Annotated in this window: 106 protein-coding genes and 1 riboswitch (2 of these 107 running past the window's edge); of the genes, 41 read left to right on the top strand and 65 right to left on the bottom strand. The window is 62.2% G+C overall.

Annotated features, from left to right (window positions below; translation table 11 throughout):
* The 6 genes from O1W68_RS09880 to O1W68_RS09855 form a co-directional block, all read right to left on the bottom strand.
* Window positions 1–477, bottom strand: partial view of a nucleotidyltransferase family protein gene (locus O1W68_RS09880; RefSeq protein WP_269303715.1) — the 5' portion only. The gene continues 63 nt to the left of window position 1, outside the view; 477 of the gene's 540 nt are visible here — the first part of the coding sequence; the start codon lies at window positions 475–477; the stop codon falls past the left edge of the window.
* 9 nt (window positions 478–486) lie between these two features.
* Window positions 487–1,116 carry a DUF2461 domain-containing protein gene (locus tag O1W68_RS09875; RefSeq protein ID WP_269303165.1) on the bottom strand — a complete coding sequence of 210 codons (630 nt, stop codon included), beginning with the start codon at window positions 1,114–1,116 and terminating at the stop codon, window positions 487–489.
* Between the two features lie 34 nt (window positions 1,117–1,150).
* A complete protein-coding gene (locus O1W68_RS09870) occupies window positions 1,151–2,224 on the bottom strand; it encodes a lysylphosphatidylglycerol synthase transmembrane domain-containing protein (RefSeq protein WP_269303163.1) in 1,074 nt (357 codons plus the stop codon).
* Window positions 2,221–2,658, bottom strand: coding sequence for an Lrp/AsnC family transcriptional regulator (locus O1W68_RS09865; protein ID WP_269303162.1), 438 nt, complete (start codon window positions 2,656–2,658; stop codon window positions 2,221–2,223). Before O1W68_RS09865 ends, O1W68_RS09870 begins: the two co-directional genes overlap by 4 nt.
* A gap of 83 nt (window positions 2,659–2,741) precedes the next feature.
* Window positions 2,742–3,452: a CPBP family intramembrane glutamic endopeptidase gene (locus tag O1W68_RS09860; protein WP_269303160.1), complete on the bottom strand. Its 711-nt coding sequence runs from the start codon at window positions 3,450–3,452 to the stop codon at window positions 2,742–2,744.
* Window positions 3,452–4,636 (bottom strand): NAD(P)H-binding protein, encoded by a 1,185-nt coding sequence (locus O1W68_RS09855; protein WP_269303158.1) that lies wholly within the window; start codon window positions 4,634–4,636, stop codon window positions 3,452–3,454. Before O1W68_RS09855 ends, O1W68_RS09860 begins: the two co-directional genes overlap by 1 nt.
* Window positions 4,637–4,713: 77 nt before the next feature.
* On the opposite strand from O1W68_RS09855, the gene O1W68_RS09850 reads away from it, so the two are divergent.
* Window positions 4,714–5,319, top strand: a complete 606-nt coding sequence (locus O1W68_RS09850; protein WP_269303156.1) for a ribulose 1,5-bisphosphate carboxylase large subunit — start codon at window positions 4,714–4,716, stop codon at window positions 5,317–5,319.
* A 60-nt stretch (window positions 5,320–5,379) separates the two neighbouring features.
* Here the strand turns inward: O1W68_RS09850 and O1W68_RS09845 are convergent, their stop codons facing one another.
* Window positions 5,380–5,664 (bottom strand): modification methylase HgiDII, encoded by a 285-nt coding sequence (locus O1W68_RS09845; protein ID WP_269303154.1) that lies wholly within the window; start codon window positions 5,662–5,664, stop codon window positions 5,380–5,382.
* Between the two features lie 63 nt (window positions 5,665–5,727).
* On the opposite strand from O1W68_RS09845, the gene O1W68_RS09840 reads away from it, so the two are divergent.
* From O1W68_RS09840 to O1W68_RS09820, 5 genes are all read left to right on the top strand, one after another.
* A complete protein-coding gene (locus O1W68_RS09840; RefSeq protein WP_269303153.1) occupies window positions 5,728–10,293 on the top strand; it encodes an ATP-dependent helicase in 4,566 nt (1,521 codons plus the stop codon).
* A complete protein-coding gene (locus O1W68_RS09835; RefSeq protein WP_269303151.1) occupies window positions 10,286–11,068 on the top strand; it encodes a DNA-formamidopyrimidine glycosylase family protein in 783 nt (260 codons plus the stop codon). Before O1W68_RS09840 ends, O1W68_RS09835 begins: the two co-directional genes overlap by 8 nt.
* Window positions 11,069–11,216: 148 nt before the next feature.
* Complete coding sequence (locus O1W68_RS09830; protein ID WP_269303150.1) at window positions 11,217–11,759, top strand: hypothetical protein; 543 nt, start codon at window positions 11,217–11,219, stop codon at window positions 11,757–11,759.
* Window positions 11,760–11,957: 198 nt separating this feature from the next.
* Entirely contained in the window at window positions 11,958–13,235 is a 1,278-nt protein-coding gene (locus O1W68_RS09825) for a PucR family transcriptional regulator (RefSeq protein WP_269303148.1), read from the top strand.
* Between the two features lie 64 nt (window positions 13,236–13,299).
* Window positions 13,300–14,544 carry a cytochrome P450 gene (locus O1W68_RS09820; protein ID WP_269303146.1) on the top strand — a complete coding sequence of 415 codons (1,245 nt, stop codon included), beginning with the start codon at window positions 13,300–13,302 and terminating at the stop codon, window positions 14,542–14,544.
* Window positions 14,545–14,587: 43 nt separating this feature from the next.
* Here O1W68_RS09820 and glpD read toward each other — a convergent pair whose 3' ends face one another.
* On the bottom strand, window positions 14,588–16,345 hold the full coding sequence (glpD, locus tag O1W68_RS09815; RefSeq protein WP_269303144.1) for a glycerol-3-phosphate dehydrogenase: 1,758 nt from the start codon (window positions 16,343–16,345) through the stop codon (window positions 14,588–14,590).
* Window positions 16,346–16,443: 98 nt separating this feature from the next.
* On the opposite strand from glpD, the gene glpK reads away from it, so the two are divergent.
* Window positions 16,444–17,949 (top strand): glycerol kinase GlpK, encoded by a 1,506-nt coding sequence (glpK, locus tag O1W68_RS09810; RefSeq protein WP_269303713.1) that lies wholly within the window; start codon window positions 16,444–16,446, stop codon window positions 17,947–17,949.
* On the opposite strand, the gene O1W68_RS09805 is transcribed toward glpK, so the two are convergent.
* Both O1W68_RS09805 and O1W68_RS09800 read right to left on the bottom strand, forming a co-directional pair.
* Window positions 17,934–19,115: an aminotransferase-like domain-containing protein gene (locus O1W68_RS09805; RefSeq protein WP_269303142.1), complete on the bottom strand. Its 1,182-nt coding sequence runs from the start codon at window positions 19,113–19,115 to the stop codon at window positions 17,934–17,936. The two genes, glpK and O1W68_RS09805, sit on opposite strands and share 16 nt — an antisense overlap.
* 160 nt (window positions 19,116–19,275) lie before the next feature.
* Window positions 19,276–20,679, bottom strand: coding sequence for an NAD(P)H-quinone dehydrogenase (locus O1W68_RS09800; RefSeq protein ID WP_084346808.1), 1,404 nt, complete (start codon window positions 20,677–20,679; stop codon window positions 19,276–19,278).
* Between the two features lie 172 nt (window positions 20,680–20,851).
* Between O1W68_RS09800 and O1W68_RS09795 the strand changes: the two genes are divergently transcribed.
* On the top strand, window positions 20,852–21,316 hold the full coding sequence (locus tag O1W68_RS09795) for a gamma-glutamylcyclotransferase (protein ID WP_269303140.1): 465 nt from the start codon (window positions 20,852–20,854) through the stop codon (window positions 21,314–21,316).
* An 8-nt stretch (window positions 21,317–21,324) separates the two neighbouring features.
* Here the strand turns inward: O1W68_RS09795 and O1W68_RS09790 are convergent, their stop codons facing one another.
* The 3 genes from O1W68_RS09790 to O1W68_RS09780 are packed head-to-tail and all read right to left on the bottom strand — an operon-like array spanning window position 21,325 to window position 24,412.
* A complete protein-coding gene (locus O1W68_RS09790; RefSeq protein ID WP_442972319.1) occupies window positions 21,325–22,488 on the bottom strand; it encodes an amidohydrolase in 1,164 nt (387 codons plus the stop codon).
* Window positions 22,485–23,657 carry a M20 family metallopeptidase gene (locus tag O1W68_RS09785; protein ID WP_269303138.1) on the bottom strand — a complete coding sequence of 391 codons (1,173 nt, stop codon included), beginning with the start codon at window positions 23,655–23,657 and terminating at the stop codon, window positions 22,485–22,487. Before O1W68_RS09785 ends, O1W68_RS09790 begins: the two co-directional genes overlap by 4 nt.
* 50 nt (window positions 23,658–23,707) lie before the next feature.
* Window positions 23,708–24,412 carry an enoyl-CoA hydratase/isomerase family protein gene (locus tag O1W68_RS09780; RefSeq protein ID WP_269303136.1) on the bottom strand — a complete coding sequence of 235 codons (705 nt, stop codon included), beginning with the start codon at window positions 24,410–24,412 and terminating at the stop codon, window positions 23,708–23,710.
* A gap of 130 nt (window positions 24,413–24,542) precedes the next feature.
* Between O1W68_RS09780 and O1W68_RS09775 the strand changes: the two genes are divergently transcribed.
* Complete coding sequence (locus O1W68_RS09775) at window positions 24,543–25,370, top strand: purine-nucleoside phosphorylase (RefSeq protein WP_269303135.1); 828 nt, start codon at window positions 24,543–24,545, stop codon at window positions 25,368–25,370.
* 8 nt (window positions 25,371–25,378) lie between these two features.
* Entirely contained in the window at window positions 25,379–26,968 is a 1,590-nt protein-coding gene (locus tag O1W68_RS09770) for a phospho-sugar mutase (protein ID WP_442972341.1), read from the top strand.
* 7 nt (window positions 26,969–26,975) lie between these two features.
* On the opposite strand, the gene O1W68_RS09765 is transcribed toward O1W68_RS09770, so the two are convergent.
* Both O1W68_RS09765 and upp read right to left on the bottom strand, forming a co-directional pair.
* Window positions 26,976–27,821: a DUF2797 domain-containing protein gene (locus O1W68_RS09765; protein WP_269303133.1), complete on the bottom strand. Its 846-nt coding sequence runs from the start codon at window positions 27,819–27,821 to the stop codon at window positions 26,976–26,978.
* 53 nt (window positions 27,822–27,874) lie between these two features.
* Window positions 27,875–28,498, bottom strand: a complete 624-nt coding sequence (gene upp / locus O1W68_RS09760; protein WP_269303131.1) for a uracil phosphoribosyltransferase — start codon at window positions 28,496–28,498, stop codon at window positions 27,875–27,877.
* A 97-nt stretch (window positions 28,499–28,595) separates the two neighbouring features.
* Between upp and O1W68_RS09755 the strand changes: the two genes are divergently transcribed.
* From O1W68_RS09755 to O1W68_RS09735, 5 genes are read left to right on the top strand one after another with little or no spacing between them, the layout of a single operon-like run.
* Complete coding sequence (locus O1W68_RS09755; protein WP_269303129.1) at window positions 28,596–28,895, top strand: type VII secretion target; 300 nt, start codon at window positions 28,596–28,598, stop codon at window positions 28,893–28,895.
* Window positions 28,892–30,070 (top strand): C40 family peptidase, encoded by a 1,179-nt coding sequence (locus O1W68_RS09750; RefSeq protein WP_269303127.1) that lies wholly within the window; start codon window positions 28,892–28,894, stop codon window positions 30,068–30,070. Before O1W68_RS09755 ends, O1W68_RS09750 begins: the two co-directional genes overlap by 4 nt.
* On the top strand, window positions 30,067–30,390 hold the full coding sequence (locus tag O1W68_RS09745) for a hypothetical protein (RefSeq protein ID WP_269303126.1): 324 nt from the start codon (window positions 30,067–30,069) through the stop codon (window positions 30,388–30,390). The genes O1W68_RS09750 and O1W68_RS09745 overlap by 4 nt, the downstream gene beginning before the upstream one ends.
* Window positions 30,387–30,692, top strand: coding sequence for a YbaB/EbfC family nucleoid-associated protein (locus O1W68_RS09740; protein ID WP_269303124.1), 306 nt, complete (start codon window positions 30,387–30,389; stop codon window positions 30,690–30,692). The genes O1W68_RS09745 and O1W68_RS09740 overlap by 4 nt, the downstream gene beginning before the upstream one ends.
* A gap of 15 nt (window positions 30,693–30,707) precedes the next feature.
* A complete protein-coding gene (locus O1W68_RS09735; RefSeq protein ID WP_269303122.1) occupies window positions 30,708–31,970 on the top strand; it encodes a primosomal protein in 1,263 nt (420 codons plus the stop codon).
* Between the two features lie 7 nt (window positions 31,971–31,977).
* Here O1W68_RS09735 and O1W68_RS09730 read toward each other — a convergent pair whose 3' ends face one another.
* From O1W68_RS09730 to O1W68_RS09720, 3 genes are all read right to left on the bottom strand, one after another.
* A complete protein-coding gene (locus O1W68_RS09730; RefSeq protein ID WP_442972340.1) occupies window positions 31,978–33,060 on the bottom strand; it encodes an adenosine deaminase in 1,083 nt (360 codons plus the stop codon).
* A gap of 87 nt (window positions 33,061–33,147) precedes the next feature.
* Complete coding sequence (locus O1W68_RS09725; RefSeq protein ID WP_269303118.1) at window positions 33,148–34,431, bottom strand: thymidine phosphorylase; 1,284 nt, start codon at window positions 34,429–34,431, stop codon at window positions 33,148–33,150.
* A complete protein-coding gene (locus O1W68_RS09720; protein WP_269303711.1) occupies window positions 34,424–34,837 on the bottom strand; it encodes a cytidine deaminase in 414 nt (137 codons plus the stop codon). Before O1W68_RS09720 ends, O1W68_RS09725 begins: the two co-directional genes overlap by 8 nt.
* 331 nt (window positions 34,838–35,168) lie before the next feature.
* Between O1W68_RS09720 and sdhC the strand changes: the two genes are divergently transcribed.
* From sdhC to O1W68_RS09700, 4 genes are read left to right on the top strand one after another with little or no spacing between them, the layout of a single operon-like run.
* Window positions 35,169–35,510, top strand: a complete 342-nt coding sequence (gene sdhC, locus O1W68_RS09715) for a succinate dehydrogenase, cytochrome b556 subunit (protein WP_442972339.1) — start codon at window positions 35,169–35,171, stop codon at window positions 35,508–35,510.
* On the top strand, window positions 35,510–35,965 hold the full coding sequence (locus O1W68_RS09710; RefSeq protein WP_084349041.1) for a succinate dehydrogenase hydrophobic membrane anchor subunit: 456 nt from the start codon (window positions 35,510–35,512) through the stop codon (window positions 35,963–35,965). The genes sdhC and O1W68_RS09710 overlap by 1 nt, the downstream gene beginning before the upstream one ends.
* Window positions 35,966–35,981: 16 nt before the next feature.
* A complete protein-coding gene (gene sdhA / locus O1W68_RS09705) occupies window positions 35,982–37,733 on the top strand; it encodes a succinate dehydrogenase flavoprotein subunit (protein WP_269303114.1) in 1,752 nt (583 codons plus the stop codon).
* Between the two features lies 1 nt (window position 37,734).
* Window positions 37,735–38,514 carry a succinate dehydrogenase iron-sulfur subunit gene (locus O1W68_RS09700; RefSeq protein ID WP_269303113.1) on the top strand — a complete coding sequence of 260 codons (780 nt, stop codon included), beginning with the start codon at window positions 37,735–37,737 and terminating at the stop codon, window positions 38,512–38,514.
* Between the two features lie 87 nt (window positions 38,515–38,601).
* On the opposite strand, the gene O1W68_RS09695 is transcribed toward O1W68_RS09700, so the two are convergent.
* Window positions 38,602–39,807, bottom strand: a complete 1,206-nt coding sequence (locus O1W68_RS09695; RefSeq protein WP_269303111.1) for an acyl-CoA dehydrogenase family protein — start codon at window positions 39,805–39,807, stop codon at window positions 38,602–38,604.
* 230 nt (window positions 39,808–40,037) lie between these two features.
* Between O1W68_RS09695 and O1W68_RS09690 the strand changes: the two genes are divergently transcribed.
* From O1W68_RS09690 to O1W68_RS09665, 6 genes are all read left to right on the top strand, one after another.
* Window positions 40,038–41,045, top strand: a complete 1,008-nt coding sequence (locus O1W68_RS09690; RefSeq protein ID WP_269303109.1) for a Gfo/Idh/MocA family protein — start codon at window positions 40,038–40,040, stop codon at window positions 41,043–41,045.
* An 11-nt stretch (window positions 41,046–41,056) separates the two neighbouring features.
* Window positions 41,057–41,977 carry a sugar phosphate isomerase/epimerase family protein gene (locus O1W68_RS09685; RefSeq protein ID WP_269303710.1) on the top strand — a complete coding sequence of 307 codons (921 nt, stop codon included), beginning with the start codon at window positions 41,057–41,059 and terminating at the stop codon, window positions 41,975–41,977.
* Window positions 41,974–42,963 (top strand): 5-dehydro-2-deoxygluconokinase, encoded by a 990-nt coding sequence (gene iolC / locus O1W68_RS09680; protein WP_269303108.1) that lies wholly within the window; start codon window positions 41,974–41,976, stop codon window positions 42,961–42,963. The genes O1W68_RS09685 and iolC overlap by 4 nt, the downstream gene beginning before the upstream one ends.
* Window positions 42,964–43,051: 88 nt before the next feature.
* Window positions 43,052–43,948, top strand: coding sequence for a 5-deoxy-glucuronate isomerase (iolB, locus tag O1W68_RS09675; protein WP_269303106.1), 897 nt, complete (start codon window positions 43,052–43,054; stop codon window positions 43,946–43,948).
* 2 nt (window positions 43,949–43,950) lie between these two features.
* Entirely contained in the window at window positions 43,951–45,903 is a 1,953-nt protein-coding gene (iolD, locus tag O1W68_RS09670) for a 3D-(3,5/4)-trihydroxycyclohexane-1,2-dione acylhydrolase (decyclizing) (RefSeq protein WP_269303709.1), read from the top strand.
* 90 nt (window positions 45,904–45,993) lie between these two features.
* On the top strand, window positions 45,994–47,295 hold the full coding sequence (locus O1W68_RS09665; protein ID WP_269303104.1) for a D-alanyl-D-alanine carboxypeptidase family protein: 1,302 nt from the start codon (window positions 45,994–45,996) through the stop codon (window positions 47,293–47,295).
* Between the two features lie 9 nt (window positions 47,296–47,304).
* Here the strand turns inward: O1W68_RS09665 and yhjD are convergent, their stop codons facing one another.
* The 3 genes from yhjD to O1W68_RS09650 are packed head-to-tail and all read right to left on the bottom strand — an operon-like array spanning window position 47,305 to window position 50,207.
* Complete coding sequence (gene yhjD, locus O1W68_RS09660) at window positions 47,305–48,333, bottom strand: inner membrane protein YhjD (protein WP_269303102.1); 1,029 nt, start codon at window positions 48,331–48,333, stop codon at window positions 47,305–47,307.
* A gap of 41 nt (window positions 48,334–48,374) precedes the next feature.
* Entirely contained in the window at window positions 48,375–49,415 is a 1,041-nt protein-coding gene (gene trpS, locus O1W68_RS09655; RefSeq protein WP_269303100.1) for a tryptophan--tRNA ligase, read from the bottom strand.
* A gap of 45 nt (window positions 49,416–49,460) precedes the next feature.
* Window positions 49,461–50,207, bottom strand: a complete 747-nt coding sequence (locus tag O1W68_RS09650; protein ID WP_442972338.1) for an exodeoxyribonuclease III — start codon at window positions 50,205–50,207, stop codon at window positions 49,461–49,463.
* A 194-nt stretch (window positions 50,208–50,401) separates the two neighbouring features.
* On the opposite strand from O1W68_RS09650, the gene O1W68_RS09645 reads away from it, so the two are divergent.
* Window positions 50,402–50,743, top strand: coding sequence for a DUF2200 domain-containing protein (locus O1W68_RS09645; protein WP_269303097.1), 342 nt, complete (start codon window positions 50,402–50,404; stop codon window positions 50,741–50,743).
* Window positions 50,744–50,953: 210 nt separating this feature from the next.
* Window positions 50,954–51,238, top strand: coding sequence for a hypothetical protein (locus O1W68_RS09640; protein ID WP_269303095.1), 285 nt, complete (start codon window positions 50,954–50,956; stop codon window positions 51,236–51,238).
* Between the two features lie 250 nt (window positions 51,239–51,488).
* Here O1W68_RS09640 and O1W68_RS09635 read toward each other — a convergent pair whose 3' ends face one another.
* From O1W68_RS09635 to O1W68_RS09595, 9 genes are all read right to left on the bottom strand, one after another.
* Window positions 51,489–51,788, bottom strand: coding sequence for a DUF4153 domain-containing protein (locus O1W68_RS09635; RefSeq protein ID WP_269303094.1), 300 nt, complete (start codon window positions 51,786–51,788; stop codon window positions 51,489–51,491).
* 347 nt (window positions 51,789–52,135) lie between these two features.
* Window positions 52,136–53,527: a DUF6297 family protein gene (locus O1W68_RS09630; protein WP_269303092.1), complete on the bottom strand. Its 1,392-nt coding sequence runs from the start codon at window positions 53,525–53,527 to the stop codon at window positions 52,136–52,138.
* The gene (locus tag O1W68_RS09625) at window positions 53,515–54,141 is read right to left on the bottom strand and encodes an ABC transporter ATP-binding protein (RefSeq protein WP_186626969.1); all 627 of its coding nucleotides are present in this window, start codon (window positions 54,139–54,141) and stop codon (window positions 53,515–53,517) included. Before O1W68_RS09625 ends, O1W68_RS09630 begins: the two co-directional genes overlap by 13 nt.
* A 64-nt stretch (window positions 54,142–54,205) precedes the next feature.
* A complete protein-coding gene (locus O1W68_RS09620; protein WP_269303090.1) occupies window positions 54,206–54,493 on the bottom strand; it encodes a DUF6412 domain-containing protein in 288 nt (95 codons plus the stop codon).
* Between the two features lie 33 nt (window positions 54,494–54,526).
* On the bottom strand, window positions 54,527–56,032 hold the full coding sequence (locus tag O1W68_RS09615) for a DUF4153 domain-containing protein (protein WP_269303088.1): 1,506 nt from the start codon (window positions 56,030–56,032) through the stop codon (window positions 54,527–54,529).
* A 53-nt stretch (window positions 56,033–56,085) separates the two neighbouring features.
* Complete coding sequence (locus O1W68_RS09610; protein WP_269303087.1) at window positions 56,086–57,087, bottom strand: HAMP domain-containing sensor histidine kinase; 1,002 nt, start codon at window positions 57,085–57,087, stop codon at window positions 56,086–56,088.
* Window positions 57,084–57,758, bottom strand: coding sequence for a response regulator transcription factor (locus O1W68_RS09605; protein ID WP_269303084.1), 675 nt, complete (start codon window positions 57,756–57,758; stop codon window positions 57,084–57,086). The genes O1W68_RS09610 and O1W68_RS09605 overlap by 4 nt, the downstream gene beginning before the upstream one ends.
* Before the next feature lie 101 nt (window positions 57,759–57,859).
* On the bottom strand, window positions 57,860–59,122 hold the full coding sequence (locus O1W68_RS09600) for an MFS transporter (RefSeq protein ID WP_442972318.1): 1,263 nt from the start codon (window positions 59,120–59,122) through the stop codon (window positions 57,860–57,862).
* 173 nt (window positions 59,123–59,295) lie between these two features.
* A complete protein-coding gene (locus tag O1W68_RS09595) occupies window positions 59,296–60,519 on the bottom strand; it encodes an NADP-dependent isocitrate dehydrogenase (RefSeq protein ID WP_269303082.1) in 1,224 nt (407 codons plus the stop codon).
* 342 nt (window positions 60,520–60,861) lie between these two features.
* A riboswitch (SAM riboswitch) is annotated at window positions 60,862–60,988 on the top strand.
* Window positions 60,989–61,146: 158 nt separating this feature from the next.
* On the opposite strand from O1W68_RS09595, the gene O1W68_RS09590 reads away from it, so the two are divergent.
* Together O1W68_RS09590 and metX are read left to right on the top strand one after the other, a co-directional pair.
* Window positions 61,147–62,484 (top strand): bifunctional o-acetylhomoserine/o-acetylserine sulfhydrylase, encoded by a 1,338-nt coding sequence (locus tag O1W68_RS09590; RefSeq protein ID WP_084349028.1) that lies wholly within the window; start codon window positions 61,147–61,149, stop codon window positions 62,482–62,484.
* Window positions 62,481–63,635 (top strand): homoserine O-acetyltransferase MetX, encoded by a 1,155-nt coding sequence (gene metX / locus O1W68_RS09585; protein WP_084349027.1) that lies wholly within the window; start codon window positions 62,481–62,483, stop codon window positions 63,633–63,635. Before O1W68_RS09590 ends, metX begins: the two co-directional genes overlap by 4 nt.
* A 20-nt stretch (window positions 63,636–63,655) precedes the next feature.
* Here metX and O1W68_RS09580 read toward each other — a convergent pair whose 3' ends face one another.
* The 3 genes from O1W68_RS09580 to O1W68_RS09570 are packed head-to-tail and all read right to left on the bottom strand — an operon-like array spanning window position 63,656 to window position 65,470.
* Window positions 63,656–63,931 carry a DUF3017 domain-containing protein gene (locus O1W68_RS09580; protein WP_084349026.1) on the bottom strand — a complete coding sequence of 92 codons (276 nt, stop codon included), beginning with the start codon at window positions 63,929–63,931 and terminating at the stop codon, window positions 63,656–63,658.
* A 6-nt stretch (window positions 63,932–63,937) separates the two neighbouring features.
* Window positions 63,938–64,807 carry a bifunctional methylenetetrahydrofolate dehydrogenase/methenyltetrahydrofolate cyclohydrolase gene (locus O1W68_RS09575; protein WP_269303077.1) on the bottom strand — a complete coding sequence of 290 codons (870 nt, stop codon included), beginning with the start codon at window positions 64,805–64,807 and terminating at the stop codon, window positions 63,938–63,940.
* Between the two features lie 54 nt (window positions 64,808–64,861).
* Window positions 64,862–65,470 (bottom strand): pentapeptide repeat-containing protein, encoded by a 609-nt coding sequence (locus O1W68_RS09570; protein WP_084349024.1) that lies wholly within the window; start codon window positions 65,468–65,470, stop codon window positions 64,862–64,864.
* Between the two features lie 34 nt (window positions 65,471–65,504).
* Here O1W68_RS09570 and O1W68_RS09565 point away from each other — a divergent pair, with 34 nt between their 5' ends.
* The 4 genes from O1W68_RS09565 to O1W68_RS09550 all read left to right on the top strand — a co-directional run bounded on the left by O1W68_RS09565 (window position 65,505) and on the right by O1W68_RS09550 (window position 70,214).
* Window positions 65,505–65,969: a tRNA (cytidine(34)-2'-O)-methyltransferase gene (locus tag O1W68_RS09565; RefSeq protein WP_269303074.1), complete on the top strand. Its 465-nt coding sequence runs from the start codon at window positions 65,505–65,507 to the stop codon at window positions 65,967–65,969.
* Between the two features lie 824 nt (window positions 65,970–66,793).
* On the top strand, window positions 66,794–67,270 hold the full coding sequence (locus O1W68_RS09560) for a DUF6764 family protein (RefSeq protein WP_269303072.1): 477 nt from the start codon (window positions 66,794–66,796) through the stop codon (window positions 67,268–67,270).
* Between the two features lie 123 nt (window positions 67,271–67,393).
* Window positions 67,394–69,172, top strand: coding sequence for an aa3-type cytochrome oxidase subunit I (gene ctaD, locus O1W68_RS09555; protein ID WP_269303070.1), 1,779 nt, complete (start codon window positions 67,394–67,396; stop codon window positions 69,170–69,172).
* 94 nt (window positions 69,173–69,266) lie between these two features.
* A complete protein-coding gene (locus O1W68_RS09550; RefSeq protein ID WP_269303068.1) occupies window positions 69,267–70,214 on the top strand; it encodes a HAMP domain-containing protein in 948 nt (315 codons plus the stop codon).
* On the opposite strand, the gene O1W68_RS09545 is transcribed toward O1W68_RS09550, so the two are convergent.
* The 6 genes from O1W68_RS09545 to O1W68_RS09520 all read right to left on the bottom strand — a co-directional run bounded on the left by O1W68_RS09545 (window position 70,200) and on the right by O1W68_RS09520 (window position 77,907).
* Window positions 70,200–70,718 (bottom strand): metallophosphoesterase family protein, encoded by a 519-nt coding sequence (locus O1W68_RS09545; protein WP_269303066.1) that lies wholly within the window; start codon window positions 70,716–70,718, stop codon window positions 70,200–70,202. The two genes, O1W68_RS09550 and O1W68_RS09545, sit on opposite strands and share 15 nt — an antisense overlap.
* A gap of 21 nt (window positions 70,719–70,739) precedes the next feature.
* Window positions 70,740–71,498, bottom strand: a complete 759-nt coding sequence (locus tag O1W68_RS09540; RefSeq protein ID WP_269303064.1) for an iron ABC transporter ATP-binding protein — start codon at window positions 71,496–71,498, stop codon at window positions 70,740–70,742.
* A complete protein-coding gene (locus tag O1W68_RS09535; RefSeq protein WP_269303062.1) occupies window positions 71,495–72,514 on the bottom strand; it encodes an iron chelate uptake ABC transporter family permease subunit in 1,020 nt (339 codons plus the stop codon). Before O1W68_RS09535 ends, O1W68_RS09540 begins: the two co-directional genes overlap by 4 nt.
* Complete coding sequence (locus O1W68_RS09530; protein WP_269303060.1) at window positions 72,501–73,466, bottom strand: ABC transporter permease; 966 nt, start codon at window positions 73,464–73,466, stop codon at window positions 72,501–72,503. The genes O1W68_RS09535 and O1W68_RS09530 overlap by 14 nt, the downstream gene beginning before the upstream one ends.
* A 75-nt stretch (window positions 73,467–73,541) precedes the next feature.
* Window positions 73,542–74,495, bottom strand: a complete 954-nt coding sequence (locus tag O1W68_RS09525) for a siderophore ABC transporter substrate-binding protein (RefSeq protein ID WP_269303058.1) — start codon at window positions 74,493–74,495, stop codon at window positions 73,542–73,544.
* 127 nt (window positions 74,496–74,622) lie between these two features.
* The gene (locus O1W68_RS09520; RefSeq protein WP_269303056.1) at window positions 74,623–77,907 is read right to left on the bottom strand and encodes an error-prone DNA polymerase; all 3,285 of its coding nucleotides are present in this window, start codon (window positions 77,905–77,907) and stop codon (window positions 74,623–74,625) included.
* Window positions 77,908–78,034: 127 nt separating this feature from the next.
* On the opposite strand from O1W68_RS09520, the gene O1W68_RS09515 reads away from it, so the two are divergent.
* Entirely contained in the window at window positions 78,035–80,164 is a 2,130-nt protein-coding gene (locus O1W68_RS09515; protein ID WP_269303054.1) for an MMPL family transporter, read from the top strand.
* 72 nt (window positions 80,165–80,236) lie between these two features.
* Window positions 80,237–82,234 (top strand): SDR family oxidoreductase, encoded by a 1,998-nt coding sequence (locus O1W68_RS09510; RefSeq protein WP_269303053.1) that lies wholly within the window; start codon window positions 80,237–80,239, stop codon window positions 82,232–82,234.
* On the opposite strand, the gene O1W68_RS09505 is transcribed toward O1W68_RS09510, so the two are convergent.
* Genes O1W68_RS09505 through O1W68_RS09490 form a run of 4 tightly spaced genes read right to left on the bottom strand, consistent with a single transcriptional unit; the run spans window position 82,225 to window position 85,979 of the window.
* Entirely contained in the window at window positions 82,225–82,746 is a 522-nt protein-coding gene (locus O1W68_RS09505; RefSeq protein WP_269303051.1) for a hypothetical protein, read from the bottom strand. The two genes, O1W68_RS09510 and O1W68_RS09505, sit on opposite strands and share 10 nt — an antisense overlap.
* A 23-nt stretch (window positions 82,747–82,769) precedes the next feature.
* On the bottom strand, window positions 82,770–83,528 hold the full coding sequence (locus O1W68_RS09500; RefSeq protein WP_442972317.1) for an alpha/beta fold hydrolase: 759 nt from the start codon (window positions 83,526–83,528) through the stop codon (window positions 82,770–82,772).
* 31 nt (window positions 83,529–83,559) lie between these two features.
* Window positions 83,560–85,113 carry a DNA polymerase Y family protein gene (locus tag O1W68_RS09495; RefSeq protein ID WP_269303049.1) on the bottom strand — a complete coding sequence of 518 codons (1,554 nt, stop codon included), beginning with the start codon at window positions 85,111–85,113 and terminating at the stop codon, window positions 83,560–83,562.
* Complete coding sequence (locus O1W68_RS09490; protein ID WP_269303047.1) at window positions 85,110–85,979, bottom strand: hypothetical protein; 870 nt, start codon at window positions 85,977–85,979, stop codon at window positions 85,110–85,112. Before O1W68_RS09490 ends, O1W68_RS09495 begins: the two co-directional genes overlap by 4 nt.
* 241 nt (window positions 85,980–86,220) lie before the next feature.
* On the opposite strand from O1W68_RS09490, the gene O1W68_RS09485 reads away from it, so the two are divergent.
* On the top strand, window positions 86,221–87,438 hold the full coding sequence (locus O1W68_RS09485) for a serine/threonine-protein kinase (RefSeq protein ID WP_269303045.1): 1,218 nt from the start codon (window positions 86,221–86,223) through the stop codon (window positions 87,436–87,438).
* Between the two features lie 7 nt (window positions 87,439–87,445).
* Here the strand turns inward: O1W68_RS09485 and O1W68_RS09480 are convergent, their stop codons facing one another.
* The 3 genes from O1W68_RS09480 to O1W68_RS09470 all read right to left on the bottom strand — a co-directional run bounded on the left by O1W68_RS09480 (window position 87,446) and on the right by O1W68_RS09470 (window position 90,173).
* Entirely contained in the window at window positions 87,446–88,093 is a 648-nt protein-coding gene (locus tag O1W68_RS09480) for a response regulator (RefSeq protein ID WP_269303043.1), read from the bottom strand.
* Complete coding sequence (locus O1W68_RS09475; RefSeq protein ID WP_269303041.1) at window positions 88,090–89,388, bottom strand: ATP-binding protein; 1,299 nt, start codon at window positions 89,386–89,388, stop codon at window positions 88,090–88,092. The genes O1W68_RS09480 and O1W68_RS09475 overlap by 4 nt, the downstream gene beginning before the upstream one ends.
* Before the next feature lie 68 nt (window positions 89,389–89,456).
* Window positions 89,457–90,173 carry an NADPH-dependent F420 reductase gene (locus O1W68_RS09470; protein ID WP_269303039.1) on the bottom strand — a complete coding sequence of 239 codons (717 nt, stop codon included), beginning with the start codon at window positions 90,171–90,173 and terminating at the stop codon, window positions 89,457–89,459.
* Window positions 90,174–90,270: 97 nt separating this feature from the next.
* Between O1W68_RS09470 and O1W68_RS09465 the strand changes: the two genes are divergently transcribed.
* A complete protein-coding gene (locus O1W68_RS09465; RefSeq protein ID WP_269303037.1) occupies window positions 90,271–91,638 on the top strand; it encodes a PspC domain-containing protein in 1,368 nt (455 codons plus the stop codon).
* Entirely contained in the window at window positions 91,631–91,879 is a 249-nt protein-coding gene (locus tag O1W68_RS09460) for a hypothetical protein (RefSeq protein ID WP_269303035.1), read from the top strand. Before O1W68_RS09465 ends, O1W68_RS09460 begins: the two co-directional genes overlap by 8 nt.
* An 8-nt stretch (window positions 91,880–91,887) precedes the next feature.
* On the opposite strand, the gene guaA is transcribed toward O1W68_RS09460, so the two are convergent.
* The 4 genes from guaA to guaB form a co-directional block, all read right to left on the bottom strand.
* On the bottom strand, window positions 91,888–93,477 hold the full coding sequence (gene guaA / locus O1W68_RS09455; RefSeq protein WP_269303034.1) for a glutamine-hydrolyzing GMP synthase: 1,590 nt from the start codon (window positions 93,475–93,477) through the stop codon (window positions 91,888–91,890).
* 69 nt (window positions 93,478–93,546) lie between these two features.
* Window positions 93,547–95,277, bottom strand: coding sequence for a GMC oxidoreductase (locus O1W68_RS09450; RefSeq protein WP_269303032.1), 1,731 nt, complete (start codon window positions 95,275–95,277; stop codon window positions 93,547–93,549).
* Between the two features lie 250 nt (window positions 95,278–95,527).
* On the bottom strand, window positions 95,528–96,667 hold the full coding sequence (locus tag O1W68_RS09445; protein WP_269303030.1) for a GuaB3 family IMP dehydrogenase-related protein: 1,140 nt from the start codon (window positions 96,665–96,667) through the stop codon (window positions 95,528–95,530).
* A gap of 64 nt (window positions 96,668–96,731) precedes the next feature.
* Entirely contained in the window at window positions 96,732–98,255 is a 1,524-nt protein-coding gene (gene guaB, locus O1W68_RS09440; protein ID WP_269303029.1) for an IMP dehydrogenase, read from the bottom strand.
* Window positions 98,256–98,555: 300 nt separating this feature from the next.
* Between guaB and O1W68_RS09435 the strand changes: the two genes are divergently transcribed.
* On the top strand, window positions 98,556–98,960 hold the full coding sequence (locus O1W68_RS09435) for a DUF5319 domain-containing protein (protein ID WP_269303026.1): 405 nt from the start codon (window positions 98,556–98,558) through the stop codon (window positions 98,958–98,960).
* Between the two features lie 114 nt (window positions 98,961–99,074).
* On the opposite strand, the gene O1W68_RS09430 is transcribed toward O1W68_RS09435, so the two are convergent.
* From O1W68_RS09430 to O1W68_RS09420, 3 genes are all read right to left on the bottom strand, one after another.
* Entirely contained in the window at window positions 99,075–100,079 is a 1,005-nt protein-coding gene (locus O1W68_RS09430) for an anti-sigma-D factor RsdA (protein ID WP_269303024.1), read from the bottom strand.
* Entirely contained in the window at window positions 100,072–100,650 is a 579-nt protein-coding gene (locus O1W68_RS09425) for a sigma-70 family RNA polymerase sigma factor (protein WP_084348435.1), read from the bottom strand. The genes O1W68_RS09430 and O1W68_RS09425 overlap by 8 nt, the downstream gene beginning before the upstream one ends.
* A 123-nt stretch (window positions 100,651–100,773) precedes the next feature.
* Window positions 100,774–101,613, bottom strand: coding sequence for a hypothetical protein (locus O1W68_RS09420; protein ID WP_269303022.1), 840 nt, complete (start codon window positions 101,611–101,613; stop codon window positions 100,774–100,776).
* 777 nt (window positions 101,614–102,390) lie between these two features.
* On the opposite strand from O1W68_RS09420, the gene O1W68_RS09415 reads away from it, so the two are divergent.
* Window positions 102,391–102,684, top strand: coding sequence for a WhiB family transcriptional regulator (locus O1W68_RS09415; protein WP_269303020.1), 294 nt, complete (start codon window positions 102,391–102,393; stop codon window positions 102,682–102,684).
* Between the two features lie 91 nt (window positions 102,685–102,775).
* Here O1W68_RS09415 and groL read toward each other — a convergent pair whose 3' ends face one another.
* The 3 genes from groL to O1W68_RS09400 form a co-directional block, all read right to left on the bottom strand.
* Window positions 102,776–104,389, bottom strand: a complete 1,614-nt coding sequence (gene groL, locus O1W68_RS09410; RefSeq protein WP_269303018.1) for a chaperonin GroEL — start codon at window positions 104,387–104,389, stop codon at window positions 102,776–102,778.
* A 96-nt stretch (window positions 104,390–104,485) separates the two neighbouring features.
* A complete protein-coding gene (groES, locus tag O1W68_RS09405) occupies window positions 104,486–104,785 on the bottom strand; it encodes a co-chaperone GroES (protein ID WP_008718149.1) in 300 nt (99 codons plus the stop codon).
* 227 nt (window positions 104,786–105,012) lie between these two features.
* Window positions 105,013–105,552 (bottom strand): potassium channel family protein, encoded by a 540-nt coding sequence (locus tag O1W68_RS09400; RefSeq protein WP_269303017.1) that lies wholly within the window; start codon window positions 105,550–105,552, stop codon window positions 105,013–105,015.
* 220 nt (window positions 105,553–105,772) lie between these two features.
* Between O1W68_RS09400 and O1W68_RS09395 the strand changes: the two genes are divergently transcribed.
* Window positions 105,773–107,533, top strand: coding sequence for an Hsp70 family protein (locus O1W68_RS09395; RefSeq protein ID WP_269303016.1), 1,761 nt, complete (start codon window positions 105,773–105,775; stop codon window positions 107,531–107,533).
* On the opposite strand, the gene tsaD is transcribed toward O1W68_RS09395, so the two are convergent.
* The 8 genes from tsaD to glmS all read right to left on the bottom strand — a co-directional run.
* Window positions 107,530–108,573, bottom strand: coding sequence for a tRNA (adenosine(37)-N6)-threonylcarbamoyltransferase complex transferase subunit TsaD (tsaD, locus tag O1W68_RS09390; protein WP_269303014.1), 1,044 nt, complete (start codon window positions 108,571–108,573; stop codon window positions 107,530–107,532). The genes O1W68_RS09395 and tsaD overlap by 4 nt on opposite strands.
* A complete protein-coding gene (rimI, locus tag O1W68_RS09385) occupies window positions 108,570–109,046 on the bottom strand; it encodes a ribosomal protein S18-alanine N-acetyltransferase (protein ID WP_269303013.1) in 477 nt (158 codons plus the stop codon). The genes tsaD and rimI overlap by 4 nt, the downstream gene beginning before the upstream one ends.
* Window positions 109,043–109,705, bottom strand: coding sequence for a tRNA (adenosine(37)-N6)-threonylcarbamoyltransferase complex dimerization subunit type 1 TsaB (gene tsaB, locus O1W68_RS09380; RefSeq protein ID WP_269303012.1), 663 nt, complete (start codon window positions 109,703–109,705; stop codon window positions 109,043–109,045). Before tsaB ends, rimI begins: the two co-directional genes overlap by 4 nt.
* Window positions 109,706–109,752: 47 nt before the next feature.
* The gene (tsaE, locus tag O1W68_RS09375; protein WP_269303706.1) at window positions 109,753–110,238 is read right to left on the bottom strand and encodes a tRNA (adenosine(37)-N6)-threonylcarbamoyltransferase complex ATPase subunit type 1 TsaE; all 486 of its coding nucleotides are present in this window, start codon (window positions 110,236–110,238) and stop codon (window positions 109,753–109,755) included.
* A gap of 19 nt (window positions 110,239–110,257) precedes the next feature.
* On the bottom strand, window positions 110,258–111,298 hold the full coding sequence (locus tag O1W68_RS09370; RefSeq protein ID WP_442972316.1) for an alpha/beta fold hydrolase: 1,041 nt from the start codon (window positions 111,296–111,298) through the stop codon (window positions 110,258–110,260).
* Window positions 111,295–112,491, bottom strand: coding sequence for an alanine racemase (alr, locus tag O1W68_RS09365; protein WP_269303704.1), 1,197 nt, complete (start codon window positions 112,489–112,491; stop codon window positions 111,295–111,297). The genes O1W68_RS09370 and alr overlap by 4 nt, the downstream gene beginning before the upstream one ends.
* A gap of 144 nt (window positions 112,492–112,635) precedes the next feature.
* Entirely contained in the window at window positions 112,636–114,069 is a 1,434-nt protein-coding gene (locus tag O1W68_RS09360) for an NAD(P)H-hydrate dehydratase (RefSeq protein ID WP_269303010.1), read from the bottom strand.
* A 36-nt stretch (window positions 114,070–114,105) separates the two neighbouring features.
* Window positions 114,106–115,343, bottom strand: the 3' portion of a protein-coding gene (glmS, locus tag O1W68_RS09355; protein ID WP_269303008.1) for a glutamine--fructose-6-phosphate transaminase (isomerizing). The gene runs 625 nt beyond the window's last position; 1,238 of the gene's 1,863 nt are visible here — the last part of the coding sequence; its start codon lies beyond the right edge, outside the window; the stop codon is at window positions 114,106–114,108.

The following is a 115,343-nucleotide window of genomic DNA, read 5'->3' as shown; positions in this document are numbered from 1 at the left end:
TCTACTGCGCAGAAACGCCCGTGCACCCGCATCTCCACTCGAAGTGTCGATCACTTCCTCCCAATGCTCACGACCGAATGCCACGGGGTGGCCTGGAGTGCCGTCGAATACCGCACGAGCCAGATTCGACGGCGAAACCCGGGCGGCATCGAGGACAGCGCGCACAACCTCGGGACCCACATCGGGCGTGTCGACGACGTGGACGACCGCGTACGAGAAGCCCTCGGCCGCGGACAGCCCAGCCTTCAGCGAGGCACTCATACCGACGAGCCAATCGTGAGCATGCACAGCGATCGCCCCGTCCGGCATCGCACTGCCTGCGGCACCCAGTACTACGATCACCTTCTCGCATCCACCTTCGAGCAGAGCGCGCACGGCGATGTCGAGCCACCGGCCTTCGTGGGCGAGTACTTTCGGTGATCCGTAGCGGGTGCCGGCACCTGCGGCCAACAGCACCCCGATAGCATCGCCCGTCAACAGTTTCACTTAGCCCATCACCGCTCTCGCCCACTCGATCAGGGGTACGAGTTCACGCCACGTATCTCGCACATGCAGCGACGCGGCGGACGTCTCGAGCCAGTCCGGTGATCCGAAATGTTTCGACGCCGTCAAGGATTTGTGTCTGAGCAGGCCGATTCGAGGATGGTCGAGCTCGTAGCCACGCGGCTTGGTTTTCAGCTGGTCACCACCGATCTCGAACCCGGCCGCGGTCAAGGTCGTCACCAATTTGTCGAGTTCTACCCCGCGCACGTCGTTGTCCACCGCTTCTCGATAGCGGGCAATGCCGTCGGTGGTCGAACCATAGAACCCGCCTGCGACGAAGAGCCCGGCCGGATCGATCTGTACGTAGAAGCCGAGGCTTTGGCCGCGCGCCACGAACCCGCCTTGATGAGTCTTGTACGGCGTCTTGTCCTTGGAGAATCGCACGTCTCGATACGGGCGGAATACCTTCCCTTCACCGAACTCCGTTTCCAGCTCTGTGAGCAACGCGGTCATGGGTGCTTTGACCGACTCGTCATAGACGGATTTATGAGCAGCCCACCACGTCTTGCTGTTGTCCGCTTCGAGGTCCTCGTAGAAGTCCAGCGCAGCAAAAGGAATACCGGTGAAAGCCATATTCGTCATCCTAGGAGGAAAGCCAACGGAGTCGTCATGACCGGGGATCACTCGAAGGCTGGGGATCACTCGAAGGCCGACTGACGATGACACGCCAGTTCTTCGTCGATCGCCAATAAAGGTATGCGATCAGACCGAGCGGAATCGGGAGCAGCCACGTAGCCATCCGGAACAACATCACGGCCGCAACCAGTTCTCCCTGTTGAGCCGTGGTCATGCCGACTCCGAGCACCGCGATCAGAACGGCATCGGCAACCCCGAGACCGCCAGGGGTGGGGGCGAGAAGCACTGCCAACGACATGGCACCGAAGGCGACCACGATCCGATCCCAGCCCACTTCGTCACTGCTCGTACCCATCAGCCGAAGGGCCACGCCGAGCGTGAGTGCCCCGAGCACTTGCGAGAGCAACATCGTCGCAGTCAACGACCGCCAACAGGTACGTACCCGGGCGAGCAGATGCTCGCGGAAGTCGGCGACGACTTCCTCCATGTCTCGTGGAGCGATACGCTCGAACCGTCGTGCCAACACGTTTCGGCCACGTGTGAGCACTCGGCCGACGCGACGAGCAAATGCATCGTTGGTGATCACGAGCGCGACGAGTAGGCAGATCGCGGTGACGACAACGCACGTGCCGACGGCAATCCAGACCTCCGACCCCGTTGCGGTCCCGAACAATACGAGAATTACGAGAGCGGCCGACATCAACACATACCGCGACAGATTGGTCCAGATGCCGACAGCGATAATCGAGGTCGAACTGTCCGCCAACGTGAAACCCCAGGATCGATACATTCCGAACGTCAAACCCGTTGCGACCGTGCCGCCCTCAGGAACCGTGTTCGCCAGCGCAAGCGACGCCGTCCGTGCAACGCCTGCCTGCGCGATGGTCAGGCCGGGCAACGTATAGACCATCGGCCACAACATCGACGCCAGATAAAGCAGCCCGAAAACACTCACGACGAGAACGTCGCCCACCGAAATCGAACTCAGCGCATCCGATACCGCACCCGAATTCCCGACCGTGCGGTAAAGCAGCCACATGACGAGACCGACCACCCCGTACGACAGGACGGCAGAAGCGACCTTACGGACAGGGCTGGGCGTCATCGGTCGTAGAAGGTCTGCAGAATGATCGTACTTCGAGTCCGAACATTCGCCGTTGCGCGAATCTCTTGCAGTAAACCTTCGAGGCTGCGCGGTGATTCCACTCGAACGAGAAGAACGTAACTCTCTTCCCCCGCCACCGAATGGCACGATTCGATGGCGGTGATGTGGCGAAGGCGCGCAGGTGCGTCGTCGGACTGAGCGGGATCGATGGGCGTGATGGCGACGAACGCAGACAGCGGGCGTCCAAGCGCATCCGGATCCACCTGTGCGGTGTACCCGCGGATGACTCGACGGGCCTCGAGGCGTCGGACACGAGATTGCACAGCGGACACCGAGAGGGTGGCCTTCTCTGCAAGAGTGGCCAGAGTCGCGCGGCCGTCGGCCACCAGTTCGTCGATGATCAACCGGTCTATCCGGTCGAGGTTTTCGCTCACCTGCGCAATCTAGCTCAGTGCGATCCGACTCGACCCACTGGACAGCACAGAAGGCCGCTGAAACTTGACGAAATGTGTCCGAGTCAGGCGAACAGAGGCGGCAGCGCGAATATCATCACGGTGGACCAGATCACGTGGGTCAGGATCGGCGCCAAGATGCCACCGGAAGCGCGCCGTTGCAGGGCGAGAACGAAACCGAGCGTGATTGCAGCGAACGCCAGCATCGGGTTCCCGCTCGCCAGGGTGACCACCGTGTAGATGATGGTCGAAATCAACACTGGCTTTCGACGACCGATCGCCGCGAACAGGGCGCCTCGAAAGAAGATCTCCTCGGCGACCCCATTGAGCAGGGTGATGAACACGATCAAAGCCAGTGATCCGAACCGCGCATGCGCCAGCACATTCTCGGTGAAGTCTGCCAGTGGTGGGATCTGGCGCACGATCAATGCGCCGACGACGAAAACAGCGCTTGCAGCAAGCCCGGTGAGAATTGGGGTGACGATCGGCCGTCGCATCGAGCCGTTGAATCGGATCCGACCGAGATGCAAGGGGCCCGAGGCGAAGCCGCCGACGATCCAGGCCGCGGCAAGTCCGAGCGTCAGCGCATAGAACGCACTGTCACCCGGCTCGACCGACAGCGACAGACCCAGCAGCGTTGCCCCGACTACGAGCGTGATCACCACCACGATCCGGCGTCGCATAAATGCCTTGTCGGTTTCCTCGTGATCCCGGTCGACCTTTTCTACAAGGGCCGACTTCACAACGTCGACCACGCTCGTCTGCCACGTCGCCATCAAGCCTCCCTATTTCTGTCGTCGAACAGGCGTCGTATTGCCGATCTTGTCCGGCCGGAAACACTGTCGACCACATCGAGGTTCGTGCGCACCACCGCTGCGACGGGCCACGAGTACAACAATGAACGCGCGCCGAGGGACTCGAACAGGTCCCACGTCGGTTTCGACGAGGCCGCCACGCCGTAGCGGCGGATCACCGACGCGTCGCCTCCGCTCCACGCCGCGTCGGTGACCGCAAGTCGTAGTGGATCCTTGAGCTCACTCACTCCGGGCGGGGTGCCGACGCGGCCCTGCACACTGCGACGCATCGCATCCGCGATCGTGGTTCTACCGCTTTCGGGTTCACCGGCGAGATCGACGATCCGCTCCTCCGACGTAGTCATGGTGTTGTGCAGTGACCCGACCAGGTCTTCGGCGAGCGCATCCGGAATGGGGATGATCTTGCCGATGACACGCCCGGCCAGCCCAGTAGGAACGCCTGGGGTGCGCAACCCGACCCGGGTCAGTCCTGCCGCTTCCACGTACGCGAACAACAAATCTTGGTACGGCACAGTGTCCGGGCCGCCGATGTCGTACGAGCCGGGCGGAACAGTGGAGCGGGCCGCCAAAAGATAGAACAGGACGTCGTCGACGGCGATGGGCTGCACCGGGTGGCTCAGCCAGCTCGGCAGCGGCAACACCGGGAGCCTGTCGGCGAGATAGCGCAGCATCTCGTAGGAGGTCGATCCGGCGCCGATCACGATCGCTGCGCGAAGCCATACGACCTCGACGCCTTCGACCGAGAGAGCCTCCCCGACGTCTGCTCGGCTCGCCAGATGCTCCGACAACTCTTCGCCCTCCGGCACGAACCCGCCCAGGTAGACGATCCGGCGCACACCGGCGGCTGCAGCAGCTTCGGCGAATTGCCGGGCCGAGGTCAAATCTTGGCTACGGTAGTCGGCTTGCCCGATCGCGTGGACCAAGTAGTACACCACCTCGACGTCGCCCGCTTGCTCGAAACCCTCGCGAAGCGAGAGTGGGTCACCCGCGTCGAGCGCGCAGGTGTCGACGTCGTGCCACCAGTCGAATCTCGTCAGTGTCTGGGGTTGCCTCGACGCCGCACAGACGTCGTCGCCCGCCTTCAGCAAGGATGCGACCAACCTCGAGCCTATGTATCCACTCGCACCGGTAACGAGAACTCTCATGACTCGAGGCTAACGACATCGGATCGGCGCCGCCGCAGCAGCGGGGCCTGACGGCCTACCTGTGGCATTGTCGGGTGATGGCACTGGTACTGGCGGGCGTTCGGCTTCCCGTCCCCTTCGGGGGTCTGACTGCGGCAAAATTCGGTCGAGACGTGGCGCTGTCGAGCGCGCGTTGGGCCCGCGATACCGCCACCTTCGCGTGGGAGCTTCCCGGTCGTGTCGAGACGTTGCTCGACGAGGTGACGACGCTCATGGCTCGAATCGACGAGGTTGTCACCGCCGCACAACTCGTCGTCATCGAGGCCGCGGTCACTACTCGCTCGGCCGAAGGCGTCGTCGACACGGCATCGAAAACTTCGGCGACCGCACTCGAGTTGGTCGAGCTGTTCGAGCCGATGGCGCAACAGGCGGCACCGTTTGCGCAAAAGTTCGTCGACCACCTGTCCGAGCAAGAAGTCGACGCCACCATCGCGATGGTCGACCAACTTCCCGAAATCGTCGAACATATGAAAGCCGTCCTTCCGATCTTGGCCACACTCGATACGGTATCGCCGGAAATTCACGAATTGCTCAACGTGACAAAGGATGTCCGACGCGCCGTCATCGGAATCCCAGGGTTCAAATTCCTACGCAAAAGGGGCGAGGAGAAACTGGCAGAGGAAGCGGAGGAGGAAGGCCAGTGATTCCTCCCCCTCCGCTCGACCCCCGGATGCAGGAAGCGGCTCCACCAGGCGGCAGTCGGCTCAGCCGTGCTCGGCGACGAGCCGGTCGAACTCCGACCGGTCGATCAACTGCGGTTCACCGATAGCGAGGGCCTCGGCGTACTTGATCGCGAGGCGATAGTCGTGCCCGAGTGGTCCTCGTTCGCCGTCCTCGTCGTCGGCCTGCGCGCTGGCCCCTGGCGGCACCTCGTTCTGCAGGCCATTGGTGCGTTCGCCGAGTCGAGCATCGAGTTTTGCGGAAATGATCTGCATTGTCTCTTGGTCGTCGGTCATCAACCTCCCGTACCCGTACCCGGTCGACTTCACACCTCGATAGTCAACCGGCCGTGGTGATGGTTGCTTGTCGGTGTCTGGGGGCATCATGGGCGAGTGGTCAGAAAAACTTCTCCTCAGCCCGGGACGCCGAAGTCGGGCAATCCTGCTCTCGCGAAGTTTTCCGCGCCCACCCAGGAGTGGTTCGCCGGCGCGTTCCATAGTCCGACTGCGGCCCAGGCCGGAGCGTGGGAAGCAATCTCTAGTGGTCGCCATACCCTCGTCGTAGCCCCCACCGGATCCGGCAAGACGCTCTCCGCGTTCCTCTGGTCGATCGATCAGCTCGCCGGGCGAGCGTCGCAGAGCGACCGCACCACGAAAGTTCTGTACATCTCGCCGCTCAAAGCGCTGGCCGTCGACGTCGAGCGCAACCTCCGGGCTCCGCTGGTCGGCATCACTCAGACGGCGAAGCGCCTCGGGCTCGAACCACCCGATATTTCCGTGGGCGTTCGGTCCGGTGACACGAGCCCCGCGGATCGACGCAGTCTGATCAAGACCCCGCCCGACATCTTGATCACCACGCCGGAATCTCTCTTCCTGATGCTCACCTCGGCGGCCCGGGAGTCACTGGTCGGAGTCGACACCGTCATCGTCGACGAGGTTCACGCGGTCGCCGGGACCAAACGCGGGTCCCACTTGGCACTGTCTCTCGAGCGCCTCGATCTGATGCTTCCGAAGCCCGCTCAACGTATCGGTCTCTCGGCGACGGTCCGCCCGCACGAGGAAGTCGGTCGCTTCCTCACCGGTATCGCGCCCATCGAGATCGTTGCGCCGCCGTCGCCCAAGATGTTCGACCTCGCAGTTCAGGTACCGGTGGAGGACATGACCGAACTCGGTGTCACCGAACCCGCGGACGGTTCCGCGTCGGCGGCACCACAGCAGGGGTCCATCTGGCCGCACGTCGAGGAGAAGATCGTCGACCTCATCCTCGAACACAAGTCGAGCATCGTCTTCGCAAACTCTCGGCGTCTCTCCGAAAAACTGACCGCTCGGCTCAACGAAATATATGCCGAACGGATGGGTGACGCTGTCGAAACAGCGCATAAACCCGCGTCCCAGATCGGCACTCCCGCAGAGGTGAACCATGGCGCCGAGACGTTATTGGCCCGGGCTCACCACGGAAGCGTCAGCAAGGATCAACGAGCACTCATCGAGGATGATCTCAAATCCGGTCGGCTTCGATGCGTCGTCGCCACCAGCAGCCTCGAGCTCGGGATCGATATGGGTGCAGTGGATTTGGTGGTCCAGGTCGAGGCCCCGCCCTCGGTGGCCAGCGGGTTGCAACGAGTGGGTCGTGCAGGCCACCAGGTCGGTGAGATTTCCAAGGGAGTGCTCTTCCCGAAGCACCGAACCGACTTGATCCACTGCGCTGTGACGGTCGAGCGCATGAAGACAGGGAAGATCGAGTCGCTCTTCGTTCCTGCCAATCCACTCGACATCCTGGCTCAGCAGACCGTCGCAGCGTGCGCGCTGGAAGCGATCGACGCCCAGGACTGGTTCGACGCGGTCAGACGCACCGGCAGTTTCGCAACTCTGCCCCGCTCCGCATACGAGTCGACACTGGATCTACTCTCGGGCCGCTACCCATCGGACGAATTCGCCGAACTGAGACCGAGATTGGTCTGGGACCGCGATGCCGGCACCCTTACCGGCCGTCCGGGCGCACAGCGACTGGCCGTGACCTCAGGTGGGTCGATCCCGGACCGCGGGCTGTTCACGGTGTACATGGTCGGCGAGAAGGCCTCTCGGGTAGGTGAACTCGACGAAGAGATGGTGTACGAGTCACGCGTGGGTGATGTCTTCGCCCTCGGCGCCACCAGCTGGCGGATCGAAGAGATCACCCACGATCGAGTCCTGGTCAGCCCTGCATACGGTCAGCCCGGGCGGCTGCCATTCTGGCACGGCGACGGGCTCGGCCGCCCCGCGGAACTGGGCAGGGCTTTGGGCGAATTCCTCCGCAGCACTGCTGAACGCGAAGGGTTGCCCGAGCGGCTGACCGGAAGCGGCCTCGATGTCAACGCGGTCAACAACCTTGTCGCGCTTCTCGACGAACAGAAGGACGCGACGGGCCAGCTTCCCACCGACCGAACGATGATCGTCGAACGATTCCGCGACGAGCTGGGCGACTGGCGACTCGTTCTGCACTCGACGTACGGCCAGCAGGTGCACGCGCCGTGGGCCCTGGCGATCGGCGCCCGTCTCATCGAGAGATACGGCATCGACGCTGCCCCGACCGCGTCCGACGACGGGATCATCGTGCGACTACCGGACACCGAGGATCGACCTCCAGGTGCCGACTTGTTCGTGTTCGAACGTGACGAAATTGCCGACATCGTCACCGAGCAGGTCGGCGGTTCGGCACTTTTCGCGTCGAGATTCCGCGAATGTGCCGCTCGCGCACTACTTCTCCCCCGCCGCAACCCTGGGAGACGCGCACCATTGTGGCAGCAGAGACAACGGTCTGCCCAACTTCTCGATGTTGCGCGCAAGTATCCGACATTCCCGATTCTGCTCGAGACGGTGCGCGAATGTCTACAGGACGTCTACGACTTGCCTGCGCTGGAAGAGATTCTCGCGCAGATCAGCCGACGGCAGATCCGCATCGTCGAGATAGAAACGGCATCGCCGTCTCCTTTCGCGAATTCCCTGCTGTTCAACTACGTGGGCGCGTTCATGTACGAGGGCGACAGCCCCTTGGCGGAACGTCGCGCGCAAGCCTTGTCGCTGGATTCGACACTGCTCGCCGAACTGCTGGGGCGCGTCGAGCTGCGTGAGCTCTTGGATCTGTCCGTGATTCAGACGACCGAACTCGAACTGCAGCGACTCGCAGAAGACCGAGCTGCCAAGGACATCGAGGGCGTCGCGGATCTACTCCGAATGCTGGGACCGCTGACCGCCGAGGAGGTGGCCGAGCGCACGAGAGGAGCCGAGTCTCTACAGTGGCTCATCGAGCTCGGGGCCGCCAAGCGCGCGATGGAGGTGAGCTTCGCAGGTCGGACGTGGTGGACAGCCATCGAAGACGCGGGCCGGTTGCGCGACGCCCTCGGTGTTCCACTGCCCATCGGCACACCGGCAGCCTTCATCGAACCGGTGGAAGATCCGCTGACCGACCTCGTGAGCCGGTATGCGCGCACCCACGGCCCGTTCTCGGTCACCGACCTCGCAGCCAGGTTCGGGATCGGGACGGCGGTCGCTCGCGGTGTTCTCACCACGCTCGGTGCCGACAAAAGAGTGGTCGAGGGAGAGTTCCGACCCGATACGACGGGCAGCGAATGGTGCGACAACGAGGTCCTACGCCGTCTGCGCAGACGGTCGCTCGCTGCGGCGCGTCATGAGGTCGAGCCGGTCGGCACCGCAACCCTCGGCCGATTCCTCCCCGCCTGGCAACACGTGGGCAGTAGGCAACTCAACGGAATCGACGGTGTTGCAACAGTTGTCGAGCAGCTCGCCGGGGTACCGATCCCCGCATCGGCCTGGGAGCCGCTCATTTTCGCTTCGAGAGTCCGCGACTACTCCCCCGCGATGCTCGACGAATTGACCTCCACCGGCGAGGTGCTCTGGTCCGGACACGGATCCATCACCTCGAAGGACGGTTGGGTCTGTCTACACATGGCCGAGACCGCCCCGTTGACTCTCGCTCCGCCCGCCGAATCGGATCTGTCCGAACTACAACTGCGCGTGTTGGACGCGGTCGCAGCTGGAGGCGCATATTTCTTCCGGCAGCTCTCGGACACGGTAGGCAGTACCGACGACGACAGTCTGCACGCCGCACTCTGGGAACTCGTATGGGCCGGCCGGCTCAGCAACGACACCTTCGCACCCTTGCGCGCACTCCTCAACGCGACTACCCGCGCGGCGCCGAGCCACCGAGCGCCGCGGAAGACACCGCGGTTGCGCTCGTACCGTCGATTCGAACGGCCCGCGCTGCCGACCCGGACCGGGCCACCTACAGCAGGAGGGCGCTGGTCCAGACTCCCAGAGCTCGAACCGGATCCCACAGTGCGAGCACACGCGACCGCCGACATGCTGCTCGAGCGCTATGGCGTGGTCACGCGAGGTGCGGTGATGAACGAAGGGGTGCCCGGCGGATTCGCAATGATGTACAAGGTGCTCACCACCTTCGAGGATTCCGGCCGCAGCCGCCGCGGGTACTTCGTCGACTCGCTCGGTGGCGCGCAGTTCTCCACTTCCGATGTCGTCGATAGATTGCGCACGTACGACGAACGAGAAAAGACCGGCGCAATGGTCCTGGCAGCCTGCGACCCGGCCAACCCCTACGGTGCCGCGCTCACGTGGCCGAAGCCCGACGAGAAAGATGATTCGCCTCGACATCGGCCAGGACGGAAAGCCGGGGCACTCGTCGTACTCCATGAGGGCGACCTTGCTCTGTACGTCGAACGGGGTGGCAAGACCGTGCTGACATTCTCCGATAACGAAGCTGTCATCGAAATGTCGGCCCGTGCGCTCGCTGCGACTGTGAAGAGGGGCGGGGTAGAGAAGTTGTTGGTCGAACGGGTGGATGGTCACGACATCCACGGGACGGCATTTGCCAAGACCTTGACCGAGGCAGGCTTCTCCGCGACCCCCCGGGGCTTGCGTCTGCGGGGGCAGCTTCATGCCTGAGGGAGATACCGTCTATCGGGCAGCGAACAAGCTGAGGGACGCGCTCGTCGGGCGGGTGCTGACGGGTTGCGATATTCGTGTACCACGCTACGCGACAGTCGATTTCACGGGACGAACAGTGGACTCGGTGGATTCACGTGGCAAGCATCTCCTCATTCGGGTCGGCGGATATACGATCCACAGCCATTTGAAGATGGAAGGAACCTGGCAGGTCTATGCCCCCGGTGAAAGGTGGCGCAAGCCTGCGTTCCAAGCTCGCGCGATTCTGACGAACGACAGTGCTTCCGCGGTGGGTTTCGAACTGGGTGTACTGGACGTCGTGGAGGACGAAGACGAGGTCGTCGGGTACCTCGGGCCCGATTTGCTCGGATCGGATTGGGATGCGGCCGTCGCGATCACCAATCTGGGCACCGACCCGACCCGGCCTATCGGAACCGCGTTGCTCGATCAACGGATACTGGCAGGTCTGGGCAACGTGTATCGCAACGAAATCTGTTTTCTCCGCGGTATCGATCCGCGGACCCCAGTCGGTTCTGCAGGCGATCTACGCAAGATCGTCGACCTGTCGTTCCGCACAATCATGGCCAACAAGGATCGCAATCAACGGGTGACCACCGGTGATCGACGGCCGGGGCGCCATTTCTGGGTATACGGGCGGGAGAGCAAGCCATGTCGGCGCTGCGGCACAACCGTGCAGTTCGGACTGCTCGGCGACAACCCGCTGGAGGAACGCCAGATATATTTTTGTCCCTATTGCCAGCCCCCGCCCAGCTGATTCATAGATCGGCCCAGCTGATTCATAGGTCCGGCCACCACGATTCTCGGTTGTACCCGATTCCCCTGAGCGCGGTCTCCACTGTGTGTCGGTGAGTCGGCATCGGAATTATCCGTTCACTCGCCGGTAGTGACTACTGTCAATCGGCATGGCACCGAACCTGCGAGACCTCTTGCACAGACCGCTGCTCTCACGTAGCAGCCCGCTGAGTCCCGGCAACGCCGCCAGTCGAATCAGTGCCTACGTGTACGGCAATGTCTTGATACTCGTGGCTCTCATTCCGATGACGTCACCGGACGAACACACCTTTCAAGGTGTGGCAATCGTGCTCGGCACAGCGCTGTCCACGTTCGTAGCGCACGCTTTCGCCGAGGGCGTCGGTGAAACCGTGCGAACCGGGGTCAAACTCGCGAGGGTCGCTCGCATCGAACAACTTCGGGATTCCGTTCCGGTACTGAGCGCGGCGGTCCTCCCAGCGGTGCTCCTGGCGATCGGATGGGCAGGGTTGCTGGATCCAGGGGTCGGTCAGATCGTGGCCGAAATAACAGTCATCGCCAGAATTGCGTCGACCAACTTCGTCGTAGGTCGACTCCGCGGCGAGAAGCCGACTCGTGGAACATTTCTTGGATCCATCGTGCTCGCGCTGGTCGCCACTGCGGTGGTCGCACTCAAGTTGTTACTGACCCATTGACCGGACAGACAGCACGCTACGTGCTCGGCTGCACCGGCTCCAGAGTTTCCTGACGCACAGTGCCATGTACGGATTCCGAGGGTTGATCCGTCCCGATGACTGCCTTCGAAAATGGGTCCCTACCCAAGCCCGAGTAGTCCTTATGCTGGGGGCAGGCCGGCAGCATCGGGGCCCAATTGTCCAGAGGGAGCGCTGAAAATGGCGAGTGCAACACGGGCCGAAGAGTGGATGCGCAGTTACGTTGCCGAAAGTCTCTCCCACGCAGATATCGCACGGTTCGTCGACTATGTCGCGCAATCCATGGGGTCAGACGTCCCGGAGCTGTCTACAGACGCAGATGTTCGGAGGGACTTACAGTTGGCTGTTCGCAGCCAATTCCGCAACATTCTTGCCGCTCGGCAGTCCGACAACGCTGCCCTGTGGGATGCTCCGGTAGCTGCGGAAGCTCATTCTCTTGCCCGAACCATCGCGCGCCGGGGACTCGAATTGCGAGTTCTCTCCCATCTGTACCACGCCGGTCACCGAGCGGTATGGCGGTTTGTGGCGGATTTCGTCAGCAATGCCGCTGTACCGGAGGATTTCAAGGTGGAACTCGTCGTCATGATGTGGAAGCAGACGAGCGAGATCATGAATTCGATGCTCGAGGAACTTGCCGCCACATACACGTGCGAACGAGAACGTCTGCTCAGCGGTACATTCTCGATGCGGGTGAACACGGTCCGCGAAATTCTGGACGGCACATCGAATGACGCTGAGGTCGCATCGGTACAGCTGAGCTACCCGGTCCACCGCGTCAATACTGCCCTGGTGTTATGGACCACCGACCACGCGATCTCGATCGACTCGCGGATCTTCGAGCCATTGGCATCGCGGCTGGCGCGGTCAGCATCAGCAACGGAGATCCTTTGCATCCCGTCAGGGGCCCGGGGGTTGTGGGTTTGGATGGTGGCCGGGCATGACGAAGAACCCACGATCGACTCGGCGCTCGTGCCACCCGGGGTGCGGGTCGCGGTAGGACGGCCTGGGCAGGGTATCGACGGGTTTCGACGAGCTCACAGGGAGGCTCTGGCGGCGCAAGAAATCGCTATGCGGGCGCAACAGCGCATACCCGTCACCAGCTATCGAGACATCGAACTCGTCTCGATGCTCGTTTCTCGTCCCGATGCGATGAACACCCTTATCGAACGCGAGTTGCCTGGGCTCTTGGTGGACGACGAGCTGTCCGCGCGACTCCGGAAGACGCTACGCGCGGTGCTGTCATGCCCGGGAAATCTCGAGGCCGCCGCTAGCCAGCTCGCCGTGCACAAAAACACTGTGCGATACCGCATCCAACAGATCGAGGAGCGCATCGGCCAGCGGATCACCTCGCGCTCGCTTCACCTCAAACTGGCACTCGATTGCTTCGACACCTTCGGCGCGAACACAATCACATATGTACCCTCCGAACAAAAAAATCCAGGAACCTTGGCCAAGTAAGCCAATCCGCAGCAGCCGCTTCACTGGAAGGCTGACTGCTATCAGCCCCAATGAGGAGTGCGAAGTGCCCACACCGAATATTGCCGAAGGTTTCGACCCCACTGATCCAGACATCTACGCCACTCATATTCCCCACGCGGAGTTCGCTGAGCTACGCAAGACAGCACCCGTCTGGTGGTGTCCACAACCACCCACCGTCGGCGGATTTCACGACGACGGGTACTGGGTTGTCACTCGGCATGAGGACGTCAGGGAGGTCTCGCGCAACGACGTATATTCCACGTGGGAAAACACCGCGATCGTCCGGTTCGACGACGACATCCCTCGCGAGGCCATCGAACTACAGCGCCACGTTCTTCTGTTCAAAGACGCCCCAGAGCACACCAAGCTGCGAAAGATCATTGCTCGCGGCTTCACCCCACGCGCAGTGGCCAGCCTCGAGGACGCCCTGTCCGAGCGTGCGTCGAAGATTGTCGACGAAGCCCTGACCCTAGGGGCAGGCAATTTTGTCACCCAGGTCGCGACCGAGCTGCCGCTTCAGGCGATTGCGGAGCTCATCGGCATCCCGCAACAAGATCGTGGAAAGGTCTTCGATTGGTCCAATCAGATGACCGGTTACGACGACCCGGAATTCGAGGGTGACCCCCAGGTCGCGTCGATGGAGCTCCTCGGGTACGCCTACCAAATGGCAGAAGAGCGTAAGAAGTGTCCCGCCGATGACATCCTCACCCAGCTGCTGAATGCCGAAATCGATGGTGATGAACTACGCCCCGAAGAGTTCGGCTTCTTCGTCATCCTGCTCGCTGTTGCGGGCAACGAGACCACCCGAAACGCCATCACACACGGAATGATCGGCTTCCTCGAGAATCCCGATCAGTGGGAGCTCTACAAGAACGAGCGACCAAGCACCGCGGTCGACGAGATTATTCGCTGGGCGACCCCCGTTACCGCGTTTCAGCGGACAGCGCTTGCTGACACCACGCTTGGTGGCCAGAAGATCAGAAAGGGTGACCGAGTTGCGATGTTCTATGCCTCGGCGAACTTCGACGAGGATGTCTTCGACGATCCGACAAAATTCGATATCATGCGGGACCCGAACCGGCACTTGAGTTTCGGTGGAACCGGGGCGCACTTCTGCGTCGGCGCAAATTTGGCGCGTCTAGAGATCGATCTGATCTTCAACGCGATCGCTGACCACATGCCCGACATCACCAAGCTGGGCGATCCGAAGCGACTTCGATCTGGTTGGCTCAATGGCATCAAGGAGTTCGAGGTCGACTACGGAAGTCGGTGCCCGGTCGAACACTGAGCTCCAGTCACGCACCGTTGGCAGAAGGCGCGAGCCTGCTGCCCTACTTGCTCGGCTGCACCGGCTCCAGGATTTCCTGACGGGCCTCGGGTGCGACGACGCGTAGTGCGTCGGCGGACTCGTCATCGGGTTGCATTTGTGACTTGATCTCCGCCTCGACGCGCGCGGTGTATGTCGCGACCTCACGATCGACCGCCGCGGAGTCCCATCCGAGAATGGGCGCGGCCAAAGCCGCGACCTGTCCCGCGCAGTGGACTCCACGATGGGAGTACTCGATCGATATCCGAGTCCGGCGCGCGAGGATGTCCTCCAAGTGGAGCGCGCCTTCAGCGGCAGCGGCGTACACGACCTCGACCTGGAGGTAGCTGGGCGCGTCGGTGATCGGCTGCAAGAGTTCGGGCTTGTCCTTCGCCATGTCGAGCACTTCGTCGATCAACGAGCCGTACCGATCGAGAAGGTGGGTCACCCGGTAGGGATGCAGACCGTACATCTTCGCGAGATGATGCGTCTGGTTGACCAGGGCGAAATAGCCGTCGGCACCGACGAGCGGGACTTTCTCCGTGATCGACGACGCAACTCTGGCAGGGATGTCCTCGGCGGCGAGATCGACGGCGTCCTCGGCCATCACGCGGTAGGTGGTGTATTTGCCGCCCGCGATCGCCACGAGGCCGGGCGCGACGCGAGCGACGGCATGTTCCCGGGACAACTTCGACGTCTCGTCACTTTCACCCGCCAGCAGTGGACGCAAGCCTGCGTAGACACCATCGATGTCCTCATGCGTCAGTGGTGTCACCAGCACTGTGTTGACCTCGCCGAGGATGTAGTCGATATCGGCTTTCGTGGCGGCAGGATGCGCCAGGTCGAGCTTCCAATCGGTGTCGGTGGTGCCGATGATCCAATGCGCACCCCACGGAATGATGAACAGCACCGACTTCTCGGTGCGCAGAATGATCGCGGCCTCGCTGACGATGCGGTCACGCGGCACCACGATATGTACGCCCTTCGATGCGCGTACACGAAACCGTCCTCGCTGCGAGGACAACGCCTGGATTTCGTCGGTCCACACGCCCGTTGCATTGATGACCACGCTTCCGCGAATCTCGGTGGTGGCTCCGTTTTCCGAATCACGCACGCGCACACCGGAAACTCGATCGGCTTCGCGCAAAAATCCAACGACTTGCGTCGAGGTTCGAACGACGGCCCCGTAATGCGCCGCGGTGCGAGCGACACTCATCGTGTGCCGTGCGTCGTCGACGACGGTGTCGTAGTAGCGGATTCCGCCGATGAGGGATTTGCGCTTGAGGCCCGGTGTCATCCTCAACGCACCCGATCGGGTGAGGTGCTTTTGCGCCGGAACGGACTTCGCGCCGCCCATTCTGTCGTAGAGAAATATTCCCGCAGCGATGTACGGACGTTCCCAGACGCGATGCGTCAGCGGGAAAAGGAACTTCAGCGGCTTGACGAGGTGTGGCGCCAACGTCGACAGCGACAGCTCGCGCTCATGCAGGGCTTCTCGCACCAAACCGAATTCGAGCTGCTCGAGGTATCGCAGTCCACCGTGGAACATCTTCGAGGAGCGACTGGAGGTTCCCGAGGCGAAGTCGCGAGCTTCGACGAGAGCAACCTTCAAACCGCGGGTCGCAGCGTCGAGCGCAGCACCTGCTCCGACGACGCCACCGCCGATGATGATGACGTCGAAGTACTCGGATCCGAGCCGCTCCCAGGCATCGACACGCGCCTGAGGCCCCAGCAAAGTGGTGTTCGATCGATTACTCACGAGCTCGCTCCCCACATAGACCATTTCCCTGACCGCCCCTGCAGGCTACCGTTCGAGTTCGATACCCGCGTCACCTCCGAGTCGAACAAAGGAACGTAGTGACCTCCGACACCAGCACCGACGTGACCTCCGGCACCTTCATCGCCTCGATCGATCAGGGTACGACGTCTTCTCGCTGCATAATTTTCGGCCATGACGGCAAACCGGTCGGCTCCGCGCAAAAAGAGCACCGTCAGATTTTCCCGCGCGCCGGCTGGGTAGAACACGACGCCGAGGAGATTTGGGTCAACGTTCGCGAAGTCGTCGGCGCCGCGCTAGGGAACGCCGATGTCAAAGCGCAGGACATCGCCGCTGTCGGTATCACCAACCAGCGCGAAACGACGCTGGTCTGGGATCGTAGCTCCGGTAAACCGGTCTACAACGCGATCGTGTGGCAGGACACTCGTACCGACGAATTGTGTCGAGAGCTGGCCGGGGACCACGGCGCCGACCGCTATCAGCGGATCACCGGCCTGCCGTTGTCCACCTATTTCGCAGGGCCGAAGATTCGATGGATTCTCGACAACGTCGACGGCGTTCGCAGCCGCGCCGAGGCCGGCGAACTCTGCTTCGGGACGATGGATTCCTGGGTGTTGTGGAACCTCACCGGCGGAGCCAATGGCGGCAAGCACATCACCGACGTGACCAACGCGTCTCGCACGCTGTTGATGGATCTCGAAACACTGTCCTGGCGGGAGGACATCTGCGCCGACTTCGCAATTCCGATGTCGATGCTGCCCGAGATCCGCACTTCCTCCGAGGTGTATGCCGAGGTTCGTCCTCGGGGTGTGCTCGCCGGCGTCCCGATCTCGGGAATACTGGGCGACCAACAGGCCGCAACATTCGGGCAGGCATGCTTGTCCCCGGGCGAGGCCAAGAATACGTACGGCACCGGGAACTTCCTGCTGCTCAACACCGGAACGACGCCGGTGCACAGTAAGCATGGACTGCTCACCACCGTCTGTTACAAGCTCGGTGACAAAGACGCTGTCTACGCTCTCGAGGGCTCGGTGGCCGTCACCGGCTCCCTCGTGCAGTGGCTGCGCGACAACCTCGGCATCATCGAGCGCACCGCCGATATCGAACGCCTCGCGGGAACGGTCGAGGACAACGGCGGCGTGTACTTCGTTCCCGCGTTTTCCGGTCTGTTCGCGCCTCGATGGCGGCCCGATGCGCGCGGAGTCATCTCGGGTCTGACGCGTTTTGCCAACAAGGGCCACATAGCCCGAGCAGCGTTGGAAGCGACGGCATTTCAAACACGAGAAGTCATCGACGCGATGTACGCAGATTCCGAGGTGACGCTGACGACCTTGAAGGTGGACGGTGGCATGGTCGTCAACGAGCTCCTCATGCAATTCCAGTCCGACGTTCTCGGTGTCCCTGTGGTTCGGCCGGTAGTCAACGAAACGACTGCCCTGGGTGCGGCTTACGCTGCGGGCCTCGCCGTTGGCTACTGGAGTGGCGAAGACGAGATCGTGGCGAACTGGGCCGCGGACAAGACCTGGGAGCCCGATCTGGCATCCGATGCCCGAGAGGCAATGTACGACAAGTGGAATCGCGCTGTGGAACGCACTTACGACAGCGTATGAGCGTCCGATAGCCGCCGCACGGCCTCGCAGAGAACGTTCGAAGACGAACTCGCGAAACACAATCGGGCCGCGCCTGAATACTGAGGAGAATCCGCGAAGGCGCGCCCGGGGACGAAGGCAACGCCGTGATCGAGCGCTCGCGGCAGCAATGCCGTGGTGTCGGTGCCGTCCTGAAACTCGACCCACAGGAACATTCCGCCGTTCGCGGGTGAGAGCACCATTCGGTCACCGAAGGTGCCTTTCAGTGCATCTTCGAGGGCGTGTGCGCGTGCACTGTATTGCGAGCGCAGGACCCCGAGGTGGCGCTCGAGCCACGCGGCGTCGTCGAGCATGTCGGCGGCCATCTGCTGCGTCATCGACGATCCGCACAGGTCGGCGCCCTGCTTGAGTAGTTCGACGGCCTCGCACACAGCCACCGGCGCGGTCAGCCAGCCGACCCGAAGCGCAGGAGCGATGATCTTCGACGCACTGGAGAGCCGAACAACGCGGTCGGAGTACGCGGCTATGGACTTCGGGGGTTGCACACCGAACCACAACTCGCCGTACGGGTCGTCCTCGAGGATCCAGAACCCGTAGCGATCAGCGAGCGCGGCGAGCTGTTTGCGGCCGAGATCCGACATCGTCACGCCGCGTGGATTGTGGAAGTTGCTCACGGTGTGGACGAGTGTGGGACGAAGGCCGGCGGCCAACCTGCGGGCCAGTTCATCGGTGTCCATTCCCGCACCACCGATTGGGATTGCATGGATATCGGCACCTGCTATCGAGAAGACCTGCAGCGCACCGGTATAGGCGGGCTCATCGACGACGACCACTGCGCCGGGATCGAGCATTGCCTGAGCGAGGAGGGTGAGCGCTTGCTGCGAACCGTGCGTGATGACGACCTCGCCGGAGGTGACCTCTCTTCCGACCGAGCATGATTCGCGGGTTGCGACAATCTCGCGGAGCGTGCGCCAACCGGAGGTTTCGCCGTACTGCACCGAGGACGGTGTCCTCAGCACTGCCTCCGCTGCCTGCCGAATGCGGTGCACGGGAATCAACTCCGTCGCCGGCAGACCGCCGGCAAGACTCAACACGTCCTCTCGCGCAGTCAGAGCGAGCAGGTCTCGAATCGCAGAACTCTGCAACGAATCGAGACGCCGGGCAAACGAGGGCAGAGCGGAAGTCATTGATTTCCCCAAGGATCGAGTACGGATTGCGAAGTACCCGAGGATCCGCTGGGGCATGAAGTGAGCCGGATGGTGGTCGGCTCACTTCACTGTGCCACTCCAGCTCGATCAATGACACTCAGTTCTCACATCATGAGAATTTTGACACTCACCCTGCGCGTCAGTCCAGATCGTCGTGGCGCATCAGTTGCCGTGCCGCCTCGGTGATCGACCCCGTCAACGATGGGTAGATCGAGAACGTCGCCGCCAGATCGTTGACCGACAGGTTGTTCTGTACCGCCATGGCGATGGGCAGAATCAGCTCGGATGCCGTCGGAGCGACAACCACGCCGCCGATCACGACGCCGGTCGCGGGTCGGCAGAAGATCTTTACGAAGCCGCGCTTGAGGCCGGACATCTTTGCTCGCGGGTTGGTGGCAAGGGGCAACATGACGGTACGTGCCGGCACGTCACCGTTGTCGATGGCCGACTGGCTCACACCGACGGATGCGATCTCGGGACGCGTGAACACCGCTGAGGCAACAGTTTTCAGTTTGATCGGGGTGACGCCTTCGCCGAGAGCGTGGTACATCGCGATACGTCCCTGCATCGCAGCGACGGAAGCGAGGGGCAGCAGACCTGTGCAGTCACCCGCGGCATAAATGCCCGAAACCGAGGTCCGCGATACTCGATCGACGCGTAGGTAGCCGCCACGATCCAGTTCGATTCCTACCTTTTCGAGTCCGAGCCCGGAGGTGTTGGGAATGGAACCGACAGTCATCAGCGCGTGAGAACCTTCGACGGTACGTCCGTCGGCGAGGCGGACGATCACGCCACTCTCGGTCCGCTGGACGGATTCTGCTCGCGCATGCTTGACCAGAGTGACGCCTCTCTCGTTGAACGCATCCTCGAGTACGAGCGCGGCATCCTCGTCCTCGTGCGGCAGCACACGGTCACGGCTGGAGACCGCTGTCACCTTGACGCCCATCTCGGTGTAGGCCGAGACGAACTCGGCGCCGGTCACACCGGACCCGACCACGATCAGATGCTCGGGAAGCGCCTCGAGATCGTAGAGCTGACGCCAATTCAAAATGCGGTCACCGTCGGGCTCCGCACCCGGAAGGATCCGTGGGCTCGCACCAGTCGCCACCAGGACGACATCCGCGTCGAGTACACGTTCCGAACCGTCCGCCGAAGTCGCTCGAATCTGGTGCGCAGCCATACCGACATGCGAATCGATCATTTCGGCGCGGCCGGAGATCAGCTCGACGCCGACCGAGCGCACCCGCGCTGCAATATCGGAGGACTGCGCCTGCGCGAGCGCTTTGACGCGCTCGTGGATCTGCGGCAGAGCAACGGTCGCCTGCGATGGATCCATCGCGATACCCAGATCGTTCGCTCGTCGCATCTCGGTCCTGATACCTGTCGAGGCAATGAACGTCTTCGACGGTACGCAGTCCCACAGAACGCAGGCACCCCCGATGCCGTCCGAATCGACCAAGGTCACAGTCCCCCCGTGCTGCGCTGCCACCAGTGCTGCTTCATACCCTGCGGGTCCGCCACCGATGATCACGATCCGGGTCATTTGTCCTCTTCCACATTGGTCGCAAAAAGTGCACAGTTATGAGTCAACGCTATTCCAGTCGGCATCTCCTTGCGTCGGTAAGGATTAGTTAACATCTGCATCACCTGCTGAAACATGCCGCTCGGGCCTTCCGCCGCCCCGCCGATTCACCGGACGGTTTAGGCTTGCCGACGTGCCAATCTATGCCGCCTACGGGTCGAACATGCATCCGGAGCAAATGCTTCAGCGCTGCCCCCATTCCCCGTCGTCGGGAACGGGCTGGCTACACGCCTGGCGATTGACCTTCGGCGGCGGTGACATCGGCTGGGAAGGTGCACTGGCAACGGTCGCACCCGACGCCGATTCGAAGGTGTTCGTGGTGCTGTACGACGTCTCGGAAGAGGACGAGGAGAGGCTCGACCGCTGGGAGGGATCCGAACTCGGCATACATCGCAAGGTCCGACTGCGCATCGATACCGTGGACGGTCCGGTACTGGCCTGGCTGTACGTACTCGACGCCTACGAGGGCGGCTTGCCGTCGGCGCGCTACCTGGGAGTCATGGCCGAAGCAGCCGAAATCGCCGGTGCTCCCGCGGAGTACGTCCGTGGACTGCGCACACGAAACAGTCGCAACGTAGGGCCCGGCACTTCCAGCTGAACTTCAGTTCAGTTCGGTTCGAGTGCGATGCCGGTCATCACCTTCACACCGACGGCGAGCGCTCGCTCGTCGAGATCGAACGTGGCCTGGTGAATATCGAGCTGCGGACCAGTACCGGACCACACGCCGAGCCGAGCCATCGCTCCCGGAATGTCTTCGAGATACCACGAGAAGTCCTCGCCACCACCGGACTGAGCGGTATCGGCCAACGCCGCCGGTCCGACGCGTCGAATAGCGTTCTCGAATGTCCGCGTCACCACCGGGTCGTTGACCACGGGCGGCACCCCACGCTTGTAGTGCAATTCGTAACGCACCCCTGTCGGCGCAAGGAGACCAGCCACGATCTCGCCGACCAGGGGCTCGAGCAAAGCCCAGGTCTCGTGATCACCGGTGCGTACGGTGCCGGTGAGCATGCCGCTCTGCGGAATAGCGTTGGGCGCCTGACCTGCCACGACTGCACCCCACACCATCACCGTGCTCGTCCGCGGATCGATTCGGCGGCTGAGCATTCCAGGCAGGCCGGTGATGACCGTGCCGAGTGCATAGACGAGGTCGGTGGTCAGGTGAGGTCGCGAAGTATGGCCACCGGGTGAGTCCAGACGAAGTTCGACGGTGTCGGCCGCCGACGTGATGGCACCTACCCGCACACCGACCTTGCCCACCTCGAGCCGAGGATCGCAATGCAGGGCGAAGATCTTCGATACGCCCTCTAGCGCACCGGCCGCCACGACATCCAAAGCCCCACCCGGCATGACCTCCTCGGCCGGCTGAAAGATCAACCGAACACCGAACGGCAGATCGGGCAGCGACGCCAAGGCCAACGCAGTTCCGAGCAGCACCGTCGTGTGAGCGTCGTGGCCGCATGCATGGGAAACCCCGGGAACGGTCGAGCCATAGGTTGCACCGGTGAATTCTTGCAACGGGAGCGCATCCATGTCCGCTCGCAAACCCACCCGTGGTCCGCTCGGTCCGATATCACAGGTCAAACCTGTTCCACCGGGGAGAAGCTTCGGCGACAGCCCGGCGGCCTCCAAGTGCCCGACGACGAACGCAGTTGTTGCGAATTCCTGACGTGCCAACTCTGGATGCGCGTGAATGTGGCGTCGCCACAACGACAATTCGGCGGTGTGGTCGAGAATCCAGGCGTCGACCGCGGCATGCAGATCGGTCATCGAGCCGTCATCCGTGCTTCGACGCCTTCGAGCAACCGGCCCCGCGTGTCTGCGTCGAGGGCCGTACGGACCACCGTTCGTGCAAGCAATCGGGCGCCGTCGAGTACGGCGGTGTCCGCCGACTCGGTGATGCACGCTGCGGCGAACTCCGGTTGGTGCGTGACTGCGCCGCCCGAGTCGAGACCGATCACCGGGTGGATCCCGGGCAGAACCTTCGTCACATTTCCCATATCGGTGCTGCCCAGAGGGCGGAATCCTTCCAACTCGGGTGCCAGGGGTGTGCGGCCGATCGACTCGACCTCATCTCGATAGGTGGCGGTGAGCCACGGATCGGGTGTCAGCTCGGTGTAGATCGGAGATACCGTGCGAATCTGATGGGTGCAACCGGTAGCGATCGCACCGGCCTGGAAACACGCATGCGCCTTGGACGTCAACGCAGCCAATGATTCCGAGGTGTTCGCCCGCAGGTAGTAGGCAAGTTCGGCGTGTCCGGGCACGATGTTGGGCGCGAGACCACCCGCGGTCACGATCCCGTGCAACTGCTGCCCCGGCGCCAGATGCTGACGCAGCAGGCCGATTGCTACTTGACTGACGGTGACCGCATCACCGGCATTGATTCCCCATTCGGGGGCCGCAGATGCGTGTGCGGCGCGGCCGGTGAACGATACGGCTATGTCGGACAACGCGAGTGACGTTGCGCCCACGATGTCGATCGGCCCGGGGTGGACCATCAGCGCCGCGGCCACACCGTCGAAGATGCCGCGTTCGAGCATCAGCACTTTTCCCCCACCGCTTTCCTCGGCGGGAGTTCCGAGTACTCGAATGGTGATGCCGAGCCGCTCGGCGAGCGGTGCCAACGCTATCGCCGCGCCGGCTGCAGATGCGGCGATGATGTTGTGACCGCAGGCGTGGCCGATCTCCGGCAATGCGTCGTATTCAGCGCAGAGGACGATGACCAGCTCGCCACTGCCGTATGTCGCGGTGAATGCGGTCGGCAGGTCAGCGACGCCGGTGGTGACGGCGAAACCACGATCGCGAAGAAGGTCGCATACCTTCGCTGCACTGCGGTGCTCTTCGAACGCGAGTTCCGGCTCGGAGTGAATCGAGTGCGACAACGCAAGCAGGTCGGGTGCAGCACGCTGCACACCAGCATCGGTCTCGACGATCACCGGCTCAGTCTGTCACTAGTGCTCTCCGCAGCTGAATTCAGCGCGGCCGATTACTTACCGAAGGCGAAATTACTCTCGTCGGTCGGGGTGTTCAGCGCGGCAAGAAGATCGCCGTGGATAGCGCGCTTGATTCCTGCGAGGTTGTCACCGCGCGTGCTCGTCAACGCCGTAGCCCGCTCGACAGCCGAGGACAACACGGAGTCCTCGGCGACAGCGACGTCGGCGATGCCGGCTGCGACGGCGTCTGCTCCGCCGAAGCGTCGACCCGTGGTCATTGCCTCGACGGCAGTCTGCTTGGGGAGCCTGCTGGTGATCAGGGATGACATGCCTACGGTGAACGGCATGTTCAGGTTCACCTCGGGCAGGCAGTAGAAGCCGCGGTCGACGCGGACGACCCGGAAATCGTGAGCCGTCGCGAACATGGCGCCTGCGCCGAATGCGTGGCCTTGCACAGCTGCAACCGTGGCCATCGGGAACGTGAGCAGTCGGGTGTAGAGCGTGTGCACCCGGTCGAGGTAGCCGGTGATCTTGTCGAGGTTGGCGAATAGCCAGTCGGTGTCGAGACCGTTGGTGAAGAATTTTCCGGTCGCGGTAGTCACGAGTGCGCCTGGTCCGGATATCGATTCGACCTCGTCGAGAAGAGCGTGCACGCCCTCGATCCAGTCCGGATGAAACCGATTCTCCGGGTTCTGAGCTGAGTCCTGAGCACCGAGGTACAGGATGTGCACGTCACCGTCATGTTCGAGATAAGGCATGGCCAGATACTACCCGGCGGTAACTTCAGCCGGTGAAGGTCTGCCCGACCGAGCTCGAACCCGAGCCGCCGGCGACGGCAATGCATGGCCTGCTGCAGAAACGGTCGCACATCTCCTAGGGTTGCTCCCCGTGGGAACAACGAACAGCGATGCAGCAGATCCGACCCTCGATCCTCAGGGCGCCGCGGCACGCGCTGCAGCAGCGATCGCGGAGGCCACCGGCGTCGCCTCTCATGCGGTGGCGATCGTGCTGGGATCCGGCTGGCAGGCCGCAGCGGATCGTTTCGGTTCCCCGACTGCGACCATCGCCATGGCCGACCTTCCGGGCTTCACTCCCCCCTCCGCATCCGGACACTCTGGAACCGTCACCTCGGTGAGCGTCGACGGCACACATACGCTGCTGTTGCAGGGGCGTACTCACGCATACGAAGGGCACGACTTGGCCCGAGTCGTGCATCCCGTGCGGACGGCCATCGCGGCCGGAGCTACCACGGTCGTTCTCACCAACGCCGCGGGTGGAATCCGAGATGGAATGCACGTCGGCCAACCGGTTCTCATCTCCGACCATCTCAATCTCACCGCACGCTCGCCGTTGACGGGTGCCGAGTTCGTCGACCTGGTCGACGCCTACTCTCCGGAACTTCGCGCACTGGCGCGCCGCATCGATTCTTCGCTGGAAGAGGGCGTGTACGCGGGGTTGCCAGGGCCGCATTACGAAACGCCCGCCGAGATTCGAATGTTGCGCACCATGGGTGCCGATCTGGTCGGTATGTCCACCGTCCACGAGACGATCGCAGCGCGGGCCCTCGGAGCGAGGGTTCTCGGGCTTTCTCTCGTCACCAATCTTGCCGCTGGAATGACCGGTGACCACCTCGACCACAAAGAGGTGCTCGCAGCAGGGAAGACAGCAGCTTCGCGCATGGGTGAATTTCTACAACGGCTGGTGTCGACGCTGTGACGGCCGAATTGGCACATCAGGTCGCGGATTGGATCGCAGGTGATCCCGACCCGTCGACGCGTGCGGAATTGGCTTCACTGCCGGAAGACGAACTACGCGAGAGGTTTCGCGCTCCGTTGAGCTTCGGCACGGCGGGTCTGCGCGGCGAGGTTCGAGCCGGTCCCAACGGGATGAATGTCGCCGTCGTGGTGCGCACCTCGATGGGGATTGCCGCGTGGCTGCAGAAGCAGGGTCTGGGCGGATCGACCGTCGTCGTGGGTCGTGATGCACGGCACGGATCGGACACCTTCGCCGCTGCAGCCGCGGAAACCTTTGCTGCACAGGGTTTTTCCGTAGTTCTACTACCTCGACCACTCCCTACGCCGGTACTGGCATTCGCGGTCCGCTCGCTCGATGCCGACCTCGGTGTCCAGATAACCGCCTCGCACAACCCTGCTGCCGACAACGGTTACAAGGTCTACCTCCGCGGTGGTGCACAAATCATCCCGCCGGTCGACAAAGAAATCGAGGCCGAGATCGCCGCGGTCGGTCCTGCAGTGGACGTGCCTCGTACCTTCGTCTCACCGGGTGGATCGAGCGTCACCGCACAATATCTGGACCGACTTCCCGCGCTGGTCCGTTCACAGAAGCGGAACATTCGGATTGCTATGACGCCCCTGCACGGTGTCGGCGGCGAGGTCGCGCTCACTGCGCTACGCGGCCTCGGATTCCAAGACGTCCACACTGTGACCGACCAATTCGAGCCCGATCCCGAGTTTCCGACCGTCGCCTTTCCCAACCCGGAAGAGCCCGGTGCAGCGGATGAACTGTTGGCCCTTGCCGCCGAGGTGACGGCAGATCTCGCGATTGCTCTTGATCCCGATGCCGATCGATGCGCGATAGGCGTGCCGGGGCCGTCGGGATGGCGAATGCTCAGCGGTGACGAAACCGGAGCGCTGTTGGCCAACCACATACTCCACACCGCGCCCCCGAACTCGTTGGTCGCGAACACCATCGTTTCTTCTCGACTTCTCTCCGTCCTCGCCCCTGCTCGTGGCGCGCGCTACGCGCGTACGTTGACCGGATTCAAGTGGCTGGTTCGCGCCGGCCAAGGTCTGGTCTATGCCTACGAGGAAGCAATCGGCCACTGCGTCGACCCGTCGTTCGTCAACGACAAGGACGGGATCTCGGCAGCTGTCGTCCTCGCAGACCTCGTTGCCCTGCTCGCGGCCGAGAACCGCACACTGGGCGATGTCCTCGACGACCTGGCGCTCGAATTCGGTGTTCACGCCGGAGCGCAGGTCTCCACCCGAGTGGATGATCTCGCCGAGATCGCGACCATGATGGAACGGCTCCGCGCGGAGCCACCTACCGAACTGGCGGGCACCTCCATCACGGTCACCGACCTACTCGCCGAGGCCGGTCCGCTGCGGACCGATGCCGTCGAATTGGCAGGAGATGGCATCCGCGTCATCGTGCGTCCTTCGGGAACCGAACCGAAGGTCAAGGCGTACCTCGAGGTCGTGCTCCCGGTCCACCACCGCGCAGACTTGTCGGCCGTGCGCGCCGAAGCCGACGCTGTGCTCGCCACGTTGCGAAAGTTCGCGACCAGCCTGTGACCCTGACCTAGAACAGTGCGGACTGAACCGCAGGCAACGTGGATCTGTAATCACCGAACCGAACCCGACGACCCTTCAACTCGTGCAGGTCCACCACGTAGGAAGCGCCGTCGACGTCCACCACCGCAGCTTGTCCGATGCACGCGCGCACCATGAAGCCGTGCGAGCCGATCGTGAGATCGGCCGGATAGGAGACGCGGTTGCCTGTCGCGAGCTCACGGAATCCGGCTACCCGCCATGATTCGTCCACCGTGCGATAGGTGTCGTCACCGATCGGCGGCGCAATGGAGTCCCGCACTCGATCAGCCAGAGCTGCCGTCGCAGCGTCGAGACGGGCGGTGTCGACGGGCAATGCGAGGGCCGCAGCTTTGACCGAGGATCGCACGGACTGCCGCACCTGTAGTTGCTCGGTCACCCGATCTTCGAGTACCCGAACTATCTTTCCGTCCGCTGCCCACGCGACATAGCGAGCGCACATTGCCCCTTGTTCGGCAAGCCTGCCCCATTTGCGGGTGTCGGCCGCAGTGCCGACCTTGTGCACCCCGTTCGCAAAGGTCGCGATGTACAACCAATGTGGCTGCATCACATGGGCTTCGAGCTCACGGGAGACGAAGCCTCCGCGATGGATCGTGTGGACGAAGCGAAACGAGTCCTTCGACTCGCACCCTTCGCACTGCGAACCTGTCTCGACCGGCAACTGCTCGGGGCACGGAACGTACTCGGAGGGCGCCCCTTTACGGAATGCGATCCGTCCCGTGCACCACCGCTGCGGCCCGAGTGCCTCGAACCCAACACGACCGCCGCGCAGTTCTACATGATCGACCTCACGCGAGAGGACATCTACGACGCGCAATCGCGGGTCGCCTTCACTGGCCGGCCAAGTGACGCCGAGGACGAGTGACGTGCTCAGCGCGGACCGAACTGGCGGTCGCCCGCATCACCGAGCCCCGGAACGATGAAGGCATCGTCGTTGAGTCGATCGTCGATACTGGCGGTGACGAGCCGAACCGGTAGGCCCGAGTTCTCGAGTGCAGTGACCCCCTCGGGGGCAACCACCACACAAATTGCAGTGACATCTGCCGCGCCTCGCTCCACCAACAACTCGATGGTGCGCACCATCGAGCCACCGGTGGCGAGCATCGGATCGAGAACGTAGACTGGGGTGCTGGAGAGATCCTCGGGCAGCGACTCCATGTACGGCACCGGCTCATGGGTCTTCTCGTCGCGCGCCATTCCGACGAAGCCGACGCGGGACTGAGGAATCAAGCCGCTCGCCTTCTCGACCATGCCGAGTCCGGCACGCAGGACCGGCACGAGCAGCGGCGGCCGCGCCAGACGGGTGCCCTGTGTGAGAGCGACCGGCGTCTTCACCTCGAACGTGGTGATCGCGGCGTCCCTGGTGGCCTCGTACACCAACATGTGGGTGAGCTGGCGCAGTGCCGACCGAAAAGTTGCGTTGTCGCTGCGCTCGTCGCGCATCGTCGTCAGTAGGGCAGCAGCCAAGGGATGTTCGACGACATGTGTATCCATGAGAAGAAGGATAAGTGTGGGAACCGATCGGGCCTCACTTGCGTCAAAACCTGTGTAGATCCATTTCAGATGCAGAACAGTCCCGAGGGGAACACCGATGGCAGAAGTATCGGCAACAGCGGCTGGAATACTCGCGTATTCCACGACGGCCGGGACGATGTCCGCGCACGTGACAAGCGCCGCCGCAGCGGCCACAGCCTGCGGTCCAGCCGTCCTGACGCCGGTGTTCGGGGCGATCGGTACCGAGTTCCTCGCCGCATTCACCGGCACCCACACCGCCCACACCGCTGCGATGGCACGTCTGTCCGAAGTACTGGGCAGCATCGGTAGCGCAGCCGCTGGTTCGGCTGCCGGTTATCAGGCAACCGACGCAGCGGCAGCCGGGCGCCTACTGTGATCGATGTTCTGACTCGCCCGATCATCGATCTCCTCGGCGCCTTCGGATCGGGTGAAATTCCCACCGGTGGGCCCGCCGATGTCATTCGTTCGTCCTCCTCCGCATTGAATGCGGTCGAGCGGATCGGGGTGAACGCTGTGGCCGAGCTGGCCGGTTCGTGGAGCGGGCCCGCAGCAGTAGCGGCAATCGAGCTGGCTGGGGCAGCTCACACCAGCGCCATCGCACTTGCCGATCACGGCAACGAGATCGCCACGGTCGTGGATCGAGCGTGTGAGAAGGTTCAGGCCGGAATTGTCGAACTGAACGGCATAGTGCAGTCGTTCGTGTCCATTGCCCTCGCTGCAGCCCCGGCGCTCGTCACCCCTGCCGGTCAGTCGATGGTGATCGCGGCAGCCATCGAGCACTTGGAACGCGCCCTTGCCGTCGTGGCGCGGGTTCGGGCCGAGCTTGCAGTGCACGCGGCCGAGGTCGGGCGTTATCTCGCGCCGCCATCGGTACCTGCCCCTGCAGGCACCGAAGCTTCCACACGACCTGCGGTAGCGGCACCGGTCGGGCCTGCACCGACAGCACCCGCGAATTCGGATCCCGCAGGCCAGTTCGTGCGCAACTTCGCTCAATCGGCGTCCGCTCCCCCGTCGTCGATGACTCCGGACAGCGCGTCGAACCTGCTTTCCTCACCCAACACAACGACGTCACCCACCGCAACGATGCCGAATCAGGGGCCGGCGATGAACAGCGGCGCAACACCGCGAGAGCCCAGTGACGTCGGCGCGAAGGGCACGGGCGTCGAGGTCGCGCTTCCTGATGGAAGCGTCGTGACGGCTCCGAACGAACAGGCAGCAGGCGCGGTCCGAAACGCGCTGAGCCAACAAGGCACGCCGTACGTGTGGGGCGGCACCGAACCGGGCCGCGGCCTCGACTGCAGCGGCCTCACTCAGTGGGCCTACGCGGAACAGGGGGTCGAACTCCCTCGCCTGGCGCAGGAGCAAGATATCGGCACCCCGGTCACCCAAGACGAGGTCATGCCCGGAGATCTTGCTATCTGGGACGGCCATGTCGCGATGGTGATCGGTAACGGACAGTTCGTCGAAGCTGGAGATCCCGTGCAGGTCAGCGATATCCGCACGACCAACAGCGGCATGGGCTTCAAAGGCTTCTACAGGCCGACCGAATGATCGAGATCTCGGCTACCGCTGCCACGCGCTCGGACTCGGTTCGCGTCCAAGCCACCGAAAGTGGAATCCCGACGGAGATCCACGTCGATCAACGCGAATTACAGTACGGTGGAAAGGAATTGGCCCTAACAATCCTGCAGTTGTGCGCGCGTGCCACCGAACTCGCCCAAGCCGAGCGCCGCACCCTTCTCGAAAACGACGGTATGGATGCCCACCTTCTCGATCGCGTCGGGCTGCCGAAGGCATCAACGGTAGCCGCTGAAGAGAATCAGCGGTTGGACGTAGAACCTGCACCGACGAGCTGGCTGAGATCGGTATGACCGAGAAGGCCGTCGAAGCACTCGTGGTCCGAGCCGACCTCGCCCTGGACACCATGCACCTCGCCTCGGAGGGGCTCGCACGCCTGCGTATCACCAGGCATTCGGCAGATGGGTTGGTCGGTGTGACGGTCGACAGCACCGGGGCGATGGTGGGTCTGGAATTGGCCGAAGATCTCTCTCGGCAGTCCGCACGAAAACTCACCGAGTCCATCACCGAAGTCGCCGCCGCGGCTGCTCGAGACGCACTCGACCAGCGTCGGCGGATCCTCGAACGGATGCGAAGTTCACTATCAGCGACCTGAGATAGGCTTCCGGCCATGGCTGGCGACATCATCCCGATCGAACTCCGTCTCACCCGCGGCGACTTCGTCACCCTCTGGGCTCCGGAGTGGCACGAAGGAGACGACGAGTGGGAGGCATTCCTCGGACGCGACGAGGACCTCTACGGATTCGAGGCCGTCGCGCACCTCGCGGCGTTCATCAGAAACGACAGCGACAACGACCTCGTCGACCACCCCTCGTGGACCGTGGTCTCGGCTCTCGCAGCCAATGAGCTCGAACCCGACGACCTTCACCGTTTCGATCTCGTCGGCGTTCCCGAACTGGTCGCCGAGGATCCCGACTCCGATGTCCTCGGCGAGCTCGCGGCAACCTTCGAAATGGTCCAAACACTCGGTGACGTCTGCGAACTGAACACTGTGACCGCCTTTTTCGCCGGCAACCCCCATCTAGGATCAGTGGGAATGGGCGCAGAGGCATACGTAGGCAAGGATGGTCAGGACCTCTGGGATCGGATCGGCACCTCGATCGCGAAGAGTTGGGGCGCGGTGATCGATGCCATCGACTCGGTCGTGACGACACCCGATGTCGACAGCGCGGCCGTCGACGTCGCCGAGGCTGAACTGCTCGCGGCCGCGGAGAACGTCGTCGACGTCGACGATGTGTCGAACGACGAAGAGTCCGATGACGAGGACGAAGATGAGATCGACGAGGACGAAACTCCGGATCCCATCGCCGACGCAGCCGCGGAGGAGAGCTTCTGGACCACTGTCGGCATCGACCCGATCCGGATCATCACCTCGGACGAAACGCTCTACACCCTGCGCTGCTACATCGACGACGATCCGATCTTCCTCGGTCGCGCCGGCGCCATCACTGTCTTCGGATCCGAACGCGCGCTGGCTCGCTACCTCGCCGACGACCATGACCACGAACTGGCGAAGGTGAGTACGTACGTCGAAGTACAGACCGCCGCGGTGGACGGATCGCTCCGTATCGAGGTGACCGACGAGAACGTGTACGTCCTTCCCGGACTGGCGGACGATCTGGCCGACGGGCCCACGGCCGTCGATGCGGATCAGCTCGATCTCGCAGTGGAGTTGTTCACCGACGCAGCGGACTTCGCGGAAGACGATTCCGTCGAAACGGCGCTGGCAAGTTCCACCCCGCTGGGCTGGTTCGTGTCCTACACGCTCGAGCCCGACCCGAACAGGCTCGCGCCCAGCGCCCCGTTCCATGTCGAGTCGGAGGCGTGGCGTGAGCTCGAGCGCGAGTTCGAGGGGCGCCTGCGCAAGGAGTGAGGTTCCGCTAGCCGATCAATACTGCGTAGCCGGGCTTGACGATGTCGTCGATGATCTCGAGACGCTCGTCGAACGGGATGAATGCCGACTTCATGGCATTGATGGTGAAGCGCTCGAGATCGGTCCAGCCGTATCCGAATGTGGTGACCAGCTTGTGCATTTCTCGGCTCATCGAGGTGTCGCTCATGAGCCGATTGTCGGTGTTCACTGTGACACGGAACCGGAGTCTGGCAAGCAGATCGAACGGATGCTTCTGCAGGCTCTCCACGGCTCCGGTCTGCACGTTCGAACTCGGACACAATTCGAGGGGCATCCGCGTATCCCGAACATAGGCGGCAAGTAGTCCGAGTGATGCTGTGCCGTCGGGCGCGACGGTGATGTCGTCGGTGATCCGGACTCCGTGACCGAGCCGATCCGTGCCGCAGAAGGCAACAGCCTCTTGAATGGAGGGCAGGCCGAACGCCTCGCCGGCGTGAATAGTGAAGTGTGCGTTGGCTGCTCGCATGTATTCGAACGCGGCAAGGTGACGACTCGGCGGGAACCCTGCTTCGGCACCGGCGATGTCGAAGCCTACGACGCCGCGGTCACGGAACCGTACGGCCAGTTCGGCGATCTCCCGCGAGCGTGCGGCATGCCGCATGGCGGTGAGCAGGCACCCCACCCGAATTCGCTTGCCTTTCACTTGCGCTGCCGATTCTCCGGCACGGAACCCCGCAAGTACATGTTCGACGACCTCGTCCAGCGAGAGTCCCCGCTCGAGATGCTGTTCTGGTGCGAATCGAACCTCGGCGTAGACGACCGAGTCGTCGGCCAGATCCTCGGCACACTCCTGGGCTACCCGAGAAAGACCCTCGGGCGTCTGCATCACCGCAACGGTGTGGGCAAAAGTCTCGAGATACCGCTCGAGCGAACCGCTGTCGGCGGCATTGCGGAACCACTCCCCCAGCGCTGCTCCATCGGTCGCTGGAAGATCGTCGTATCCGCACTGATCGGCGAGTTCGAGAACCGTCTGCGGGCGCAATCCACCATCGAGATGATCGTGCAGCAACGCTTTCGGAGCAGTCTTGATGGAATTGGAGTCGAGCGGCATCGCGCCGCCGGAAAGTGTCGACGAGATCTCGGCGGTACTCATACTGTGAACGGTAGCCCGCCGAGACCGAGCTGTCCTGGGCTCGACTTACCGTCCCACGCGATCGAGCACGATCGGCGATATGCGGGGCGCCGAGTCACCGATGCTCCACGCCGCACTGATCGCCTCGATTGCATAGTCGAACTTCTCCGGCGTGTCGGTATAGAGCGTGGCGAGCTGCTGGCCGGCGACAACCCGATCCCCCGGCTTGGCATACAGGCGTACCCCCGCACCGGCCTGAACGGGCTCATCCTGGCGCTCACGTCCGGCACCCAACCTCCAGGCCGCGACGCCCACTGCCATGGCGTCGAGTTCGGAGATGAAACCGTCCTGCTCGGCGGTGACGGTCCGAGATTCCTTCGCCACCGGAAGCTGTGCATCCGGATCGCCACCCTGGGCGGCCACCATCGCTCGCCACCGATCCATCGCGGAGCCGTCGGCAAGCTTGTCCGCGGGGTCGATTCCCTCGATACCGGCTACGGTCAGCATGGTTCGGGCCAGCGCGATCGTCAGCTCGATGATATCTGCCGGTCCGCCTCCGCTCAGCACTTCCAGCGCTTCCTCGACTTCGAGAGCATTGCCCGCAGTCATCCCCAGCGGGGCATCCATCGCGGTAAGAAGAGCGACCGTGCGCACTCCGGCATCGGAACCGAGAGCAACCATGGCCGTAGCGAGTTCGCGAGCATCGTCGATGTTCTTCATGAAGGCACCTGCCCCGACCTTTACATCGAGCACCAGTCCGCTGGTTCCCTCGGCGATCTTCTTGCTCATGATCGAGCTTGCGATCAGGGGAATGGATTCGACGGTTCCGGTGACGTCGCGAAGTGCGTACAGCCTCTTGTCCGCGGGCGCCAGGTCTGCGCCCGCTGCGCACACCACGGCGCCCACAGCGGAATCGGACAGAATCGAGTGGATCTTTTCTGCACTCAGGTCTGCGCGCCACCCTGAAATGGACTCGAGTTTGTCGAGGGTACCGCCGGTATGGCCGAGTCCCCGACCGGACAGCTGCGGGACCGCCGCTCCACATGCGGCGACGAGCGGAGCCAAGGGCAGGGTGATCTTGTCGCCGACGCCACCGGTCGAGTGCTTGTCGACGGTCGGTCGAGCGATATCGGAAAAGTCCATCCTGCTGCCCGAGCTGACCATCGCGGCCGTCCAGTCGCTCAGCTCTCTCCGGTCCAGACCGCGCCACACAATGGCCATAGCGAGTGCGGACATCTGCTCGTCGGCGACGGTGCCGCGAGTGAACCCGTCGATGACCCAGTCGATCTGCCGCTTTGTCAGTATGTGACCGTCGCGCTTGGCGGCGATGATCGATACGGCGTCAGACATGCTTGCCCTCCCGTCCCACTGCGAGATCGTCGGGGCCGAATGCGGAGGGCAGTAGATCGCCCAGCGGCACCGGGCCGGCGTTGGTGTCGACGATCAACTGCGCGCCACCGAACTCGAACAAAAGTTGCCTACATCGACCGCACGGCATCAGCTTTGCACCGCGACTGTCACAGCAGGTGAAGGCGATCAGACGTCCGCCGCCGGTGGAATGCAAGTTCGAGACCAATCCGCACTCTGCGCACAGGCCCAAACCATATGAGACATTCTCCACATTGCATCCCGTCACGATTCGGTCATCGTCTACGAGTGCGGCCGCACCCACGGGGTAGTTCGAATACGGTGCATAGGCTTGCCTCATTACTCGATGAGCATTGTCTCGCAACGTTTTCCAGTCGACTTCCGGCATACCTGCAATCAAATCACGAACAACCGACGCGCGCAGCTTCGCTACTGAACCGATCACGTAAAATTGGGAAGGCATACCTAACAAAGATTTTGGGTCAGGTACGAACCTCGAGTCGAATTAGTTCCGTGTTTCCATGGGGATTACAGTTCGAAGACAGAGGCTCTTCCGTAACCGTTGAGCCGGAGTAAGACAAATCGAGCCAGTCGCAGTCCAGGGCCCAGGCTCGATGCGTCCATCAATGACGTTGGAGGCATTGCACTCGATGAGTAGCACGACGGAAGCCGCTCCGGCCAAGGAGCGAAAGCGGTCTCTGTACCGCGGTGATCCGGGAATGTGGTCCTGGGTCTTACACCGAATCACGGGCGTGTTGACGTTCTTCTTCCTGTTCGTCCACGTCTTGGACACGGCAATGGTGCGTGTCAACCCCGAAACGTACGACGCGATCATCGACACCTACAAGACACCACTCGTGGGCTTGATGGAGCTCGGTCTCGTCGCTGCGGTGCTCTATCACGCACTCAACGGCATCCGCGTCATGCTGGTGGACTTCTGGTCCAAGGGACCGAAGTACCAGAAGCTGATGTTGTGGGTCATCGCCGCGGTATGGATCGTGGTCATGGTTCCGGGAGCAGGCAGAATCTTCTACAACATGTTCACAGCGAGCGGGCACTGATGGCAATGACACACGGACCCGAGGCCAAGTCCCTCGGCAAGATCTACGACCGTCCGGCAAGCCTGGACAATCCACGTTCCCCGCGCCGGAAGTCGAGGAGCAACTTCGAGCTCTACGCGTGGCTGTTCATGCGCTTTTCAGGGCTGGCGCTCGTCGTCCTCGTCCTGGGCCACATGTTCATCATGCTGATGCTCGACGAGGGTGTGCACCGCATCAACTTCGCATTCGTAGCGGGCCGCTGGTCCAGCCCGTTCTGGCAGTTCTGGGACCTCTCCATGCTCTGGCTTGCTCAGTTGCATGGTGGCAACGGTCTGCGGACGATCATCGCGGACTATTCACGCAAGGATTCGACGCGATTCTGGCTGACGACGCTGCTGGTGCTGTCCATGATCCTCATCATGGGCCTCGGCACGTACGTCATCTTCACCTTCGATCCGAACATTTCGGCGAGCTAAGGGAACTGAAGCATTCATGCAGGAACATCGTTATGACGTGCTCATCGTCGGCGCCGGTGGCGCAGGTATGCGAGCAGCTATCGAAGCCGGGCCCCGCGCCCGCACAGCAGTTCTGACCAAGCTCTACCCCACCCGCTCGCACACAGGTGCAGCTCAGGGCGGAATGTGTGCAGCACTCGCCAATGTCGAGGAAGACAACTGGGAGTGGCACACGTTCGACACTGTCAAGGGCGGCGACTACCTCGCCGACCAGGACGCGGTGGAGATCATGGCCAAGGAAGCGATCGACGCCGTTCTCGACCTCGAGAAAATGGGCCTGCCGTTCAACCGCACGCCCGAGGGCAAGATCGATCAGCGACGCTTCGGTGGTCACACCCGTGATCACGGCAAGGCACCCGTCCGCCGGTCCTGTTACGCCGCCGACCGCACCGGTCACATGATCCTGCAGACGCTCTACCAGCAGTGTGTCAAGCACGACGTCGAATTCTTCAACGAGTTCTACGCGCTCGATCTGTGCCTGACAGAGACCGACAACGGGCCTGTTGCCACCGGCATCGTCGCGTACGAGCTTTCCACCGGCGAGCTGCACATCTTCCATGCCAAGTCGATCATTTTCGCCACCGGTGGCTCGGGACGTATGTACAAGACGACGTCCAACGCACACACCCTCACCGGTGACGGCATGGGCATCGTCTTCCGTAAGGGACTGCCTCTGGAAGACATGGAGTTCCATCAGTTCCATCCGACAGGCCTCGCCGGTCTGGGGATCCTGATCTCCGAAGCCGTTCGCGGTGAGGGAGGCATCCTTCGTAACGAATCCGGTGAGCGCTTCATGGAGCGCTACGCCCCGACCATCAAGGATCTCGCACCCCGCGACATCGTTGCGCGGTCGATGGTTCTCGAAGTTCTCGAAGGACGCGGTGGCGGTCCCAACAAGGATTACGTCTATATCGACGTCACGCACATCCCCGAGGAAGTTCTCGACGAGAAGCTCCCCGACATCATGGAGTTCTCCCGCACCTACCTCGGCGTGGATCCAGTCAAGGAACCCGTGCCGGTCTACCCGACGTGTCACTACGTCATGGGTGGTATCCCCACCAAGATCAGCGGAGAAGTACTGCGCACCAACGACGACCACGTTCCCGGCCTGTACGCCGCCGGCGAGTGTGCATGTGTCTCGGTGCACGGCGCCAACCGACTCGGCACCAACTCCCTGCTGGACATCAACGTGTTCGGGCGCCGTGCCGGGATCGCTGCAGCTCTGTACGCCAACTCGGTCGACTTCACGCCTCTTCCCGAAGAGCCGTCGAAGATGGTCGAAGAGTGGCTTGCACTTGTGTTGTCCGATCACGGCCACGAACGTGTGGCCGACATCCGGAGCGAACTGCAGCAGTCGATGGACAACAACGCTTCGGTGTTCCGCACCGAGGAGCGTCTGACCAATGCATTGAAGGATGTACGCGCCCTCAAGGAGCGGTACAACCACATCACCGTCGAGGACAAGGGCAAGCGCTTCAACAGCGATTTGCTCGAAGCTGTGGAACTCGGCTTCCTGCTCGAAATGGCGGAGGTCACCGTCGTCGGTGCACTCAACCGCAAGGAATCGCGTGGCGGCCACGCTCGCGAGGACTTCCCCGATCGCAACGACGCCGAATACATGCAGCACACCATGGCCTACAAGGTCGGCGAAGGTCTGCTGACCGATATCCGTCTGGACTACAAGCCGGTAGTGCAGACCCGCTACGAGCCGATGGAGCGGAAGTACTGATATGAGTACACCCACACTGGACAAATCCGACCAGAGAGAACTGCCTCCCGTCCCTGAGGGTGCAGTGATGGTCAACCTCAAGATCGCGCGCTTCGATCCCGAGAACGGTGACGGTCAGCGCTGGGACACCTTCCAGGTTCCCACTCTGTCCACAGACCGGTTGCTCAACCTGCTGCTGTATGTCAAGGGCTACTTGGACGGAACACTGACGTTCCGACGCTCCTGCGCACACGGCGTCTGCGGCAGCGACGCGATGCGTATCAACGGAGTCAACCGTCTCGCCTGCAAGGTGCTGATGCGTGACATGCTGCCCAAGGACTCGTCGAAGACCCTGAACATCACCATCGAGCCCATCAGAGGTTTGCCGGTCGAGAAGGATCTGATCGTCGACATGGAGCCGTTCTTCGATGCGTTCCGTGCCGTCAAGCCGTTCTTGATGACTACGGGCAACGAGCCGACGCGTGAGCGGATCCAGTCAGCCGCCGACCGTGCTCGGTTCGACGACACCACCAAGTGCATCCTGTGCGCTTGCTGCACCACCTCGTGCCCCGTGTTCTGGAGCGACGGCAGCTACTTCGGACCCGCCGCCATCGTCAACGCGCACCGGTTCATCTTCGACAGCCGCGACGAAGGTGCGTCCGAGCGTCTGGACATCCTCAACGACGTCGAAGGCGTGTGGCGTTGCCGCACCACCTTCAACTGCACCGATGCTTGCCCTCGCGGCATTCAGGTGACCAAGGCGATCCAGGAAGTCAAGCGGGCTCTGCTCTTCGCTCGCTAGTTCTTGCAACCGCGAGAGAGGCGCATTCATACGATTCGATCGTATGAATGCGCCTCTCACGCGTTGAGGGCTTTCACGCGTTGAGGGTCAGACGAACGCGCTGTACCCCGTCAGCCCCCTGCCGACGATGAGGTTGTTCATCTGCGAGGTGCCCTCGTAGGAGTAGAGGGCCTCGGCGTCGGCAAAGTATCGGATCACGTCGTAGTCGAGCAGAATGCCGTTGCCTCCCATGATCTCGCGCGCCCAACCGACTACCTCACGAAGACGTGTCGTGCAGTATGTCTTGGAGAGCGCGGCGTGCTCGTCGTAGTGGATTCCCTCGTCCTGAAGCTGCGAAACGCGCAGTGCCATACCGAGACTGGCTGTGATATTTCCGGCCATGCGCGCAATGAGGTCCGATATGAGCTGAAACGACGCGATAGGTCGACCGAATTGCACGCGCTCTCGGGCATAGGCGACTGCACGCTCGTAGGCGCCGATCATGACCCCGACGGCTGCCCAGGCCACTCCCCCACGCGTCAGTCGGAGCACCTTGGAGGTATCGGTGAACGAGTTTGCGTTTTCGAGTTTGTTCGCAACTGGCACGCGGCAGTTCTCGAAGTAGATGTCGGCGTTCTCGACTGCGCGGAGTGAGTACTTACCCTCGATCTTCTCGGCCCGGAAACCGTCGAAGTCCTTCTCCACGACGAATCCCTTGACCTCGTCGTCGGCTTCGTCCTTTGCGAAGACGATGATCAGGTCGGCAAAGGTTGCGTTGCCGATCCAGCGTTTGCTGCCATCGAGGATCCAGTGGTCACCCTCGAGCCTTGCCGTGGTCTCGAGCCCACCGGAGACGTCCGAACCACCGTGGGGCTCGGATAGTCCGAACGCACCGATCTTGTCCATCGTGCGCATCGAGGGTAACCAACGCTGCCGCTGTTCCTCCGATCCGAGAATCGAGATGCTACTCATGGCGAGGCCGCTGTGCACGCTGAACATCGTCGACGTCGACGGGTCCACCCGGGCAAACTCGAGCCCCAACCAGCCCGTGAGTACTTTTCGGGCAGGTACGCGTCCGTCGAATTCGTATCCCAGCCCGGTGATGTCCAGTTCGGCGATCTTGGGCAGCAGATGGACGGGAGACTCGCCTTTCTCCCAGAACTCGTTGGCGCGCGGTGCAACCTCCGCAGTCAAAAAGTCGCGCACCTTCATCACGATCTTCGTCTCTTCGTCGGTCAGGACACTTTGGTAGCCGAAAAGATCGGCTGCCAGATGGTCGGGTGAGAGCGGTTCGAGTGGATCGTGCTTGCTCATCGGATGAACTCCCTTGTCTTCGTTGTCCGAACGCGGATACCCGTTTCACGGACGCCTAGTCTCGAAGTCGGTTCGACTACGCGGCGCACCGGACCATGTAGGCGGCACCATGGTTTTCAGGTACGCGTCGGCCTGGCGGTCCGTTCGTCTCCGAGCAGATCTCTCGCCGAGTTGATACTTTCGACTAGAGCAGTCGGACCCGAATGATCACTTTCCAAGGAAGGCCAGTCATGGGCGTAACAGTCGGTGTGATCGGCCTCGGCCGGATCGGCGCATTTCACACCGACACTCTGAGCACACTCGACGGAGTCGACGGCCTCGTGGTTACCGACACACGGGTTGACGTCACGGCAACTGTCGCCGCGAAGTTCGGCGCACGGCCCGTCGATTCCGCACAGGAGCTCCTGGCATCGGGGGTCGACGGCGTGGTCGTTGCCGCAGCCACGCCGTCGCACGCATTGCTGGTACTCGAGTGCGTCGCCGCCGGAATTCCGGTGTTCTGCGAAAAGCCCCTTGCCGCGACACCCGGTGAATGCCGTGCCATCCTGGAGAGAATCTCGATGTCTTCCGTCCCGGTGCAGGTCGGTTACAACCGAAGGTTCGCACCCGCGTTCATCGCTGCCAAAGACGCTGTGGTTGCAGGTGACCTTGGTTGGCTGCACACCGTCCGTTCCACGACGTTGGACCCAGCGCCCCCGCCGATGGAGTACATCGCGGTTTCCGGCGGCATCTTCCGCGACTGCAGCGTGCACGACTTCGACATCGTCCGGTGGATCGTCGGCCGCGAAGTCACCGAGGTGTACTCGGCAGGAGCCAACCAAGGTGATGCACGGTTCACCGTCGCCGGTGACGTCGACACTGCCACGACCATCCTCACTTTCGACAACGGCACGATCGGTGTCGTGTCCAACACCCGCTACAACGCCCGCGGCTACGACTGCCGACTCGAAGTACACGGATCGACAGACTCCGTCGTCGCTGGTTGGGATGAGCAGGTTCCGGTCCGCAACCTGGAAGTAGGCGTGAGATTCCCCAACGGTATCCCCCATACCTCCTTCATGGACCGATTCACGACGGCGTATCAGGCAGAACTCACCGCGTTCGTCGACGTGATCGAGGGCCGCCGCGAATCACCCTGCACCGCAAGCGATGCACTCGAAGTGGCTTTCATCGCGGAGGCCGCAACCCTGTCCCTACAGCAGCACCGCCCGGTGCGAATGGACGAGGTCCGCCTGTGACCACGAGCGACATCGCCAACATTCGTATTGCCGGAGCACCGATTTCGTGGGGCGTCTGCGAGGTACCCGGCTGGGGTTACCAAATGGCCGCCGAGCAAGTTCTACGCGAGATGCGCGACGCCGGGCTGACCGCAACCGAGGTCGGGCCCGAAGGTTTTCTGCCGATGGACCCAGGTGAACTTTCGGCGACACTGGAACGACATCATCTCGAGTGCGTCGGTGGATTCGCACCGGTGTTGCTGCATCACGCTCAGCACGACCCGGTTCCTGGGATTACCCCGCTGCTCGACGCGTTCGTCACCTCCCGCGCCGAGGTACTCGTCCTGGCTGCCGCGACCGGCATGGACGGCTACGACTCGCGCCCTGAGCTCGATGATGCACAGTGGGACACATTGCTCGACAACCTCGACCGTATGCAAGAAGCGGGTGCCGAGCGCGGGGTTCGTGTCGTTCTGCATCCGCATGTGGGCACGGTCGTCGAGAAGCGAGAGGAAGTCCACCGGGTGTTGGAAGGCTCGGCGATTCCGTTGTGTCTCGACACAGGTCACCTTCTGATCGGTGGCATAGATCCCCTCGAACTCGTCGAGCAGCATACGAACCGCATCACGCATGCCCACGTCAAGGATGTCGACTCCGCACTCGCGGCTCGGGTCCGCGGCGGTGAGCTCACCTATACCGACGCTGTCGCCGAGGGGATGTACACCCGGTTGGGTACCGGTGACGTCGATATCGCCGGAGTCGTCAATTGCTTGCTCGACGCCGAATACGAAGGGTGGTTCGTGCTGGAGCAGGACACCATCCTCGCGTCCGAACCTACCGATGCCGGTCCGGTCGCCGAAGCGATCGCCGGCGTCCGGTATCTGCGGAGCGTCGTCGACTCGCGCAGGCGGCCCGGTCACCGTGTCGCATACCGCGCGGGAGCAGGATCTTGACCAGCTCGACGAATGAGGAGACCTGGGCCTTCGACGTGCTCGCCATCGGACGCTGCGGTGTGGACCTATACCCGTTGCAAACCGGAGTCGGCCTCGAGCACGTCGAGACGTTCGGTAAATTTCTCGGTGGTAGTGCCGCGAACGTCTCGGTTGCGGCCGCGCGTCTGGGTTCGACAACTGCGCTCATCTCCGGAGTCGGCAACGATCCCTTCGGACGGTTCGTCTCCGCTGAACTTGCTCGTTTGGGCGTCGACAATCGCTACGTCGTCACCGACCACTTGCTCGCCACCCCGGTGACGTTCTGTGAGATCTTCCCTCCCGAGAATTTTCCGCTGTATTTCTATCGCAAACCCTCGGCCCCGGACCTGCAAATTCGGCCCGGGGACATCGACTGTGCCCTCGTGGCGAATGCACGTCTCTTCTGGTCCACCGTGACCGGCCTGGCCGAAGAGCCCAGCCGCAGTGCACACTTCACCGCTTTCGAGGCACGAGGTCGGGCACCGTTGACGGTCCTCGATCTCGACTATCGACCGATGTTCTGGGAGTCACCCGCGGCAGCAACCGAGCAGGTACAGCGAGCGCTCCTCCAGGTCACCGTTGCCGTCGGCAACACCGAAGAGTGCGAGATCGCCGTCGGCGAAACCGATCCGCACAAGGCTGCGGATGCACTGCTCGACCTCGGTGTCGAATTGGCCGTCGTCAAGCAGGGGCCCAAGGGCGTTCTCGGCAAGACCAAGTCGCAGACGGTGAGAGTTCCGCCGTACTTCGTCGACGTCGTCAACGGTCTCGGCGCCGGTGACAGTTTCGGTGGGTCACTCTGCCACGGGCTCCTCGCAGGCTGGCCGCTGCAGAAGATTCTTCGCTATGCCAACGCGGCCGGAGCTATCGTCGCTTCGCGTCTCGAATGCTCCACCGCGATGCCCACCGCGATCGAGGTCGCTGCGCTCGCCGCGGTAGCCGCTGCCGCCGAGTCTCTCGATGTCTGAGCGCGTCCGGTCCCCCGGTTCGATATCTACCGCCACTACATATGCGGTGGTCAACGATACTCGCGCACTGATAGTGGTGAGATGACAGATGAATTCCGAGTACTACATCGCCGCGGGTACCGGCGGCCACGGTGACTTCGATGTCGTCGTGACACCGAAATCTGCGGGGTGGACGGAGTCCAGTCTGTGGATCTTGAATCTCGCTGCAGGACGATCCGTGGAACTGCTATCCAAGCACGACGAGATCCTGATCGTGCCGCTGGCAGGTTCGGCCGCAGTGACCAGTGACGGCACCACATTCGAACTGCGGGGCCGACGTTCGGTGTTCGACGGGCCCACAGATTTCGTCTACGTCGGCATCGGCTCCTCGTACTCCGTCTCCAGCGTCGATGGTGGGCGTTTTGCACTGTGCGGCGCGCGTGCCGCGTACAAGCTGCCGTTTCGCTACGTTCCCGCGGCGGAGGTTCCGGTGGAACTGCGCGGGGCCGGAAACTGCAGCCGTCAGGTGCACAACTTCGGCACGGTGGAGGCCCTCGATGCTGATTCGATCATCGCGTGCGAGGTCATCACTCCGGGCGGGAACTGGTCCTCGTACCCGGGCCACAAGCACGATGAGAACACCGCCGAAGAGTCCGCTCTGGAAGAGATCTACTACTTCGAAATCGCCGAAGGCCTCAGCGGCAGTAACGGATTCGGCTACCACCGCGTCTACGGCACCACCGATCGTCCAATCGAGGTCCTCGAAGAGGTTCGCACCGGTGATGTCGTGTTGGTACCGCACGGATACCACGGCCCGTCGGTCGCTGCGCCGGGTTACGACATGTACTACCTCAACGTCATGGCCGGGGCAGGTGTCGAGCGTGCCTGGAAGATCGTCGACGATCCCGAACACGCGTGGATCCGAGGCACCTGGGCCGACCGAGCCGTCGACAGTCGCCTCCCACTGCCAAGCCTGACACCCCGCACCGCATCCGAAGGAGTATGACCGTGGTGCCCACTGCGCCGATCTCCGCGAACAAGTGTGACAACACCGAAGGGACGGTTCGCCTCACGGTGAGCCAGGCCGTGGTGAAGTTCCTGGTGAACCAGTTCGTCGAGCGCGACGGCCACCACACCAGATTCTTCGCAGGCGCGTTCGGCATTTTCGGGCACGGCAACGTCGCCGGGCTCGGACAGGCATTGCTGCAAGCCGAGATCGATGCCGCCGAAGCCGGCACCGAATCGGAACTGCCCTACGTCCTCGGCCGAAACGAGCAGGCCATGGTGCACAGCGCCGTCGCCTATGCACGTCAGAAGGACCGCCTGCAGACGTGGGCCGTCACCGCCAGCGTCGGGCCGGGTTCGACCAACATGCTCACCGGGGCTGCTCTCGCGACGATCAATCGACTTCCCGTGTTGCTGCTCCCCGCAGACACTTTCGCGACGCGGGTCAGCGCGCCGGTACTGCAGGAGCTCGAACTCCCGTCCAGCGGTGACATCACCGTCAACGACGCATTCAAACCACTGTCTCGATACTTCGACCGCGTCTGGCGACCGGAGCAGTTGCCGAGCGCACTGCTCGGCGCGATGCGGGTACTCACCGATCCGGTCGAGACAGGTGCAGCCACCGTTGTTATTCCACAAGACGTTGCGGCCGAGGCGTTCGATTGGCCCGAGTCTCTGTTTGCGCCGCGCACCTGGCACATCCGACGACCATTGCCGGAAGTGTCGGTCATCGCCCGCGCCGCCGAGCTGATCCGCACGGCCGAAAGACCGTTGATCGTGGCCGGCGGAGGCGTCGTCTACTCCGGGGCAACCGACGCACTCGCTGCATTCTGCGAGCAGACCGGTATCCCGGTGGGCCAGAGCCAAGCAGGTAAAGGGTCGTTGCGGTACGACCACCCACAGTCCGTCGGCGCCATCGGGTCCACCGGCACGACCGCCGCCAACGCGTTGGCCACCGAGGCTGACGTGGTCATCGGAATCGGCACGCGGTACAGCGATTTCACGAGCGCGTCGCGAACCGCGTTCAACAATCCGAACATCTCCTTCATCAACATCAACGTTGCATCCATGGACTCGGTCAAACAGGGCGCACTCTCGGTGGTCTCCGACGCTCGCGAAGCACTCGAAGCCCTCACGGGTGCACTGGACGACTACGAGGTGACGAGCGAATATCGCACTCGGACAACCACATTGAACGAGGAATGGAACGCAACGGTCGATTCGGCCTACCGGATCGACGATCCGACCGCACCGCTGAACCAGAGTCAGGTCATCGGTCTGACGAACGCATCGTCCGGACCTTCGGATGTGGTCGTCTGTGCCGCAGGCTCGATACCCGGCGATCTGCACAAGCTCTGGCGCGTCCGCGACCCCAAGGGATACCACGTGGAATACGGCTTCTCGTGCATGGGATACGAGATCGCCGGCGGTATCGGAGCAAAAATGGCCGAACCGAACCGCGACGTCTTCGTCATGGTTGGCGACGGTTCGTACCTGATGATGGCAACCGAGTTGGTCACCGCCGTTCAGGAGGGCATCAAGATCATCGTGATCCTGGTGCAGAATCATGGGTTCGCGTCCATCGGTTCGTTGTCGGAATCGCTCGGCTCTCAGCGATTCGGGACCGCGTACCGCTATCGCGGCGAACAGGGTCGTCGAGGTGGCGGTGTGCTCCCGGTGGATCTCGCGGCGAACGCGGCAAGCTTGGGCGTCGAGGTGACGCGCGTGCAGAACTCCGTCGAGTTCTCCGTCGCGATCGAGGCAGCCAAGGCAAGCGAGAGAACCACCGTCATCCACGTCGAGACCGACCCACTTGTCGCCTCCCCCGATTCCGAATCCTGGTGGGATGTTCCGGTCAGTGCCACCTCGACACTCGAGTCGACTCGAGCCGCATACGCAACCTACGAGAAATGGAAGAAGATTCAGCGCCCTTTCCTCCGACCGTCAGGAAACTGACCCGGCGCAATCGATGCAGCGGTGAACACTAGCGGGGCATTCGGTGGGTCGGCGCTGGTTCGCCGATCGGAGCGCATACGGTGGTTCGCGATGAGAACGATCCTCCGGGTGTCCGCTGCCCTCGCCACGACCGCTGCCCTGTTCGCCACGAGCAGCCCTGCCCTCGCGCAGCCTGTCGGCGAGCCTCCGGCTGTCACGACTACTCCGTTCGCGACGCCGAGCACCGACGACTGCCCGTTTGTCACGTCACCGCCTCCGGCAATCGACCTCTCCGAGGTACCGAAGCCAGGTGAGACTGTTCCCGCCCCGCGACCCGTCCCTGCCGACCCGGTCGGTGGCTCACAACTGGGCCGATGTGGAACGATCACCCCGGACGACGCTCCTCCGCTTCCCGCCGATATTTCCGCAACCGGGTGGGTGCTCTCGGATCTCGATTCCGGCGACGTGATCGCTGCGAAGGACCCACACGGCCGCTATCGTCCCGCGAGCACCATCAAAATCCTGTTGGCACTGGTGGCGCTGGACGAACTCGACCTCGACAAGGTCGTCGTCGCGACAGCCGAGGACGCCAATGCCGAAGGTAGCGCAGTCGGAATCGGCAAAGACGGCGTCTACAGCAACTTTCAGCTGATGCAAGGTCTCGTGATGGCCTCGGGCAACGACGCGGCTCACGCTCTGGCGACCCAACTGGGTGGTGACGCCGCGGCGGTGGAAAAGATGAACGCGCTCGCCGAGTCGCTGGGCGCGCTGGACACGCACACTGCAACCCCGTCCGGCCTCGACGCACCAGGGATGTCCAGTTCTGCCTACGACCTCGCCTTGTTCTTCCGTGCCGCACTGGAAAATCCGACCTTCGCTGCGCTCATCTCGACCGAGACCGTTCAATTCCCAGGATTCCCCAAGGACCCCAGCATCCCGGATGATCAAGACCGCCCGGGTTTCATCCTGTCCAACGACAATCAGCTTCTCTACAACTACGAAGGCGCTCTCGGCGGTAAGACCGGCTATACCGATGACGCTCGGCAAACGTTCGTCGGTGGTGCACAGAAAGACGGGAGACGGTTGGCGGTGACGATCATGAAGGGCGACGTCCTGCCCATCCGGCCCTGGGAGCAAGCGGCACGCCTGTTGGACTACGGATTCGCACTCCCCCCAGGAACAAGTGTCGGCACGCTGGTGGAGCCTGATTCGGTCGGCGACGTTACGAGCACCCGAGCCACCGCCCCGGTCCCTGCGCTTGCTGTTCCCCCTGCGGATGCTGGGTCGATCGCCCGTGCTTCCGCTCTGGAAACGAGCGGCGACACGGCAATCCGGGTTGGCATCGGTGCGATCGGACTACTCGTAGTGCTCGGGCTGATGCTGGGGGCGCGTCAACTCAACCGGCGCCGATGAGGCCGGCCGTCATTTACGACGGCCGAACAATCCGGTAAGTCCTATCGCAGCGAGTGCTCCCGCACCGACGAGCGCGATGCCGCCTTTGAGGGACGGGCCGTCGCTGACCTCGACGCGGGTGGTGATGACCGCCGAGTCCGGCGGCGGCACGAATGCCATAGCCATACTTTCGTTCGTGGTCGCCGAGAATGCAGTAGCGAACAGCACGAACCGTGACGTCGTGAAGACGAATACGAGTAAACCGATGATGGGACCGAACACCACACCGGCAGGCCCGCTGGTCACAGATGCCAAATAGATGGCCGCTATCTGCTTGAAGATCTCGAAACCGATGGCAGCCAGCAGCCCGCCCATCAAGGCGCTACGAAACGGCACCGGCTCCCGTGGCAGACGCGAGATCACCCAGGTGAACAGGCCCCACGTCGCAACGAGCGCCAACAGCACCGACACGACCCGTAGGAAGATTCCGACACCGGGCACACTGTCGAGCTTGAAGAACTCGAGCAGGCTCCGCATCACCGACCCGCCATTGAGCGCCGACAAACCGAGCGAGACGACGATAGCCAGACCGAGACCGAAGAGCGCCGCCAGATCTTTCAACTTGGTAGCGACGAAACCGTCCTGCTCGCGTTGACTCTCCCACATCGCAGTCAGCGCAGCTCGAAGCTTCGCAACCCAACCCAGCCCCGCGTACAACGCGCCCAGAAGACCGATGATGCCGACGCTTGCGCGCGACTCGATCGCTGACTCGATCAGCGAATTGATGGTCTCGCCCAAGCTGCCCGGAATACTCTCCGATATCTGGGTACTGATGCTGTTCAGCCATTCCGGATGCCCCACCAGGACGAAGCCGGCTATCGCGAACGCAACCATGAGTAGCGGGAACAGCGCAAGCACACTGAAGTACGTCATTCCGGCGGCATAATAGTCGCCCATTTGTGCTTGATAACGCTGTGCGGCCCTGACCGTGTGGTCGAGCCACGGCCACTTGTCCCGGCGTTCCTGCAGTATTGCTGTGAAGTCGGGAACGACAATCACCCTCTCGCCTGTCTCTGACCTGCTCGGTGCTCCCGAAGCGGTTACGAGCGCGGAGTCAGGAACCCCACTCGGTCGTACACCTGAGCCAATGTCCGTGAAGCTACCTCCCTGGCCCGATCCGCGCCGTCTGCGAGGATTCGGTCCAACTCGGCAATATCGGACATATACCCATCGACCCGAGCTTTAAGCGGCGTGACGAACTCGCTGAGCACTTCTGCCGTATCCGACTTCAGGTCGCCGTAGCCCTTGCCCTGGTAACTCTCCACGAGGTCGTCCACGGATCGACCCCCCAGCGCTGACTGAATGACCAGCAAATTGCTGACGCCGGCCTTCTTCTCCGGGTCGAATGCGATCTCGCGCTCGTTGTCGGTGACTGCCGAACGAATCTTCTTCGCCGACACAGCCGGGTCGTCGAGCATGTTGACGATGCCCGCAGGATTGGAACCGGACTTGCTCATCTTGGCCGTCGGTTCCTGCAAATCGAAGATCTTGGCCGTGCCCTTGATGATGTGAGCATCCGGCACCACGAAGGTCTTCTTGAACCGGGTGTTGAAACGCTGTGCCAGATCTCTCGTCAGTTCGAGGTGTTGACGCTGATCCTCCCCTACCGGAACGAGATTGGGTCGGTAGAGCAGCACGTCGGCTGCCATGAGAACCGGATACGTGAACAATCCGACAGTCGTCTGATCACGTCCCTGCTTGGCGGACTTGTCCTTGAACTGAGTCATTCGGCCGGCTTCACCGAAACCGGTGATGCAATTGAGTACCCACGCAAGCTGAGCGTGCTCGGGCACCTGACTTTGCACGAACAAGGTGGATCGCGTCGGATCGATCCCCACTGCCAACAATTGCGCAGCAGCAATCCGAATCCGCTGGCGCAACACCTTCGGGTCCTGCGGAACGGTGATGGCGTGCAGATCCGGAATGAAGTAAAAAGCGTCGTAATCGTCTTGGAGCGCCACCCACTGACGTACTGCCCCCAGGTAGTTGCCGAGATGGAACGAATCGGCAGTCGGCTGGATTCCGGACAGGACGCGCTGTCGCGGACCTTGCGGTGTATCGGTGGTGGCGGGGGCAGACATGGTCACGATCTTTTCATGTGGTGACAACCGAATTTCGCGCAGGTTCTAGCGGTAGCGAACGGTGACCGGGGCGTGGTCGGACCAACGCTGGTCGTACGCCTCGGCGCGTTCGGTGACAGCGTCCTTGGTGCGCTCGGCCAGCGACGGCGTTGCCAACTGGTAGTCGATCCGCCAGCCCGCGTCGTTGTCGAATGCCTTGCCGCGATACGACCACCAGCTGTACGGGCCCTCTACCTCGGGGTTGAGCTCGCGCACGACGTCGGTCCACGGGGACGTCGGGGCAAGGAGGGCAGCCACCCACTCGCGCTCTTCGGGCAGGAATCCGGACTTCTTCCGATTGGTCTTCCACGCTTTGATATCGAGCTCGGTGGGCGCGATGTTCCAGTCTCCGCATACGACGACATCACGGTCCTCGGCGATCGCGGACGTCGCCGTCTTCGCAAGATATTTCGCGAAGACGGCCATGAAACGTTCCTTTTCGTCCTGACGCTCGGTTCCGACCTCACCGGACGGCAGGTACAGACTTGCCACCGTCACATCGGAAAAGTCCGCTTCGATGTAGCGGCCGGAATCCTCGAACTCCTCTGCGCCGATCCCGACGCGAACGGCGTCCGGAGGGGTACGCGAGAGGATGGCCACACCGTTACGGCCTTTGGTCGACGGTTCTGCCGAGGCCAGATGCCAGCCACTGTCCAATGCTGGTGCCAGCGCCTTGGTCAACTCGCCGTCGTTCGCACGGGTCTCCTGCAGACAGATCACGTCGGCTTCGGTCGCCACCAACCATGGCAACATTCCTTTTCGCGTGGCAGCACGAACTCCGTTGACATTGACTGTGGATACGGTGATAGGCACGTGGGGCACCGTATCCGAGCCCTGCGACACTCCACGTCACCGCCACCATCGCTTCACATACCGACGGTCTTCGCGAGGTATTTCTCGAGAAACCGCAACGGCCAACGGCAGCTCGTGAAACTACACTCGAACACATGCACAGGATCTTCACTACGAGCTTCGCGTCCGTGTATCCGCTGTATGTGAAGAAGTTGGAACGCAAGGGGCGCAACAAAGCTGAACTCGACGAGGTGATCGAGTGGCTGACCGGTTTCGACGACGCCGCGTTGAACGCGCATCTGGCCGCCGAAACGACGTTCGAGGACTTCTTCGCCGACGCGGAGATCAACCCTGGTACGTCACTGATCACCGGCAAGGTATGCGGGGTGCGCGTCGAAGAAGTCGAGGATGCACTGATGCAGAAGATCCGTTTTCTCGACAAGTTGGTCGACGAGTTGGCGAAGGGTCGGCCGATGGAGAAGGTTCTACGGGCATAGTTCGGTTCTACGGGCATAGTTCGACGCTTCGAGATGTCACCGGACTGCGTGGTCTGTGCACTGTCGTTGCGGTTGTTCGGTCAGTATGCGACGGGCCCTAGCGTCGGCCAAATTTCGTTCGTTCCAGCTCGACAGGTGACACCACATCGACGACGAATGGGTTTTCGGCGTTAGTATTGAGCAGCGCCCAACGCACATTACGGAGGTACCATGGCTACCCTGCGTATCGAGCATTCCATCACCGACTTCGACACCTGGAACGACGCCTTCGGGCGGTTCGCGGAGCGGCGCAAAGATGGCGGCGTACTTGCCGAGAAAATCATGCAGCCCATCGACGACCCTCACTACGTGTTCATCGACCTCGAGTTCGCCACTGTCGAAGCCGCGCAGCGCTTTCAGCAGTTCCTGGAGACTCAGGTATGGCCGGATCCGGCCAAGTCTCCTGCACTCGAGGGAAGCCCACGAGCACGCGTGGCGGACATCGCGCCTGTCTGAGCCGAGAAACTCGGGTCCTCGGTGGTTGTTCTAAGGAACGATCCATGAGACGTCGCCAGACTGCCGCCACACATGCTGGCCAGGAGTACATCCTCCGGCGTTTGTGGGACAGCGGCGGTGGGCATATTTTGCTGTGCGCCGTGGGACTTGGTGACCGAACTCGCGCACACACTCACTGCAGTGGAACCGTCAGCAGCAATCAGCGTGTCGAAGCCTCACCACGCAGGGCATAGTTCGACGCTTCGAGATGTCACCGGACTGCATGGTCTGTGCACTGTCGTTGCCGTTGTTCGGTCAGTATGCGACGGGCATTGTCCTCGGCCAGATTCCATTCATTCCAACTCGACTCCGCTGCGACGGCTCTGCCGATCGCGCAACTGCGATACGGCTCGTCGAGTCGGTCGAGCTCTTCGGTGGCGTCAGCGGACAGACGTGAAAGATATGCCGTGTCGATCTTTCCCGTCTGCTCGAAGCGATCGACGTTCTGTCGGGCGATATATGCGTCGGGGCTGATCACTGCCAACGCGAGGACGGCTTCGGTCGCCTCCAACCACGGGAGCATTCCTTTTACGCGTGGCAGCACGAATACCGTTGACGTTGACTGTGGATACGGTGATAGGCGCGCCACGCACGTTAGCTGTTCGCCTTTCGGTACAAATTCGAAGATGTCGCATCCGATCGAGTTGCGGGCGTCGACGATTCGCGGTCATGGCGTACAGACTCCCGTGGATCGACACCACCACCATGACAACAACAACGATGGCCGCTCCGGTCAACACCAGAGCAGCGGACACAAGCGTCAGCGCGACGCCGTGGTAGGCGGTGCACAGCCCTTGCGGCGAGCTGCGTCGCCGATCAAGTGGGCTCGATGTTGCGGTGATCGAATCAACCCGCTGCTCACGGCATTCCGACGACGAGTTGCATGGCTATTGCCGCAGCCACCACGAGCGGTCCACGAAGCAATTGACGAAGGATATCGACTGGAATCTGACCGACTGGCGTCTCCAAGATCAGACCGCCGTAATCGAGCGGGGGCCGACTCGTAGATCGATAGAGCGCCAGCAAAGCAACGACGGGGATTACCGCTACTGCGAGCACGGAAGTGTGCCAGAGGATCGGCAAGCACGCCACGAAGACGATCGAGACCGCTGCCGCAGGCACCACGAGGTGTGCCAGTCTGATACCGACGTCGCTACCACCCAGAAGTGCGCGAAAGGCGCTCGACGCATTCACATCTCGCAGTCCTCCCCCGAACCTGCTGGCCACTGCCACCGCAGACAGGAGCACCACAGCCGGTAGCGTCACCGGGCCGACAATCGGACCGATCACATATGGCAGAGCGCCCAGGAGGACGAGTAACCGCACCGAGCCGTGATCCCGACGTACACGCCAGGTGTCTGCTTCGATCAGCGCTTTGAGTCCGCCCCAGCGGAATCTCCGCGATCGCACGGCACCGATGAGGCGCCACTTGCGGGATGTCACGACCGCGGACAGCACCGAGGTATCGATCATGATCATCGACACCGACAGGGCGGTGGCGAGGTCCGATCCGGTGCTGAGGGCGACGAGATTCAACCGGTGAAGGCAGCGCGCACCGAGTGCCACCCCGATCACCGAAACGACAGCGGCACTCGATGCGAAAACGAGCACCACCAGGGAGGGAATCGTTGGAACCAAGACGAAAGACAATGCACAGCACACTGTTCCGACCACGACAACAATGAGGATAGCCGCACGATACAGAGAGTCCGCGCGCCGGTCCAGCTGTCGAACGACCCCGAACCCCACTACTCCGGCACCCAGCGCGGCACCGACGAGTCCGCACCACCACCACGGCACCGAAATTGCGGTGACCAGGGTCGACACACGGACGAGCAGTAACCCTGCGATCGCACCGGCAGCAGTCGTCGCCGCGAATCGAGGTGCCAAAAGTGCTCTGCGAGAGACCGGAGAGGAGAACAGCCAGTGTCGGTTCGTGGGGTCGATTGCGATGGGACCGAGGGTCGCCACCGCCTTCATCAACGCCGCAAACGCGATCGCGGTGATGCCTAAACCGAACTCGATCTCGATTTTCCCCGCCCCGCCCGGCATGAAGCCGAAGGCAGCCAGGGCCCCCGATTCGCGGCTGATAAGCCACCAAATCAAGCCGGTGCCGACGAAGATCGGAAGACCCCACACCGCCAGTTGATCCCCGAGCTCCACCGACTGCTTCTCGCGGCGCCACCTGCGAATGCGACGGCGAATCGCCGTCGCGGACGGGTGCGTTCGCGCAAGCTCTATCGTGGCCATGAGTCACCGTCCACAGTCGTATCGGCTACGGCGTCGACGAGCCCGTGGTCGTGCGAGGCCATCACAACGATGCATCCTGCTTGTTTTTCCCGCACGAGCACGGATGCGAGCCACTCCTTGCCGGCGGCGTCGAGGCGCTGTTCCGGCTCGTCCAGTACGAGCATTCTGCGGGGCCTCACGAAGGCCGACCCCAATGCAAGGCGGCGTTTCTGGCCGCTGGACAGGGTGTTCGGCAGTTGGTCTCCGGCCCGACGAAGTCCCACTGCCTCCAGGATCTCGGTGGCAACCTCGAACGCATTGGTAGCGCCGTGGGCAGCCGCGACCAACTGCAGATGTTCGCTGACCGACAGATGGGGGAAGGTGCCCGGGTCGTCGAGAACCGACGCTACCTGGGCTCGGAAAACCGGCGAGGATTCGTCGACGACGTCGTCGAACAGTGAGATCGTTCCCTCGTCGAGTCGGTCCGCTCCCGCAATACATCGCAAAAGAGTTGTCTTACCCGAACCGTTGGACCCGACGATGGCGCAGGCGCTGCCCTCGTCGACGTTGAAACTGATGCCGTCGAATACGGTCAGCGAGCCGAAACGCCTGGTGGCGTCTTTGATGTGAAGCATGTCCAATTCTCCCGTGGAATTCCTCGCAGGTGCAGAGCGCGAAAGAGTGGGAGAACTCGATTACTTAGAGCGCCCCCACCACGAGACCGGGTGCGCGCGGCATCGGCCGACCAGCTTCGTCAGGTCGATGCTGCCTGCGGAAAGATCCGCGAAGACGACTTTGCTGGTTGCCTGGACCATGATCGGTCCGCATAAGCGATTGGACGAGACCGTGCCGACCCGAGATCACCACGACGGTGATGACAACCGCTGCGAGCATGATTCCGAAGGCCGCGGTAAATGCAGAATCTTGGACCGCGACGAGAATCATCTGTAGAACGAGGTAGGTCGCAACGAGATTGACGAACTTCATTGCTATCCCCTTCCTCGATTACCGTGAACAGGTTTACCGTACCGCATGGTCTGCACATGCTCGGTTCGGTTGTTCGATCTGAATTCGACGGGCCTGTGAGTCGGCAAAATTCCATTCGTTCCAACTCCGCTGCGCTCCTACCGCGTTGCCGATCGCGCAACTGCGGTACGGCTCGTCGAGTCGGTCGAGTTCTTCGGTGGCGTCAGCGGACAGACGTGAAAGATATGCCGTGTCGATCTTCCCCGTCTGCTCGAAGCGATCTACGTTCTGCCGGGCGATATATGCGTCGGGGTTGATCACTGCCAACGCAAGAACGGTCAGAACTGCACTTCCCACAACCGCGCGGGGTAGCCATCGGCCGGACATCGAAACTCCGGTGGCCATCAGGAGGACGAACACCGATCCGAGCCACAATTCCACCGCGGTGACGAACACTCGCAGTGTCGTGTATCCGTATTGCTGTTCGTACAGAGACATGCGATGAAGTGCCGATCCGACGATCACCAAGGACAGTGCGCAGAGCACGCCGAGCAGCAGACGCAGTGCGAGGCGGTCGGATCCGGACACGCGGGACGCCTTTCGGATCGTGACCGCAAGCACCAGCAAAGTCAGTACCGTCACCGCGAGAAGCTGCCAGAACCCCTGGCGCGCATATTCGGCGTTCGTCAATCCGTCTGTGGTCCTGACGTGCGCTTGCCCACCGAACAGGGTTCGAAGCTGAACGAAGACGAACATCGTGAACAGAACGACCAACGATCCCAGCGGGACAGTCCACTCCCACAGCCGGAGTGATCCCGCACTCGGCCGAGCCAGAGCATCGAAGCGGGGCGGATTGGCTACGACGTACGACACCGCAAGTGTCCCCGCGGCAACCAGTGCGAAGAGGAGAATCCGGGTGAACCCGCTGTCGAGTCGCACTGTCGGCGTCGCGCTGGACAGGACGTCGGCGAACTGCGGGTCGGCTCCGGCGAAAAGACCTGCGAAGACGAGGAACAGGACGGCCGTCGTAGCTGCGACGCGAAACACTCGACCAGGTGCAAGTCCTCTCATGTCGATCCTTCGCGATCCGCGGGTGCACCAACGCAGCACTCGGGCAGGCACCAGCAAGGGAATCAGTGCACCGAGAGCGACGCCTGTCCACGTCCACGAGCGGGATAGTACGACCCCAGCGACGAGCACGGCCATTACGACGGCGAGCGTCACTAGCCACTCCGCAGCACGGAAAGCGGCGATCGAACTCAGGGCAACGACTCCCACAGCACCGACCAGCTGCCACCGGGTCGGTGCACCCTTCGATGCACGTAGTGCCGCAAAGATGATTGCTACGGCAGTGATGGGGTAGCCGATCCCGCGATCACCGAGAACGACCGCACCGATGCACCCGACGACCAGCGCGCCGATCAAGACACTGCGCGGGGCTGCCGCGTAACGTCGTGCCGGCCAGACTCGGCCCGGCCACAGGGACCAGTTCTGCTTTGTCACAACATCTTCGGGTTTGTCTACGATGATCACGAGAAGACCTCTTTCTATAGCAGGCATGACAGATCTCCGCAGCACGGGTAAGCCGCGGTGGTGGTGAGTTGATGTCCGTTTCAGTTACAAGGAATGGATACCCGGATATGGCATCCAGGGCTACGATCGAGCACTTCGATTGTGCCGCCGTGTAATTCGGTCGCCCAGCGGGCGATCGTCAGACCCAGCCCGGTGCCGCCATCGGTGGAACCACCGCGAGTGAACCGGTCGAACACCCTCGATCGTTCTTCGGGTGCGATACCCGGGCCGTCGTCGACCACGTCGAACAGAAGATTGCCACCGACCTGCCGAACCGAGAGGGCAACGTCCGCTCCCGACGACGCGTGCCGAACGGCATTGTCCACCAGGTTGTTCACGACCTGGGTCAGTCGAGCTTTGTCGGCAACGATCGACAGAGTCGGCGGCACCACGTCGATGTGCACGCGGGGCTGCCCCTTCGTCGTGTCCGACAGGAAGTCGTACACGCCGAAGAGTTCCTCGTGGAGGGTGAGTACGCCTGCTTCCAACCGTGACAGGTCGAGTAGCTCGGTCACGAGGTCACCGAGCTTCTCCGTCTGTCGCAGTGCAACGGACAGGGTTGCCGGATCGGGTTCACTGACCCCATCGACGAGGTTTTCCAGTACCGCTCGCAACGCTGCGATAGGGGTTTTCAGCTCGTGCGAGACGTTCCCGATCAGCTCTCGCCGATACTTCTCGGCTGCTTCGAGATCTGTCGACATCGTGTTGAAGGCTGTAGCGAGCTGCCCGATCTCGTCCCGTGAGGTAGCGCGTACCCGTCTCGAATAGTCTCCTCGCGCCATCGCCCCCGCAGCCACGGTCATATCTCGCAACGGCGAGGTCATCCCATGTGCCACAACCTGCGTCGCCACCAACGAGATGACAAGTGCTGCCAGCAACGCATAACGAAACTGCCACCCGGCCCCGAACCAGAACGTGATGCTGGCCGCCGCCAGCACCAAACCCACGATCAAGGACACCTTCAACTTGAACGAACCAAGCGGATCGAGCGGGCGCGGCAACCTACGTGTCATCGACACCAAGGCGTTGCCCACGGAGGTCATCGCGGCACCTCCAACGCGTATCCGACGCCGTGCACGGTTCTGATGAGGGCTCCACCGAGCTTGCGTCGCAGGGCCTTCACATGACTGTCGACGGTACGGCTACTCGCCGAGTCCTCCCATCCCCACAACTCTGCCAGCAGCGTGTCACGACCGACGGCGGTCCGGGGGCGAGAGGCAAGGTACGTCAGAATGTCGAATTCGGTTCGTGTCAGATGAATTTCACCGTCGGCGCCCGATACTCGGCGTGCATCGTGATCGATCCGAATGGAACCGATATGCGTGGGAGCGGATCCATCGACCATCACGCGCTCCGAGCGCCGGACGAGCGCGTGAACGCGGGCAACCAGCTCGCGCATGCTGAAGGGCTTCGACAAGTAGTCGTCCGCACCGACACCCAAGCCGACCAACATGTCGGTCTCGTCGGACTTCGCGGTGAGCATCAGGACCGGCACCGAACGCTGTGCTTGAATTCGCCGACACACCTCGAGCCCGTCGAAGCCTGGAAGCATCACATCGAGCACCACCACATCGGGCCGAGTTCTCGCGCACACCTCTACTGCGGTGGGACCGTCAGCAGCCGTCACGACGTCGAAGCCCTCACCACGCAGGCGCGCGGCAAGAGCGTCGGAGATAGTCGGTTCGTCATCGACGACCAGGACTGTGCGGTTCATGCCCCTGACCCTAGAGGTCGGCTATGGAGGGGAACGACGGGAAATGTGGAGGTTCGGTGAAGATCGCTCCGCGCAATCACAACCCATCTGGTGGGTTGCGGCTAGAGCGCGGCTTTCGCGTCGGACTTCTTCTGCATCATGACCGCAGCAGTCAGCACGACCATGCCACCGAGCGCCAACACACCGCCGACAGCCGCAGGAGCGGTGTATCCGAAGCCGGCAGCAATCACTGCACCACCGACGGCTGCTCCGATCGCGTTGGCAAGGTTGAACGCGGCATGATTGAGCGAAGCGGCAAGAGTCTGGGCATCGGCTGCGACGTCCATGAGTCGGGTCTGCAAACCGGGCACCATCGACGAACCGGATGCGCCGATCAGAAACACGAACAGCAAGGCCGTATACGGGTTCTGTGCCGCGAACGCGAAACCGAACAAACTGAGGGCGATTGCGGTCATCGAGATGTACATCCCCCGAATCAGCATTCGGTCCGCAATCTGGCCACCCGCATAGTTGCCGGCGACCATACCCAGCCCGTAGATCATCAGCGCAACAGGTACGAAAGCCTTCGACAGGCCCGAGACGTCGGTGAGAGTAGTTGCGATGTAGGTGTACACGGCGAACATTCCGCCGAAACCGACGACGGCGATGATCAGCGTCATCCACACTTGCGGACGTCCCAAGGCACCGAGCTCGGTTATCGCCCGCGTGGTGGGCATTCCATCCAGGCGAGGCATCCACGCAACGATCGCGGCAACGGTCAAGGCACCGATGACCGTCACGATGCCGAAGGCACTGCGCCATCCGAAGGACTGACCCACCCACGTGGCCACCGGCACCCCGACGACGTTGGCGATCGACAGCCCCATCATGACCATGGCGACCGCTTTGGCACGCTTCCCCGGCTCCGCCAAGTGCGCGGCGACCAACGCCGCGACACCGAAGTAAGCGCCGTGCGGTATGCCTGCAACGAAACGCGACGCCATCAACTCGTGGAAACTCGGCGCAAAGACCGTTCCGAGATTGCCGAGGGTGAATGCGACCATCAAAGCGAGCAGCAACACCCGGCGAGGTACCCGTGCTGCCAGTATTGCGATGACGGGAGCGCCGATGACCACTCCGAGCGCGTAGGCCGAGATGAGATGTCCGGCGCTCGGCTCGGAGACGTTCATGGTCGTCGCCATTTCGGGCAACAAACCCATGGACACGAACTCGGTGGTACCGATGCCGAAGCCGCCGATGGACAGGGCGAGCATCGCGAGCCGCCGACGAGTGGACAATGTTCTGCGATCGTCACTCGGACCGTTCGACACCCGCCCGCGCACAGCGGCCACATTTTTGGCGAACGCCGAATCGGTGACACTCACAGCACAACAACCTTTTCATCGAGACGGGGGACGATCACTGTCGAACATGAAGAAAGGGACGACCCTGGTAGGGAACGTCCCCTTCTTCGATTCTCATCCCGCGTACACCCGATTTACGAGTCCATGCGCGGTGATTGTCCTCACCCGAGCAGGTGCTCAGCCGTTTCACCGAACTATTTCAGCGCCCTCTGCAGGTTTTCGTCGAGTGCGCCGAGAAACTCCTCGGTGGAGAGATAGCCCTGATCTCCTCCGACGAGCGCGGCAAGATCCTTGGTCATCTGGCCACCTTCGACGGTCCTGATGACAATGTCCTCCAAGGCCTGAGCGAAGCCGATGACCTCGGAAGTGCTGTCGAGCTTGCCTCGGTGCTCGAGACCTCGGGTCCACGCGAAGATGGATGCAATCGGGTTGGTCGAGGTCGGCTTGCCTTGTTGGTGCTGACGGAAATGGCGAGTCACCGTGCCGTGTGCAGCCTCCGCTTCGCAGGTTCTACCGTCCGGCGTGAGCAGAACCGACGTCATGAGCCCGAGCGAACCGAAGCCCTGCGCAACGGTGTCCGACTGGACGTCGCCGTCGTAATTCTTGCAGGCCCATACGTATCCGCCCTCCCATTTCATGGACGACGCGACCATGTCGTCGATGAGGCGATGCTCGTACGTCAGTCCGGCGGCGTCGAACTCCGCCTTGAATTCCTTTTCGTAGATGTCCTGGAAGGTGTCTTTGAATTGGCCGTCGTAGGCCTTGAGGATCGTGTTCTTGGTCGACAAGTACACCGGGTAATTCTGCTGCAAACCGTAATTCAGCGACGCACGGGCGAAATCGATGATCGACTGATTGAAGTTGTACTGACCTTGCACGACGCCGCCGAGGCTCTCCTCGGTGAACCTGACCAGCTCGTGCTGGATCGGCTCACTGCCGTCCTCGGGCATGTAGGTGATGGTCACGGTGCCAGGTCCCGGGACCTTGAAGTCGATGGCGCGGTACTGATCACCGAAGGCGTGACGGCCGATGATGATCGGCTTGGTCCAGCCCGGAACCAGTCGCGGAACGTTGGAGATGATGATCGGTGCCCGGAAGATGGTGCCTCCGAGAATATTGCGAATGGTCCCGTTCGGCGAACGCCACATCTTCTTCAGGCCGAATTCCTCGACGCGAGCCTCGTCCGGAGTGATCGTCGCGCATTTGACGCCGACGCCGTGCTTCTTGATTGCGTTCGCGGCATCGACGGTGACCTGGTCATCCGTCTTGTCCCGGGATTCGATTCCCAAGTCGTAGTACTCGAGATCGACATCGAGGTACGGATGGATGAGCTTGTCCTTGATGAACTGCCAGATGATGCGTGTCATCTCATCGCCGTCGAGTTCGACGACCTTGCCTTCGACCTTGATCTTGGACATGTGGGGTTCGCGTCCTCCTGGGAAGTATGCCGTTGTGGTCTTCCTCAACTGCCGGTGTTGCCGCAGAACCGTTGTGGGTCGATCGGCGGTACCACCCGTGTTACGCCTCTCCACTGCTGGGCCGACTGCGTGTACTCGACTTCGAACGTATAGGCCGCGCGCGCAGTGCGTGAGCGTGCGAGGAAACAAGACAAGCGTACTGCTTGGCCACTCAGGCATGGTCGGTGGCCCTTTCGTGGTGGCTCCGACCGCCAACCACTGTGTGCCCTGGTTGCAGCCCGATCGACACTCACGACGGTGTCGCTATTCGACGTGTCGGAGGACACGCTAGGATTCTGCGAAGGTCATGAGTGCCAGCGTCAAAGCCCCGGCTTGCTGGCCGGCAACCCTCCAACCGCGGTGGGGTGCCCCGGGTGAGAAGACCTGGTTAGTCGACTGCGTTCGCGCAGTCGGAGAACAAGCGCGGGTTCGCCAGGGGCGAACCCAACAACCGAGCACAACCATGCTCGGTTGCTAGCCCCTAGGAGGTTCACGATGTGTTGTCGCTTCGATACGCCCCGCCCGGCTCGCTACGCCGAGCCCCAGCCGAATCGCACTCTTGAATCGAAAACGGAGTAGTCAACCACCATGAGCGAGAACACACCCGACGTCGTAGATGCCGCCGGCTCACCCATCGAAGATCCCGCCGCGTCGTGGAGCTTCGAAACCAAGCAGATTCACGTAGGCCAGAACGCTGACGGCGTCACACGCGCACGCGCGCTACCGATCTACCAGACGACGTCGTACACCTTCGACAGCACCGACCACGCTGCCGCGCTCTTCGGACTGACCGAGCCCGGCAACATCTACACCCGCATCATGAACCCCACGCAGGATGCCGTGGAGCAGCGCATCGCAGCGCTGGAGGATGGCGTCGCGGCGCTGCTCTTGGCCTCCGGACAAGCCGCCGAGACTCTTGCAATTCTGAACATCGCCGAAGCAGGCGATCACATAGTCTCGAGCCCGCGCTTGTACGGCGGCACGTACAACCTCTTCCACTACACGTTGCGGAAACTGGGTATCACCGTCAGCTTCGTCTCCGACCCGGACGACCTCGAACAGTGGCGATCCGCGATCACACCGAAGACGAAGGCGTTCTACGGCGAAACGATCTCGAACCCGAAGAACGACATCTTCGACATTCCCGGAGTGTCGAAGATCGCGCACGAGAACGGCCTTCCGCTCATCGTCGACAACACCGTCGCGACGCCGTATCTCATCCAGCCGCTGAAGCACGGCGCCGACATCGTCGTCCATTCGGCCACCAAGTACCTCGGTGGCCACGGCACAGCAATCGCAGGCGTCATCGTCGACGGTGGCACTTTCGACTGGACCCAAGGGCGCCACGCCAACTTCACCACTCCTGACCCGAGCTATCACGGCGTGGTGTTCGCGGACCTCGGTGCACCGGCCTTTGCCCTCAAGGCTCGGGTCCAACTGCTTCGCGACATCGGGGCCGCAGTCGCACCGTTCAACGCATTCTTGATCAGCCAGGGACTCGAGACGCTGAGCCTTCGGATGGAACGCCACGTCGAGAACGCGCAGAAGGTAGCAGCCTTCGTCGAGGCTCGCAGCGAGGTCGTCAGCGTCAATTACGCAGGTCTGAAGTCCTCCCCGTGGTTCGAACGTGGCCAGGAATTGGCACCGAAGGGGCAGGGTGCCATCGTCGCTTTCGAACTGAAGGGCGGCATCGACGCGGGCAAGAAGTTCGTCGACGCACTGAGCCTGCACAGCCATGTAGCTAACATCGGTGATGTGCGCTCACTCGTAATTCATCCCGCATCGACAACTCACTCACAGCTGTCACCCGAGGAGCAGACCGCGGCGGGTGTCACTCCAGGACTCGTGCGCCTCGCGGTGGGCATCGAAGGGATCGACGACATCGTCGCTGATCTCGCGCGCGGATTCGCTGCGGCGGCGTCTTGACCATCAGCTCAGTGCACGACGTCCGTTCGGCCGCAGGGTTTCCTGCGCCGGACGGACGGCTCGGCAGTATCGACATCGGTCGGCTGGACCTCGAGAACGGTGCGTCCCTGCCGCAGGTGACCATCGCCGTTCAACGTTGGGGTGAGCTGTCCCCGAACCGCGACAACGTGGTGCTCGTCGAGCATGCGTTGACCGGGGACTCACATGTGTCCGGACCTGCCGGAGGCGCTCATGCCTTGCCCGGGTGGTGGAACGGGATGGTCGGGCCCGGCGCTCCGATCGACACGGACGAATGGTGTGTCATCGCCTCCAACGTGCTCGGTGGTTGCGGTGGAACGACAGGACCGTCGTCACTGAACCCGAGCGGAGTCCCATACGGTAGTACCTTTCCGGAGATCTCGATCCGCGATCAGGTGTCCGCCGAGATAGCACTCGCCGATGTACTCGGCATCGAAAGATGTGCGGCCGTGGTCGGCGGCTCCATGGGAGGCATGCGCACTCTCGAATGGATAGTCGGATACCCGGACCGCGTCGCGTCAGCTCTGGTGCTTGCGGTCGGAGGTCGTGCAACTGCCGACCAAATCGGTACGCAGACAACTCAGATCGAGGCGATCAAGGCCGATCCCGACTGGCAGGGCGGCAACTATCACGGAACCGGCCGGGCCCCACGGGTCGGACTGGGCATAGCGCGCCGAATCGCACACCTGACGTACCGAACCGAGAGCGAGCTCGACCTCAGGTTCGCCAACTCCGGCCAAGGCGAAGAAGATCCATGGCAGGGCGGACGGTACTCGGTAGAGAGTTACCTACAGCATCAGGCGAGCAAGCTGGTCGACCGTTTCGACGCGAGCACCTACGTATTGTTGACCGAAGCCATGAACAGGCACGACATCGGACGTGGGCGAGGTGGATTCGACGCTGCCTTGGCCATGGCTACCGTCCCGACGATCGTCGGCGGCGTCGACTCCGATCGGCTCTATCCCTTGCGGTTACAGAAGGAACTCGCCCGCGGCCTACCGGAATGCCGCGGTCTCGAGGTCATTCAGTCACGTGATGGCCACGACGGATTTCTGACCGAAGCCAGCGCTGTATCCGCACTACTCGGCGAGACGATGAAGCATGCGCGCGTCTCGAAGGGTCGCACCAGCTGAGTATTCGACCGGACGAATACTCAGTCGGTGCCGAGCGGATCGATCGACGCCGACAGCAACACGATAGCTCCCCCGACCAGGGCCATAGCCGAGACGTCGAAGGTTCTGCTTCGGACCTGCAGTAGGCCGACGTTCTTCTCCGGCATGCACAACCGGAAGCCTGCGGCCACTATTGTCGCCACGCCGAATACGAAGGCGCCGCGGCGCCACCGATCCGCAAGAACGAGTACGAGCGCCGCCGCAATGATCACGAGCACGATGACGAGCGGCAGGTTCTTGCGAATCTGGGACCACATCGAAGGTCAGACCGCTTCTGGGGTGGTTGCGAGAGCCTGCTCGGCTCGCTCGACCACGTTCGAGAGTAGGAACGCTCTCGTCAACGGCCCGACTCCACCCGGGTTGGGTGAGAGAAAACCGGCGACTTCGGCCACCTCGGGCGCAACGTCCCCGCGCAGTCCGTCATCCGTTCGAGTAACCCCGACGTCGAGCACTGCGGCACCGGGCTTGATCATGTCCGCGGTGACGATTCCGGGGACACCCGCAGCAGCAATGACGATGTCGGCGCGGCGAACCTCCGCGGCCAGGTCTTTGGTCCCGGTGTGGCACAGGGTAACGGTGGAGTTCTCGCTCTTGCGAGTGAGCAGCAGACCGATAGGACGGCCAACTGTCACCCCTCGACCGATGACGACAGCATGGGCCCCGTCGAGCGCTACGTCGTAGCGACGGAGGAGGTGGACGATCCCACGTGGGGTACAAGGCAACGCCGCTTGCTTACCGAGGACGAGTCGGCCGAGATTGATCGGGTGCAGTCCATCGGCATCCTTGGATGGATCGATTCGTTCGAGTGCAGCGTTCTCGTCCAGATGCTTCGGAAGTGGAAGCTGCACGATGTAACCGGTGCACTCGGGATTGGCATTGAGCTCGTCGATCACGGCGTCGAGCTCCGCCTGCGAGATGTCGGCAGGCAGATCACGCCGAATCGAGGTGATACCGACCTTGGCGCAGTCATTGTGCTTGCCGCGAACGTACGCCGCCGAGCCGGGATCATCGCCCACCAGCACCGTGCCGAGCCCGGGAACGATCCCGTGTTCTCGTAGCTTTGTCACTCGCTGAGTGAGATCGACGAAGATCTCGTCTCGGGTTGCTTTGCCGTCCAGAATCGTCGCAGTCACGATAGCTATTGTTCCAGGTGCCGGCAGGTGGAGCGGACGCCGGTCCGCAAGTAGTCAGCCCTCGACCGAAAGCCCGTGCGCCTGGGCGTATGCGACCGCCTGTGTCAGCTCGATCCGGGCACCGGTCACCGTCGCAGACATCCAGAGGTGTGCGTCGATCCGGGCACCACGAAGATCGGCCTCCTGCATCTTGGCGCCTACGGTTCTTGCGCCACTGAGATCCACCGAACGCAATATCGCCTTGCGCAGGTCGGTGTTCACCAAGTTCGCCTCGACCATGCGGCAGTTGGTCAAGTCCATCCCGCGCATGTCGGCTCCCCCCATTCCTACCAACGTGAAGTCGACCTCGTCGAAAGTCGACGGGCGCATCCGACAATCGACGAACGTCGAGCCGATCATGGTCGAATGACGGAAGACGCTGTGTTGCAGGTTGGTCCGCGCGAAGGTGCAGGAGCGAAAAGCCGCGTTGACATGGACCGACTCGGTCAGATCCGTGCCGGTGAAGTCACATTCCGTGAAGACCACCGCGGTAGTCTTCACGCCGCTGAGGTCGGCGTCTCGAAAGTTGCACGCCACGTACTCACGGTCGTCCCATTGCTGTTGGTCGAGTCTCGCGTCGGAGTAGTCCTCGCCGATAATCTGTTTCTCGTGCACCTCCGCCATTGTTCCCGGTAGCGCTGATGGCAGAGTGAGCCGGGTGTTTCGCCTCATGTTCTTTCAGCCACGTATTCCTCAGAACACCGGAAACGCGATCCGACTCGTCGCCGGCACCGGATGTGAACTACACCTGGTCGGTCCGCTGGGCTTCGACATGTCCGAGCCCAAACTCAAACGAGCAGGCCTGGACTACCACGATCTGGCCTCGGTGACCGTCCACGAGAACCTGACTGCCGCCTGGGAGGCACTGGCGCCGGAACGGGTGTTCGCCTACACCGCGCATGCGAGCAAGTTTCACGCGGACGTGTCGTATCTACCGGGTGATGTAATGCTGTTCGGTCCCGAACCGACCGGTCTCCCCGAGGAAGTGCTCGGCGATCCGCTGGTCACCGAGCATCTGCGTATTCCGATGATCGAGGGTCGACGATCGCTCAACCTAGCCAACGCGGCCGCCGTCGTCATGTACGAGGCATGGCGCCAACACGGATTTGCTGGGAGCGTGTGACGGTCACGTCGGTTCTGCGTCTTCGACATCCGCCCCTGACTTGAACCTCTGGTTCGACCCTCTCGGTGGTGCCGCGGCGGACGATCCTGACGATGACGTAGACGACCGGAGCACCCACTGTGAGAGTTCCCAGCCACGTCAACAGCCCGCCCGAGGGCCACGAGCGCGTCTCTCGCTGTGTCGACAAGCGAATTCCATCCGGCGACGATTCCGTCCCAGAAGTTGTCCGGCCCCGGTGACGGCGTGAGGTTCTCGGTGCCGAATGGGACCGTGACCGTGGATGGATCCACCTGGTCCGCGACGCAGCTCCTCTACGAGGTCCAGACTGTCCAGCTTTCCCCGCCTACTCGACACAGCAGATTCCGCCTCGAGCAGATCCGCGGTAGTGACCGCTCCCACGATCAAGGCCTTCAGGCGATCGACCGAAGCAGCGAGCCGTCCAGGTGATGTAAACCTGTCCTGCCACAACCTTTTTACGATCCATCTGCTCCGGACCCCTGCCCTTCCCCGCTGCTCCCGCTGCTCCCGCTGCTCCCGGCGAGGAGAACGAACGACCCGACCGATGCGACGAACAGAGTGCCCTTCGTCGAAGGATCGTATGGCAACTCATCGACAGCGAACGAGGCCCGCGAAGTCGTGCCGAATCGTTACACGGAGTAGGGATAATTCACTGATGACCGCAGCGCAGAACCGGGGTACGGTGTGCCGCACCGACCCATTTCGTTTCCTTGAAGGAGCCCCTGTTGTTCTCCGCTTTTTCTTCGCTCGTCCGCTCAGCATCGTTCACCTCGACATCACAGGGCCTTTCACGGTCGGCTAGTCGATTGTCCCGCACCGCAGCAGTTTTCGCCGTTTCCAGCGGCTTCGTTGCTGCCGGATTCGCCGGAGCCGGCGTCGCAAATGCAGCTCCGGTGACGTGCGTATCTCCACCGTCGGCCAATCAAATTCTCGTCGACGGAACCGCGAGCTGCGGGGCAACGGCCGCAGAAGGATCGCGTTCGACCGCTACGGCAGCAGATAGTGGAACGGCCGTCAGTGTCGCCGAAACCGGCGGCACCTCGAACACCTACGCAACCGGATTCGGAACGGCCCTCGGCGCGTCACGCGCGGGCGGCACGTCCTACGCGGGCGCAATCGGCGGCGGCATCGCACATTCCTGGGCGGACGCAGGTTCGACCACCATCGCGATCGCCGGTTGGGGTTCCGGTGCAACCGCCGAAGCTGCCGGCGTCGACTGCGTCGGGCCACTGTCTCTCGCGTTGAACCTCGCTTCCGGACAGTTCTGCATCCTCGGAAGTTGACCCTTGGCGCGCCTCGTGCACCCGCACGCGGCGCGCTCGGGCCGGACCTGATCTACGACAAAAGGTAGTAACTCCCCCTCCAGCGGTTTATGATTATGGTCACTTCCATCGTCAGGAGGATCAGTGACCGCTGTTGAGCCCAAGCCCACTGGCACTGTGGAGGCGGTGAGGCCTTTCCCGCCGCGGATGGGACCGAAAGGTTCATTCATTCACAAGGCGGTGACGACGACAGACCCCAAGGTGTTGGGGATCATGTATATCGCGACTTCCATCTCGTTCTTCCTCATCGGCGGCTTGATGGCGTTGCTCATTCGTGCCGAGCTCGCGGTGCCGGGCTTGCAATTCCTCTCGACGGAGCAGTACAACCAGCTGTTCACCATGCACGGCACGATCATGCTGTTGCTGTATGCGACGCCGATCGTGTTCGGTTTCGCCAACTACATCCTGCCGCTGCAGATCGGTGCGCCGGACGTGGCGTTCCCGCGGTTGAACGCTTTCTCGTATTGGCTCTACCTGTTCGGCGCGATAATCGCTACATCCGGTTTCATCACCCCCGGTGGTGCAGCTGATTTCGGTTGGACCGCCTACACCCCGCTTTCGAGCGCAGTGTATTCGCCGGGTGTCGGTGCAGATCTGTGGATATTCGGTCTCGCCGTGGCTGGTCTGGGCACCATCTTGGGTGCCGTCAACATGATCACGACGGTCATCTGCTTGCGAGCGCCGGGTATGACGATGTTCCGGATGCCCATTTTCACGTGGAACATCCTGGTCACCAGCATTCTCATTCTTCTTGTTTTCCCGTTGTTGACGGCGGCTCTGTTGGGGGTAGCGGCCGATCGACATCTCGGTGCGCATCTGTTCGACCCGGCGACCGGTGGAGTGTTGTTGTGGCAGCACTTGTTCTGGTTCTTCGGCCACCCCGAGGTGTACATCATCGCGTTGCCGTTCTTCGGCATCATTTCCGAGGTAATTCCGGTTTTTGCGCGTAAGCCGATGTTCGGATACACCACCTTGATCTACGCAACGATCGCCATCGGTGCACTCTCGGTGGCGGTGTGGGCCCACCACATGTACGCCACGGGTGCGGTGCTGTTGCCGTTCTTCTCGTTCATGACGTTCTTGATCGCGATACCGACCGGTGTGAAGATCTTCAACTGGATCGGCACTTTGTGGCGAGGTCAGGTGACATTGGAGACGCCGATGCTGTTCGCGTTCGGCTTCTTGATCACCTTCCTCTTCGGCGGCCTCTCCGGTGTCCTGCTCGCCAGCCCGCCGATCGACTTCCACGTCACCGACACCTATTTTCTGGTGGCGCACTTCCACTACGTGGTCTTCGGCACGGTGGTGTTCGCAACGTTCTCGGGCATCTACTTCTGGTTCCCGAAGATGACAGGTCGGATGATGGACGAGAGATTGGGCAAGTGGCACTTCTGGCTGACATTCCTCGGCTTCCACGGCACCTTCCTGGTCCAGCACTGGCTCGGCGCCGAGGGCATGCCGCGTCGTTACGCCGACTATCTCTCTTCCGATGGATTCACCACACTCAACATCATCTCCACGATCAGCGCGTTCGTTCTCGGCGCTTCGACATTGCCGTTCGTGTGGAACGTCTTCAAGTCCTATCGTTACGGCGAAGTGGTCACTGTGGACGACCCGTGGGGTTACGGAAACTCGCTGGAGTGGGCGACATCGTGCCCACCGCCGCGGCACAACTTCACGGAACTGCCGCGTATACGATCCGAGCGTCCAGCGTTCGAACTCCACTACCCACACATGGTGGAGCGAATGCGTGCCGAGGCTCATGTCGGCCCGGGCAGCCACGGCGGACAGACCACCGAGGTCCTCGAAAAGGCCCGCCGCGCACCTATCGCAACGGGCGAAGACGAGCATTCTGGGGACTGATCTCCGCGGCGAGTTACTCTCAGACAGTTCTCAGCACTGGAGGTAATACTTCAGCGATGTCGCGTTCACTGCCTACGGCATCGTCTGTTCGGCGATGGCACCTCGGGGTCGGCAATTGAACTTCTCGCTCCACAGCCGGATCCGAGTTCTCATCATCAGTCTGGCCGCACTCGCGGTTGCCGTGAGTGCGCTGGCCATCTACCTGGTCACCGAACAAGCATTGCGCTCCCAGGTAGCCGATCGAGTGTCTCGAAATGCCGACGCGCTCATCGCAAGTGCCACGTCCGGAGTTCCCTCGACCTTCTTCGGGTTCGGAGTCGGCACGACCGACGGGCCCGCGATCAAAGTTGCGTTGGTGACCTCGGACGGCGAACTCGTGACCTTCACCGCAGAATCGCGGCCGTTCACCAATACCGACGGCACTCTCGATGCCGCCGAACAGTCGGTCGCAACCGGCTCGACCGATCAATCGCTCCGCGAGGTGCGCGGGTACATGCTGTCGGCCAAACGGACCGTATCGGGCGAAACGGTCATGGTGGCAGAGTCGTTACAGTCCAACGCGCCGTTACTCGGCAAGTTGACGCTTGCGCTTGTCGCGATCGGGACCCTTCTCATCGTCTTGGCAGGGATCGCCGGAACAGCAGTAGCTCGGACCGGACTGCGTCCGGTCAAACGCTTGCGCAACGCCACCGAACGGGTAGCCCGCACCGGCGATTTGCAACCGATCGCCGTTACCGGCGACGACGAGCTTGCATCACTGGCGACGAGCTTCAACGACATGCTTGCTGCCCTTGCCCAATCCGGCGCGCGTCAAAACCGTCTGATCACCGACGCGGCAGAGGAACTGATGGGCCCCCTGCATACGCTTCGGGGAAAGATCGATGTCCTGATGGCCCTCGACGGACACGATGGACCCGCCCTGTCCCCTGCCGAGCAGGATGAGTTGCGTACCGGAGTCATGTCGGACATGGACGTCATCATTCGATTGGTGCACGACCTGGTGGATCAGGCGCGAGACGTCCCCGAGTCAGCTAGCGCGTGACCGAAGGCGTGGCTCGAGCCGATGCAGTTCGACGTCGTGCAGAAGCCCGCCGCTGATCTCGGTTGTCATGTAGGTGCAGAACGGCTGCCTGCGCCTGTCGGTCGGCGAGCCCGGGTTGAGCAGCCGTACGCCGGTATCCGTCACGGTGTCCCACGGAATATGACTGTGTCCGAATACCAGAACATCGGTGCTCGGGTACTTCGCTGCCATCCGCTGTTCGCGTCCGGCCGCGCTGCCCGTCTCGTGAACGACGGCAATCCGAACTCCGTCCAACGTGACTCGTGCGCATTCGGGCATCCGGGCACGGAGGTCTTCACCATCGTTGTTGCCCCAGCACGAGATCAGCGTCTTCGACCTGGCAGAAATCTCCTCGAACACGGTCACATCTACAAAGTCGCCGGCATGAATCACCACATCGGCATCGTCGATGGCGGTCCACACTTGCCCAGGCAACATCCGAGCCCGAGTGGGGACATGAGTGTCCGCGAGCAGAAGCAGTTTCACATCTCGATTGTGCCTGCCTGATCAGCGCACGTACACCGCGGTGCGCTGCCCCTCGATGACGTGGACTCGGACAGGCGTATCGAAGACATCGCTGAGGACGTGGTCCTGCATAATCTCCTGTGCCGTTCCACTGGTCACGATCACACCATCTCGTAAAGCGATGATGCGATCGGAGTAGGCGGCCGCGAAGTTGATGTCGTGCACGATGAGCACGATCGTCTTACCGAGTTCGTCTGCGGCTCTGCGAAGTTGCTTCATCATCAGGACAGAGTGCTTCATGTCGAGATTGTTGAGGGGTTCGTCGAGCAACACATATTTGGTGTCCTGGGCCAGAACCATGGCGACGAAAGCCCGCTGACGCTGTCCACCGGACAGTTGATCGAGAAATCTCTCCGCCATCGAATCCAGGTTGAGGAACTCGAGAGCCTTTTCCACGTGCTCGATATCGTGCGGGCCTAGTCGGCCTTTCGAATGAGGGAATCGCCCGAAACCGACTAGTTCACGCACCGTGAGCCGAGCGGTGATGTGGTTCTCCTGCCGGAGAATCGACAGGTGCCTGGCCAGTTCCGCGGATTTAGTGGATCTGATGTCCAGGTCACCGACAGTAACCGTTCCCGTCGTTGGATCGAGCAACCGTCCGATGACAGTGAGCAAGGTCGATTTTCCAGCACCGTTCGGCCCGACGAGCGAGGTGATTCCTCCGTCGGCGATAGTGCCCGTGACCGGGCCCAGCACGGTGTCGTCCTGATAGGACTTCGATACCCCACGAAAATCGATCACAGCGTGCCCTTACGAAGAATCATGCCGATGAACAGGATGCCACCGACGAACTCGATGATGACGGTGAGAAATCCGCCCGCATAGAAGATGTGCTGCATGACGAACTGGCCGATTACGAGAGTCAGCATTCCCAATAGGAACGCCATAGGCAGCACAAAAATATGCTTGTAGCTACCGGCAACCTGATACGCGAGGGTGGCGACGATGAACCCGAAGAAGGTCATCGGTCCCACCAGTGCGGTGGAGAACGCAACCAACAATGCGATCAACATGAGCATGATCGTCAACTCGCGCTTGTACGAGACTCCGATTCCCATTGCCGCCTCACGTCCGAGGAGGAGCGCATCGAGATGATGGCGACGTCTCCACAGGACGATTCCGGCGAAAATACAGACGCCGAAAGCGATCGGTAGGTAGTCCCCTTTGACTGCACTGAGCCGACCGAACAGTTTCACCGACAGCATGTCGTATTCGGTCGGCGACAGTAGACGCTGCAAGAAGGTGGAAATACTGTCGAACGCGAGACCTATTACGACACCGACCAGCAGCATCAGGAAGAGGCTGCCCAACTTTCCGGAGAACATCCACCGGTACAGGATCGTCGCTAGTGCCACCATCAATACTGTCTGCGCCAACAGTTTCGGGATTCCCTCGGTGTTGGCGATGACGGTCCCGCCGAATACGAACACCATCAGCGTCTGCATGAGGACGTACAGCGAGTCGAACCCGATGATCGACGGAGTGAGGATCCGATTGTTGGTGACAGTGTGGAACACCACGGTTCCCAAGCCATGTGTGAATGCCGCGACTGCCATCGCCGCAACCATGTTCAGCCTGCGGGGAAATGCGAAGGCAAACGATCCACGAACGAACAAGAACAGAAAGCACGCAGTCGCGATCGCGAGTACCACCGACGCGAGTATCAGACGCATAGCAGGAGTGAACCGCGCGCGGTCGTTGCCGTAGTTCGCCGGACCGACGATGCGTGGCTTCTTGGGAGAATCAAGCACTGACATATTTTCGCTGCCTCACTATCAGTGCAATAAAGACGACGGCACCCACGACACCCAGCACGACCGAGGCTGGGATTTCCATCGGCGCGACGACCACCCTTCCGATCAAGTCGCAAGCCAACAGAAGTCCAGCACCCACGAGAGCAACCCACGGAAGGTTCTTGTGGACGTCGTCGCCCAGCATCATGGACACCAGGTTGGGCACGATCAGTCCGAGAAAAGGGATGAATCCCACGACCACTGTCGTCACACCTGTTGCAACGGCGACCATCGCGACGCCGACGAACACGATTTGTTCGTATCGAAGCCCGACGTTGGTCGCAAGATCTTTACCGAGCCCGGCGACGGTGAACCTGTTGGCGAGTACGAATGCAAGAACGGCGATGATCAGCACCGCCCACAATGGCTCGTAGAATCCGCGCACGACACTACTGAATCCACCGGAACGCCAAGCCGACATCGACTGCAGCAGATCGAACGTTCCGGCTAGAAACGTGGTGATCGCACCGACGACGGCACCGAGCATGATGCCGACCAACGGCACGACCAGAGACGATCGCACCGACATCCGCCGTAGAACGAAGATGAATATAAGCGTCCCGATCAGTGCGAACGCGGTCGCGACGACCATCTTCACCATCGGGGAAGCTTCCGGAAGCAGGATGAACGTGGTCAAGACGCCGAGCCCAGCCCACTGCGCGGTACCTGCGGTCGTCGGTTCCACGAATTTGTTCTGGGTGATCATCTGCATGATGACACCCGAAATGCTCATCGCCATGGCGGCAAAGATCAGGGCGAGAGTGCGTGGCACTCGAGAAATGACGAACATGTTCCTGGCCTCGGAATCATGAATCAATGTCTCGCCGGTGATGTCGTATCCGCCCACGAACAACGAGGTGATGGTCAACATCAGGACAATCACCACGATGGAGGTGAGCAGGAGTGTCTTGTTCATTCGGCGGCCTCGTGCATGTGGGTGACCTTCGTTGCCGCACCCGACGGCATCGGATGCGGCGGCGAATGATCTTTCCTACGTCGCGTTTGCGAACGCTGCGGAAATTGATTGGAACGCTTCGGAATACGCCTGGATGCTTTCGCGGGTGTAGAAGTATGGGTCGAGGTAAACGACCTGATCCTCGGTCATGAACGTAGTGTTCGCGAATGCTTCCTGCGCGTCGAATACCGCCTTGGCCGGGGACGCGCCAGGCTCGCCTGCGGCCGCGTCGCGGTCCATCACGATGACCCAGTCGGGGTTAGCCTGCGCAATCGTTTCGGGCGCCAGCCCGGAATCGCCATGGATGTCGCCGGCATCCCCTGCGAACACATCGGTGAGGGTCGGTGGTTCGAGCAAACGGCCGATGCGCTGTGCGCCGTTGTCGATCTTGCCACCGTTGACGTTGGCCAGGAACACTGTTTCGCTCCGAGTCTCGGCCGCAGCTTCGTCCTTGGCAGCGTCCAGATCGGCGATGATCCGAGCCGCTTCGTCTTCCTTGCCGAATACTTTTCCGAGAGCTACGGTCTGGGACTTCAGCGAATCGACGTAGTTTTCATCGGTGGGCGAGACATCGATAGTGGGAGCGATCTGGCTCAGTTCGTCGGTGTATTCCTCGAACCGGTAGCCACCGATGATCAGATCCGGCTCGGCCTCGCTGACGACCTCCAAGTTGGGTTCGCGGTGTGTTCCGATGTCGAGAATGAGGTCGTTACCGATCCACTCCTCGAATCCGACGTCCGGCATGATCTGCTTCGGAAGTGCAACTGGTTCGATGCCGAACGCTTTCAATGTTTCGAACGAGGTGTTGTCCAGTGCCACGACGCGCTGCGGATTGGTCGCTACTTCGACCACTCCGTTCGCGGTGTCGATGCTGACGGTGTCGGCGGAATCCGAGGTGTCGGCCGTATCGGTGCTGCACCCGGCCAGGACGAGCATGGATGCGGCGGCAGCGGCGGCGGCGAAAACGCTCGATCTGCGGATGTTCTTCACTGGTCACTCCATCGATTTGTCTTTACAAAACCTTTGCTTTCATGAGCAAAGTATTCGATTAGGTTAGCCTTGGCAAATCTAGGCAATGTGGCATCGAACGCACCCTCGACAGTCCGCTGACCGGCCTCTAACGAAAGTCCCGCGATTTCGACATCACCCGTAGGTCCATGAGCTGCAGATGATCGGCCACCACCGTCGCAGCTCCTTCGGCGTTCTGGACCTTCCCGCGGATGAGCAATGCCGGAGCCGTCAGCGCCAACTTCCGGTATTTGGCCCATAACCCCACCGAGCACACCACGTTGACCATCCCCGTTTCGTCTTCGAGGTTGACGAACGTGACCCCGGCAGCCGTAGCCGGGCGCTGCCGATGCGTCACGGCACCACCGACCAGGACCCGGTCCCCGTCGGGAACCAGCAGTAGTCGATTCGCCGGGACTACCCCCAGTGCGTCGAGCTGTTCGCGAAAGAACTGAGTCGGGTACGCATCGGGTGAGACTCCAGTGGCCCAGACGTCCGCCGAAGCCATATCGAGATCGCTCATCCCAGGCAATACCGGCGCACGAGTGGATGCACCGAGCCCGGGAAGCAGATGCGGCCTCTCCCTTGCTGCTGCGCCTGCCGCCCAGAGCGCTTCCCGACGGGTGATCCCGAAACATCCCAACGCGCCTGCGGTAGCCAGTGATTCGGCTTGTGTAGCAGACAGCTCTACTCGTCCCGTGAGATCGAGGAACGATACGAACGGACCGGCTGCTGTGCGTGCGTCGACGATGCGTTCGGCAAGATCCTGCCCGATGTACTTCACGTCAGCGAGTCCCATCCGAATCTCGAGACCCTCGGCAGTGAGATCTGCATACCAGGAACTGGCATTGACGTCCGGGCCGTGCACACGCACTCCATGCCGTCGAGCGTCCGCCACCAGAGACTGCGGGGAGTAGAAACCCATCGGTTGCGCACGTAACAGACCTGCGCAGAACGCGGCGGGATGATGAAGCTTGAACCACGACGAATAGAAGACCAGCGAGGCGAAGCTCTGTGAATGGCTTTCGGGGAAACCGAAATTGGCGAATGCAGAAAGCTTCTCGTATATTCGATCGGCCGCGTCACCGGTGATGCCGTGCAAGTCTCGCATTCCGTCGTAGAAGCGATCACGTAACAGATTCATCTTCTCCGGCGAACGCTTCGACCCCATCGCACGACGAAGTTGATCGGCGTCGGCAGCGCTGAATCCAGCCACATCGATGGCCATCTGCATCAATTGTTCCTGAAAGAGTGGCACTCCGAGTGTGCGGTCGAGAGCCTTCTTCAACGACGGGTGATCGAATGTGACGGGTTCGATTCCGTTGCGGCGCTTGATGTACGGGTGAACGGATCCACCCTGGATCGGACCCGGTCGGATGAGTGCGACCTCGACGACCAGGTCGTAGAACTCACTCGGCTTCAACCGCGGCAACGTCGCCATCTGGGCCCGCGACTCCACTTGGAACACACCGATCGAATCGGCCCGCTGCAGCATGTCGTAGACGGCTTTCTCACTCAAATCGATGTCCGCGAGGTCGATGCGTTGCCCTTTGTGCTCGACGAGAAGATCGATCATGTAGTGCAACGCCGACAACATACCGAGACCGAGCATGTCGAATTTCACCAAACCTACTGCAGCACAATCATCTTTGTCCCATTGCAACACACTGCGATTAGCCATCGTCGCCCATTCGACAGGGCAGACATCGGCAATAGGGCGATCGCAGATCACCATTCCGCCCGAGTGGATACCCAGATGCCGGGGGAAGCCTTCGATCTGCTGGGCAAGTTCGAGAACAGACTTCGGAATGCCACTGTCTGCCTGATCTCCGACGCCCGACCACCGGGTGACCTGTTTGCTCCAGGCATCCTGCTGCCCCTGCGAGAACCCGAGAGCACGTGCCATGTCACGTACCGAGGACTTACCTCGGTACGTGATCACGTTCGCCACCTGCGCCGCGTAAGCACGCCCGTACTTCTCGTATACGTGCTGAATGGCTTCCTCGCGCCGGTCGGACTCGATGTCGACATCGATATCCGGAGGACCGTCTCGTTCCGGAGCAAGGAAACGCTCGAAAAGAAGTTTGTTCGCCACCGGATCGACGTTCGTGATTCCGATGGCGTAACAGACAGCCGAGTTCGCTGCCGAACCTCTTCCCTGACAGAGAATGTCGTGTGTCTTACAGAAGTCCACGATGTCGTGCACGACGAGGAAGTACCCAGGAAAGTTCAATCGCTCGATGATGTCGAGTTCGTATTCGATCTGCGCGTAGGCGGCCGGGTGCGTACTGGGTGTGCCGTATCTGCGCGCAGCACCGTCTAGCGAGAGGTCGCGCAGATAGCTGGCTTCGGTGTGGCCCGCAGGCACGTCGAACGGCGGCAACTGTGGGGCGATCAGGTGCAGATCGAAAGCACACTCTCGACCCAGTTCGACGGCGCCACGAACCGCACCGGGATGATGCTCGAACAACCGAGCCATCTCGGCGCCGGATCGCAGGTACGTACCTCCGGTGGGAGCCAACCACCCCGCGGCGTCGTCCAGACTGCTCCGTGCACGCACCGCTGCCATCGCCATGGCCAAACGCCCGCTCCGCGGAGTCGCATAGTGCGCCGCAGTCGTAGCAACGATCGGAAGATCGAATCTCCGTGCCAATTCGGCGAGCGCATCGTTGCGCTCGTCGTCTTCCGGTACGCCGTGATGAGTCAGTTCCACGGTCACTCGGTCGGCACCGAATCTCTCGATCAGATCCGCCAGAGCCGCACCTGCTGCCTCGACGCCACCGTCGTCCAACGCCCGTCGAACATGCCCTTTTCGACATCCGGTGAGAATCTGCCAATGCCCACCCGCAGCCTCGGACAGGGCGTCGAAATCGTAACGGGGCTTTCCTTTGACTCCCCCGGCAAGGTGAGCCGCGGCAATTTCACGCGACAACCGTCGGTACCCCTCTTGCCCACGAGCGAGAACCAGCAGATGAGTACCCTCCGGATCCAACTCACCTGTCCTCGACGTCGTCGTGTCCAACGACAACTCGGCGCCGAAAATGGTCTTGATCCCCAGCGCCTTTGCTGCCTCGGCGAAGCGCACGACACCGTAGAAGCCATCGTGGTCGGTGATGGCGACGGCTTCGAGCCCGAGCCGTACTGCTTCTTCGACCATCTCCTCCGGTTGGCTGGCACCGTCAAGAAAGCTGAAAGCCGAATGTGCATGTAGCTCCGCGTACGCCGTGGTCGTCGCAGGTCTCGATATCGTCTTCTCGTAGACCGCCCGCTTGCGCGACCACGCCGGACTGTCACCACCGTCCCCGACGATGTCCACGACCTTCGGATGCGAGGGACGGCCGGACAACACCCGTTCCATTTCCGACCACGTCGGCGGACCGTCGTTCCATCCCATACCCACACCTCACTTTCGTTCGAACATATGTTCCATTAGACCCCGCGGCTACGACACAAATCAATCTGTCTCACGAGGCAGTTAGGCTCGCCGTGACATACAGCAGCCGAAAGAGCCGGAGAAGAATGTGAATCGTTGGGCCTCGTTCGTCGTCTCCCACAAGCGATGGGTGCTCTCCATCGCTGTGGTGGTCGTAGCACTGAGCGGCATATGGGGACTCGGCGTCTTCGGCAAGCTCAGCGAGGGCGGTTTCATCGACCCCGGTAGTGAAGCTGCCGAAGTATCGGAGCTCGTCGCAGGATTGGGGCAGCAAACCCCCGATATCGTCGCCATCTACACCGCGCCCGAGGGCAAGAGCATCGACGACATCGCCCCGGACGTCACCTCGGTACTCGACGGCTTCCAGAACAAGTACGCAGTCGAGAACGTCCTCTCCTACTGGACAGCAGATACCGGGGCGAAGCAATTCCTGGTTTCGAAAGACGGAACGAAGGCACTCGCGACGGTCACCCTGGGACCGGACTCCGGCATCACCTTCGCTACGTTCGGAGACATCCCACCGCAGCTCGAGGTCCCGGGTGTCACCTCTCAGTTCGCCGGTGGCTCCGTGGTCGGGGTCTCCTTCAGCCAAACGCTCCAGGAAGATCTGGTTCGTTCGGAAGCCATCGCCATCCCCATCACGCTCGTTCTGCTGATCGTGATCTTCGGCGGCGTCGTCGCGGCCGCCGTCCCGGTCTTCGTCGGCATCCTGAGTGTCCTGAGCGCGTTGGCAATCCTGCGTGCCCTTACCTCGTTCACGGAAGTCAGCTCGTTCTCCATCAACGTCGCATCACTTCTGGGTCTCGGGCTCGCCATCGACTACGGGCTGTTCATCGTCAGTCGATATCGAGAAGAAATGCGCGACGGTGCAACACCGACCGATGCAGCAATTCGTACAGTTCTGACGGCAGGCCGAACGATCGTCTTCTCGGGCTTGCTGCTGATCTGCGCCTTTGCGGGCATGCTCGTCTTCCCACAACCGGTGATCAAGTCGCTCGGTTTCGGGGCCATGGCTGCTGTTGCCAGCGCCGCAATCCTGTCGTTGACAGCAGTGCCCGCGTTGCTGGCGATCCTCGGACCACGCATCAATTCTCTGACGTGGAGCAGAACGGCGTCGGATCGAGGTGAGGCGCGCGCCCAGAAGTTCTGGGGCGGCGTCGTGACCCGAGTGATGCGCAAGCCGGGAATCGTAGCGGCAGTGATCATTGCGGGACTGCTCGTACTGTCGGCGCCGATACTGAAGGTCGCACTCGGCGAAGTCGACTACACCGCGCTCCCCAAGGACGATCCCGCTCGCGTCGCCGTCGAAACCCTCGGCAGCGAGTTCCAATCTTCGGGTGAGAGCGCAACGGTCGTACTCCGGGGCCTCGATGGATCCAAACCGCAGGGCGCGCCGATAGCCGACATCACCCGTCTAGCAGAATCCGTCGACGGCATCGCTCGAGTGTCGTTCATCGGATCCACAGACGAAGTCGTCGCTCTGGAAGCAAGCTTCAGTGAACCGAGCGACGGGCGCACCGAAGCCGATGCAGCCAGTGCTGCGGTGGCGGGGCTGCGCGCGATGACACCACCGGATGGCACCGAGCTGCTCGTCGGTGGCGCACGGGCACTCGTCGACGACGGCAATGCGGCGATCGCCGCGTGGCTTCCGGTCATGATTGCGATCATGGTCGTCTCGACGCTCATCTTGCTCTTCCTGGCATTCGGATCGATAGTGTTGCCGATCAAGGCGGTCCTCATGGCGGGCCTCAGCCTGGGGGCGACATTCGGAGTGCTCACCTGGGTGTTCCAGGAAGGACATGGTGCCGATCTTCTCGGGGTGACGCCCGCGCCGCTGGAGGCGACCTTCGTGGTCCTCATCCTCGCTGTGGTCTTCGGCCTGTCGACCGACTACGAAGTGTTCTTGATGTCGCGCATGGTCGAGGCGCGCGCAGGCGGGGCTTCGACAGAGGAAGCGGTCGTCATCGGCGCCCAGCGCACCGGAAGAATCGTGACAGCGGCCGCGCTCATCCTCATCATCGTCACCGGCGCGTTCACCATCTCCGAATTGTCGATCATGCGGTTCCTGGGGTTCGGCATGATTCTCGCGCTCATCATCGATGCCACGATCATCCGCATGCTGCTCGTCCCGTCGCTCGTGAAGTTGATGGGTGAGGCGAACTGGTGGGCTCCGGCGTGGATGAAGAAGGTGCACGAGAAGGTAGGCATCGGTCACTGAGCGCCGCCGCCGGTCACCCTGGTGGGCTCTACCGACCTGGCCCGACAACTTACTTCGGAGTAAGTTGTGTCCATGTCGAACTACATTGTCACCGGCGGTACGGGTTTCCTCGGGCAGAATCTGATACCGCAATTGCTCGAGCGCGACCCGGCGGCCGACATTCACGTATTGGTTCGCCAAAAGTCGCTCGGGAAGCTCGAACGGCAGGTCGACATGCTCGCCGACAAGACCCGGATTCACCCGTTGATCGGCGATCTCACCGAACCCGATCTCGGATTGCGCACTGTCCCGGACGGCATCGACCACATAGTTCACCTGGGCGCCATCTACGACATGACCGCCGGTGACGAACAAGCATCGACCAACGTCGAGGGCACCCGCGCGGTGGTGGCACTCGCCGAGCGGACCGGTGCCCGGTTGCACCACATCTCCTCGATAGCCATTGCCGGAGATCACGCAGGAACATTCACCGAATACGACTTCGACAAAGGACAGAGTTTCCCAACCCCGTATCACCGCACCAAGTTCGAATCCGAGAAGATCGTGCGCGAATCCTCGGTCGACTGGCGCGTCTATCGACCGTCGGTCGTGCTGGGGCACTCCGAAACCGGGGCGATCGACAAGATCGACGGCCCATACTTCTTCTTCCCCCTCTTCGCCGCGTTGGCCACACTGCCTACCGCGCTTCCCATCACGGTTCCGAAGATCGGGGCCACCAATCTGGTGCCGGTCGACTACGTCGCCGCTGCGATCGTGGAATTGATCCATCGTGGCCAGGACGGTCAACGAGTGTTCCACCTCGTCAACACGCAACCGCAGTCGATGCACGAGGTATACCGCGCATTCTCCGACGCCGCAGGTTCGAGAGCGAAGGTCATCGACATTCCCGGAGCCGTTGCTGCCGCCGTCGTAGCACCGAAGACCAACATCGTCCGCACCGGCCGCAACACTCTCCTGGACAGGTTCGGCATACCACCGGTAGTGCTCGAACATCTCACCTTCCCGACGACCTTCGACTCGGCAGCGACCCAGAAAGCACTGTCGGGCAGCGGAATCACCCCACCACCGCTGGCGACCTACGCCGACCGTCTGTGGCAACACTGGCGCGCGCACCTGGACCCGAACCGCGCGCGGCGCGACGATGCTCGCGGCCCGCTTTTCGGACGGCACATCATCATCACCGGTGGATCCTCCGGCATCGGAAAGGCCAGTGCCGAAGCGGCAGCACGCAAAGGTGCGACTGTCATTCTGCTTGCCCGCGGTACCGAACAACTCGACTCCGTCGTGGCGAACATTCGCGCTCGAGGTGGTGATGCCTTCGGGTACACCTGCGACATCACCGACACAGAGTCGGTCGAACAGACCGTGAAAACCATTCTGAGCGAACACGATCACGTGGACATGCTGGTCAACAACGCCGGACGGTCCATCCGTCGATCGTTGTACCGCTCGACCGATCGACTGCACGACTTCGAGCGCACCATGGCCGTCAACTACTTCGGTGCTGTTCGCCTCGTCCTGGCACTGCTTCCGCACATGCGCGAACGCCGCTTCGGGCACGTCGTCAACGTCAGTAGCGCAGCAGTGCTCGGTCACGCTCCTCGATTCGCCGCCTACGTAGCCAGCAAGGCTGCACTCGACGGTTTCGCTGACGTCGCCGCAGCCGAGACTCTATCCGACGGAATAACATTCACTACGATCCACATGCCGCTGGTGGCCACCCCGATGATCACCCCGACAGGTTCCGGCAATGCCGGCCCGGTGGTATCGCCGGAGAAGGCAGCAGCGATGGTGGTCCGGGCACTCACCCGAAAGCCGAAGCGCATCGACACCCCGCTGGGCACTCTCGGTCAATTCGGCAGCATCTTCACACCCAAAAGCAAGGACCGTACGATGCATCAGTTCTATCGTCGTTTCCCGGAGTCCGCTGCATCCAAAGGCGAGGTTGCACCTACACAGCCTTCACTCGTACCGCTGACCTCGTCACCGCACGACCCGTCCCGTCCGAGTGCACGAGTAGGCAAGTTGGCGCGCCGACTCGGCCGGTTGGTGCCGGGCACCTACTGGTGATGTCCAGTTCTACCCACGGCTGTCATTGCTCGACCGAACCCGCAGGCGAGGTACGCGAGAGTTCCCATTGCCAGTACCCATTTGGTCACGCTGACCGCCGTCGTGGCTCGAACCACCGAATCGGTGATCTGTTCGCGGTGATCGAGCAGATACAGACCCGTGACGTTCTCGACGTAGTCACCCGCCGCGGACAGAATCGGAGCTATGGCCAGTGCCTTCGCCGTGGTGGGTGTCAGGTCGGTGAGTTCGCCCAGACGCGAAGCCCCGGCACGCAAAGCCATCGCATAGATCACCGGATGGACGAAATCGGGATAGTAGTGACTCCGAAATCGAGCAGTGGCGGCTGCGTCCATGCTGTCGAGGATCTGCCGGTATCGGAGTGCCGACCATGCAGTCTGAATCTGTAGAACCCGAGGGCCCGCAGGCCCCAACAGACGCAGGATATTGGCTTGAGAGACAGCGAATATCATCGTCCAAGCGATGAGTGGACGATCCTGCGCCGTAAGTGCCATCTGCAGATACTAGAGCGCGAGAATCAGATTCGATCACGCATCAGGAATGGGAGCACGACGCTCTCGAATGACTGGTAGTCGTCACGATGGATGCTGTGACCGGTCTCGAATGCCACAACCTGACACGAGCGGATCTCACCGGTGAGCATGGCGAGCCTGTCGGCATCGACCATCCCGCCCGGGCCACCGCGAAGCACGAGTGTCGAGGCAGTGATGTCCGGCAACCGGGACCACCACTGAGCGTTGGGTCGGCGAAACTGAGCAAGAGCAGGTTTGGTCATCGAACGGTCGAATGCGAAGACAGCGCGCGGATGCCTGACGATACTGGAACCCGCGTGCCAGAGTTCGGTGATGGTGGGCAGGCGGCCGGTGAGCGACGGTGGCGCATCTCCCGGCCGAATCGGAATAGGCATCTCCTCGACTACGAGGGACCGAACCGATGCGGGGCGCTGCTGCGCCACCACCGACACTGCGTATGCGCCTAATGAATGCCCGACCAGATCCACCTGCGCCAGCCCGAGATGGTCGAGTACAGCCGACACATCGCCGCCGAATGCGTCGAAAGAGTAGTCGTCGGCGTGTGCACTGCGTCCGTGCCCGCGCAGATCGACCGTGACTACCCGACGACCGGCACTGGTGAGTACGCCGGCGAAACGGTCCCAGGTGCTGCTGTCACCGCCCATGCCGTGCACCAACACGGTAGGAACAGGATCGGTTCCACCGAAATCTCGGTAGGCGATGTCGACGCCGGACACATCGAGTAATTCCACGTCGATACTCACAGTCCCGAGAGTAGCCGCGCTCTCTTCCACCTCATTCGTAGATGCCTTCGACTCGCCAAACACTTCTCTCGTACACCAACAGCAGAGCGCGGTTCTCCTCGAGAAGCACCTGCACACGCGCACCGAGGCTACCCACGACCGGATCCCACCAACGCTCGTCGAGGGACCACGGGCCGGCCCACCCGTGCAAGGTCCACTTCTTGCTACCCCACCGAAGCCCCACGGGTGCCGTGTCGAAACCACCTCGATCGGTGACGTGTACACCGTTACCGCCGCCGTCTTCCAGAGCGACCTCTGGGCGTGTCTGCATTACTGCCGCAGGAGCTGGATGTGGCAACCTGCCCGGCCACGGGGCAGCGGGATCGAGCAGCGGGACCAGTTCATCGCCGAGCGAACGAAGCGTCACTCGCTCCACCGGCCCACGTCCCCCGCTGAGTACCCCTACCTTGACCGCATCACCACCGAGGAGACCTTGTACTCGTACCAGCGCCCGCCGAGCACGCTCGTCCTCGTCACCGACACTTCCCCACAAGCCCAGCTGCAGCTCACCTGCCGCAACGACCTCTACCGGTTCGAGCCTCAGAAGAATGATTCCTGCCGTCGGACGACTCTCGCTGCGCCCGGTCAGCCACCCGTCCAATTGCCACCGCACCCGATCTGCGGTTCCTTCCGGAGTCAGCGGCTCGGCGCACCGCCAGATACGCGACAGATTCTCACCGTTTCCGGTGGATGCATGAACGAGGAGTCGGGTGCAGGCCACAGCCGCCGCGGCAAGCGTGCGGTGTAGCTTTTCGGCCATACCTCGGCCGGCGAACGCAGCGGCGTCGACGCGATCGATGGGAGGGTCGCAGCGGTGTTCCACGTTCAGATCGGGCGGCAACGCACGCGCCGACGGTGGACGCTCCGGCTCACCTCGCGCACTGCGGTGAGCGAGAACCGCATCGGACCCGAAACGGGATGCCACCTCCCCTGGCATGAGCGCCGCGAAATCGCCGATAGTTCGTAAACCCAAGCGACGCAACAGGTCTATCAACTCTCCACGGTCCACTGCGGCAAGGCTCGGCTCCGCTGCAAGCTCGGCAACCGGGAGTGGAGAGAGAAAACGCGCAGCACCGCCCCGAGGGACGACTGCAGCATGACGAGCTGCAATGACGGCCGTCGTCATCTCGTCGGCGATTCCGATCTGGCATTCAACCCCCGCACCCGAAGCCTGATCGATCAATCTTTCGGCAGCCTTGTGCTCCGACCCGAAATATCTGCTCACCCCACGCGCACTCAGAATCAACAAACCCGGACGCAACACCTCCACACCTGGCGCGACAGCATCGATGGCCGCCGCGACCGGCTCGAACAAGCGCCCATCCCTATCCGAATCTGCCGTCGCCACATACACATCCGGACATCGCGCCTGTGCTTCACGACGACGTAAGCCTCGGCGGACCCCTGCCGCCCGTGCCGGTGCCGAGCATGCAATCACCCGATTGGCCGAGGTGACCACCACAGGATGAGTCGCCGGCAGACCGGCCACCGCCGCAGCTGCGACGGCAGGCCAGTCCGGACACCACAGCGCTACGACGCGGCTCATGCCAGGACCGCAAGATCGGTCTCGGTACTTCCGTTGCCTGTCGTACTGTCTACCTGCGCTGCGACCGACCATTCGATACGGCCGCGCTCGAGACGAAGATCGAAGCACGTACTACGCGGCCGCATCGCTTTGCCCTGCGCACGTACCTCCAACTGTAGATTCCGTAAACGCCCACGCCCCGAGCGAACTCCGGTGCCGAATCCGTTGTAGCTGCGCACCTCCGCATCCAAACGTAACTCCACACCGTCCCAGTGACCGTCGGTGACCAGAAGCGTCGCCCCTTTGCTGCGCGCCCGTGCGACAACCGCACGCGCACGCGAGGGAGGCACCGAACGACCGCCGAGACCGAGCACGACGAGATCGAGCCCGTCCAACAGAATTGCCGCTACCTCGACCGGGTCATCCCCCGGATCGGGTACGACGGCCAATCTCCGTAGTTCTGCACCCATCTCGACAGCTGCGAGCAAACCGAACCGCGGTTGCCCCACCACTGCGACATGCCCACCCGACGCGGTGACCGCCGCCACCATGCCGAGCAGCAGCGAACCTGCGCCCGAGACCGCGGCGACGGACCCGCGAGCCAAGCCGCCATAAGGAAGCATGGCCGCCAGTGCAGGAGGGACCGCCAGTACCGCTTTGCTTCGCACAGGGTCACCCCCCCGCGGGGTGGATGTTGCCGGCTCGATGCGGGGCCGGATGACGGGTTCGATAGGTTGCCTGACGGAGCGGGTCTCACCACGTGCTGGAACCGATGCCATGCGTCGCCTCAGATGCTCGACGCGTTCGGACAACGTCATTTCCGTCAAGGACGCTTCGGACTGGGACACCTCGAATGAGGAGTCAGCACTCGAGTCGGTAGCACTCATGGAAGCACCGGCAGAAAAAGTCATGCGCACTCCCCGAAAATTGGCGAAAAAAGTACACTCGAACCAGCTCTCGGGGCAGCGGGGAAGTCTTACCCTTCGAACACATTTTCGAATTCCTATCCAGTAAAGCCGCTGCGGCGATCCACGTCAAGACGGATACGAAAGCCCAGGTGGAGGGGTCGACAACGGACTGCCGACAGTGGTGTCGGCACGGACGTCGATAGTCAACTAACCTGTGATCGTGACCGAGAAGCAGCGCACCGTCAGGGTCGTCGGACCCGACTTCCTACTCGCAGGCAGGTACCGACTCGCGTACAAGCTGGGTGGGGGCGGAATGGGCGCGGTCTGGCTTGCTCAGGACACGCTGCTAGACCGGAAAGTGGCTGTCAAACAAGTCACGTCCACTGCACGCCTCAGTGATCGCGCCGCACGCGAAGTGCGCAATCGAGCCATGCGTGAAGGCAGGATCGCAGCGCGATTGTCGAGTCTGCACGCCATCTCCATGCACGACGTCGCGATCGAAGACGGCGAGCCCTGGCTCGTGATGGAATACATGCCGTCGAGGAGCCTCGCTCAGGCACTCAACACCGCCGAAACACTGCCACCGTACGAAGTTGCGCAGATCGGCGCTCAAGTCGCCGACGCACTCACCGAAGCACACGAGGCAGGTATCGTCCATCGCGACATCAAACCGGGCAACATCCTGATCGCCGATCGTGGACGCACCCTCGGTGTCGTCAAGATCAGCGACTTCGGTATTTCGCGCGCCAAAGGTGATGTCGAGGAATCGGATTCGAGTGTCATCACCGGAACTCCTGCCTATTTCGCTCCAGAAGTGGCCCGGGGACAGGACCCCACCGAAGCAAGTGACGTCTTCTCTCTCGGGGCGACGCTTTATACCGCGATCGAAGGAAAACCGCCGTTCGACATCGACCAGGACTCCATCGCGCTGCTGCATCGCGTCGCCAGGGGCCAGATAATTCCGCCCACTCGATGCGGTGACCTGACCGAGCCACTGCTGCACATGCTCGAACCCGATCCTGCTCGCAGACCGACCATGGCTCAGGCACGCGACGAGATCATTCGACATGCGATCAGCGGCCGAGCAAACATCACCCAATTACGTGGAGTCCCGGTGACATCGGCCAGCGGGGTCGTTCCGGCCTGGGCTCATCGCTCCACCCCGGTATCGGAATCGCGACGCCCTTCGCGAGAATTCGGAAACACGATTGCCGGCCTTCCTGCCGTTCGGTTCAGCGATCGAACCGAAGGTGAGACGCCGACCCCGTACGCTCCACCACCGTTCGATCCTCCACGGAAGAAGAATCCACTCGAGGTGGTACTCGATCGAATAGATCACATAGTCGACGACCGGATCGACGTCCCGCCCGAGGCCGTCCTCGCTGCACTGATCGTCACTGTGGGACTCGTGATCGTGCTGATCATCGCCCTGCTCTGAGAAATGATCAATCGATACGACGCTTGTGAGCCCACCTGGTCAACGCATTGCGATTGGACTGCTGCGTCTTACGTAGCACGTTCGAAGCATGCGTCTCGACGGTCTTCACCGAGATGAACAGGTCCTCGGCGATCTCACGGTAGGTATAACCGCGCGCAAGCAGACGCAGAACTTCGAGTTCACGAGGGGTGAGTGAATCGAGTTCGGGATCGAGTGGCGGTTCGGGGACATTCGACTTACCCGTGAACGAGTCGAGCACGAAGCCTGCGAGACGCGGGGAGAACACGGCGTCCCCACCGGCAACGCGTCGTACCCCGTCGGCGAGTTCGGATCCTGAGATCGTCTTCGTGACGTAACCCCGCGCACCTGCACGGATGACGGCGATGACGTCTTCGGCCGCGTCGGAGACCGACAACGCCAGACAGACGGGACCGGCGGTGATGCGTTCGAGAACGGCGACGCCGCCGCCGTCGGGCATGTGGACGTCGAGCAGCACGACATCGGGCTTCGTCGACTCGATACCGGCAACCGCGTCGGCCACTCCGCCCGCTTCCCCCACGACCTCGATGTCACTTTCGCGACCCAACTCGGTGCGAACTCCGGAACGAAAAACTGCATGATCGTCGACGAGAAAGACACGAAAGGTGTCGGTCACCTGGGTTGCTCCTGCGGTATCGGTTGGCTTGTCGGCTCGGTCCGGTCGTTGTTCGGAGAAGTCGTCGAGGTGTGCTCGCGGGGCATCAAGATCCGAACTTCGGTTCCCTTTCCCACAGTGGAGCGTATCGAGACTTCGCCGCCGCGTCGCTCGATTCTCCCCCGAATCGACTTGGCGAGTCCCTGACGGCCCATCGGTACGAGGTTCTCGTCGAATCCGCTGCCGCGATCACGAACGAACACGGTCACTCGGTGGGGCTCGGTTTCGGCGAACAAGTCGATGTTGATTTCGCCCGAATGTTTCGCCGCATTGACCAGCGCCTCGCGAGTCGCACCGAGCAGCGCGGTGAAATGCTCTCGGGGCAAACCGGAATCGGAATCTTCGAGCTCCAGCTGCACATCGCCGACGGTGATGGGACGCACCGTTACGCCGTACTGGTCCTCGACCTCACCCGAGATCGTCTTCAATGCCTCGGCGAGGCTCGTGTGGTCGGAGTCGCGATCTTCGAACAACCACTTGCGCAGTTCGCGCTCCTGCCCGCGTGCCAATCGCATTACTTCCTGCGGATGATCGGACTGCTTCTGTATCAGCGCCAGCGTCTGCAACACCGAGTCGTGCAGATGAGAAGCGATTTCTTCGCGCTCGTCGTTGCGGATGCGAGCAGACCGCTCGGCGTTCAGCGCCCGCCACATTCGCAGCCAGACCGGAACCGTCAGCAGCGCGGCACCGACCAGCGTGACGATCACTGCCAGCAACGACGAACGCAACGAGGCCAAGTCGACCCGAGCCAAAACGACGACACCGAGTCCGAGGACGATCAGCGTCGCGCCGCCGACCACACGTGCCCAACTGAGCACCGTCGGCTTCTTCGGCATACCGAGAATCGAACGCGGTCCCTCGGAATCGAACTCGCGCCAGACCAGCGCTGCGCCGACAACGACGACCACTATCGGGGCGAGGACCGACGCAGCAGTTCCGTCGAGCAGCCACGCCAACCCGGCAGCCAAACCGAGCCCGATGGCGGCGAGCCCTAGAGCCCGCTGTCGTTCGGCGCTACTCGGACGATCCACGTCCGTTCCGACCGGACTGAAAATCCACAGGAGGCCGTACGCGAGGATTCCCGCCCCCGCCATGATCGCCAGCAATGCAAATGCAACGCGGACTTTGAACACGTCCACACCGAGATGGTCGGCAACGCCGCCGGCAACTCCGCCCACTATGCGTCCACCGCCACGCCGATGGAACTTGGCGGGTTCGTAGCTTCCGGTGGAAGCGAGCGGGTCGACAGGGTGCACGATTCGATCCTGGCACGAAACGACCATCCCGCGCATCAGGGTCTCCCCTGATCTCGATGCAGATTTTTCTATGCAGATTCAGCGCGCCATTCCGGTGCGCGCTCGGTCGTGGCTTCCGCCAGCGCTACCTTCACGCCGTCCGCATCGAAGTCCTTTCCGTACACGGGAGTACCGGGCTGCTGACGCCACGAATCCGCTAGCGTGCCGCCGTCGACAGGGTCGAAGCCCAGCTGATCGACGACGTCGAACACCAAGGCCTTGCCGGGTCCGTCTGCACCGGCAACAGGGAGCGCGATCCGACCGGTTGTACTCTTCGGCTGCCCCTTCTCCAGTAGGTGCTTCCAGTAGATTCCGTTGAACACCTTGACGACATCGGCACCGAGCGAGCCGAGATGTTCTGCTACCCAGACGCTTTCCGGCTTGCCGTTCTCGATGTCGGCGATGAGGCCGTCACGTTGCTGAGGGTAGTAGTTGTTGGTCTCGATGATCGGGGCACCGTCTTTGGCGGCGTCGAGGATGCCTGCAGGCAGGTCGGGAACGTTCTTCTGCGGGATGCTCACGATCACCAGATCGGCATCGAAGGCCGCTTCGGAACTCCACACTGCGTGTGCGCCGGTCTCCGCTGCCAGATCGGACAGGGTCTCAGGGGACCTCGAGTTCGATACCCGTACCTCGTGCCCGAGCGCACTGAGCCGCCGCGTCAGTGTGCCACCGATGAATCCTGCGCCGATGATTCCGATTTTCACCTGAAAAACTCCTTCGTTGTGCGAATGACTTTCTGACAAGCACAACCTCCATCGAAGGCCGATTCATTCCTACCCGACGTGAATATCAGGGCTATCCCTGATGTGCTCGACACAGCAACCCGCCACGATGGTCTACATGAGCAATGCAACCGTCTCCGAGCAGCTCCAACAGATGTGGCGCACCCGCCCCTACCGGTTGCCACAGAGGGGCCATATCGCGGGTGTCGCGGCCGGTATCGGATACCGCTACGGCGTCGACCCTGTTCTCATTCGTGTCGCACTCGTCGTCGGGACGATCTTCGGCGGCGCCGGAATCGTGCTGTACCTCGCCGCATGGTTGCTGTTGAGCAAAGCGGGTGATTCCGCCTCTGCGGCACAATCACTGGTCGGCAAGGGCACCAGCACGAAGACGATCGTTCTGGTAGTTGCGTTGATCATCGCCGTCACGACGATCGGTCCCGCCGGATTCGGTCTCGACGGTTCGGGACTGGTCAGTACGCTCGCCCTCCTCGGCGGCCTGTGGCTTCTGCACCAGCGCCGTCCCGAGCCGCCTGAGTTCCTCCCGGACGGATCCACTGCTTATCCCCCAGGCGGAGCCTCTGCCTACCCACAGTCGAATTTTCCGATCTCCTTCAATACGCCGTACAACTCCTCCGCCCAGCAGAACTACTGGGGAGCAGTGCAGCATCGCCCTGGGCAGCACGACGCCGGTCGAGGCGGGTATACCCCGTACACGACGCTTCCCAAGAGTTATGTCCCCACTCCACCACCGGCGACGGAGGTTGATCTCACCAAATCGACTCTTCCGCAAGATCTCTCCGAGCCACCGACACCCCCTTCGTGGGATCCGCTCGGAGTCGCTCCATTCGCCTGGGACCTCCCCGAACCCGCAGCAGCAACTGCGCCCGAGATCATCGAGAAGAAGAAGCGCTCACGGTGGACATCGAGCTTCATCGGACTCGCTTTGCTGGCCGCAGCTCTTACCGGAGCCATTGCTGCAAGCAGTGAATCGACGTGGCTCACCCCGGCGCGGATCGCCGCAGTCGCCCTCGCGGTGGTCGCGACCGGCTTGATTCTCGGCGCATTCCTGCGAAAGGGTTACGGCCTCCTGATCGTGACCGGCCCGTTGGTGGCATTCGTGGTGTTCGCGTCGATAATCGGACCTATCTCCTTCGACAGCCAGTACGCGGGCCAACAACAATATCGACCGACGACGATGGCAGAACTCCAATCCGAATACACCGTGCAGGGCGGCGATCTCCAACTCGACCTGCGCGGTCTGGACCTCACCGAGGACCGAACGATCTCTGTCGACGTCACGGCAGGGAACGCGAAAGTTTCCGTTCCTGACTGGATGAACATCCGAACCGATTGCACGTCCATTGCGGCCAGCACGAAGTGCGGCCCCACCGGTGTGCAGCAAGGCAACTCGCCCGATAACTCGTCGATCCTGACCATAGAGGGATCAGCGCGGGCCGGCAATTTGGAGGTACTCCGTGGCTGAATCCTGGCAGTACGGCGACAGCGACGACGACACCACCCTGGAGAATCGCGCCCGAACACGGCCGTCCGCTCTGCTTTTCCTCGTCGGACTCGCGGCAGCGATAGTCAGCGTCTGCGCACTTGTCGGCCCAGGCGCCATCGTCTCGCTCGGCAATGTGCAGTTCCGCTGGGTGTTCGTAGTAGCCGCGATCGTGGTGGGGACGGCGCTACTGCTTGCCCCTGGACGAAAAGGTAAGCAGTAGCACCATTTTCACTCCCACTCGATGGTGCCTGGCGGCTTGCTCGTCACATCGAGAACGACTCGGTTGACCTCCGATACCTCGTTGGTCACCCGGGTCGAGATCGTTTCGAGGACCTCGTACGGCAACCGCGTCCAGTCGGCAGTCATTGCGTCTTCGCTCGACACCGGACGAAGAACGATCGGATGGCCGTAGGTACGACCGTCTCCCTGAACACCGACGCTGCGCACGTCAGCGAGCAGCACGACCGGGCACTGCCAGATCTGGTTGTCCAGATCCGCCATCGTCAGTTCCTCGCGCACGATGGAATCGGCATGACGCAGCGTGGCAAGGCGGTCGCGGGTGATTTCACCGACAATGCGAATGGCCAGTCCCGGTCCCGGGAACGGCTGGCGTGCGACGAGATCCTCCGGCAAGCCCAGTTCACGCCCCACCGCTCTGACCTCGTCCTTGAACAGCGCACGAAGCGGTTCGACGAGGGTGAACTGCAGATCGTCGGGAAGACCACCGACATTGTGATGGCTCTTGATGTTCGCGGTTCCGGAACCGCCCCCGGACTCGACGACGTCGGGGTACAAGGTTCCCTGCACGAGGAAGTCGACGCCGCTCCCCTGCTCGGCGTTCTCGCCGAGGACCTCGGACACTGCGCCTTCGAAGCTGCGAATGAACTCGCGGCCGATGATCTTGCGCTTTTCCTCCGGGTCGGACACGCCCTCGAGCTCACCCAGGAAAGTGTCCACGGCATCGACAGTGACGAGCTTGGCGCCGGTAGCAGCAACGAAGTCTTGCTGAACCTGCTCGCGTTCGCCTTCACGCAACAGACCGTGATCGACGAACACACAGGTCAGCCGGTCGCCGATTGCGCGCTGCACCAGCGCTGCTGCCACTGCGGAGTCGACGCCTCCCGACAATCCACAGATAGCGCGACCACTGTCACCGACCTGCTCTCGTACTCGTTCGACGAGCGCGTCGGCGATATTGGCCGCCGTCCAATCGGGCTTGATTCCCGCGGTCTCGTAGAGGAATCGACGAAGGACTTGCTGGCCGTGGGGCGAGTGCATCACCTCGGGGTGGTACTGCACCCCGGCAAGACGCCTCTCCGTGTTTTCGAACGCAGCAACGGGTGCACCGGCACTGGTTGCGGTGACGGTGAATCCGTCGGGTGCCTCGGTGACGGCGTCACCGTGGCTCATCCAGACCGGCTGCGTCGCAGGCAGGCCGTCGTGGAGGACTCCGCCGTCGACGGAGAGTTGAGTGCGTCCGTACTCCCTCGTCCCGGTGTGCGACACCGTGCCACCGAGAGCTTGGGCCATGGCCTGGAATCCGTAGCAGATACCGAAGACCGGCACATCGAGGTCGAAGACCTTGGCGTCGAGAGCCGGTGCATCTTCTGCGTACACGCTCGACGGGCCACCGGACAGCACCAGGGCGATCGGATTCTTCGCGGCGATCTCTTCGACGGTTGCCGTATGTGAGATCACTTCCGAGTACACGTGTGCCTCACGGACTCGACGCGCGATGAGCTGCGCGTATTGAGCACCGAAATCGACGACGAGTACGGGGCGGGGCTGGGCTGGATCAGGCTGCGGCGTGGCGGTCACCCGATCAGCCTAGTGGGAAGGCCCGGGAGAGCGACGCAGCCACTCGACCGGGAACGACGCGACCAAGGATCACGCACCTTCCGACATGGCGGTCTTGGACGATCGAATCTCCACGATCGGCAGACGCAACGCCGCCGGCGCCGATACAGGGACAACTGGGCTGACGGGCGCGATCGGGTCGATCCGTCGGTACGGCTCACCTTGACGTGGACGCAGATCCTGCTCGCCCTTGTTCGGCCACAACGCCGCGGACCGCTCTGCCTGCGCACTGATGGTGAGTGAAGGATTGACTCCGAGATTGGCCGATACGGCCGAGCCGTCGACCACGCTCATCGTCGGGTAGCCGTACACACGCTGGTACGGATCGATGACTCCGTGCTCGGCATCCGAGGCGATCGCGCAGCCGCCGAGGAAATGGGCAGTGAGCGGGATGTTGAACAGCTCACCCCACGTTCCGCCGGCAACGCCGCCGATCTTTTTCGCTACCCGACGCGTCGCATCGTTGCCTTCAGGGATCCACGTCGGATTCGGCTCGCCGTGGCCTTGTCTGCTCGAGACCTTGCGTCCGAACAGACCGCGCTTGGTGAACGTGGTGATCGAGTTGTCGAGGTTCTGCATCACCAAAGCAATGATGGTGCGCTCGCTCCAATTCTTGACGCTGACGATTCGCACGAAGTCGAGAGGATGTGCGAGCGCAGTGAAGAGGAATTTCAGCCACCGCGGGATACGTCCTCCCCCGTCGGTCATCAGGGTCTGCAGCAAGCCCATCGCGTTGGAACCCTTGCCGTATCGCACTGGCTCGATGTGCGTGTTCGGCGACGGGTGGAACGACGACGTAATGGCCACGCCGCGCGTCAGATCCATCGCCGGATCGACCTTCAACTTGGCAGCGCCGACAATGGATTCGGAGTTGGTACGAGTCAACTCACCGAGCGTGCTCGACAGCAATGGCAAAGCGCCGTCGTCCTTCATACGATGCAACAGATTCTGGGTGCCCCAGGTCCCTGCGGCCATGACGACGTGGGCGGCGGTGTACGTCCTGGCACCCTTGCGTATCCACGCTCCGGTCCGCTCGGTGGCAACGTCCCACGTACCGTCCGGAAGCGACCGGAGACCACTCACGGTTGTCATGGGGATGATGTCGGCTCCGGCACGCTCCGCGAGCGCGAGGTAGTTCTTCAGGAGAGTGTTCTTTGCCCCGTGCCTGCACCCGGTCATGCACTCGCCGCACTCGATACAGCCGGTGCGTTCAGGCCCCATGCCTCCGAAGTAGGGATCGGCGACCTTCTTGCCCGCCTCGTCACCGAAGAACACACCGACCGGGGTCTGGATGAACGTCTCGCCTACGCCCATGTCCTCGGCGACGGACTTCATGACCTCGTCTGCAGGTGTCATGTGGGGGTTGCGGACTACCCCGAGCATGCGCGTGGCCTGGTCGTAGAACGGGGTGAGCTCACTGTTCCAGTCGGTGATGTGGGCCCACTGCTTGTCCTTGAAGAACGACTCCGGCGGCTGATAGAGCGTGTTGGCATAGTTGAGCGAACCGCCACCGACACCCGCGCCCGCGAGGATCAGGCAGTCACGCAACAAGTGCACACGCTGAATGCCGTAGCACCCGAGCTTGGGCGCCCACAGAAAACGCTGGAGGTCCCAGCTGGTCTTGGCGAAGTCCTTGTCCTCGTACCGGCGACCGGCTTCGAGAATCCCGACACTGTAGCCCTTCTCCACGAGCCGCAACGCGGTGACGCTGCCACCGAAGCCTGATCCGACGATCACAACGTCGTAATCGGTCTTACGCATCCTTCGACCTCCACCTCGTACGTGCCGCAACCAGCCTTGCGTGCCGAACCCGCCACACCTCGGTGTGATCGAGACCACATAGTAGGTGACAGAAAGCGCGACCTGACCACAGGGCTGTGACAGTTGACACTCGATACTTTAGCTGTAACCGCCGGTATCACCATCTTCGGGGCCGTTCTACCTCGAAAACGGCACGAAAAAGGCGCGCACCCGGTGAACCAGGGTGCGCGCCTCTCGGTAGCGACGAAGATCAGCCTCTGACGTTCAGGCCCACCTTCTGGAACTCCTTCAAATCGGAATAACCCGACTTTGCCATCGAACGACGCAGTCCACCGACAAGATTGATCGAACCGTACGGCTCACTCGAGGGCCCGTGAAGCACCTGGTCGAGGCTTGGGCGCTCTCCTGCCGCAACCGGCAACAGTGCACCGCGAGGCATGGACGGATGCGCGGCCGCCGACGGCCAGTACCAACCCCTACCGGGAGCCTCCGCTGCGGCAGCGAGTGGAGCACCGAGCACCGCGGCATCCGCACCACACGCGATGGCCTTCGCCAACCCACCCGAAGTGGTGATGTCACCGTCGGCGATCACATGGACGTAGCGTCCGCCGGTTTCGTCGAGGTAGTCCCGCCGTGCGGCAGCGGCGTCCGCGATCGCAGTCGCCATCGGCACTCCGATGCCCAGCACCTCACCCGTCGTCGTGCCGCCCTCCACAGAGCCGTACCCGACGATCACGCCCGCCGCACCGGTCCGCATCAGATGCAGCGCAGTGCGATGATCACTGACGCCACCCGCGATCACGGGAACGTCGAGATCTGCAATGAACGTCTTGAGGTTCAATGGTTCGTCGTCGCTGCGCGCGACGTGCTCGGCGGAGATGATAGTCCCCTGAATCACCAGAAGATCGATGCCGGCCGCAACCAGTGCAGGAGTCAAGCTTCTCGCGCTCTGTGGACTCACCCGAACTGCCACCGTCACCCCAGAGGCACGAACCTGCGCGATGGCGGCGGCAAGTAGTTCAGGCTGCAGCGGAGCCGCATGCAGCTTCTGCAGAAACGCTACCGGCGCATCGGCGTCGAAATCACTTCCGGCGATCGCAACCAACTCATCGATCTTCGCTTGAACATCGGTGTGCCGAGCCCACAATCCTTCGCCGTTGATGACTCCGAGCCCACCCTGCTTACCGAGTTCGATAGCGAATTCAGGTGACACCAAAGCATCGGTGGGGTGAGCCAATACCGGAATGTCGAAGCGGTATGCATCGAGCTGCCAGGCCGTCGAGACCTCCTTCGACGACCGTGTACGCCGGGACGGCACAATGTCGACGTCCTCGAGCTGGTAGGTGCGCCGGGCTTCTCTGCCCATGCCGATTTCAACGAGGTCGCGCACGGGTGCGCCCCTTTCTCGTAAGTTACAGGTGAAGTGCTTCAGCACGCCGGATCGGCGCGGCGCATCACCGAGAGGTGTAGTTGGGAGCTTCCGCAGTCATCGTGACGTCGTGCGGATGGCTTTCCTTCAGGCCCGCAGCGGTGATCTGTACGAACTGCGCGTTCTGCAATTCCTCGATGGAGTTGGACCCGGTGTACCCCATGGCTGCACGCAAACCACCGGTGAGCTGATGAATTACCTGAGACAACGGCCCTCGGTACGGCACGCGCCCCTCGATACCCTCCGGAACAAGCTTGTCCTCGGCCAGCACATCGTCCTGGAAGTAGCGATCCTTGGAGAACGACTTGGCAGCACCACGGCCCTGCATTGCCCCGAGCGAACCCATCCCACGGTAACTCTTGAACTGCTTGCCGTTGACCAGAATCAGCTCACCGGGCGACTCGGCGGTACCTGCCAGAAGTGATCCGAGCATCGCGGTCGACGCGCCTGCTGCAAGGGCCTTGGCGATGTCGCCGGAAAACTGAAGTCCGCCATCGGCGATCACGGGAACGCCGTGCGGTTTACAGACTGCAACGGCTTCGAGGATTGCCGTGATCTGAGGCGCGCCCACACCCGCAACGACGCGAGTGGTGCAGATCGATCCGGGTCCGACCCCGACCTTCACCGCATCCGCTCCGGCTTCGACCAAGGCCAACGCACCAGCGCGAGTGGCAATGTTGCCGCCGACGATCTGAACGCGTTCGCCGACCTCGGCTTTGAGCTTGCTGACCATCTCGAGGACCTGCGAGTTGTGGCCGTGTGCGGTATCGACGATGAGTACGTCCACACCGGCGTCGGACAGCGCCATCGAGCGCGCCCATGCATCCTCACCGACACCGACCGCGGCACCGACGAGCAAGCGACCGTCGCGATCCTTGGTGGCGAACGGATGCTGCTCCGTCTTGACGAAATCCTTGACCGTGATCAAACCGGTCAGTGCACCCTGCCCGTCGACGATCGGCAACTTCTCGATCTTGTGACGTCGAAGGAGCCCCAGCGCTGCGTCCGCCGTCACACCCTCACGGGCGGTGATCAGAGGTGCTTTCGTCATGACCTCGTCGACTCGGCGATTCTGGTCGACCTCGAAACGCATGTCGCGGTTGGTGATGATGCCGACCAGGGCACCGGTCTCATCGGTCACCGGCAGGCCGGAGATACGGAACCGAGCACACATCGCATCGACTTCGGCGAGAGTGTCGGTGGGCTTGCATGTCACCGGATCGGTCACCATGCCTGCCTCGGACCGCTTGACCGTTTCCACCTGCGCAGCTTGATCCAGCAGCGACAAGTTGCGGTGCAGCACGCCCATTCCACCTGCGCGCGCCATGGCGATGGCCATGCGCGCCTCGGTGACGGTGTCCATCGCCGAGCTGACGAGGGGAACTCGAAGTCTGATGTCGCGGGTTATCTGACTCGACGTGTCCACTGCGCTCGGAATCAGATCTGACGCAGCGGGCAGCAGTAGGACGTCATCGAAGGTGAGACCGAGCATGGCGACCTTGTTGGGATCGTCGCCACCGGTACGGACATGGGCTCCTGGACTACTCATGTGGATCTGGCCCTCCCTAGAGCCTGGGTGCGCATCGAGCCGCGTCGAGGAGACGCGATGCGCGAGGTGCGTGTGGAAAGAAAACGGATGGAGTACATGTTGCGTGCGCGCGCTCGGCCGCGGCGCCTTGTGCCATGGTATCGGCTCCACACCGCCAGCGTGAACGCGCACTGTGAAGCCACCCCAGACGCTCTGTGAGTCGGGCCGGAACCGGCGAAATCAGACGAATCGAGCATGTTTGTCGGCAACTCGAACGTGAACGGCTGGCGCATACCCACCAGTCCTGCGTACCGTGGAGGCGTGCGCGATCAATTGCCTCCAGGTTTACCTCCGGATCCGTTCGCCGGTGACCCCGCCGACCCATCGGCCGCCCTCGACGATATCGAGCCGGGACAGCCGTTGGATCCTCAGGAGCGGTTAGCCGTCGAGGAGGATCTGGCTGATCTGGCCGTCTACGAAGCACTTCTCGGCCACCGCGGTATTCGTGGTCTCGTCGTGTGCTGCGAAGACTGTCAGCAAGACCATTACCACGACTGGGACATGCTTCGAGCGAACCTGCTCCAACTGCTGGTCGACGGTACGGTCCGCCCTCATGAGCCCGCATACGACCCGGTACCGGACGCGTATGTGACGTGGGACTACTGCCGTGGCTTCGCAGATGCCTCGATGAACGATGCCCTACACAGCGACGGGTTCGACAGCTGACCTCCACGTAAATCTGAGCTCGTCCCCACGACAACCGAGACAGGCCCGACACGAGAACTTCGTGCCGGGCCTGTCTTGTCGTGTCCGTCTTCTCGGACGTGTCTTCGCTTGGGCCTAACTGCCGTCGAGTGTCTCCGCGCGCGGCTGCGACGTGCCTTCCCCACCGTTCGACCCACTGGCAGCTGCCGTGGTGGGACTCGGTTCCTTGACGACCGTCGGGGACGGCGGCGCGGTCTCGGTGACGGGCGGTGCAGATGTCGCCGGTGATCCGGTCTGGGTAGCCACCGGTGGCGGCACCTCGACCGGTGACGTCTGCACCGGCGGAAGCGGCAACTCCTGCGTCGGCACCTGCATCGGCGGGATGTCGGACGGAACATTCTCCGGCAGCGGCAAGATCGAATCCGTCGCGGGTGGTACAAACGGCGGAAGAGCAGGAAGCGTAGGGATCAACGCTTGCAGTTGATCCATCAGACGGTGCAGCCACATTTCGAGATCGGATCGTTGGGCTTGGTCGGTGACCGAATCCGTTGTCGAAGTCGCTCCGTTCAGCAGAGTGCGAGCGCCCTCGACATCACCGGCGGCTATCAACTGCTCAGCCTGCTCCAACTTGGACGTCGTATCGATTTGCGCCACTGTCGAATCCGCCTGCTGAGCGAACACCACCGACTTGACGCTCCACAACGGATCACCCGGCGCGGAGTTGTACGAGAAAACGACCAACCCGCCCATTACGACGGCGATAGCTGCGGCAGCACCGGCAACCGGACGTAGGAAACTGGATCGACCCCGACGGGAGTTTCTCCGAGACAGATCCGCAGCAGCGATCTCCTGCTCGACAGCAACCACGACCTCGTCGACGCTTGGGTTGCTGGGCAGCGCAGGCGAGTTGACCTCGGCTCTCCAACCGGCCAACAGCAACGCGAGGCGGTACTCGTCTGCACTGTCCGTGGAGACCGGGCCATCACTCCGAAGTGCCTCGATGAACTGGTCGTCACGACGCACTGCAGCGATGTCGACGGGACCCGCATCGGAGTATGGGTCATTTCCGGGCGATGGGGACGACGACCCGTCGGGTCGACCGATACGGGGAATGCCATCACGGCCGTTGTTCCTAGCCATACATTTCACCCGCTTTCACAACTTCGTTCTTCAACTTCGCGAGGGCTCGATGTTGAGCCACGCGGACAGCGCCTGCAGTACTCCCGACTGCTGCCGCAGTTTCCTCTGCCGACAATCCGACGACAAGGCGAAGCACGAGAATCTCGCGATGCTTCGCCGGGAGGGTTCCCAGCAGTGCAGTCATCTGTCGGCTCGACTCGGATTCCAGAGCGCGCTGCTCGGGTCCGTGTTCAGTGGAGACGACATCTGGTACTTCGGCGGCTGGGTCCGATTTGTTACGTGACGCGCTTCGGTGTGCATCTGCAACCTTGTGAGCGGCAATGCCGTACACAAAGGCCATGAACGGTCTGCCCTGATCCTGATAGCGAGGCAAGGCGGTCATGACTGCCAAGCAGACCTCCTGCGCTACATCGTCTGCCGAGAGTTGACCACGCTCGGCGGACCCCACTCGGGCGCGGCAATACCGCACGACCAGTGGACGAATGATTTCCAATACCCGGGAGAGCGCAGCTCTTTCGCCCTGCGCAGCAGCAACGACGAAGGAGTCCAACTCCTCACCCGTGTTGTTCATCGCTCAAGGATTCCCCGCGTTACAGTGACGCCGCCCGGATCGACTGGCGCTTCCACCCGCAGGTGGAACCTAGTAAGGATAGCTACCCTCCCCGTTCATAATCGAACCGCTCGGTCCGTGATGTCACACAGCGATAACGTCGCCACCCCGTCGGCCGAGAAGTGCAGCACTCTCGGCGACGACCTTCTTTGCGGCGTTCCCCTCGCCGATGCCGTCCAACAGCATGGCACTCGCCCACCGCAATGGTAGAAGTCCGAGCTCCGAACAGGCATCGAGCACCGAGTAGGCCAGCGCGCGCGCACCGTCGAGGTCCCCCACCGAGCTGTACGCGGCGGCGACTATCAGCTCGGTTTTCACTCGGTGCCGTAACGAAACGATATCGGTCGCACGTTCGCGTGCATCGATTGCGTGTCGCACAGCCGCAGAGCCGTCGCCCGAGAACATCGCCAGCTCTGCCGCGACCCATCGAAGTCTCAGCTGTGGTCGCCACAGATCCCAGCTCGAGTACTGCGCGAGCGTATTACTACATCTGTCGAGAAATGCCGAGGACAAGGCGAATCGCCCCGAACCCAGTGCATCGGCGGCCAGCCCGGTGAGCGCATCGCATCGGGCCTCGAGCAGCAATGGGCACTCGACTCCGCCGGCCACGCCCACTCGCGCGATGGCGAACCCGTCGAATCGCGTCGCAGTACGGTGATCACCGATCTGTCTCGACCACGACCCGCGTGTCGACCCAGCAAGCGAGAGCACGGTGCGCCCCGTCGGGAGCGCGTTCTCGAGCGAGTCCAGTTCGGCGCGACCCAGCGCGTACCGCCCCTGTCCCCCCAGCGCGATCGCTCGAAGCCACGCCGAAGTCGGGTCGTGCGCCGACGGGAGCGGCCACAAACCAGGATTCGCCCCGAACGCGGCACCCCGTAAAATGTCGACCGCCGTCGGGACACGTTCTGTATCGGCCAGGTGCACCGAGCAAGAGTACCTTCGGGCGAAACCCGGGCTCGAAGGCTTGATACCGCCGAGCACAAGGGAATGTGGTTTTTGTTCCGGCCAGCTCGACCATTTCCTTGTTTCGCAAACTGAATTCGAACTTTTCCGCGATTTGTTTCACAGAATTAATAATTCATTCTGCGATGAATGCGTGAGCAATGCAGACCGTGTGTGAACAGAAGGTTGAACGGTACGTGCTGGATATGGACGAGACCATCGCTTTCTCTACCTTCGTTTCGAACTCGACTGACCCCCGAATCGTTCACGCGCGCAGATTTGCGAGGGACTCTCACGCTTGTGTAACGCAGCCTCAGCCGCTCTAACTGCAAGGATGCTGGAATTCTCCGGTCAGTTCTCACTACTGATCCCGTGGCGGCCCACCGGGGTGCACGACCCTGCATTGCATGGCGAGGGTGGAGACACACCCGTCGACGCTGCAGCACGGCAGCTTCTTCGACCGTTCCGCCATGCACGAGATTGTTCCGAAGTAAATAACCAACAAGTAAAAGTTTTGTGATTGCCTATGCACATCGACACGATGAGAAACTATTGACTCGTTTTCCTCTACTCACATAACGTTGTGGATGTTCCGACAAAGTCGGTGCACGCGTACCGACCCGAACTTCAATCATGCTCAGTTCATCTCGCGGGCCTTGTAAAGAAAAGTTCACGTCGACACCGATGCCAGCCCCGCTTGCCGCTCTTCCCACACTCGCCGACTTCACAAAGGACGCGAGCCGCACCCTAGGAGTAGCCATGCCACAGCCGAACCACCTCCCTGGGCCCAATGCCGACATCTGGGACTGGCAAATGCACGGCCTCTGCCGTGGAGTCGATTCGTCGATGTTCTTCCACCCGGATGGGGAGCGAGGACGCGCTCGCGCTCAGCGAGAGATGCGCGCCAAGGAAATGTGCCGCGGTTGCCCAGTACTCGCACAATGTCGTACACATGCGCTCAGCGTTTCCGAACCATACGGAATCTGGGGAGGAATGTCGGAGAACGAGCGGGACATCCACGTCCGACACACCCGCCGTCGAATCGCTGTGTAGCCGGAGAGCTTGCGACGAAGCGCAACAAGAACGCGATGGACCCCCTCTATTTCGGAGGGGGTCCATCGCGTTTGTTCGTACAGCGTGTCGATCAGTGGTTGTGGCCGTGCCCGCCCGCAGGCTCCTCGTAGTCGACCGGCTTCTCGACGATCGCGCTTTCGGTCGTCAGAATCATCCGTGCGACCGAGGCAGCATTGACGACTGCCGAGCGAGTCACCTTGACCGGGTCCACCACGCCGTCGGCGAGTAGATCTCCGTAGGTCAGAGTCGCGGCGTTGAAGCCGTGGCCCTTGGGGAGTTCGGCGACCTTGCTGATCACGACGGAACCGTCGACACCAGCGTTGGCTGCGATCCAGAACAGCGGCGCATTCAGGGCCGTACGCATGACTGCGACACCGGTAGCCTCGTCACCCGTCAGTCCGAGATTGTCCACGAGTGAAAGAGCAGCCTGCGTCAGCGCCGACCCTCCACCGGGAACAATGCCTTCTTCGACCGCAGCCTTGGCCGCATTGACCGCGTCGTCGACGCGGAACTTGCGTTCCTTGAGCTCGGTCTCGGTTGCTGCGCCCACCTTGATGACCGCGATGCCACCGGACAGCTTCGCGAGGCGCTCCTCGAGCTTCTCCCGATCCCAGTCCGAGTCGGTGTTCTCGATCTCGCGACGCAACTGTCCGACACGTGCATCGATGTCGACTTGAGTGCCCGCTCCGTCGACGATCGTGGTGTCGTCCTTGGTGACGACGACGCGACGCGCCTGACCGAGAAGCTCGAGTCCTGCTTCCTTGAGACTGAGGCCGACATCGGCTGTGATGACCTGTGCTGCCGTCACCACTGCCAAGTCGTCGAGGAACGCCTTGCGACGATCGCCGAAGAACGGTGCCTTGACGGCAACGGCCTTGATGGTCTTGCGGATGGAGTTCACCACGAGTGTCGAGAGAACTTCACCCTCGATGTCCTCGGCGATGATCAGCAGTGGCTTGCCACTCTCGGCGACCTTTTCCAGCAACGGAAGGAAGTCGGGAAGGGAGGTGATCTTCTCGCGGAAGAGCAGAATGTAAGCGTCCTCGAGAACAGCCTGCTGTGCATCGAGATCGGTCACGAAGTACGGCGACAGGTAGCCCTTGTCGAACTGCACACCTTCGGTGACCGTCAGTTCGGTGCTCAGAGTCGAGGACTCTTCCACCGTCACCACGCCGTCGGAGCCGACACGGGTGAGTGCCTCGCCGACCAGTTCGCCGATCTCGGGGTCGCGTGAAGACACTGTCGCAACCTGGGCGATGGCCTCTTTGCCCTCGACCGGAGTAGCGGCAGCGCGGAGCGCCTCGGCAACCTTGTCTGCAGCCTTGGCGATTCCCGATCCGAGTGCTATCGGGTTCGCGCCGGCGGCGATGTTCTTGAGTCCGCCGCGAACGAGTGCCTGTGCAAGCACTGTTGCGGTGGTGGTTCCGTCGCCTGCGACGTCATTGGTCTTGGTCGCGACGCTCTTGACGAGCTGGGCACCCAAGTTCTCGAACGGGTCTTCGAGGTCGATCTCACGGGCGATCGAGACACCGTCATTGGTGACCGTTGGGCCACCGAAAGCCTTGGCCAGCACAACGTGCCGTCCACGGGGTCCGAGCGTCACCTTGACCGCGTCGGCGAGTTTGTCGACTCCACGCTCGAGGGCGCGGCGAGCTTCCTCGTTGAATCGGATTTGCTTTGCCATGTTTTCGGTGTTTCTCCTTCGAGTCGGGACTCGATCGAACGCACTCCGCCCCGGGACCGAAGTGAATCGGGTTCCGGGGCGGGGTGCGTATATGACTTACTTGGCGATGACGGCCAGCACGTCGCGTGCCGACAGAATCAGGTACTCCTCGCCGGCGTACTTGATCTCGGTGCCGCCGTACTTGCTGTAGATGACGGTGTCGCCTTCTTTGACGTCGACCGGGATCCGGTTGCCCTTTTCGGTGACACGGCCTTCGCCGACTGCGACGACGGTGCCTTCCTGAGGCTTCTCCTTGGCTGTGTCGGGGATGACCAGACCGGAGGCGGTCGTCGTCTCGGCCTCATTGGCCTGGACGAGGATCTTGTCCTCGAGCGGCTTGATTTTCACGCTCGCCACGTTGAGCCCTCCATTGTTACGGGGTGCGCGTCCGGGGTCGGATCCCCGGACAGCTGTGTTTGATCGTGCTGTTGTGCATCTTCTACGTTCGTAGCTCTGCGCTCGTTCCCGTCGTCGCGGGTGCCGGGAACTCACTCAGTGCCAACTAGCACTCTATACACGCGAGTGCCAGCACTCAAGGTCTGGGTTCTCCGACGTCGAAGACTCGCCCCTGCCTCGCGCACCGATCAGCCGACGTTTCGCGCTTGCCCTCGCCTGATCGCGGCCAAGAGGAGTCGGCCGCCGAGCGCGATGATCACCAGATTCCCCACTATCTGCAGCGAAACGACAGCGCGGGCAGAATCGGTGGATGCGGCAATGTCACCGAACCCCACGGTGGAAAACACGGACAGGGTGAAATAGAGGCTGCCCATCCGGGACACGGGCTCGGTGAAATTGCCGGACGCCGCTTCGGCCATCAGGTAGTAAACGGTGGAAAAACCGATGAGATATATCGGAACGATTGCCGCCGTGGCTTCGATCGCCTGGATTGTCGGATAGTCGGCCTTCAGTATTTTCGCGACCTGCCATGCGAACACGACGCCGACCCCGATCAGTACGACCGCAAGGATGGTGAGGGACCCGACGTCGGCGGCACCGTTCATCGGGGCGACGAAGTAGAAGGCAGTCAAAAGGACTGCTGTGACGACGGGTCGAAACAGTGCGCGGCACAGAAGTACACGCCGTTCCTTCTCGCCCAGCCGGGAATAGGGCGTAGAACCAGCCAAATTCGCCCCTCGAGAGAATTGATCGAAACACAGACCTCCTTGTCATAGCGGTATCTCGGTGCGGGAGTTCACGTTTTTTCGAAAAATTCTGTAACGTTCGGATAACGAGACGATATAGTTCCGATGGTGAACTTCTGATGCAGTACCGGGTTGCGGCGAAACGGAGCCGCAACAGCGTCGGGACACGTAGTCGATTTCGAACAGGGTGGGGAGGTGCACGATGAAGGTTGGAATTGGGGTTTCTACCGGAACCGAGGTTGTGTGCGCTGCCCTGGTCGTGGTGGACGAAGATGGTTCGCACACCGTCGAATACCGCACGGTGTCCGCAGACAGTGAAGCAAATACAGACATCGGTCAGCTGGTCACATCGGCAATAGAGTTGATGACGACCCTGGCTCCTGCACCCGCCGGGCAAGGCTCACATTCGACCGGACGGCGTGAGCCGGACACCATCGCCGTGTCGTATCGCACTCCCGAACAATCCTCGTCCATTCGTTCGGCATGTAGCAGTTCACGCCGTGCTGTCTCGTTGATTCCTGAATCCGCGGCTTCCCACGCATTCCTCGCCGACTCCGGGCTCATTGCGCGCTACGGCACCGTCTCGGTTGTCGACCTGGGCGCCTCGGGCTCGACCGTGACGATCATCGATGCCCAATCCGGCGTCGTCCACGCCTACGAACCCCGCGACGACTTCGGTGGTGACGCGGTCAACAATCTGGTCAAAGAGCTCGTACGCGGCAGACCGGAACGCGAAAGTCGATCGCGAGAGGACAACCGCAGCAACGATTCTGCGCGGTACCGCACGGTCAAAGAACACCTGTCGACATACGACTCGGCATCCATCAGCCACGACGGGGTGGCGACCACGGTGGCTCGGACGGAATTCGACGCGCTGATCCGCCCGTCGGTGACAAAGTTGGTGCGTCGTATCACGCAGGCGGCCGACCGGACGGGCCGCGCACCCGAAGCGGTGGTACTCATCGGCGGCGGCGCCCACATACCGCTCGTGCGGACCGTCGTCGAGTCCGAACTCGGACTTCCGGTTCTTACCGTCGACGAACCCGATGCCGTCCTTGCTACAGGTGCCGCGCATGTCGCCCTGACCGCTGCTCAGGGTCTCTACCCCACGGTCGGTGCTACTGCCGGATCGCCGGTTCGATCGGTCGGTCGTTACTCCGGAGCGTTGGTCGGAGCTTTCCTCGTCGCCGGTATCGTCCTCGTCTACGGAATTCAGGCATTGACCCCGTCCGATGACACCGGCTACTCCCCGGCAGGCACCGAAGTTCCGTCAGAGCAACAGAGCGATCAGAGCAAAGCCTCGCTCGTCGACGGCACCACCATCAGCGCGGCCGATCCGCGGGCCACGACAACCTCCGCCGAGGTCTCGACCGGGAACCCGACTTCAGCCCAGATGTCGGCATCGGCATCGGCATCGGCATCGACCACATCCGAGCGCAGCAGCGTCACCGACGTGGCGCCGACGCCCACCAGTTGGCCGGCGGCATCGACGCCGACGCTGCACCCGGCGCCGGATCTTCCGTTGATTCCGTTTCCCACTCTGCCGAATTGGGGCGAGATCGTTCCGCTCCCCGACAGCACCACGATCGCGCCGCCCTCGCCGACTCCGAGCATTCCGGAATCCACACCGCCTGAGTCGACACCGCCTCTAGCCACCCCGCCTCAAGCCACCCCGCCTCTGGCCACCCCATCCGAAACGACCCCGACCGGAGTACCTTCGGTGACGTCGCGCGAGTCCGTTCCGGTTCTCCCGCCTGGTGTCCCCACGGCGGACGCCGGCGGGACACCCGCTCCTCCGTCGCCGCCGGAGTTGACGCCCCCACCGACCGTGTGGTCTCCGCCCGCAATCGTTCCAGCGAACCCGGCTTCACCCTCGGATGACACTGCAGACAGCACGGCAGGAGCACCTGTGCAACCGACCTCGGGTCCAGTGACAACGAATCAGCCGGCCACCACGAACTAGACGCGGCCAGAGATCAGGCTGGTGGACACCGGGAGCCCCGGGTCGGTCGCCGCTCGCAGATCGGATGCCTCTGCCCCACCCGCTATCAAGTGCGCGCCGAGCGTGGCGATCATCACTCCATTGTCGGTGCACAACCGAGGCTTCGGAATTCTCAACGTCAATCCCGCTGCGCTGCACCTAGTTTCGACCATCGATCGAATTCTCGAGTTCGCGGTGGCTCCGCCCCCCAACACGATCGTGTTCACATCGACATCCTGAGCCGCGCGCACTGCCTTCATGGTCAGCACATCGGCCACGGACTCCTGAAAGGACGCAGCGATGTCTGCGACGGGAATGCTGTCTCCTGCGCGTCGACGTGCCTCGACGAACCTGGCCACCGCCGTCTTCACCCCGGAGAACGAGAAATCGTACCTCGCGTCGCGCGGACCCGTCATACCTCGCGGAAACGCAATAGCATGCGGATCACCTTCACGCGCAGCATCATCGAGCGCCGGGCCGCCCGGATAACCCAAACCGAGCAACCTGGCAACCTTGTCGAACGCCTCACCCGCTGCGTCGTCGACAGTGGTGCCCAACTCGACGATCGGAGCACCGAGATCGTCCACGTGTAACAGGTGCGTATGCCCGCCGGATACCAGAAGCGCGACGCATGAGGGCATCGGACCGTGCTCTAGGGTATCGACCGCTACATGCCCACCCAAATGGTTGACGGCGTAGAACGGCACACCCCATGCGGCCGCATACGCTTTGGCTGCGGCGACGCCGACGAGTAGGGCACCTGCCAATCCGGGGCCGATCGTCACGGCCACTGCGTCGGGCCGATCGATGTCGGCAGTTGCCAGCGCACGCCGCATGGTCGGAACCATCGCCTCGAGATGCGCGCGCGAGGCTACCTCGGGGACGACACCGCCGTACCGAGCATGCTCGTCGACACTGGACGCGACCTCGTCTGCGAGTAACTCGCACACACCGGAATCACGCCAGCGGACGACACCCACACCTGTTTCGTCACAGGAACTTTCGATGCCCAACACGATCACGAGAGCGTGCCTCCATTCCCGACTTCGCGCCGCATCGTGTACGCGTCCGCACCGCTCGGCTGGTAGTACTTTCGTCGAGTCCCGACCACCACGAACCCGGTACGGGTGTAGAGCTCGATAGCCGGTTCGTTGTCGGTACGCACTTCGAGGAATACCGGTCCACCGTGACTGTCGGCAACCGCGAGCAGATCGGCCAACAATGCCCCTCCGATGCCGCGGCGGTGCGCGAGAGGATCGACCCCGATGGTGTGTACTTCCGACTCAACCGACTCCCCCTGGCCCAGCAAGGCGACCCCGGCATAACCCACCAGCGTGCCGCCCTCACGCGCGGCAACGTAATGATTGTGCGGCGCAGCAAGTTCCGACAGAAAAGCCTGCGCGGTCCATGGGTCGTCCCCAGGAAACAACACGCTCTCGAGTTCGGCACAACGCTCGACATCGGCCATGGTCAGTGGCGAAAGAATCACGGTCATGATGTCACCGTCTTCGCTGCTGCCCGCTCCTCGAGCGTTTTCGCGTCCGGCCGGCGAAGATAGAGCGGCACGATCGGTGCCGGCGCGGATGAGGATGCCAGTTGCTCGAGAGCCGCCAGTACCAAACCCTGCGGCGACGGCGACACCACTTCTCGTACAGGAACTTCGAACAACGCGAGATGTGACGGAGATCCAGCAGCCCCACTCGCCCCGGCAACATCGAGCAAAGCAGGAGCAACGACCTCCGGGCCTGCGTACCGGACCGCATGTCGGTACCGCGCCCAATACACCTCGCGACGCCTGGCATCGGTGACGACCACAAGATCGGGCTCGTCGGGAAGTTCGGCGGCAATCGCGTCGAGACTGCAGACACCGTGGATCGGGATGCCCAGTGCGTCGGCAAATGCGGAGGCAGTAGCCATTCCGACACGAAGACCGGTGAACGGGCCTGGACCGACACCGACGACTACGGCTTGCAGATCCTGCGGAGTGAGGGCGGCCTCGGCCAAGCATTGGACAATGTTGGGCGTGAGCACCTCGGCGTGAAGCCGAGGATCGACCACGATTCGCTGGGACAGGGTATGCGGCTGCCCGTCGGTGACGCGAACCACACCGGCGGTGACTGCGGGCGTGGAGGTATCGACAGCGAGAACGAGCACGGTTTCTCAGGGTACCCGCATGTCACGCCGGGCCTGCCGCGGCACCGTCAGTCCTGCACCGAACGTTGGACTCGGCTCAATTCGACGGATCTGTCATCGGTGTCGAGGTCGCGCCGAATACGTACCGAAACATGAGAGTCGGTGAGCTGCTCGACCAGTCCCTCGCCCCATTCGACGACGACCACAGCCGCTTCCAGATCGGTGTCGAGGTCCAACGCGTCCAGTTCGTCGAGAGACGACTGCCCCGTCATTCCCAGACGGTACGCATCCACGTGAATCAAGGACACGGGGGCAGCACCGTTCGGCCGAATCCCGGCCCGGTGCTCGCGGGCAATGACGAACGTCGGCGAGCTGACCCTGCCCTGCACCCCGAGACCCGACGCGATGCCACGCGTCATCGCGGTCTTTCCCGCACCCAGCGGTCCATCGAGGATCACGAGGTCGCCGGCGACGAGGGTTTGAGCCAGCCGGTATCCGAAGTCCTCCGTGTCGGCCGCCGTCGGCAAGATCAGTGAGCGTCCATCGAAATGCAACGTGGACGGCGGCGGGCACTCAGCCAATTCCGCGCCGTCCGCTTCGACGACGTGCCCGCACAGCGCCGGCACGGGTGAGGAGTCGAACCAGGGCGGCATTCACTTTGTCCGGAAACTCGAGCTGCACGAGATGACCTGCTTGAGGCACCCGAACGACTTCGGCTTCGGGCAGGGCTCGAGCCATCGCCAACGAGCTCGCGAGCGGAATGATCCAGTCCTCGTCGCCACACATGACGGTCACCGGAATGCGGGTCAAGTGCACCAGCGCATCCTTTTCGTTGTGTAGCTCGAGGGTTTTCAGAAAGTTGACGATCGTGACTACCGAGGTGTCGTCGATCATCGATTGAGAGAAGGCGACCAAGCGCGGGCTCACCCGCGTTCCGTACGACGCCGCACGAAGCACCGGCGAGATCAGCGCCCGTACAGCCCCGCGTCCGAGCTGGACCACGCCGGGCGAAGTGCGGACAGCAAAGCGAAATGCGTCGATGACGGGATTGTTCAGGCTTTTACCCAGGCCGGTTTCGGCCAGTCCAGCGGCTGTCGTCGATAGCAAGGCAACGCCGACGACCCTGTCCTTGACCAGGTCCGGACGCTGACGCGTCAACGACAGAATCGTCATGCCACCCATCGAGTGACCGATGAGTACGAGATGACCGCGCGGTGCGACTGCGCGGATGACGGCGTCGAGATCGGATCCGAGCTGCTCGATGGTGCAACTTTCAGGCGTCGGCTCACCGGACTTGCCATGGCCCCTCTGGTCGTAGAAGACCATTCGGACGGACGAGCCCCACTCTTGCTCCAACGCTTGGCGCTGAAAGTGCCACGAAGACATATGGAGGCAGTACCCGTGTACGAACACCGCGGTGATGGGGGCGTCGGTGGGCCCGACTTCGCGAACTGCGAGCGGAACTCCGTCGTCGGCGGTGACGATGGATCCCCGATCGGCGTCCATCAGCTCGAGGTTCTCGTTGGCCAAAGGATCCTTGTTCGAACGCAGCATCGTTTCGCGCAGGGCCAACCCGACACTGTTGACTATGCCTAGATTTCCGAGCAAATTCATCTGATCACCTCACCCGCTCTCATCTCCGGTGGTCCCGAGCCGATGCCCTTGTACGACCTGCGCACTCGGCCCCGAATTCCGGTGACTATCTCGTAGTGGATGGTGCCCAACCGATCCGCCCAGTCCTGTGCACGTGGTCCCCCTCCGTCACCGGATCCGAAGAGGACCGCAGTGTCGCCTTCGGTGACCCCTGATCCGCTCGGCCCGAGATCCACCACGCACTGGTCCATACATACCCGCCCAACCGAGGGAAACCGGCGCGAACCGATCTGCACGTCGAAACGCCCGCTCAGATTGCGGACGAGCCCATCGGCGTATCCCATCGGGATGAGCGCAACCGTGGTGTCCTTTTCGGCGGTCCACGTGTGCCCGTAGGACACTCCGTCACCGGCCCCGACCTTCTTCACCAACGCTACCGGTGTCGACACCGTCATCGCGGGCCGCAAACCGAAATCACCGAGTTCCGGTATCGGCGACAAACCGTACATCGCAATACCTGGACGGACCATGTCGAAACGGAGATCGGGACGAGTGAGAGTGGCCGCCGAATTGGACAGATGCACCTTCTCTGGCTGCATACCGGCTGCCTGCACGCGAGCGAGAGCGGCACGCAAATTTTCCGCTTGGCGATCGTTGGCAGGATGCTGCGGACTGTCCGCGCATGCCAGATGAGAGAAGATTCCGCGCAACCGAACGGACTCCTCCGCCACGGCCCTACCCAGTGCCTCGATCACCTCGTCCCACTGCTCGACGGGGATGCCGTTTCGGTTCAAGCCGGTGTCGACCTTCAACGTGACGACTGCGGGGGTGTGCGCAGTGCGAGCAGCGGCTACTACTGCCGACAGATGGGTGGCCGAGGACACGCCGATCTCGACCCCAGCCGAGATCGCCGGAGCAAAGTCGGTGTCGTGTCGGTGCAGCCAGGCAAGAATCGGGGCAGTGATGCCGGCCCTTCGCAGCGTGAGCGCTTCGTCGAGTGTCGCGACACCCAACTCTTCGGCTCCCGCGTTCAGCGCCACTGTTGCAACCGCCAGCGCACCATGGTTGTAGCCATCCGCCTTCACGACGGCCATCATCGATGCGTCACCAGCGTATTCACGGAGAACAGCGACGTTGTGGGCGATCGCGTCGAGATCGATGGTGGCAGTCGCACCTGTACCGGAGTATGAGTCCTGTGTGCTGACTGCTGCCACATCGACTACCGGCACGAGTTCACTGTCCACAACGTTCGATGATGCCACTCGCAACACATCGCTCTGTACTCGGTGCACCGAGGTCCTCGTTCCACTTCGCGCCGATCGTGACCGAAAACACTGCGCAGCCGTCCATAAAAGTCTTCACAGTGCGACGGAGCGAAGAATCCTGATGGCCTCGGGGAGCGCGGACAGGAGAGGACCAGCCGAGATCGGTGCCGCGAACTCGCCGTTGGACCCATAGGCGGCCTTCGCCGCCGCCAGCGAGTGCGCCCGGGCCCCACACGCAGCAGCAACGGCGGCTTCGAGTCCGGTAGCCAGCAATGCCCCCAGCACTCCGGACAGAACATCTCCAGACCCTGCCGTCGACGCCGCTGATCCGCCCGCATCATTGACGAGGACCCTGCCATCCGGGTCGGCGACCACCGTCGCTCGGCCCTTGAGCAGAACGGTCACACCCCAATTCGATGCCAGATCACGTACCGCGGACACCTTGTCGGCGCCGGGCACCCGGCCGGCCAACCGCTCGAATTCACCGGCATGCGGTGTGAGCAACGTCGGTGCCGAGCGCGACCGAACCAAATCTGGTTCCGACGCCAGAACGGTCAGGGCATCTGCGTCGACCACCACGGGCAGATCGGAGGACAGGATGTCGGACAACCGCTCCCTCGACCTTTCCCCGGTGTCGAACCCTGGACCGACCACCCATGCCTGGACGCGTCCAGCACTTGCCGGATCGGCCGAGACGATGACCTCGGGATAGTGGGATACAACCTCAGCTGCCGCGCTCCCCACGTACCGCACCATGCCCGACGTCGCGGCCACCGCCGCTCCGGTGCACAACAATGCAGCCCCCGGATATCGCTCACTGCCCGCGGCGATCCCTACGACACCCTGCGAATACTTGTCGTCCTCGGCTGCAGGAATCGGCCAGAGGGCGCCGACGTCGGCAGGCTCGAACGCACGAATGTACGGATCGGGCATGCTCAACCCGATCTCGACGAGTTCCACTCTGCCGCAATACGGCACCGCAAGCACATGCACGGGTTTGCGCGCACCGAAGGTCACGGTCACCGCAGCTCGGACGGCTGGACCATCCACGGCGCCCGTCGTCGGATCGACACCGCTGGGAATGTCCGCGGACACGATCGGAGCGTCGAGCGCGGCAACGATGGCCGCCGCATCGGAGCGCAGCGGCCCGGTGCCGGAGATGCCGACGATGGCATCGATGACCAGGTCGGGATTGTCCGGTACAGAAACGACCTTGCCGCCCGCGCGCCGAAACGCCGCAAGACCTTCCGGGTGTGTGCGGTCCGGCTTCAGCAGGACCGCACTCACCGCTACCCCACGGGTGCGCAGGATGGCACCGGCCCACAGTCCGTCGCCTCCGTTGTCACCGGACCCGACGAGAATGCTCACCCGCCGACCGGCGACCCCGCCTGTCCGGCCCGCCAACTCCCGCGCCACTACCGTCGCCAGACCGTAGGCTGCACGGCGCATCAGAACCCCCGGCGGCAACGCCTCGAGGAGAGGTCGTTCCGCGTCGCGAATCTGCTCAGGCGTGAAGTAGTGCCGCATAAACAGTCTCCCGTCGGACGTTCACCTATGTTGCTGCTACTCGACAGTGACGGACTTCGCCAGGTTTCTCGGCTTGTCGACGTCGTATCCCCTGCTCTGCGCCACTTCGGCGGCAAAGACCTGCAACGGCACAGTCGAGAGCAGTGGCTGCAGAAGAGTCGGAGCCACCGGGATCTCGATCAGATGGTCGGCAAAGGGACGGACAGTTTCGTCACCCTCCTCCGCTATCACTACTGTTCGAGCACCACGCGCCTGGATTTCACGAATGTTGCTGAGCATCTTCGAGTGAAGGACCGCGCGCCCCTTCGGCGAGGGCATGACCACGATCACGGGCAACCCGTCCTCGATCAACGCGATGGGACCATGTTTGAGTTCACCTGCAGCGAAGCCCTCGGCGTGCATGTACGCGAGTTCCTTGAGCTTGAGGGCGCCTTCGAGTGCCACCGGATATCCGACGTGGCGGCCAAGGAACAGAATCGTCGGCGAAGTGGCCAATTCTCGTGCAAGTTCACGCACCGGCTCCACCGAATCGAGCACTTTCTGCACGAGTACGGGCATCGCTTCGAGGTCTGCGAACTCCCGTGCGACTTCATCGGGGTACTTCGTTCCGCGAGCCTGCGCCAGGGCAAGCCCGACCAGGTAGTTGGCAGTGACCTGAGCGAGAAACGCCTTGGTCGACGCGACACCGATCTCTGGACCTGTTCGCGTGTAAAGGACTGCGTCGGCCTCGCGCGGAATCTGCGAGCCGTTGGTGTTGCACACGGCTAGAACTCGCGCGCCCTGATCTTTCGCATGGCGTACAGCTTCGAGCGTGTCCGCGGTTTCGCCGGACTGCGAGATCGCGACCACGAGAGTGGATCGATCGAGAACCGGATCTCGGTAGCGAAACTCGCTGGCGAGTTCCACCTCGACCGGAAGCCGCGTCCAGTGCTCGATGGCGTACTTCGCAAGCAGCCCGGAATGATAAGAACTTCCGCACGCCACGACGAAAATCTTGTCGACCTCGCGTAGCTCCTGATCCGACAACCGCTGCTCGTCCAAGACGATCCGTTGATTCTCGAAGTGCCCGAGCAAGGTGTCCGCGATGGCTGCGGGCTGCTCCTGGATCTCCTTGAGCATGAAGTAGTCGTAACCACCCTTTTCGGCCGCAGCCAGATCCCAATCGATGTGGAAAGGGCGTCCCGACGCTACGTTGCCGTCGAAGTCGGTGATCTCGTATCCACCGGCAGTGATGACGACTACCTGATCCTGGCCGAGTTCGACGGCCTCGCGAG

Source organism: Rhodococcus sp. H36-A4, assembly GCF_027158005.1.
GTDB lineage: Bacteria > Actinomycetota > Actinomycetes > Mycobacteriales > Mycobacteriaceae > Rhodococcoides.
This window is presented reverse-complemented; position numbering and strand designations above follow the sequence as displayed.

What these genes read in the sequence shown, in the direction of transcription:
- O1W68_RS09825 (WP_269303148.1), top strand. Translation starts at nt 11,958, where the DNA reads ATGGCGAGTGCAACACGGGCCGAAGAGTGGATGCGCAGTTACGTTGCC.
- O1W68_RS09630 (WP_269303092.1), bottom strand. Translation starts at nt 53,527, where the DNA reads ATGGCCACGATAGAGCTTGCGCGAACGCACCCGTCCGCGACGGCGATT.
- O1W68_RS09710 (WP_084349041.1), top strand. Translation starts at nt 35,510, where the DNA reads ATGGCAATGACACACGGACCCGAGGCCAAGTCCCTCGGCAAGATCTAC.
- O1W68_RS09855 (WP_269303158.1), bottom strand. Translation starts at nt 4,636, where the DNA reads ATGAGAGTTCTCGTTACCGGTGCGAGTGGATACATAGGCTCGAGGTTG.
- O1W68_RS09665 (WP_269303104.1), top strand. Translation starts at nt 45,994, where the DNA reads ATGAGAACGATCCTCCGGGTGTCCGCTGCCCTCGCCACGACCGCTGCC.
- guaB (WP_269303029.1), bottom strand. Translation starts at nt 98,255, where the DNA reads ATGAGTAGTCCAGGAGCCCATGTCCGTACCGGTGGCGACGATCCCAAC.
- O1W68_RS09450 (WP_269303032.1), bottom strand. Translation starts at nt 95,277, where the DNA reads ATGCGTAAGACCGATTACGACGTTGTGATCGTCGGATCAGGCTTCGGT.
- trpS (WP_269303100.1), bottom strand. Translation starts at nt 49,415, where the DNA reads ATGTCTGCCCCCGCCACCACCGATACACCGCAAGGTCCGCGACAGCGC.
- O1W68_RS09595 (WP_269303082.1), bottom strand. Translation starts at nt 60,519, where the DNA reads ATGTCCAAGATCAAGGTCGAAGGCAAGGTCGTCGAACTCGACGGCGAT.
- O1W68_RS09615 (WP_269303088.1), bottom strand. Translation starts at nt 56,032, where the DNA reads ATGCCTGCTATAGAAAGAGGTCTTCTCGTGATCATCGTAGACAAACCC.
- O1W68_RS09570 (WP_084349024.1), bottom strand. Translation starts at nt 65,470, where the DNA reads ATGGCGGAGGTGCACGAGAAACAGATTATCGGCGAGGACTACTCCGAC.
- O1W68_RS09425 (WP_084348435.1), bottom strand. Translation starts at nt 100,650, where the DNA reads ATGAACAACACGGGTGAGGAGTTGGACTCCTTCGTCGTTGCTGCTGCG.
- O1W68_RS09620 (WP_269303090.1), bottom strand. Translation starts at nt 54,493, where the DNA reads ATGAAGTTCGTCAATCTCGTTGCGACCTACCTCGTTCTACAGATGATT.
- O1W68_RS09490 (WP_269303047.1), bottom strand. Translation starts at nt 85,979, where the DNA reads ATGAGTGCTACCGACTCGAGTGCTGACTCCTCATTCGAGGTGTCCCAG.
- rimI (WP_269303013.1), bottom strand. Translation starts at nt 109,046, where the DNA reads ATGACCGTGATTCTTTCGCCACTGACCATGGCCGATGTCGAGCGTTGT.
- O1W68_RS09725 (WP_269303118.1), bottom strand. Translation starts at nt 34,431, where the DNA reads ATGTCTGACGCCGTATCGATCATCGCCGCCAAGCGCGACGGTCACATA.
- O1W68_RS09415 (WP_269303020.1), top strand. Translation starts at nt 102,391, where the DNA reads ATGCCACAGCCGAACCACCTCCCTGGGCCCAATGCCGACATCTGGGAC.
- O1W68_RS09740 (WP_269303124.1), top strand. Translation starts at nt 30,387, where the DNA reads ATGACCGAGAAGGCCGTCGAAGCACTCGTGGTCCGAGCCGACCTCGCC.
- O1W68_RS09580 (WP_084349026.1), bottom strand. Translation starts at nt 63,931, where the DNA reads ATGTGGTCCCAGATTCGCAAGAACCTGCCGCTCGTCATCGTGCTCGTG.
- O1W68_RS09360 (WP_269303010.1), bottom strand. Translation starts at nt 114,069, where the DNA reads ATGCGGCACTACTTCACGCCTGAGCAGATTCGCGACGCGGAACGACCT.
- O1W68_RS09510 (WP_269303053.1), top strand. Translation starts at nt 80,237, where the DNA reads ATGTCGAACTACATTGTCACCGGCGGTACGGGTTTCCTCGGGCAGAAT.
- groL (WP_269303018.1), bottom strand. Translation starts at nt 104,389, where the DNA reads ATGGCAAAGCAAATCCGATTCAACGAGGAAGCTCGCCGCGCCCTCGAG.
- O1W68_RS09690 (WP_269303109.1), top strand. Translation starts at nt 40,038, where the DNA reads ATGGGCGTAACAGTCGGTGTGATCGGCCTCGGCCGGATCGGCGCATTT.
- O1W68_RS09730 (WP_442972340.1), bottom strand. Translation starts at nt 33,060, where the DNA reads ATGCCGCTCGACTCCAATTCCATCAAGACTGCTCCGAAAGCGTTGCTG.
- O1W68_RS09720 (WP_269303711.1), bottom strand. Translation starts at nt 34,837, where the DNA reads ATGCCGGAAGTCGACTGGAAAACGTTGCGAGACAATGCTCATCGAGTA.
- O1W68_RS09830 (WP_269303150.1), top strand. Translation starts at nt 11,217, where the DNA reads ATGGCACCGAACCTGCGAGACCTCTTGCACAGACCGCTGCTCTCACGT.
- glpD (WP_269303144.1), bottom strand. Translation starts at nt 16,345, where the DNA reads ATGGTCTATGTGGGGAGCGAGCTCGTGAGTAATCGATCGAACACCACT.
- O1W68_RS09610 (WP_269303087.1), bottom strand. Translation starts at nt 57,087, where the DNA reads ATGACCTCCGTGGGCAACGCCTTGGTGTCGATGACACGTAGGTTGCCG.
- O1W68_RS09650 (WP_442972338.1), bottom strand. Translation starts at nt 50,207, where the DNA reads ATGTTGCCATGGTTGGTGGCGACCGAAGCCGACGTGATCTGTCTGCAG.
- O1W68_RS09700 (WP_269303113.1), top strand. Translation starts at nt 37,735, where the DNA reads ATGAGTACACCCACACTGGACAAATCCGACCAGAGAGAACTGCCTCCC.
- iolB (WP_269303106.1), top strand. Translation starts at nt 43,052, where the DNA reads ATGAATTCCGAGTACTACATCGCCGCGGGTACCGGCGGCCACGGTGAC.
- O1W68_RS09875 (WP_269303165.1), bottom strand. Translation starts at nt 1,116, where the DNA reads ATGGCTTTCACCGGTATTCCTTTTGCTGCGCTGGACTTCTACGAGGAC.
- O1W68_RS09850 (WP_269303156.1), top strand. Translation starts at nt 4,714, where the DNA reads ATGGCACTGGTACTGGCGGGCGTTCGGCTTCCCGTCCCCTTCGGGGGT.
- O1W68_RS09520 (WP_269303056.1), bottom strand. Translation starts at nt 77,907, where the DNA reads ATGGGATGGAACGACGGTCCGCCGACGTGGTCGGAAATGGAACGGGTG.
- O1W68_RS09370 (WP_442972316.1), bottom strand. Translation starts at nt 111,298, where the DNA reads ATGAATTTGCTCGGAAATCTAGGCATAGTCAACAGTGTCGGGTTGGCC.
- O1W68_RS09780 (WP_269303136.1), bottom strand. Translation starts at nt 24,412, where the DNA reads ATGCCTTATCTCGAACATGACGGTGACGTGCACATCCTGTACCTCGGT.
- O1W68_RS09755 (WP_269303129.1), top strand. Translation starts at nt 28,596, where the DNA reads ATGGCAGAAGTATCGGCAACAGCGGCTGGAATACTCGCGTATTCCACG.
- upp (WP_269303131.1), bottom strand. Translation starts at nt 28,498, where the DNA reads ATGGATACACATGTCGTCGAACATCCCTTGGCTGCTGCCCTACTGACG.
- O1W68_RS09805 (WP_269303142.1), bottom strand. Translation starts at nt 19,115, where the DNA reads ATGACTTCCGCTCTGCCCTCGTTTGCCCGGCGTCTCGATTCGTTGCAG.
- O1W68_RS09800 (WP_084346808.1), bottom strand. Translation starts at nt 20,679, where the DNA reads ATGACCCGGATCGTGATCATCGGTGGCGGACCCGCAGGGTATGAAGCA.
- O1W68_RS09530 (WP_269303060.1), bottom strand. Translation starts at nt 73,466, where the DNA reads ATGAACAAGACACTCCTGCTCACCTCCATCGTGGTGATTGTCCTGATG.
- O1W68_RS09790 (WP_442972319.1), bottom strand. Translation starts at nt 22,488, where the DNA reads ATGACCGATCTGCATGCCGCGGTCGACGCCTGGATTCTCGACCACACC.
- O1W68_RS09395 (WP_269303016.1), top strand. Translation starts at nt 105,773, where the DNA reads ATGAAGGTTGGAATTGGGGTTTCTACCGGAACCGAGGTTGTGTGCGCT.
- sdhA (WP_269303114.1), top strand. Translation starts at nt 35,982, where the DNA reads ATGCAGGAACATCGTTATGACGTGCTCATCGTCGGCGCCGGTGGCGCA.
- O1W68_RS09640 (WP_269303095.1), top strand. Translation starts at nt 50,954, where the DNA reads ATGGCTACCCTGCGTATCGAGCATTCCATCACCGACTTCGACACCTGG.
- O1W68_RS09495 (WP_269303049.1), bottom strand. Translation starts at nt 85,113, where the DNA reads ATGAGCCGCGTCGTAGCGCTGTGGTGTCCGGACTGGCCTGCCGTCGCA.
- O1W68_RS09535 (WP_269303062.1), bottom strand. Translation starts at nt 72,514, where the DNA reads ATGTCAGTGCTTGATTCTCCCAAGAAGCCACGCATCGTCGGTCCGGCG.
- O1W68_RS09860 (WP_269303160.1), bottom strand. Translation starts at nt 3,452, where the DNA reads ATGGCGACGTGGCAGACGAGCGTGGTCGACGTTGTGAAGTCGGCCCTT.
- O1W68_RS09835 (WP_269303151.1), top strand. Translation starts at nt 10,286, where the DNA reads ATGCCTGAGGGAGATACCGTCTATCGGGCAGCGAACAAGCTGAGGGAC.
- O1W68_RS09465 (WP_269303037.1), top strand. Translation starts at nt 90,271, where the DNA reads ATGAGCAATGCAACCGTCTCCGAGCAGCTCCAACAGATGTGGCGCACC.
- O1W68_RS09695 (WP_269303111.1), bottom strand. Translation starts at nt 39,807, where the DNA reads ATGAGCAAGCACGATCCACTCGAACCGCTCTCACCCGACCATCTGGCA.
- O1W68_RS09735 (WP_269303122.1), top strand. Translation starts at nt 30,708, where the DNA reads ATGGCTGGCGACATCATCCCGATCGAACTCCGTCTCACCCGCGGCGAC.
- O1W68_RS09550 (WP_269303068.1), top strand. Translation starts at nt 69,267, where the DNA reads ATGGCACCTCGGGGTCGGCAATTGAACTTCTCGCTCCACAGCCGGATC.
- O1W68_RS09430 (WP_269303024.1), bottom strand. Translation starts at nt 100,079, where the DNA reads ATGGCTAGGAACAACGGCCGTGATGGCATTCCCCGTATCGGTCGACCC.
- O1W68_RS09590 (WP_084349028.1), top strand. Translation starts at nt 61,147, where the DNA reads ATGAGCGAGAACACACCCGACGTCGTAGATGCCGCCGGCTCACCCATC.
- sdhC (WP_442972339.1), top strand. Translation starts at nt 35,169, where the DNA reads ATGTGGTCCTGGGTCTTACACCGAATCACGGGCGTGTTGACGTTCTTC.
- O1W68_RS09605 (WP_269303084.1), bottom strand. Translation starts at nt 57,758, where the DNA reads ATGAACCGCACAGTCCTGGTCGTCGATGACGAACCGACTATCTCCGAC.
- O1W68_RS09505 (WP_269303051.1), bottom strand. Translation starts at nt 82,746, where the DNA reads ATGGCACTTACGGCGCAGGATCGTCCACTCATCGCTTGGACGATGATA.
- O1W68_RS09870 (WP_269303163.1), bottom strand. Translation starts at nt 2,224, where the DNA reads ATGACGCCCAGCCCTGTCCGTAAGGTCGCTTCTGCCGTCCTGTCGTAC.
- O1W68_RS09625 (WP_186626969.1), bottom strand. Translation starts at nt 54,141, where the DNA reads ATGCTTCACATCAAAGACGCCACCAGGCGTTTCGGCTCGCTGACCGTA.
- O1W68_RS09645 (WP_269303097.1), top strand. Translation starts at nt 50,402, where the DNA reads ATGCACAGGATCTTCACTACGAGCTTCGCGTCCGTGTATCCGCTGTAT.
- O1W68_RS09745 (WP_269303126.1), top strand. Translation starts at nt 30,067, where the DNA reads ATGATCGAGATCTCGGCTACCGCTGCCACGCGCTCGGACTCGGTTCGC.